General features: G+C 67.7%; 75 protein-coding genes (1 of these 75 only partly in view). 30 read left to right on the top strand and 45 right to left on the bottom strand.

All coding sequences use genetic code 11. The features are described 5' to 3' along the window. Positions 1-38: 38 nt before the first annotated feature. From ACOMD9_RS05515 to puuE, 7 genes are all read right to left on the bottom strand, one after another. The gene (locus tag ACOMD9_RS05515) at positions 39-1,379 is read right to left on the bottom strand and encodes a glycerate kinase type-2 family protein (protein ID WP_421412659.1); all 1,341 of its coding nucleotides are present in this window, start codon (positions 1,377-1,379) and stop codon (positions 39-41) included. Positions 1,380-1,673: 294 nt separating this feature from the next. Next, positions 1,674-2,558 carry a 2-hydroxy-3-oxopropionate reductase gene (locus tag ACOMD9_RS05510; RefSeq protein WP_421412658.1) on the bottom strand — a complete coding sequence of 295 codons (885 nt, stop codon included), beginning with the start codon at positions 2,556-2,558 and terminating at the stop codon, positions 1,674-1,676. Between the two features lie 203 nt (positions 2,559-2,761). Next, a complete protein-coding gene (gene hyi / locus ACOMD9_RS05505; protein ID WP_421412657.1) occupies positions 2,762-3,541 on the bottom strand; it encodes a hydroxypyruvate isomerase in 780 nt (259 codons plus the stop codon). A gap of 26 nt (positions 3,542-3,567) precedes the next feature. After that, positions 3,568-5,343 carry a glyoxylate carboligase gene (gcl, locus tag ACOMD9_RS05500; protein ID WP_421412655.1) on the bottom strand — a complete coding sequence of 592 codons (1,776 nt, stop codon included), beginning with the start codon at positions 5,341-5,343 and terminating at the stop codon, positions 3,568-3,570. A 179-nt stretch (positions 5,344-5,522) separates the two neighbouring features. Further along, complete coding sequence (locus ACOMD9_RS05495; RefSeq protein WP_421412653.1) at positions 5,523-6,008, bottom strand: ureidoglycolate lyase; 486 nt, start codon at positions 6,006-6,008, stop codon at positions 5,523-5,525. Between the two features lie 302 nt (positions 6,009-6,310). Further along, positions 6,311-7,144, bottom strand: coding sequence for a bifunctional allantoicase/(S)-ureidoglycine aminohydrolase (locus ACOMD9_RS05490; protein WP_421412651.1), 834 nt, complete (start codon positions 7,142-7,144; stop codon positions 6,311-6,313). Positions 7,145-7,460: 316 nt separating this feature from the next. Then, positions 7,461-8,399: an allantoinase PuuE gene (puuE, locus tag ACOMD9_RS05485; protein WP_421412649.1), complete on the bottom strand. Its 939-nt coding sequence runs from the start codon at positions 8,397-8,399 to the stop codon at positions 7,461-7,463. 372 nt (positions 8,400-8,771) lie between these two features. On the opposite strand from puuE, the gene ACOMD9_RS05480 reads away from it, so the two are divergent. The 6 genes from ACOMD9_RS05480 (at position 8,772) to ACOMD9_RS05455 (ending at position 14,721) form a co-directional block, all read left to right on the top strand. Then, positions 8,772-9,518, top strand: coding sequence for an aspartate/glutamate racemase family protein (locus tag ACOMD9_RS05480; RefSeq protein ID WP_421412647.1), 747 nt, complete (start codon positions 8,772-8,774; stop codon positions 9,516-9,518). Positions 9,519-9,633: 115 nt separating this feature from the next. Further along, a complete protein-coding gene (locus tag ACOMD9_RS05475) occupies positions 9,634-11,010 on the top strand; it encodes an NCS1 family transporter (protein ID WP_421412645.1) in 1,377 nt (458 codons plus the stop codon). Positions 11,011-11,209: 199 nt separating this feature from the next. Further along, entirely contained in the window at positions 11,210-11,959 is a 750-nt protein-coding gene (locus ACOMD9_RS05470; RefSeq protein WP_421412643.1) for a FadR/GntR family transcriptional regulator, read from the top strand. Next, on the top strand, positions 11,956-13,104 hold the full coding sequence (gene dgoD, locus ACOMD9_RS05465) for a galactonate dehydratase (RefSeq protein WP_421412641.1): 1,149 nt from the start codon (positions 11,956-11,958) through the stop codon (positions 13,102-13,104). Before ACOMD9_RS05470 ends, dgoD begins: the two co-directional genes overlap by 4 nt. Before the next feature lie 10 nt (positions 13,105-13,114). Continuing rightward, positions 13,115-14,116, top strand: coding sequence for a 2-dehydro-3-deoxygalactonokinase (locus tag ACOMD9_RS05460; protein WP_421412637.1), 1,002 nt, complete (start codon positions 13,115-13,117; stop codon positions 14,114-14,116). Further along, positions 14,113-14,721, top strand: coding sequence for a 2-dehydro-3-deoxy-6-phosphogalactonate aldolase (locus ACOMD9_RS05455; protein ID WP_421412635.1), 609 nt, complete (start codon positions 14,113-14,115; stop codon positions 14,719-14,721). Before ACOMD9_RS05460 ends, ACOMD9_RS05455 begins: the two co-directional genes overlap by 4 nt. Positions 14,722-14,730: 9 nt before the next feature. Here ACOMD9_RS05455 and ACOMD9_RS05450 read toward each other — a convergent pair whose 3' ends face one another. The 3 genes from ACOMD9_RS05450 to uraH all read right to left on the bottom strand — a co-directional run bounded on the left by ACOMD9_RS05450 (position 14,731) and on the right by uraH (position 17,164). Then, positions 14,731-15,465 (bottom strand): GntR family transcriptional regulator, encoded by a 735-nt coding sequence (locus tag ACOMD9_RS05450; RefSeq protein WP_421412633.1) that lies wholly within the window; start codon positions 15,463-15,465, stop codon positions 14,731-14,733. A gap of 79 nt (positions 15,466-15,544) precedes the next feature. Further along, positions 15,545-16,753: a urate hydroxylase PuuD gene (locus ACOMD9_RS05445; protein WP_421412631.1), complete on the bottom strand. Its 1,209-nt coding sequence runs from the start codon at positions 16,751-16,753 to the stop codon at positions 15,545-15,547. 57 nt (positions 16,754-16,810) lie between these two features. Beyond that, positions 16,811-17,164 carry a hydroxyisourate hydrolase gene (gene uraH / locus ACOMD9_RS05440; RefSeq protein ID WP_421412629.1) on the bottom strand — a complete coding sequence of 118 codons (354 nt, stop codon included), beginning with the start codon at positions 17,162-17,164 and terminating at the stop codon, positions 16,811-16,813. A 136-nt stretch (positions 17,165-17,300) separates the two neighbouring features. Between uraH and uraD the strand changes: the two genes are divergently transcribed. The 3 genes from uraD (at position 17,301) to ACOMD9_RS05425 (ending at position 20,225) form a co-directional block, all read left to right on the top strand. Further along, on the top strand, positions 17,301-17,828 hold the full coding sequence (uraD, locus tag ACOMD9_RS05435) for a 2-oxo-4-hydroxy-4-carboxy-5-ureidoimidazoline decarboxylase (RefSeq protein ID WP_421412627.1): 528 nt from the start codon (positions 17,301-17,303) through the stop codon (positions 17,826-17,828). A 263-nt stretch (positions 17,829-18,091) separates the two neighbouring features. Next, on the top strand, positions 18,092-19,483 hold the full coding sequence (locus ACOMD9_RS05430; RefSeq protein ID WP_421412625.1) for a uracil-xanthine permease family protein: 1,392 nt from the start codon (positions 18,092-18,094) through the stop codon (positions 19,481-19,483). Between the two features lie 118 nt (positions 19,484-19,601). After that, complete coding sequence (locus ACOMD9_RS05425) at positions 19,602-20,225, top strand: phosphoribosyltransferase (protein ID WP_421412622.1); 624 nt, start codon at positions 19,602-19,604, stop codon at positions 20,223-20,225. Between the two features lie 86 nt (positions 20,226-20,311). On the opposite strand, the gene ACOMD9_RS05420 is transcribed toward ACOMD9_RS05425, so the two are convergent. Then, a complete protein-coding gene (locus ACOMD9_RS05420; protein WP_421412620.1) occupies positions 20,312-20,662 on the bottom strand; it encodes a phasin family protein in 351 nt (116 codons plus the stop codon). 180 nt (positions 20,663-20,842) lie between these two features. Further along, positions 20,843-21,550, bottom strand: coding sequence for a glutathione S-transferase family protein (locus ACOMD9_RS05415; RefSeq protein WP_421412618.1), 708 nt, complete (start codon positions 21,548-21,550; stop codon positions 20,843-20,845). Positions 21,551-21,920: 370 nt separating this feature from the next. On the opposite strand from ACOMD9_RS05415, the gene ACOMD9_RS05410 reads away from it, so the two are divergent. Further along, entirely contained in the window at positions 21,921-23,621 is a 1,701-nt protein-coding gene (locus tag ACOMD9_RS05410) for an L-lactate permease (RefSeq protein WP_421412616.1), read from the top strand. 64 nt (positions 23,622-23,685) lie between these two features. Here ACOMD9_RS05410 and ACOMD9_RS05405 read toward each other — a convergent pair whose 3' ends face one another. The 10 genes from ACOMD9_RS05405 to ACOMD9_RS05360 form a co-directional block, all read right to left on the bottom strand. Then, positions 23,686-24,210: a gamma carbonic anhydrase family protein gene (locus tag ACOMD9_RS05405; protein WP_421412614.1), complete on the bottom strand. Its 525-nt coding sequence runs from the start codon at positions 24,208-24,210 to the stop codon at positions 23,686-23,688. Positions 24,211-24,243: 33 nt separating this feature from the next. After that, positions 24,244-25,257, bottom strand: a complete 1,014-nt coding sequence (gene ltaE / locus ACOMD9_RS05400; protein WP_421412612.1) for a low-specificity L-threonine aldolase — start codon at positions 25,255-25,257, stop codon at positions 24,244-24,246. Between the two features lie 84 nt (positions 25,258-25,341). After that, complete coding sequence (locus ACOMD9_RS05395) at positions 25,342-28,353, bottom strand: FAD-binding and (Fe-S)-binding domain-containing protein (protein ID WP_421412610.1); 3,012 nt, start codon at positions 28,351-28,353, stop codon at positions 25,342-25,344. Positions 28,354-28,389: 36 nt separating this feature from the next. Then, positions 28,390-29,598 (bottom strand): pyridoxal-phosphate-dependent aminotransferase family protein, encoded by a 1,209-nt coding sequence (locus tag ACOMD9_RS05390; RefSeq protein WP_421412608.1) that lies wholly within the window; start codon positions 29,596-29,598, stop codon positions 28,390-28,392. A 66-nt stretch (positions 29,599-29,664) separates the two neighbouring features. Beyond that, a complete protein-coding gene (locus ACOMD9_RS05385; RefSeq protein WP_421412606.1) occupies positions 29,665-30,852 on the bottom strand; it encodes a CaiB/BaiF CoA transferase family protein in 1,188 nt (395 codons plus the stop codon). Between the two features lie 37 nt (positions 30,853-30,889). Beyond that, positions 30,890-31,669 carry an enoyl-CoA hydratase gene (locus tag ACOMD9_RS05380; RefSeq protein WP_421412604.1) on the bottom strand — a complete coding sequence of 260 codons (780 nt, stop codon included), beginning with the start codon at positions 31,667-31,669 and terminating at the stop codon, positions 30,890-30,892. Positions 31,670-31,696: 27 nt separating this feature from the next. Further along, entirely contained in the window at positions 31,697-32,980 is a 1,284-nt protein-coding gene (locus ACOMD9_RS05375) for a TRAP transporter large permease (RefSeq protein WP_421412602.1), read from the bottom strand. Beyond that, positions 32,977-33,564 (bottom strand): TRAP transporter small permease, encoded by a 588-nt coding sequence (locus tag ACOMD9_RS05370; RefSeq protein WP_421412600.1) that lies wholly within the window; start codon positions 33,562-33,564, stop codon positions 32,977-32,979. Before ACOMD9_RS05370 ends, ACOMD9_RS05375 begins: the two co-directional genes overlap by 4 nt. Before the next feature lie 85 nt (positions 33,565-33,649). Continuing rightward, positions 33,650-34,630 carry a TRAP transporter substrate-binding protein gene (locus ACOMD9_RS05365; RefSeq protein ID WP_421412598.1) on the bottom strand — a complete coding sequence of 327 codons (981 nt, stop codon included), beginning with the start codon at positions 34,628-34,630 and terminating at the stop codon, positions 33,650-33,652. Positions 34,631-34,830: 200 nt separating this feature from the next. Continuing rightward, positions 34,831-35,292, bottom strand: coding sequence for a GlcG/HbpS family heme-binding protein (locus ACOMD9_RS05360; protein WP_421412596.1), 462 nt, complete (start codon positions 35,290-35,292; stop codon positions 34,831-34,833). A 310-nt stretch (positions 35,293-35,602) separates the two neighbouring features. Here ACOMD9_RS05360 and ACOMD9_RS05355 point away from each other — a divergent pair, with 310 nt between their 5' ends. Continuing rightward, positions 35,603-36,286: a GntR family transcriptional regulator gene (locus tag ACOMD9_RS05355; RefSeq protein WP_421412594.1), complete on the top strand. Its 684-nt coding sequence runs from the start codon at positions 35,603-35,605 to the stop codon at positions 36,284-36,286. Between the two features lie 33 nt (positions 36,287-36,319). Here ACOMD9_RS05355 and glcC read toward each other — a convergent pair whose 3' ends face one another. Then, a complete protein-coding gene (glcC, locus tag ACOMD9_RS05350) occupies positions 36,320-37,099 on the bottom strand; it encodes a transcriptional regulator GlcC (RefSeq protein WP_421412592.1) in 780 nt (259 codons plus the stop codon). A 230-nt stretch (positions 37,100-37,329) separates the two neighbouring features. On the opposite strand from glcC, the gene glcD reads away from it, so the two are divergent. From glcD to ACOMD9_RS05320, 6 genes are all read left to right on the top strand, one after another. Beyond that, positions 37,330-38,820, top strand: a complete 1,491-nt coding sequence (glcD, locus tag ACOMD9_RS05345) for a glycolate oxidase subunit GlcD (protein ID WP_421412590.1) — start codon at positions 37,330-37,332, stop codon at positions 38,818-38,820. Positions 38,821-38,833: 13 nt separating this feature from the next. Next, positions 38,834-39,934 carry a glycolate oxidase subunit GlcE gene (glcE, locus tag ACOMD9_RS05340; protein WP_421412588.1) on the top strand — a complete coding sequence of 367 codons (1,101 nt, stop codon included), beginning with the start codon at positions 38,834-38,836 and terminating at the stop codon, positions 39,932-39,934. Positions 39,935-39,953: 19 nt separating this feature from the next. Next, the gene (gene glcF, locus ACOMD9_RS05335) at positions 39,954-41,186 is read left to right on the top strand and encodes a glycolate oxidase subunit GlcF (protein ID WP_421412586.1); all 1,233 of its coding nucleotides are present in this window, start codon (positions 39,954-39,956) and stop codon (positions 41,184-41,186) included. Positions 41,187-41,306: 120 nt separating this feature from the next. Continuing rightward, on the top strand, positions 41,307-41,708 hold the full coding sequence (locus ACOMD9_RS05330; protein ID WP_183332147.1) for a GlcG/HbpS family heme-binding protein: 402 nt from the start codon (positions 41,307-41,309) through the stop codon (positions 41,706-41,708). A 136-nt stretch (positions 41,709-41,844) separates the two neighbouring features. Then, positions 41,845-42,111: a DksA/TraR family C4-type zinc finger protein gene (locus tag ACOMD9_RS05325; protein WP_421412584.1), complete on the top strand. Its 267-nt coding sequence runs from the start codon at positions 41,845-41,847 to the stop codon at positions 42,109-42,111. A 112-nt stretch (positions 42,112-42,223) separates the two neighbouring features. Then, positions 42,224-43,123, top strand: coding sequence for a DMT family transporter (locus tag ACOMD9_RS05320; protein WP_421412582.1), 900 nt, complete (start codon positions 42,224-42,226; stop codon positions 43,121-43,123). Positions 43,124-43,380: 257 nt separating this feature from the next. On the opposite strand, the gene ACOMD9_RS05315 is transcribed toward ACOMD9_RS05320, so the two are convergent. The 5 genes from ACOMD9_RS05315 to ACOMD9_RS05295 all read right to left on the bottom strand — a co-directional run bounded on the left by ACOMD9_RS05315 (position 43,381) and on the right by ACOMD9_RS05295 (position 48,564). Beyond that, a complete protein-coding gene (locus tag ACOMD9_RS05315; protein ID WP_421412580.1) occupies positions 43,381-44,145 on the bottom strand; it encodes a MauE/DoxX family redox-associated membrane protein in 765 nt (254 codons plus the stop codon). Between the two features lie 168 nt (positions 44,146-44,313). Beyond that, complete coding sequence (locus ACOMD9_RS05310) at positions 44,314-45,147, bottom strand: carbohydrate ABC transporter permease (protein WP_421412578.1); 834 nt, start codon at positions 45,145-45,147, stop codon at positions 44,314-44,316. Positions 45,148-45,158: 11 nt separating this feature from the next. Further along, positions 45,159-46,046 (bottom strand): carbohydrate ABC transporter permease, encoded by an 888-nt coding sequence (locus tag ACOMD9_RS05305; protein ID WP_421412576.1) that lies wholly within the window; start codon positions 46,044-46,046, stop codon positions 45,159-45,161. 41 nt (positions 46,047-46,087) lie between these two features. Continuing rightward, positions 46,088-47,374: an ABC transporter substrate-binding protein gene (locus ACOMD9_RS05300; RefSeq protein WP_421412574.1), complete on the bottom strand. Its 1,287-nt coding sequence runs from the start codon at positions 47,372-47,374 to the stop codon at positions 46,088-46,090. After that, entirely contained in the window at positions 47,371-48,564 is a 1,194-nt protein-coding gene (locus ACOMD9_RS05295; RefSeq protein WP_421412572.1) for an ABC transporter ATP-binding protein, read from the bottom strand. Before ACOMD9_RS05295 ends, ACOMD9_RS05300 begins: the two co-directional genes overlap by 4 nt. Positions 48,565-48,777: 213 nt before the next feature. Between ACOMD9_RS05295 and ACOMD9_RS05290 the strand changes: the two genes are divergently transcribed. Together ACOMD9_RS05290 and ACOMD9_RS05285 are read left to right on the top strand one after the other, a co-directional pair. Then, positions 48,778-50,364 carry a GNAT family N-acetyltransferase gene (locus tag ACOMD9_RS05290; protein ID WP_421412570.1) on the top strand — a complete coding sequence of 529 codons (1,587 nt, stop codon included), beginning with the start codon at positions 48,778-48,780 and terminating at the stop codon, positions 50,362-50,364. Positions 50,365-50,368: 4 nt separating this feature from the next. Then, the gene (locus ACOMD9_RS05285; RefSeq protein WP_421412568.1) at positions 50,369-51,184 is read left to right on the top strand and encodes a M90 family metallopeptidase; all 816 of its coding nucleotides are present in this window, start codon (positions 50,369-50,371) and stop codon (positions 51,182-51,184) included. On the opposite strand, the gene ACOMD9_RS05280 is transcribed toward ACOMD9_RS05285, so the two are convergent. Beyond that, on the bottom strand, positions 51,127-52,113 hold the full coding sequence (locus ACOMD9_RS05280) for a LysR family transcriptional regulator (protein ID WP_421412566.1): 987 nt from the start codon (positions 52,111-52,113) through the stop codon (positions 51,127-51,129). The genes ACOMD9_RS05285 and ACOMD9_RS05280 overlap by 58 nt on opposite strands. Before the next feature lie 128 nt (positions 52,114-52,241). Here ACOMD9_RS05280 and ACOMD9_RS05275 point away from each other — a divergent pair, with 128 nt between their 5' ends. Further along, entirely contained in the window at positions 52,242-53,315 is a 1,074-nt protein-coding gene (locus tag ACOMD9_RS05275) for a tartrate dehydrogenase (RefSeq protein WP_421412564.1), read from the top strand. Positions 53,316-53,381: 66 nt separating this feature from the next. Here ACOMD9_RS05275 and ACOMD9_RS05270 read toward each other — a convergent pair whose 3' ends face one another. Together ACOMD9_RS05270 and ACOMD9_RS05265 are read right to left on the bottom strand one after the other, a co-directional pair. Beyond that, on the bottom strand, positions 53,382-54,014 hold the full coding sequence (locus ACOMD9_RS05270; protein ID WP_421412562.1) for a cytochrome b/b6 domain-containing protein: 633 nt from the start codon (positions 54,012-54,014) through the stop codon (positions 53,382-53,384). 1 nt (position 54,015) lies between these two features. Continuing rightward, positions 54,016-55,602, bottom strand: a complete 1,587-nt coding sequence (locus ACOMD9_RS05265; RefSeq protein ID WP_421412560.1) for a tetrathionate reductase family octaheme c-type cytochrome — start codon at positions 55,600-55,602, stop codon at positions 54,016-54,018. A 248-nt stretch (positions 55,603-55,850) separates the two neighbouring features. Between ACOMD9_RS05265 and ACOMD9_RS05260 the strand changes: the two genes are divergently transcribed. Then, positions 55,851-57,245, top strand: coding sequence for an NAD(P)/FAD-dependent oxidoreductase (locus ACOMD9_RS05260; protein ID WP_421412558.1), 1,395 nt, complete (start codon positions 55,851-55,853; stop codon positions 57,243-57,245). Between the two features lie 12 nt (positions 57,246-57,257). Next, on the top strand, positions 57,258-57,617 hold the full coding sequence (locus tag ACOMD9_RS05255) for a hypothetical protein (protein ID WP_421412556.1): 360 nt from the start codon (positions 57,258-57,260) through the stop codon (positions 57,615-57,617). Between the two features lie 43 nt (positions 57,618-57,660). On the opposite strand, the gene ACOMD9_RS05250 is transcribed toward ACOMD9_RS05255, so the two are convergent. Then, on the bottom strand, positions 57,661-58,521 hold the full coding sequence (locus ACOMD9_RS05250) for a class I SAM-dependent methyltransferase (RefSeq protein ID WP_421412554.1): 861 nt from the start codon (positions 58,519-58,521) through the stop codon (positions 57,661-57,663). Positions 58,522-58,846: 325 nt separating this feature from the next. Between ACOMD9_RS05250 and ACOMD9_RS05245 the strand changes: the two genes are divergently transcribed. From ACOMD9_RS05245 to ACOMD9_RS05225, 5 genes are all read left to right on the top strand, one after another. Further along, complete coding sequence (locus ACOMD9_RS05245; protein ID WP_421412671.1) at positions 58,847-59,833, top strand: succinylglutamate desuccinylase; 987 nt, start codon at positions 58,847-58,849, stop codon at positions 59,831-59,833. A 244-nt stretch (positions 59,834-60,077) separates the two neighbouring features. Beyond that, entirely contained in the window at positions 60,078-60,848 is a 771-nt protein-coding gene (locus ACOMD9_RS05240) for an ABC transporter ATP-binding protein (protein WP_421412552.1), read from the top strand. A gap of 40 nt (positions 60,849-60,888) precedes the next feature. Then, positions 60,889-61,590 (top strand): ABC transporter permease, encoded by a 702-nt coding sequence (locus ACOMD9_RS05235; RefSeq protein ID WP_421412550.1) that lies wholly within the window; start codon positions 60,889-60,891, stop codon positions 61,588-61,590. Position 61,591: 1 nt separating this feature from the next. Further along, positions 61,592-62,317: an ABC transporter permease gene (locus ACOMD9_RS05230; RefSeq protein ID WP_421412548.1), complete on the top strand. Its 726-nt coding sequence runs from the start codon at positions 61,592-61,594 to the stop codon at positions 62,315-62,317. A gap of 135 nt (positions 62,318-62,452) precedes the next feature. Then, positions 62,453-63,220 (top strand): transporter substrate-binding domain-containing protein, encoded by a 768-nt coding sequence (locus ACOMD9_RS05225; RefSeq protein ID WP_421412546.1) that lies wholly within the window; start codon positions 62,453-62,455, stop codon positions 63,218-63,220. Between the two features lie 92 nt (positions 63,221-63,312). Here ACOMD9_RS05225 and cadR read toward each other — a convergent pair whose 3' ends face one another. Further along, positions 63,313-63,783, bottom strand: a complete 471-nt coding sequence (gene cadR, locus ACOMD9_RS05220) for a Cd(II)/Pb(II)-responsive transcriptional regulator (protein ID WP_421412544.1) — start codon at positions 63,781-63,783, stop codon at positions 63,313-63,315. A gap of 77 nt (positions 63,784-63,860) precedes the next feature. Between cadR and ACOMD9_RS05215 the strand changes: the two genes are divergently transcribed. Beyond that, positions 63,861-66,056, top strand: a complete 2,196-nt coding sequence (locus ACOMD9_RS05215; protein WP_421412542.1) for a heavy metal translocating P-type ATPase — start codon at positions 63,861-63,863, stop codon at positions 66,054-66,056. A gap of 1 nt (position 66,057) precedes the next feature. On the opposite strand, the gene ACOMD9_RS05210 is transcribed toward ACOMD9_RS05215, so the two are convergent. The 9 genes from ACOMD9_RS05210 to ACOMD9_RS05170 all read right to left on the bottom strand — a co-directional run bounded on the left by ACOMD9_RS05210 (position 66,058) and on the right by ACOMD9_RS05170 (position 76,065). Beyond that, positions 66,058-67,095: a cation:proton antiporter gene (locus ACOMD9_RS05210; protein ID WP_421412540.1), complete on the bottom strand. Its 1,038-nt coding sequence runs from the start codon at positions 67,093-67,095 to the stop codon at positions 66,058-66,060. After that, the gene (locus ACOMD9_RS05205) at positions 67,085-67,813 is read right to left on the bottom strand and encodes a glutamine amidotransferase-related protein (RefSeq protein WP_421412538.1); all 729 of its coding nucleotides are present in this window, start codon (positions 67,811-67,813) and stop codon (positions 67,085-67,087) included. Before ACOMD9_RS05205 ends, ACOMD9_RS05210 begins: the two co-directional genes overlap by 11 nt. Positions 67,814-67,868: 55 nt before the next feature. Continuing rightward, entirely contained in the window at positions 67,869-69,050 is a 1,182-nt protein-coding gene (locus ACOMD9_RS05200) for an iron-containing alcohol dehydrogenase (RefSeq protein WP_421412536.1), read from the bottom strand. 14 nt (positions 69,051-69,064) lie between these two features. Further along, complete coding sequence (locus tag ACOMD9_RS05195) at positions 69,065-70,450, bottom strand: aldehyde dehydrogenase family protein (RefSeq protein WP_421412534.1); 1,386 nt, start codon at positions 70,448-70,450, stop codon at positions 69,065-69,067. 72 nt (positions 70,451-70,522) lie between these two features. Then, positions 70,523-71,902 carry a glutamine synthetase family protein gene (locus tag ACOMD9_RS05190; RefSeq protein WP_421412533.1) on the bottom strand — a complete coding sequence of 460 codons (1,380 nt, stop codon included), beginning with the start codon at positions 71,900-71,902 and terminating at the stop codon, positions 70,523-70,525. A gap of 90 nt (positions 71,903-71,992) precedes the next feature. Further along, positions 71,993-73,048 (bottom strand): TRAP transporter substrate-binding protein, encoded by a 1,056-nt coding sequence (locus tag ACOMD9_RS05185; RefSeq protein WP_421412532.1) that lies wholly within the window; start codon positions 73,046-73,048, stop codon positions 71,993-71,995. A gap of 97 nt (positions 73,049-73,145) precedes the next feature. Continuing rightward, the gene (locus tag ACOMD9_RS05180; protein WP_421412531.1) at positions 73,146-74,471 is read right to left on the bottom strand and encodes a TRAP transporter large permease; all 1,326 of its coding nucleotides are present in this window, start codon (positions 74,469-74,471) and stop codon (positions 73,146-73,148) included. Next, a complete protein-coding gene (locus ACOMD9_RS05175) occupies positions 74,468-74,980 on the bottom strand; it encodes a TRAP transporter small permease subunit (protein ID WP_421412529.1) in 513 nt (170 codons plus the stop codon). The genes ACOMD9_RS05180 and ACOMD9_RS05175 overlap by 4 nt, the downstream gene beginning before the upstream one ends. 125 nt (positions 74,981-75,105) lie before the next feature. Further along, positions 75,106-76,065, bottom strand: coding sequence for a LysR family transcriptional regulator (locus tag ACOMD9_RS05170; protein ID WP_421412528.1), 960 nt, complete (start codon positions 76,063-76,065; stop codon positions 75,106-75,108). A gap of 104 nt (positions 76,066-76,169) precedes the next feature. Here ACOMD9_RS05170 and ACOMD9_RS05165 point away from each other — a divergent pair, with 104 nt between their 5' ends. Further along, positions 76,170-76,967 (top strand): TraX family protein, encoded by a 798-nt coding sequence (locus tag ACOMD9_RS05165; protein WP_421412527.1) that lies wholly within the window; start codon positions 76,170-76,172, stop codon positions 76,965-76,967. Between the two features lies 1 nt (position 76,968). Here ACOMD9_RS05165 and ACOMD9_RS05160 read toward each other — a convergent pair whose 3' ends face one another. The 3 genes from ACOMD9_RS05160 to ACOMD9_RS05150 form a co-directional block, all read right to left on the bottom strand. Next, a complete protein-coding gene (locus tag ACOMD9_RS05160) occupies positions 76,969-79,320 on the bottom strand; it encodes a putative bifunctional diguanylate cyclase/phosphodiesterase (protein ID WP_421412525.1) in 2,352 nt (783 codons plus the stop codon). A gap of 89 nt (positions 79,321-79,409) precedes the next feature. Further along, on the bottom strand, positions 79,410-80,249 hold the full coding sequence (locus tag ACOMD9_RS05155) for a cytochrome b5 domain-containing protein (protein WP_421412523.1): 840 nt from the start codon (positions 80,247-80,249) through the stop codon (positions 79,410-79,412). Then, positions 80,246-81,544: a ferredoxin reductase family protein gene (locus ACOMD9_RS05150; protein WP_421412521.1), complete on the bottom strand. Its 1,299-nt coding sequence runs from the start codon at positions 81,542-81,544 to the stop codon at positions 80,246-80,248. Before ACOMD9_RS05150 ends, ACOMD9_RS05155 begins: the two co-directional genes overlap by 4 nt. A 169-nt stretch (positions 81,545-81,713) precedes the next feature. Here ACOMD9_RS05150 and ACOMD9_RS05145 point away from each other — a divergent pair, with 169 nt between their 5' ends. Further along, positions 81,714-82,968 carry the 5' portion of an ethylbenzene dehydrogenase-related protein gene (locus tag ACOMD9_RS05145; protein ID WP_421412520.1) on the top strand. The gene runs 137 nt beyond the window's last position, so only the first 1,255 of its 1,392 coding nucleotides appear in the window; the start codon lies at positions 81,714-81,716; its stop codon lies off the right edge, out of view.

The raw sequence follows: 82,968 nt of genomic DNA, 5'->3' as shown, positions 1-82,968 counted from the left end.
ACGGATGGGATCGTGGATGGGGGCGTGGGGGGGATGCGTCATGGTGTCCTCGGCAAGACCAGAATGGCACGGAAATCGTTGACGTTGGTGCGGGTCGGCCCGGTGACGACCAGATCGCCCAGCGCCTCGAAGAAAGTATACGCGTCATTGCGTGACAGATGAGCGATCGGGTCAAGTCCAAGCGCCCGGGCACGGAGCCAGTCGTCGGGGCCGAAGAGGGCGCCGGCGTTGTCCTCGGAGCCGTCGATGCCGTCGGTGTCGACGGCCAGCGCATGGATTCCCTCGGCGCCCTGAAGGGTCTCGAAGAGCCCCAGCAGGTACTCGACGTTACGTCCGCCGCGTCCATCACCCCTGACCGTGACACTGGTCTCGCCGCCGGACAGGATCAGCAGCGGTGTCTCGATGAGGCTCCGGGCCGCCAGCGCCATCCGCCCCTGGGCACGGCCGAGTTCACGCGACTCGCCCTCCAGGTCGTCGCCCAGCAGGCGCACCTCGACGCCTTCCGCCTCGGCCAGCCCGGCGGCGGCGGCCAGGGCATCACGGGCCCGGGCCAGCACGCGTGTCTCGTCTCGGGCAAAGGCGGCATCATCGACTCGGGGCGCTTCGCGCTCCTGCATCAGGTGGTCACGCACGGCCTGCGACAGCGGAATCCCGTGGCGTTCCAGTATCGCCAGGGCATCGGCCGGCGTGGAGGCATCGGGCAGGGTCGGTCCCGAGGCGACCAGGGCGGGATCGTCGCCGGGAACGTCGGAGATCAGCCAGGTGAGCACCCGCGCCGGATGGGCTGCCACGGCCAGGCGCCCGCCCTTGATGGCCGAGAGGTGGCGGCGCACGGTATTGATCTCGCGGATCGGCGCCCCGCAGCGCAGCAGTTCACGGTTGATCGCCTGCTTCTCGGCCAGGCCGATGCCCGGGGCCGGCAAGCTCATCAGCGCCGAACCGCCGCCTGAGATCAAGGCGATGACGAGGTCATCCTCGCCGAGTCCCGATACCGCCTCGAGCATCCGCCTGGCGGCCTGCTCGCCGAGCGCGTCCGGCATGGGGTGGGAGGCTTCGAGCACCTCGATCTGCCGGCACCCGGCACCATGGCCATGGCGTGTCACCACCAGGCCACCCAGCGGCGCCTCGGGCTGGTGGCGCTGCCAGGCACGCTCCAGGGCGGCCGCCATGGCCGCCGCGGCCTTGCCGGCTCCCACCACGACGGTGCGTCCCGTCGGGGGTCCGGGCAGTACCTCGGGCAACAGGGAGTCCGGATGGACGGCGGTGATGGCGGCATCGGCCAGCCGCCTGAGCCAGGCATGCGGGTCCATCTCGGCACCGGGGGGCGCACGCTCGCCGGATACGGAGTCAGGGGCTCGGGAGGGAGAGATCGCGGTCATCGGCTACTCCTCGCCGCCTCGGGCAGCGACAGGAAGGGAAAAGGGGGTGTCACGGAAGGAAAAAGGACCCGGCGGCGGGCGGGGTTCCGGCAGGAAAACCCGCCGCCGGGCAAGGTCACCTCGCGGTGACCAGGGCAGACGACGACCCGACGCCTGCCCTCAGGGAGCAGTCACCTCCCCTGTCTTTCGCCGTCCAAGCACGAAGGCCGGCGAAAAACCTCTTGGGCCGTGGAAGGCGCCGCGGCGCGGGCTTCCTCCACGAGCCTTCGCATGCGCTCGGCGCCGTTCGCCCCGTCAGGCGCCGACCTCGTGGTCGGCCAGCGCCTCCAGGGCCCGCAGGATGCCGGCGTGGTCCCAGTCGGCGCCGCCGTGGGCCGCACAGGCCTGGAACAGCTGCTGGGCGTTGGCGGTCCCGGGCAGCGCCAGGTTCAGGCTGCGCGCGCCCTCCAGCGCCAGGTTGAGGTCCTTCTGGTGCAGCTTGATCTTGAAGCCGGGCTCGAAGGTGCGCTGGATCATGCGCTCGCCGTGGACGTCGAGGATCTTCGACTGGGCCAGGCCGCCGAGCAGCGACTCGCGCACCTTGGCCACGTCGGCACCGGCCTTCGAGGCGAACAGCAGGCCCTCGGCCACCGCCTCGATGGTCAGGGCGACGACGATCTGGTTGGCCACCTTGCAGGTCTGGCCGGCGCCGTGGCCGCCGATATGGGTGATGGTCTTGCCCATCACCTCGAGGATCGGCCGGGCGCGCTCGAAGCCTGCCTCCGTGGCGCCCACCATGATGGTCAGGGCCGCGTTGATGGCCCCGCCCTCGCCACCGGAGACCGGGGCGTCGACATACTCGCCGCCGGCATCAACGATGCGCCGGGCGAACGCCTGGGTGGCGATGGGGGCGATCGAGCTCATGTCGATGACCAGGGTGCCGGGCTTGAGGCCCTCGATGACGCCGCCCTCGCCGAACAGCACCTCCTCCACGTCGGGGGTGTCGGGCACCATGGTGATGATCACCTCGGACTCGGCTGCCACCGCCGCCGGGGTGTCGAACTCGCGCATGCCCTTCTCGGCCAGGGTGGCATCCAGGGTGCCGCGCTTCACCGTCACCAGTTCGTGGCCGGCATCCAGCAGGTGCCCCGCCATGGGGCGACCCATGATGCCCAGGCCGATGAATCCGATCTTGCTCATGATGCGTCTCCTCTCTTCGTCTCTTGTCGTTGCGCTTCAAGGCGGCATTTTCGTGGGGTACGCCGGGCGGCATGGCCCCTTTGGGGTCAGACCCCAGCCAAACCGCCAGGCCTGTCATGGTGCACGTTTCAGGCTGTTACGCTCTCCGCCGGGGTCTGACCCCAAGGGGACCGCCAGCGCTGGGGAGCCCCCCCAGCACGCCTTCAGCCGCGCGCCGCATCCAGCCAGCCCAGCCCTTCCTCGGTGGTCGTCGCCGGCTTGTACTCGGCGCCGACCCAGCCACCGTAGCCCAGGCGGTCCAGGTGGGCGAACAGGAAGGGATAGTGGATCTCGCCGGTGCCCGGCTCGTGGCGGCCCGGGTTGTCGGCGATCTGCACATGGGCGATGCGATCCAGGTGCTTCTCGATCGTCGGCGCCAGGTCCCCCTCCATGATCTGCATATGATAGATGTCATACTGCAGCCCGAGGTTGTCGCTTCCCACCTCGTCGAAGATGGCCAGGGCCTGCTCGGTGCGGTTGAGGAAGAAGCCCGGGATGTCGCGGGTATTGATGGGCTCGGCCAGCAGCCGGATGCCGGCGGCCGCGAGCCTGTCGGCGGCGAAACGCAGGTTCTCCACCAGGGTCCGGCGCGCCTCGTCATCGCTGACACCCTCGGGCTGGATGCCGGCCAGGCAGTTGACCTGCGCACAGCCCAGGGCGGTGGCGTACTCGATGGCGCGCTCGACACCCTCGCGGAACTCGTCGACGCGGTCCGGGTGGCAGGCGATGCCGCGTTCGCCGGCGGCCCAGTCGCCGGCCGGCAGGTTGTGCAGCACCTGGGTCAGGCCATGCTCGTCCAGCTTCGCCTTCAGGGTCTCGGCCGGGTAGTCATAGGGGAAGAGGTACTCCACCCCCTTGAAGCCGGCCCGGGCGGCGGCCTCGAAGCGGTCGAGGAACTCCACCTCGGTGAACAGCATGCTGAGGTTGGCGGCGAACTTGGGCATATCGAACTCCTTGGGTCGTTGGTTCTTCAGGTCAGGGCGGCGATGGAGGTGGGCGCATCCTCGACGTTCTCGGCCAGGGCCTCGAACTCGTTGACGCCGTCCAGGTCGGTGCCCATGGCGATATTGGTCACCCGCTCCAGGATGATTTCCACCACCACCGGGACACGGTGTTCACGCATCAGCGCTCTTGCCTCCTCGAGCGCCGGGGCGATCTCCTCCGGCCGCGTGACGCGCAGCGCCTTGCAGCCCAGCCCCTCCACCACCGAGACGTGGTCGACACCATAGCCGTTGATCTCGGGACAGTTGATGTTCTCGAAGGAGAGCTGCACGCAGTAGTCCATGTCGAAGCCGCGCTGGGCCTGGCGAATCAGTCCCAGGTAGGAGTTGTTCACCAGCACGTGGATCCAGGGCAGGTTGAACTGCGCCCCGGCGGCCAGCTCCTCGACCATGAACTGGAAGTCATAGTCGCCGGAGAGGGCGACGATCTCGGCGTCCGGGTCGGCGCGACGCACCCCCAGGGCGGCCGGAATGGTCCAGCCCAGCGGGCCCGCCTGGCCGCAGTTGATCCAGTCGCGCGGCCGGTAGACGTGCAGGAACTGGGCGCCGGCGATCTGTGACAGGCCGATGGTGCTGACGTAGCGGGTCTGCTTGCCAAAGACGCGGTTCATCTCCTCGTAGACCCGCTGGGGCTTGACCGGCACGTCGTCGAAATGGGTCTTGCGCAGCAGGGTACGCTTGCGCTCCTGGCACGCCTCGGCCCAGCTGCCACGGTCCTTGAGCGTGCCGGCCCGCCGCATCTCCCGGGCCACCTCGACGAAGCGCTCCAGTGCCGCCCGGGCATCGGAGACGATGCCCAGGTCCGGCCCGAAGATCCTGCCGATCTGGGTCGGCTCGATGTCCACGTGGACGAACTTGCGTCCCCGGGTGTAGGTCTCGACGTTGCCGGTATGGCGGTTGGCCCAGCGGTTGCCGATGCCCAGCACGAAATCCGCGGCGAGCAGGGTGGCATTGCCGTAGCGGTGGGAGGTCTGCAGGCCCACCATGCCGACCATCAGGGGGTGGTCGTCGGGGATGGTGCCCCAGCCCATCAGGGTCGGGATGACCGGCACCCCGGTGAGCTCGGCGAACTCCACCAGCAGGTCGCTGGCGTCGGCGTTGACGATACCCCCGCCGGCCACGATCAGCGGCCGCTCCGCCTCCTGGAGCATGGCGATCGCCTTCTCGACCTGGGCCCGGCTCGCCGCCGGCTTGTAGGCGGGCAACGGCTCGTAGGTGTCCGGGTCGAACTCGATCTCGCTCATCTGGACGTCGATGGGCAGGTCGATCAGCACCGGCCCCGGGCGCGAGGAGCGCATCAGGTGGAAGGCCTGCTGGAAGGCCCGCGGCACCTGGGCCGGCTCCAGCACTGTCACCGCCCACTTGGTGACGGGACCGGCGATCGCCTGGATGTCCACCGCCTGGAAGTCCTCCTTGTGCAGCCGGGCACGCGGGGCCTGGCCGGTGATGCAGAGGATCGGGATGGAGTCGGCACTGGCCGAGTAGAGGCCGGTGATCATGTCGGTGCCGGCAGGCCCGGAGGTGCCGATGCACACGCCGATGTTGCCGGCCTTCGCCCGGGTGTAGCCCTCGGCCATGTGCGAGGCACCCTCGACGTGACGGGCCAGGACATGGTCGATGCCACCCACCTGGCGCATCGCGGCGTAGAAGGGGTTGATGGCGGCACCGGGCACGCCGAAGGCGACATCGATGCCCTCCTTGCGGAGCACGTGGACGGCGGCCTCTGCTGCGGTCATTCGAGCCATGGGAGCTTCCTCCAAGGGTTGTTGTATTTTTTGGAAAAGATTTCTGTATACCGAGACTAGGTCCCGCCACCGACTCCGTCAAGGATCTATGGAAAATATTTTCATATTTTTTTGTGGCAAGAAAATACCCAAGCCATGGCAATGACTTGGGCATTATCTTTCGATTAACAGAGGGCCCCTCAGAGGATCACGCGAAGCGCCAGCGGGTACTCGTCGCAGTTGTGCCCCTCGCCGCCACGATCGACCACCAGGAACTCCCCTTCCCGCTCGAGCACCGACTGGATGGCGTGCCAGGTGCCGGCGCGATAGTTGACCCCCTGGCGGCCATCGGTGACGAAGGCGCGCACCTCGGCCGGGTCGATGATCTCGCCCGGCGGCGCCACCACGATCACGAAGCGCTCCTCGTGGAGCGGCATGAAGGCCTGGCTGCCCAACGGATGGCGCTCGAGGAAATCGAGCTCCAACGGGATCGACACGGGCTGGCTGACGAAGATGCTGATCAGCGCCCGCGCCTCCTCGCCCAGGGTCTCGACCTTCGCCAGGTCGTGGTAGCGCCGGGTGCGTCCGGCGTTGATGTGAAAGTAATCCGCCGTGCGGGTATCGATGACATCGCCGAACGGCGCGAAGGCCTCCGGCGTCAGCGGCTCGGCTTTCAGTTCCAGCATGACTGCCTCCTTCGACAGATCCAGTGTTATCGCAATGGCGCGCCAGTTTGGCTATCCATAACAGCGACCCAAGCGAGAGGCGCCGGGGACAGGGTGGAGAGGGGGTCCGATGTCAGGGGTGAGAAGCACTGCTTCGAACGGGCTGGCCATGGATGGCCAGCACCGGCCCTGCAAGCGGAGCAGGATGCGAAAGCGCCGCAGGGCATCGGTAGCGCCCAGGGAGGGGTTCACAGCGCCCCCTCGAAACCCTGTCGCCGGATCAGCCTCGAGCGGCGACGCTACTGCAAGCGCCCCACCCCGTCTCAGCGAGCCCCGAGCCGCAGCGCCGCATGGCGATTGACATCCTTGTACAGCAGGTACCGGAACGGCCCCGGGCCGCCGGCGTAGCAGGCCTGGGGGCAGAAAGCGCGCAGCCACATGAAGTCGCCGGCCTCGACCTCCACCCAGTCCTGGTTGAGGTGGTAGACCGCCTTGCCCTCGAGCACGTAGAGGCCGTGCTCCATGACGTGGGTCTCGTCGAAGGGGATCACCGCACCGGGCTGGAAGGTGACGATATTCACATGCATGTCGTGGCGCACGTCCTCGGGGTCGACGAAACGGGTGGTGGCCCAGCGCCCCTCGGTGCCCGGCATCTCGTTGGGCGCGATGTCGTTCTCGTTGACCACGAAGGCCTCGGGCACCTCGATGCCCTCGACCCGCTCATAGGCCTTGCGCACCCAGTGGAAGCGCACCGGGGCGTCGGATTCGTTCTTCACCTGCCAGTCGCTCCCCGGCGGGATGAAGGCGTAGCCGCCGGGCACCAGGCGGTGGCGCTCGCCGGCCAGCGTCAGGGTCATCTCGCCCTCCACCACGAAGAGCACCCCCTCGGCCTCGGGGTCGAGCTCGGGGCGCTCGCTGCCGCCGCCGGGGGCGACCTCCATGATGTACTGGGAGAAGGTCTCGGCGAACCCGGAGAGCGGGCGCGCCAGCACCCACAGCCGGGTGCCCTCCCAGAACGGCAGGTTGCTGGTGACGATATCGCCGAAGACGCCCTTGGGAATCACCGCATAGGCCTCGGTGAATACCGCCCGGTCGGAGAGCAGCTGGGTCTGGGGCGGATGGCCGCCGGCGGGGGCGTAGTAGGTACGTGATTTCATGGGGTGTCCTGAATAAGTCTACGGCCGAAAACCGTGCCCATGGCCGAGATCGCTCGAGGCTGTTCCGGTTACAGGTCTACGAGGGGGCGCTGTGAACCCCTCCCTGGGCGCTACCGATGCCCTGCGGCGCTCTAGCATCCTGCTCCGCTTGCAGGGCCGGTGCTGACCATCCATGGTCAGCCCGTTCGGAGCAATGCTCCTCACCCCTGGCATAGGACCCCCTCTACGACCTGTCCCCGGCGCCTCTCGCTTCGGGCAGCGGCAGTTGAAAAGACGTTCGCCGGATCATCCTCGAGCCGTTCAGCGCGGCATGGACTCAGCGCGCCGGTGCCGGATGATGCTCCACCCAGTGGCGAGCGATATCCACCCGGCGCGCCACCCAGACCCGATCGTGGGCCTCGATATGGTCGAGGAAGCGCTGCAGGGCGCGGAAGCGGCCCGGGCGCCCCAGCAGGCGGCAGTGCATGCCGATGGAGAGCATCTTCGGCGACTCCTCGCCCTCTGCATAGAGCACGTCGAAGGCGTCGCGCAGGTAGGTGAAGAAGTGGTCGGCGGTGTTGAAGCCCTGGGGCGCGGCGAAGCGCATGTCGTTGGTGTCCAGGGTGTAGGGCACGATCAGGTGGTCGTGCTCGACGCCCCGGCTGTCGGCCTCCCGAGTCCAGAACGGCAGGTCGTCGCCGTAGTAGTCGCTGTCATAGAGGAAACCACCCTCGTCGAGCACCAGGCGGCGGGTGTTGGGGCTGTCGCGACCGGTGTACCAGCCCAGCGGCTTCTCGCCGTAGAGCCGCTGGAAGATCGCCATCGCCCTCTTCAGGTGCTCGCGCTCGATCTCCTCGGGCACCTCCTGGTAGTGGATCCAGCGGTAGCCGTGGCAGGCGACCTCGTGACCCAGTTCCTTGAAGGCCTGGGCCACCTCCGGGTGGCGCTCCAGGGCCATGGCCACGCCGAACACGGTGAGCGGCAGGCCGCGACGCTCGAACTCGCGCAGGATACGCCACACCCCGGCCCGGGAGCCGTACTCGTAGATCGACTCCATGCTCAGGTGGCGATCCGGGTACGCCGCCGCGCCGATGATCTCGGAGAGGAACTGCTCGGATCCGGCATCGCCATGCAGCACGCAGTTCTCTCCGCCCTCCTCGTAGTTGAGCACGAACTGCACGGCGATCCTCGCCTGGCCCGGCCAGTTGGCATGGGGCGGTGTGCGGCCGTAGCCGATCAGGTCACGGGGATAGTCCGAGGGGGAGGGATACGTCATGGCAAGGCTTCCTGGTTGTTATCGGTTGTCTCGACGGCCCGGGGCGCCGAACGCCAGCGAACTCGCTTTATGTATACAAAGACAAGATAGAGTGTGTCCACTTCAACTTCAAGCTCTGCAATGACATCAAAACTGTATACATTTAATTCACGAAAATGCCGACATCGTCGCTCAGCAAGCCCACCATCGACCAAGGTCTACCGTCACCGGTCTCCACCGAACCCACCCCAACCATAACTCAATATTTTGATATTTAACCAATATTGTCGCATGGGACGACGTGATGGTTGACGGCTTGCAGCTTGAACAAAAGGCATCTATTTTGTGTACAAAGACATAATTCGATGTCCACAAGATCGAGAGCCCAACGCCATGCACATCCGCATCATCAACCCCAACACCACCGCCGGCATGACGGAGACGATCGGCAACGCCGCCAGCCGCATCGCCGCGCCGGGCACCCATGTCTCGGCGACCCAGCCCGACGCCGGCCCGGTCTCCATCGAGAGCCACTTCGACGAGGCGATCAGCGCCGTGGGCGTGCTGGAAGAGGTGCTGGCAGGCGAGAAGGCGGAGGTCGACGCCTATGTGCTTGCCTGTTTCGGCGACCCGGGCCTGCTGGCCGCAAGGGAGCTGACCCGGGCACCGGTGATCGGCATCGCCGAGGCCGCCTTCCACATGGCGACGCTGGTCAGCACCCGCTTCTCCATCGTCACCACCCTGGGGCGGACCGGCATCATCGCCGAGCACCTGCTCGAGCAGTACGGCTTCCGTCACCACTGCCGCCGGGTTCGCGCTGCAGAGATCCCGGTGCTGGACCTGGAGGAGGACGGCGACGCGGCCCTGGTGCGCATCATCGACGAATGCCGGCGCGCCCGCGACGAGGACGGCATCGGCGCCATCGTGCTCGGCTGCGGCGGCATGGCCGACTTGACCGACTCCATCAGCCGCGAGGTCGGCCTGCCGGTCATCGAGGGGGTCACCGCCGCCGTCAAGCTCGCCGAGGCGCTGGTGGGACTGGGGCTGGGCACCAGCAAGCACGGCGACCTGGCCTTCCCGCGCCCCAAGGCCTTCACCGGACGCTTCGAGGGCTTCTCCCACCTGACCCCGACCCGCTGACCGATCGCCGCTGGACACGACAACAAGAGCACTCCCCGGAGCACGCCAGATCGCAAGACACCCGGCTACAGCCGGCAAACCCCAAGACCAACAAGCCACTTGCGAGGACCTCGACATGACCACCCCCACCTCACAGGCCGCGGCTACCCAGGCCGGCACGGCACCCCCTGACGTCACCACGGGCCACAAGGCACCCGGCCAGGAGTCGCTGGCCCCGCAGCAGACGCGGATCATGGGCCGCCCTTCCTATTTCCTGGCCTGGTTCGGCGGCTGCGTCTCCATCGGCACCTTCGCCATGGGCTCCAGCGTGGTCGGCACGCTGAACCTGATCCAGGCCACCCTGGCCATCGCCATCGGCTGCTTCGTCATCGGCATCGCCCTGGCCATCAACGGGGCCGCCGGCTACAAGTACGGCATCCCCTTCATGGTCCAGGCGCGCAGCGCCTTCGGCTTCGCCGGCACGCGCATCCCCGGGCTGGTGCGTGCCGTGCCTGCCGTGGTGTGGTACGGCTTCCAGAGCTGGATCGGCGCCGGCGCGTTGAACATGGTCTCGGCGACCCTGTTCGGCTTCGACAACCTGATCTTCTACTTCATCGCCTTCCAGTTCCTGCAGATCGGCCTGTCGGTGATGGGCTTCCAGGGCATCAAGTGGCTGGAGAACATCGGCAGCGCCTTCATCCTGGCCTCGCTGATGTACATGTTCTATGCCACGGTGCAGCGCTACGGCGACGAGCTCTCTGCCAGCCTGCTGACCATGGAAGGCTCCTGGGGCATGCCGTTCTGGGGTGCCACCATGCTGTTCCTGGGCATCTACAGCACCATGATGCTCAACGTCAGCGACTACTCCCGCGAACACAAGCACGGCACCGGCCCGGGGCTGCTCACCACCATCTACGCCATGTCGATCCTGCCCTGCACGCTGTTCATGGGCCTGATCGGCTACATGGTCTCCGAGGCCACCGGCACCGCCGACCCGATCCAGGTGTTCGCCAACGCCGTGGACAACACCCCGCTGCTGATGACCACCCTGCTGTTCATCGCCTTCGCCCAGGTGACCACCAACGTGCTCAACAACGTGGTGCCGCCGACCTATGTGCTGATGGACGTGTTCAAGCTGAAGTTTCCGGTGGCCACCGTCATCGTCGGCCTGCTGGCCTTCGCCACCTTCCCCTGGAAGCTGGTCCAGCCCGAGTCCGCCGCCGGCCTGCAGCTCTTCGTGCAGACCTACTCGGCCTTCCTCGGCCCGATCTTCGCCATCCTGGTGGTCGACTACTACGTGATCCGCCGCCGCACCCTGGACGTCGGCAAGCTCTACGACGAGGCCGGGCCCTACCGGGGCGTCAACTACGCCGCGCTGATCGCCACCACCGTGGGCATCATCGCCGCCCTGACGTTCTCCGCGGTCTCCTGGTACGCCAGCCTGATCCCGGCGGGCCTCACCTATTACCTGCTGATGAAGCACTGGGTCCCCTGCCAGCGCTTCTGCCAGTAAGTCCCGCACCGACGGCACCTGAAACGTTCCCGCCGCTCTCATCGCCCCGGGCCATGACCCGGGGCGCGTCCTTTCCCGCACTCGCCACGGCCCGCCGGCCCCTCTCTTCTGCCATCGCACGGGGACGCCGCCCATCGCGACTCTTGCAAAATGTCTGACATTAACTACCATAAGATCAGATATTTCGCCGGAGCCCGCGATGCTCGACGACCTTGTCCTTCCTGCCGACGGCGGCGCCCCGGCCCTGGCGGCGCTACTGGCCCGCGCCGTCCTCTCGGGACGACTGCCGGCCGGGAGCGACTTCCCGCGGGAGAAGGACCTCTGCGAACGCTTCTCCGTGAGCCGCAACCGGGTGCGCAACGCCCTGGCCAGCCTGGCCGCCACCGGGCTGGTCGAGCGCACCGCGGGGCGCGGCAGCCGGGTGCGCGAGGTCACCGACTGGCACCTGCTCGACCCCCTGATGAGCGACTGGCTGGCCGGGCTGGAACATCCGGACCCGCGACTGATACGCGAGATCTATGCCTTCCGCCTCTCCGCGGAGCCTCAGGTGGCCGAGCTGGCCGCCCTGGCGGCGGACGGCCGGGACCTGGCGCGCCTCGAGGCCGCCTTCGCGGGCATGCGCGACACCGCGGGCACCGGCATGCACCAGCAGCACGCCGAGCATGACGTGGCCTTCCACGATGGCGTCTACCAGGCCACCCACAACCTGGTATGGCGCCAGATGGGCCACCTGCTGCGTCCCTCCATCATCGCGCTGATCCAGCACTCCCAGCACCGGGCCGACTCCCTGGAGGACAGCCTCGAGCGCCACCGCCGGGTGATGGAGGCGATCCGCCTGCGCCAGCCGGAGAGCGCCCGCCGCGCGGCCCGGGCGGTGCTCGAACGCACGGCGATAGACCTGGGGCTGATGCCCGCCCCCACTTCCCACACCCAAGGACACCCCGCATGAAGATCACCCGACTCAGGACCTGGCAGGTACCGCCACGCTGGCTGTTCCTCAAGATCGAGACCGACGAGGGCTGCTACGGCTGGGGGGAGCCGGTCATCGAGGGCCGTGCCGCCACCGTCGAGGCGGCCGTGCACGAGCTGGCCGACTACCTGGTCGGCCAGGACCCGCACCGCATCGAGCACCTGTGGAACATGCTGTATCGTGCCGGCTTCTATCGCGGCGGACCGATCCTGATGAGTGCCATCGCCGGCATCGACCAGGCGCTGTGGGACCTCAAGGGGCGCGACCTCGGCGTGCCGGTCCACCAGCTGCTCGGCGGTGCGGTGCGCGACCGGATGCGCATGTACGCCTGGACCGGCGGGGACCGCCCCGATGACGTGGGCGCCGGCGCCAGGGCGCTGGTGGAGCAGGGCTTCACCGCCTTCAAGATGAACGGCACCGCCGAGATGCAGATCGTCGACAGCCACCACAAGATCGACGAGGCCGTCGCCCGGGTGGCCGAGGCCCGCCAGGCAGTGGGCCCCAGGGTGGGTATCGGCATCGATTTCCACGGCCGGGTGCATCGCCCCATGGCCAAGGCGCTGCTGCGCGAGCTGGAGCCCTTCCACCCGATGTTCGTCGAGGAACCGGTGGCGCCCGAGCACCTGCCCTGCCTCAAGCAGATCGCCGGGGGGCTGGGCTACCCGCTGGCCACCGGCGAGCGACTGCACACCCGCTTCGAGTTCCGCGACCTCCTGGCCGACGGCATGATCGACATCGTCCAGCCGGACCTCTCCCACTGCGGCGGCATCAGCGAGGGCCTCAAGATCGCCGCCCTGGCCTCGGCCCATGACGTGGCACTGGCCCCCCATTGTCCGCTGGGACCGCTGACGCTGGCCACCTCGCTGCAGCTGGATGCCGTCTGCCACAACGCCTTCATCCAGGAGCAGAGCATGGGCATTCACTACAACCGCGACAACGACGTGCTCGACTACCTGGTCGACAAGTCGGTGCTGGCCATCGACGACGGCTTCTGCGCCATTCCTTCCGGCCCCGGGCTCGGTGTGGAGATCGACGAGGCCTTCGTCGAGGAGCGCGCCCGGGTCGGCCACCGCTGGCGCAACCCGGTGTGGACCCACGAGGACGGCTCCATTGCCGAATGGTAGGGGAGACGACATGACGGTTACCCGCGACTCCATTCCAACCGAATCGCCCGCCTGGATCGCCGTGGATTGGGGATCGAGCCACCTGCGCGCCTGGGCCATGGCCGAGGATGGCCGGGTGCTGGCACGGGGGAGATCGGCATGCGGCATGCTGTCCCTGACTCCGGCCCGGTACGAGACGGCCCTGCTCGAGGTCGTCGATCGCTGGCTGCCACCGAGGGGCAGTATCGAGGTGCTGGTCTGCGGCATGGCCGGTGCACGCCAGGGCTGGCGGGAAGCAGCCTACCTCGGGGTGCCCACCTCGCTGGAGGCACTCTACACCGGTGCCGTGTCCCCCGGCGTGAGCGACCCCCGGCTACGCGTGCACCTGCTGCCCGGGCTCTGCCAGCATCGCGACGCAGGCGCGGGAGACTTCGACGTGATGCGCGGCGAGGAGACCCAGCTCGCCGGCCTGGTCGCCATGGCACCCGGCTTCACCGGGCCGGCCTGCCTTCCCGGCACGCATGCCAAGTGGGCCCGGCTCGAGCAAGGCGTGCTTGCCAGCTTCCACACCTTCCTCACCGGCGAGCTCTACCAGCTGCTCGCCGAGCGCTCGGTGCTGGCCCACTCCCTGGGCAGTGATGACCCGCTTGACCCGGGCTGCCGGGACGCCTTCGCCGCGGCGGTACGCGAGTCGGCCGCTGCCCCCGAACGCTTCACTTCCCGACTGTTCGGCATTCGCGCCAGCGACCTGCTCGATGACACCCTGCCTGTCGGCCGGTCCCGTGGCGCGCTCCTGTCGGCTCGGCTGTCGGGTCTGGTGATCGGCATGGAACTGGCCGGCACCCGGCACGCCAGGCGCCCCGACGAGGCCGTCACCCTGATCGGGACGGGTTCGCTGTGCCGTCGCTACGCCCTGGCACTTGAGGCACTGGGCATCCACAGCCGGATCGTCGATGGCGAGGCCGCCACCCTGGCGGGCCTCGACCGGGCCCGGCGCCATCTCACCCCCTCCTCACAGGAGTCCCCCGAATGAACCTGCCCCTGATCGGCATCCTGCGTGGCATCACCCCGGATGAAGTGGTCGGCGTCGGTGAGGCCCTGCTCGCCGCCGGCATCACGCGGATCGAGGTCCCCCTCAACTCCCCCGAGCCCCTGGAGAGCATTCGTCGACTGGCGGACGCCCTGGATGGTCGGGCGCTGGTCGGCGCCGGCACGGTGCTGACCCCCGGTCAGGTGCGAGAGGTCCACGCCGCCGGTGGACGCCTGATCGTCTCGCCCAACTGCCGCCCCAGGGTCATCGAGGAGACGCGCCGGCTGGAGATGGTTTCGATGCCCGGCATCGTCACCCCGTCCGAAGCCTTCGATGCCCTGGAGGCAGGGGCGAGCAGGCTCAAGCTGTTCCCGGCGGTGCAGGTGGGGATCGAGGGCATGAAGGCGATGCGGGCCGTGCTGCCACCCGGCACCGAGCTGTATGCCGTGGGCGGTATCGGCGCCGAGGACTTCGCCGACTGGCACGCCGCCGGGGTGGATGGAGCCGGGCTCGGCAGTGCGCTCTACCGGCCCGGTGACAGTGCCGACCGGGTCAGCGCCCAGGCACTCGCCCTGGTGAGCGCCTGGCGGGCGGCCGCCGCTTCGTGACTGGTGCCGTCAGGCGCCGAAGATGCTGTGCAGGTCGGGCGCCTCCTCCTCCTCCTCGACGATCGACAGCGAGGCCTCGATCGCCTTGAGATGGCGGCTCATGAAGGCCTGGGCGCGCTCGCCGTTGCCGGCCTCCAGGAAGCCGATCAGGTCGTCGTGGTCGTGGGATTCGCAGCCCAGGTGACCGGCGCTGCCATAGACGGCAAGGATCAGCGACGAGCGCGAGCACAGCCGCCCGACGAACTCGGCCAGGGTGGCATTTCCCGAGAGCCGGGCCAGCCGCTCGTGGAAGGCGGCGGAGAGCTTGATCGCCGTGCTCTGTTCGCCGGCCTTCAACGCCTCGCGCTCGCGTCGCGCCATGTCCCGCAACTCACGCACGTCGGCCGCGGTGATACGCCGGGCGACCTCCGGCATCAGGCCGCACTCGATCATCTGGCGGGCATCGAAGACATCCTTGGCCTCGTCGGCCGTGGGGCGGGTGACGCTGGCGCCACGCCTCGGCGTCAGGGTGACCAGCTGCTCCAGGGCCAGGCGCTGGAGGATCTTGCGAATGCCGGTACGGCTGACGCCGAACACCTCCGACAGGGCATCCTCGCGCAACCGGGCCCCCGGCTTGAGCCGATGCTCGATGATGGCATCACAGATCGAACGGTAGATGGCATCGTGGCGTTCGGCACCGTCGCCGTTCTTGCCCAGGCGCGTTGCGGAAGGCTTTTGCTCGGCCACGGTCTGGCGCTGGTTCATGAAGCTCTCTCCTTCAATCCCTGACTGCCATCATTGTATACGCCAAGCGACCCGAACGACGAATGTCCCGAAGGCAGGTTCAGTCGCCCCAGGCCGCAATGGCCTCTCGTTCCTCGTCGGTCATCCCGGTCATGTTGCCCAGGGGCATGTAGCCGCTGGCGACGACCTGCTGGATCTGGGCACGCTGCCCGACGATCTCTTCGGTCGTGTCGTAGGCCACGCCGGCCGGTGGCGCATTGAAGCCTGCCTGGCTGGGATTGCGGGCATGACAGGCAGCGCAGCGGGTCTCGATGATCGGCTGGATCTCCTCCAGGGAGACCGCGGCGCTGTCCTGGGCGGCGCCGCCACCACCGGTGGCGGCGCCGGGCATGGCCACCCAGAAGGCGACAGCGATCAGTGCGGTACCGGCCACCGGATAGGCAGGCTGGATCTTGCCCGAGTGCATCAGCACGAAGAACTGACGGATCAGGGCGCCGGCGAAGATGAACAGCGACATGATCACCCAGGCCTGCTCGTGGGAATAAGCGAAGGAGTAGTGGTTGCTGATCATCAACAGGACCACCGGCAGGGTGAAATAGGTGTTGTGTACCGAACGCTGCTTGCCCCGCTTGCCATCGAGGGGATCGGGAGCCTCTCCGGCCTTCATGGCGGCCACCATGCGCCGCTGGCCGGGAATGATCCAGAAGAAGACATTGGCCGACATCGCGGTGGCCATCACCGCACCGGTGAGCAGGAAGGCCGCCCGACCGGAGAACATCTGGGTGCTGAGATAGGCCACCACCACCATCAGCACGGCGACCGCCAGGCTCAGCACGCCGTCACGCTCCATGTTGGGACTGATGCGCTTGCACAGCTCGTTGTAGACGACCCAGCCCCCCAGCAGGAACAGCAGGGCCAGGACGTTGGCCTGCCAGCCGGTCATGTTCGCCGCCCACTCCCAGCTGCTGCCGGGGTTGACCAGGTAGAAGCTCGGGTTGGCCATGTAGAGCAGCACGAAGAGTGCGAAGCCCGACAGCCAGGTGGTGTAGGACTTCCAGAACGACCAGTGCAGGTCCTCGGGCAGCTTGGCGGGGGCCGTGGCGTACTTCTGGTTGTGGTAGAAGCCGCCGCCGTGCACCGCCCACATCTCGCCGAACACCCCCTTGTCGCGGTCCTCGGCGGCCTTGGGTGTGCGCAGGCCGTTGTCCAGCATCACGAAGTAGATCGACTCGCCGATCCAGGCGATGGCGGCGATGACGTGCAGCCATCGCAGCATGAAGTTGGCAAAGTCCAGGATGTACGCTTGCATAAACCGGCTCTCGTCTTGTGCGGTTGTTGTCTGTCGTGGTCAGGGGAGCCCGGGGTCTCAGCTGCCGCGGTAGGTGGAGTAGCCGTAGGGCGACAGCAGCAGTGGCACGTGGTAGTGCTGGGCGGCATCGGACACCCCGAAACGCAGCGGGATCACGTCCAGGAAGCGCGGTTCCGGCGACTCGGTGCCCTGGGCGCGCAGGTAGTCGCCGGCGTGGAACACCAGCTCGTACTCGCCGGCGTGGAAGTCGTCCCCCTCGAGGATCGGGGCATCACAGCGGCCATCGTCGTTGGTGACGACATCCTTGAGCCGTGTGCGGGTTTCCCCCTCCACGCGCAGGACCTCGATGCGGATTCCCTGCCCGGGGCGGCCCCGGGCAGTATCCAGAACATGGGTGGTCAGGCGTCCCATATGTCACTCTCCTCTATGATGGCGTGCCATGATGAACAGTTCTAGCTTCAAATAGAGTACATTTCAAAATATTTTTTGTATACAGTAAGTGGTGTAGCCATCCAATGAACCGAGACATGCCCCAGGAGGCCCACCCATGAGCGACAAGATCCTGACACCCCGCCCCAGCCGGCTCGGCCTGGACGACTTCATCAGCCGCTTCGGCGACATCTACGAGCACTCGCCCTGGGTCGCCGAACTGGCCTGGCGGCAGGGCCTGGCCGAGGCTCATGACACCCCGGCGGGCCTGGCCGAGGCGATGGGCCGGGTACTGCGAGACGCGACTCCCGAGCGGCAGCTGGAGGTGATCCGTGCCCACCCTGACCTGGCCGGCAAGGCGGCCATCGCCGGCGAGCTGACCGATGACTCGACCCGCGAACAGGCCGGCGCCGGCCTCGATCAGTGCACCCCCGAGGAGATGGTACGCTTCGAGCGCCTGAACCGGGCCTACAAGGCCCGCTTCGGTTTCCCCTTCGTGATGGCCGTGAAGGGCAATGACCGCCATGCCATCCTGGCGGCCTTCGAGTCACGCCTCGAGAACGATCAGGATGAGGAGCGCCGTACGGCCATCGAGCAGATCAACCGCATCGCCCGCTTCCGCCTCGACGCCCGGGTCGAGGCTTGATCGACGCCAGCGCCGGCACCGTCGGCGCTGGCGGCCCCCCCCCCCCTTCCTTGGGCGATATTCGGCACGGACAAGGCCCTGCCATATTGACCAATCGGTCAGCCTGCTATTGGCAACATGCTGTTTTTAAACAGATATTATTAACAAATACAAAAAATGCCTTGTGCTGTCTTTTAAACGAAACTGTATTGTGTACATTCTTGAGAGGCAGTGGTATTCACACTGCATATCATCGTTTACAACAACAAGCCCGAGAGCCCGACATGACAGACGCTGAACAGCCGACCGCTCAGACGAAGCCGTCACGGACCATCAACCGCGACCCGGATGCCATGCCACCGCTGGGCAAGGCGATACCGCTGGGTCTTCAACACATCATGGCGATGTTCGCCGGCAACGTGACACCGCCGATCATCATCGCTGGCGTCATCGGCGCCGCCACCGGCGAGCAGATCTTCCTGATCCAGGTGGCGCTCTTCGTGGCCGGGGTCTCGACCCTGATCCAGACCATCGGCATGGGGCCGGTCGGCGCGCGCCTGCCCATCGTCCAGGGCACCAGCTTCGGTTTCCTCCCGGTAGCCCTGCCCCTGGCCAGCGCCTTCGGCCTCGCGGCGGTGCTGGGTGCCTCCCTGATCGCCGGCATGCTGCAGGTGGTGCTGGGAGCCTTCCTCAAGAAGATCCGCCACTGGTTCTCGCCGGTGGTCACCGGCATCGTGGTGCTGCTGATCGGCATCACCCTGATGCCGGTGGGGCTCAACTATGCCGCCGGCGGCGTGGACGCCGATGACTTCGCCTCCCCCACCAACCTGGGCCTGGCGCTCTTCGTGCTGGTGGTGACCATCGTCGTGCACCAGTTCGGCCGCGGCTTCCTCAAGGCCGCCTCCGTGCTGGTGGGCCTGGCCAGCGGTTACCTGATGGCCATCGCCCTGGGCATGGTGGACTTCTCCAGCGTCACCGACGCCGCCTGGTTCGCCATTCCCCAGCCGCTGCAGTACGGCCTGGAATTCCACCTCACCGCCATCATCGGCATGACGCTGATCATGTTCGTGGTGGGGCTGGAGACCATCGGCAACATCTCCGCCATCACCATCGGCGGTGCCGGCCGCCAGGCCAAGGACAGCGAGCTCTCCGGCGGGGTGATGGCCGACGGCGTGGCCACCTCCTTCGCCGCGATCTTCAACACCCTGCCCAATACCGCCTATGCCCAGAACGTCGGCCTGATCACCCTGACCGGCGTGGTCAGTCGCCATGTCGTGACCATCGGCGGCATCCTGCTGATCTGCATGGGCCTGTTTCCCAAACTGGGCGGCCTGGTCGCCGCCATGCCCCATGCCGTGCTGGGCGGCGCCGGGGTGGTGATGTTCGGCATGATCGCCTCGGCGGGGTTGAAGATCATCCAGGAGTGCGAACTCGACCAGCGCGCCATGCTGATCATCGCCGTGGCCATGAGCCTGGGGATCGGCCTGCCGGCGGTGGAGGCGATCGCCGAGACCATGCCCGGCCAGCTCGGCCTGCTGCTCAAGTCCGGCCTGGTGCCGGCGGCCCTGGCCGCCCTGCTGCTGGACGCCGTGCTGCCCGGCAAGCCCAGCCGGAAGGAGCCCGAGACCGAGGAGGCCGTCGCGGCCAAGGCCGAGCAGGTCAAGTCCAACCTCTGAGGGTGGCATGCCCTTGCCGCCAGGCGCGCCGCCGGTGGCGTCGGCGTTCGGCAGCACGAGCCACCGGCGCACCGGCTGCCTACACTTGGGGCAGAGCAATCCAGCCAGGAGACTCGCCATGTTCCGTGACCGACTCGATGCCGCCCGACAACTGGCCAGGCGTCTCGACCACCTCAGGGGCCAGAATCCACTCGTGCTGGCGATCCCCCGGGGTGGTGTGCCGATGGGACGAGTGATCGCCGATGCCCTGGAAGGGGAACTGGATGTCGTGCTGGTGCGCAAGATCGGCGCCCCCGGCAATCCGGAGTTCGCCATTGGCGCGGTCAGCGAGGACGGCAGCGTGCACCTGGAGGAGGAGGCCCACTACTGCCGTGACGATATCCTGGCCCGGGAGGTGGAACGCCAGCGCGAGCTGATCGACGAGCGACGCCGTCGCTACACCCCGGTGCGCTCGCCCATCGACCCGGCCGGGCGTATCGTGGTGGTGCTCGACGACGGCAGCGCCACCGGCGCCACCATGGCGGCGGCACTGGCCACCCTCCGCCAGCGCGAGCCCCAGCGACTGGTCGCCGCCATCGGTGTGGCCCCCCCCGATACCGTGGCCAGACTCGAGACCCTGGCCGACGAGGTCGTCTGCCTGGAAGCCCCCCCGCACTTCCGGGCCGTCGGGCAGTTCTTCGCCGAATTCGGCCAGGTGGAGGATGACGAGGTCGTCGCCCTGCTCGGTGGCAGCCATCAGTGACGGGGCTCCTGGCCCCATGCGAAGACGGGCCGCCTCCCCGAAGGAAGGCGGCCCGTCTCATCCGGCCGCGTGGACGGCCGATGGTGTCACCGGCTGGTGGCCGACTTCACGCTCTCCTCGACCAGCTTCTGGCCCTTCTGCACGTACTCCTGGCTCAGGGCCGCGACCTTCTCGGCGTCGCCCTTGAAGCGCTCGCCCATCTGCTGGGCGGCCTTCTGCTGGCCTTCCATGACCTGCTTGAGGCTCTCGGGATCCTTGGCATCCAGCCAGCTGCGGGTCTGGGCCAGGCCCATGTCCGCGAAGGCCCGGGCCGAATCGAACTGGGCTGACAGCAGCTTCTCGCTGTACTCAAGCGCCAGCGAGCCATAGGCACGCGCCGGCTCGATGAACACGCTCTGGAACTGCTCGGTGGCTTTCTCGGTGGTTGCTTTGCTCATGGGACACCTCCATTCGGGTGGCGAGTCAAGGCAGGGCGCCTTGTATTGCATTGCAACATAACAGGCGTTTTTGTGCGATGCAACATGGCTGTCGCCCCATTTTCCTCATCCCGACGGACGACACCCGGCCGGGGCCGGGTGTCGTCGACGATTCGCCATGGAGCGGGGCTCGGCGCCCCGTCAGCGGTAGGCCCCCTCGACATCGGTGACACGCATGGCACGGCGGCCAAGCCCGCCATGCTGGTCGAGCATGCGCTCGACCCATCCATGGACCGGATCGGCATTCGAGACCAGGTCGGCGCTGGACACGCAGCGCGCCCACATGAAGCTGCCGAAGACGATGTAGTCGGCGGCGGCCGGTGCCTCACCGTCCAGGTAGTCGGCCTCCGCGAGGCGACCACGCAACGGCTCCAGGGCAGCATCGAGCAGGGACAGCCCCCTGGCAGGAGAGTGGAACTCCTCGAGGCTGCGCCCGAAACGCTTCTCGCGGGTCTCGCGGAAGTAGTCGCGGTCACCGGGATGAATGGCATTGAGCAGGTCCATGATGATGGTACGCATCATCGCCGGTGCCACGGAGCGCTCGGCGTAGTGCTTGAAGAAGCGTCCCCGGGCCTCGGCAGCTCCCTCTCCCAGCAGCGGGGCCTCCGGGTAGGCGCGATCCAGGTAGCGCAGGATCTCGTAGCTGTCGGTCACCACCTCGTCGCCATCGACCAGTACCGGCACCTTGTCGTGCCCGGCAAAGGCCAGGGCCTCCTTGTCGGTGAAACGCCAGGGGCGCGTCTCCACATCCAGTCCCTTGTGGGCCAGGGCATACCTGACCCGCCAGCAATAGGGCGAGAACCGCAGGCCCTCGTCGATACCGCACAGCTCGTAGAGTACCCGTGTCATGCCGACTCCTCGCTTCCGATGATGTCCATGGTCCGATAGTGCCAGGCTTTTCCGAACCCCGCCAACCGCTGGCCCCACCCGTGTCTCCATGCGACACGAACTTGTCCATTAGTCTAAGCCCAGAACACCTTCCCTCTTGGGCATCACCCGCGTCATCACCTTTAATCCACTGTCTTTCATGAATATTCCGGCATCATGGCAGGCCATGACAGCCCCTCGATTATTGGTAATACCAATTTTCCAGATATGGCCATCACGGGGATGTTGAGCGTATCTTGCGTCCGTCTGCCGCCCCCCTCACGGCAGGCATGCTCACCCTCACGTTCGCTCTAGAGCCCGACAGGACAACAAGCCAGAGGAAACCAGCCTCATGACTGACACTACTCTTGCACTACTCGCCTTCGTGCCCCTGGTACTGGCCGGTGTGCTGCTGATCGGCCTGCGCATGGCAGCAAGGACCGCCATGCCGGTCGTCTTCGTGGTCACCGCCCTCATCGCGCTCTTCGCCTGGGAGATGACCTTCAACCGGGTCCTGGCCTCGACCTTCCAGGGCCTGATCCTCACCGTGTCGATCCTGTGGATCATCTTCGGTGCCATCCTGTTGCTCAACACCCTGAAGCACTCCGGCGGCATTACCGCGATCCGCAACGGCTTCTCGGGCATCAGCCCGGACCGCCGCGTCCAGGCCATCATCGTCGCCTGGCTGTTCGGCTGTTTCATCGAGGGTGCCTCGGGGTTCGGCACTCCGGCCGCCGTGGCCGCTCCGCTGATGGTCGCCCTGGGCTTCCCGGCGCTGGCCGCCGTGGTCGTGGGCATGATGATCCAGTCCACGCCGGTCTCCTTCGGTGCCGTGGGCACACCGATCGTGGTGGGCGTCACCGGCGGCATCAACCGTGACGGCATCACCGAGGCACTGGAAGCCGGAGGCTACACCTGGATGGAGTACTTCCGCCTGATCGCCGGTGAAGTGGCCATCATCCACGGCATCGTCGGCGTCCTGATGCCGCTGATCATGGTGGTGATCATGGTCAGGTTCTTCGGCGCCAACAGATCCTGGAAGGAAGGGCTCTCCATCGCCCCCTTCGCGATCTTCGCCGGCGTCTGTTTCGTGGTGCCCTACATGCTCGCCGGCGTCCTGCTCGGGCCGGAATTCCCGTCGATGATCGGTGCCATGGTCGGCCTGGCCATCGTCGTGCCAGCGGCCCGCAAGGGGTTCCTGATTCCCAAGGACACCTGGGACTTCCCGGAGAGCAAGTCCTGGCCGGACGCGTGGATCGGCAAGCTGGAAATCAAGCTGGACGACATCGCCGGCAAGGCCCCGATCTCGACCCTGATGGGCTGGGTACCCTACGTGCTGCTGGCCGTGATCCTGGTGGCCTCGCGCACCATCGAGCCGTTCAAGAATGCGCTCACCTCGCTCTCCTTCGGCTGGAGCAACATCCTTGGCGAGGCCGGCGTCTCCGGCAGCATCGCGCCGCTCTACCTGCCCGGTGGGATCCTGCTGATGGTGGTGCTGATCACCGCCGTGCTGCACCGCATGCGCGCCGGCGAACTCCAGGCCGCCTTCAGCGAATCCTCGAGGACCATCTTCGGCGCCGGCTTCGTGCTGATCTTCACCATTCCCATGGTGCGGATCCTGATCAACTCCGGCGTCAACGCCGCCGACCTGGTCTCCATGCCGGTGGCCATGGCGCAGTTCGTCGCCGACGGCGTGGGCGGTGTCTACCCGTTCTTCGCCCCGGCCGTGGGTGCCCTGGGCGCCTTCATCGCCGGCTCCAACACCGTGTCCAACCTGATGCTGGCCGAGTTCCAGTTCAACGTGGCACAGCAGCTGGGCCTCTCCACCGCCTTCATGGTGGCGCTGCAGGCCGTGGGGGCGGCGGCCGGCAACATGATCGCCATCCACAACGTGGTCGCGGCTTCCGCCACCGTGGGCCTGCTCGGCCGCGAGGGCATCACGATCCGCAAGACCATCCTGCCGACGCTCTACTACCTGATCTTCGCCGGCACCATTGCGCTGATCGCCTTCTATGTCCTGGGCGTGAGCGATCCCCTGATGCGCGTCGGCTGAGGTCCGCCGGCATCACCGGAAAGCCCCCGCGTCCGGGGGCTTTTTCATTGCCGCTGCAGCGGCTTCATCCGATGCGCTTGAGCTCCCGCGCATGGCGAGCGCCCCGCTCGACATAACCCCGGGCATTGCGTTTCAGGCCCTCGATCGCCTCGGCAGAAAGCTCGCGCACCACCCTGGCGGGTGCACCGACGATCAGCGATTTGTCGGGGAAGCTGGCCCCCTCCTTGACGACCGCGCCCGCACCGACCAGGCAGTTACGCCCGATGACGGCACCGTTGAGCACCACGGCCTGGATGCCGATCAGGCTGCCGTCGCCGATCGTGCAACCATGGAGCATGGCCTGATGGCCGACGGTCACGCCGCGGCCGACCTTGAGGGGGAAGCCCGGGTCGGCATGCAGCACCGCGCCGTCCTGGATGTTGCTCTCCTCGCCGACCTCGAGATGGTCGGTGTCACCGCGCAGTACCGCCTGGTACCAGACACTGGCACTGCGCTTCAGGGTCACCTGGCCGATCACGTCGGCCGTCTCGGCGACGTAGACGTCCTCGTGAACTTCCGGCACCAGGTCACCATACTGGTAGATCGCCATGTCGCTCTCCTCCGTCGCTTGTCCCGTCCCGATCTAGGCAGTGCAGCGTGCGAAATAGGCCCGGCAGGCTGCCACCACGTGGCGAACATCCTCCTCGGAGACGTCGAGGTGGGTCACCAGCCGCGTCACCGGCGAAGCGGCGAGCAGCACGCCCTGCGCCTCGAGGAACTCCCCCAGCGCCCTGCAGTGCGCCTCGGGCAACGCCACGAATACCATGTTGGTGTCGCAGCCCCGCACCGCGATCTCCTCGATCTCGCCCAGGCCCTCGGCCAGCAGTGCGGCATGGCGGTGGTCATCGGCCAGGCGCTCGACGTGGTGCTCCAGGGCATGGTGGCAAGCCGCCGCCAGGATGCCCACCTGGCGCATGCCGCCACCCAGGGTCTTGCGCCAGCGCCGGGCCCGGGCGATGAAGGCCTCGTCCCCCAGCAGCAGCGAGCCCACCGGCGCCCCCAGCCCCTTGGAGAAGCACAGCGACACCGAATCGAACCCGGAGCAGAGGGCAGCGAGCGAACGCCCCGTGGCGACCGAGGCGTTGAACAGCCGCGCCCCGTCCAGGTGGGTCGCGAGCCCATGCCCCCTGGCCAGGGAGGTGGCACGCCCCAGGTAATCCTCGGAGATCACCTTGCCGCCGAAGGTGTTCTCCAGCGCCAGCAGGCGTGTCCGTGCATGATGGATATCCGCTCCCTTGATGGCGGCCTCCACCTTGTCGAGGGCCAGGCTGCCATCCGCGTCATGCTCGATGGGCTGTGGCTGGATGCCCCCCAGGGCGGCGGCTCCCCCGCCCTCGTCCCGATAGATATGAGCCCGCTGCCCGGCGATGTACTCGTCACCACGCCCGCAGTGCACCATCAGGGCCGCCAGGTTGCTCTGGGTCCCGGAGGGAAGGAACAGGGCCGCAGGCTTGCCGGCCATCTCGGCCACCGCCGCCTCGAATGCTGCCACGGTGGGATCATCGCCCCAGACATCATCACCCACCGGCGCCCCCGCCATGGCCTCGCGCATGGCCGGCGTGGGTCGTGTGACGGTGTCGCTTCGCAGATCGATCATCGCGTGTCTCTCTTGTGCCTGTCGTGACGAGGGGGCGAGATATCGCCCCCTCTCCTGCCCGTCATGTTGCCCCCTGGTGCCGGGTCAGGCCAGGGCCTGCTCGAGGAGCCGGGCCAGGTGCACGGCCTCCCGGCCGCTGCCGTCATGGATCTGATGGCGACAGCTGGTACCGTCCGCGACCAGCACGACATCATCGCCGGCCTTGCGGATGGCCGGCAGCAGCGACAGCTCGGCCATCTCCAGCGAGGCAGCGTAATGCTCCTTCTCGTAGCCGAAGCTGCCGGCCATGCCGCAGCAGGAGGACTCGATGGTCTCGACCTCGAGACCGGGGATCCATGACAGCACCTGCTCGATCGGACGCACGGCGTCGAAGGCCTTCTGGTGGCAATGGCCGTGAAGCATGGCCCGCCGGTAGCCCGGCTCCTTGAGCTTGAGGGGCAGTTCGCCTGCGTCACGGGCCTTGACCAGGAACTCCTCGAACAGGTGGGCCGACTCGCCGAGTGCCTGCGCCTCGTCGCCGAAGCCGTACTGCAGGAACTCGTCGCGCATGGTCAGCAGGCACGACGGTTCGAGGCCCACGATGGCCACGCCACGACGCACATGGGGCATCAGGTGATCCAGCGTGCGCCGGGCTTCGGCCCTGGCCTTGTCGAACTGTCCGGATGACAGGTAGGTCCGCCCGCAGCAGAGCGGCCGCTCGCCCCGCATCACGTTGAGGTGAACCCGATAACCGGCCGCCTCGAGGACCCGCTTGGCGGCCCTGGCGTTGTCGCCTTCCATGTAGTTGTTGAAGGTGTCGACGAACAGCAGCACCTCGCGGGACGCCAGCGCCAGGCTGTCGTGGGACTCGCCCAGGAAGTTGCCCTCGAAGGCCGGCAGCGAGCGCTGCGCGGCGAGCCCCAGGGCCCGCTTGACGCCGTTCGCGATGAACGGCACCCGCTCGGCCGCACCCAGCAGCCCCGACAGCCTGCTGGCCAAGGGGGCATAGCGCGGCATCTCGCCGACCATGCGATCGCGCAGGGAGAGTCCCTTGGCGCGCACGCGTGCGGCGCGTGCCTCGATCTTGAACTTGGCCATGTCGACGCCGGTCGGGCAGTCGCGCCTGCAGCCCTTGCAGGAGACACAGAGGTCGAGCGCCTCCTTGACGTCGTCGCCGGCCAGCCCCTCCTCCCCGAGCTGGCCGGAGAGCACCAGGCGCAGGGTATTGGCACGGCCACGGGTCAGGTGCTGCTCGTCCCGGGTGATGCGATAGCTCGGGCACATGGTGCCGGCATCGAACTTGCGGCAGTGGCCGTTGTTGTTGCACATCTCCACCGCCATGGCGAGGCCATGGGTGGCATCGCCGCCGGAACCGGGCGCGCTCTGCTCGCCGGTCAGGGGGTCGCGCGTGACGTCCCAAGGCAACCAGTCGAACACCGGGGTCAGCGGAATCGTCCGGTAGGCGGAGGGAAAGCGGAAGTAGCGCTCGTCGTCCATCTTCGGGGTGTCGACGATCTTGCCCGGATTAAGGAGGTTGTCGGGATCGAAGAGCTGCTTCACCTCCTTGAAGGCGGCGTTGACGGTATCGCCGAACTGCCAGGCGACCCACTCGCCGCGACACAGGCCGTCGCCGTGCTCACCGGAGTAGGCCCCCTTGTACTCGCGCACCAGGGCCGAGGCGTGTTCGGCGATCTCGCGCATCTTCTCGGCGCCATCGCGGCGCATGTCGAGAATCGGGCGCACGTGCAGGGTGCCGACACTGGCGTGGGCGTACCAGGTGCCCTCGGTGCCGTAACGGTGGAACACCTCGGTCAGCTTGTCGGTGTACTCGGCCAGGTGCTCGAGGGGCACCGCGCAGTCCTCGATGAAGGAGACCGGCTTGCCGTCCCCCTTCATGCTCATCATGATGTTGAGCCCCGCCTTGCGCACGTTCCACAGGGCCTTCTGCTCGGCCGGCTCCGGCATGTCGACCACGCTCTCCGGCAGGCCCAGGTCGGCCATCAGCTCGTTGAGCCGGCGCAGGGAGGCGAGCTGCGACTCGCGGTCGTGGCCGGCGAACTCCACCAGCAGGATCGCCTCGGGCCTTCCGATCAACGCCTTCTCGATCACCGGACGGAACGCCGGGTTCTCGAGCGACAGCTCGATCATCGTGCGGTCGACCAGCTCCACCGCGGTGGGGTCGAGGGTGACGATGTGCTGGGCGAGATCCATCGCCTGGTAGAAGGTGGGGAAGTTCACCACCCCCAGCACCTTGTGCTCGGGCAGCGGCGAGAGCCGCAGCGTGATGCGCCGGCTCACCCCCAGGGTGCCCTCGGAGCCCACCAGCAGGTGCGCCAGGTTGGCGCGACCATCCGGGTCATAGGACTTGGGGTTCTGGCAGTTGAAGATATCCAGGTTGTAGCCGCCGACCCGACGCAGGACCTTGGGGAAGTGCTGGCGGATCTCGGGATCGACGCGCTCGGCGATGGCCTTCACCTGCTCGGCGATCCGCCGCACCTTGCCCCTCTCGGGCAGCTCGTCGACGAAGCCGAAGCTCGCCTCGCTGCCATCGGCCAGCAGGGCATCCACCCCGAGCACGTTATGGACCATGTTGCCGTAGCGGATCGAACGCGACCCGCAGGAGTTGTTGCCGGTCATGCCGCCGATGGTGCACTGGGCACTGGTGGAGACATCCACCGGGTACCACAGGCCATGGGGCTTGAGCCAGGCATTGAGGTGATCGAGCACGATCCCGGGCTCGACCACCACGGTACGCGCCTCGGCATCGAACTCGATCACCCGGTCGAGCCAGCGCGTGGTGTCGATGACCAGTGCCTCGCCCACCGTCTGGCCGCACTGGCTGGTACCGGCGCCTCGTGCCAGCACCGGCACCCTGGCGTCGCGGGCGATGTCCAGGGCCAGCGCGAGGTCCTCCTGGTGACGCGGGATCACGACCCCGACCGGCGTCACCTGGTAGATCGAGGCGTCAGTCGAGTAGCGGCCCCGCGAGGCGTCGTCGAACAGCACCTCGCCCTGCAACTCGCGGGACAGCCGGGTGGCCAGTTCGGTCACCGGCTTGATCCTGGCATCGGGGGACCGGGCCCTGCCGGCCCGGGCGTTGTCCTTAAGGGACGTCATGCGTGCTTCCTCCGCCATGCATGGCTGTGCCGAGGGTCAGTGGGCCGCCTCGAGGGGATGGCCGGCGAAGTACTCCAGCGCCGCGGTCACGCCGCTGCCCTCGAGGGTGACCCCGGCCAGTTTCATGCCGGCCTCGCAGCCCCCCAGGGTGGCGATCAGGGTCAGGTCGTTGCAGTCACCCAGGTGGCCGATACGGAACATCCTGCCCTTGGCCTTGCCCAGGCCCATGCCCAGCGACAGGTCGAAGCGCTCGTAGATGATCCGGCGGACCTCATCGGCATCGACACCTTCCGGCACCACCACCCCGGTGAGCACCGGCGAGTAGACGGCCGGGTCCTGGCACTGGATCTCGAGGCCCCAGGCCTCGACCGCCTTGCGAACGCCGGCGGCCCAGCGCCGGTGGCGCGCCAGCACGTGGTCGAGGCCCTCCTCGAGCAGCATGTCCAGCGCCTCGTTGAGCCCGTAGAGCAGGTTGGTGTTGGGGGTGTAGGGCCAGTAGCCGTTCCTGTTGGCCTCGAGAATCTCGTCCCATGCCCAGAAGCTCTTCGGCATGGTGTTGTGGCGGCTCGCTTCGATGGCCTTGTCGGACACCGCATTGAAGCTGATCCCCGGCGGCAGCATCAGGCCCTTCTGGGAGCCGGAGATGGTCACGTCCACGCCCCACTCGTCATGGCGATAGTCGGCGCTGGCCAGCCCCGAGATGGTATCGACCATCAGCAGCGCCGGGTGGCCCGCGGCATCGATGGCACGACGCACCGCCATGATATCGCTGGTCACCCCGGTGGAGGTCTCGTTGTGCACCACACAGACCGCCTTGATCTCGTGGTGAGTGTCCTCCTCGAGGCGCGCCGCGATCATCTCGGCCTGGACGCCACGGCGCCAGCCCTCGTAACCCGGCAGGCCGATGAATTCCGGCTCGAGCTGCAGCCGACGCGCCATCTTGTGCCACAGGGTGGCGAAGTGGCCGGTCTCGAACATCAACACCCTGTCGCCCGGCGACAGGACGTTGGAGAGGGCCGCCTCCCAGGCGCCGGTGCCCGAGGCCGGATAGATGATCACCGGGTTCTCGGTCCTGAAGACCCGCTTGATCTTGCCGAGGATCTCGCGGCCCAGGGCACCGAACTCGGGACCACGGTGATCGATGGTCGGCAGGCTCATGGCGCGCAGGATGCGATCCGGCACCGGCGAGGGGCCGGGGATCTGCAGGAAATGGCGGCCGGACGGGTGATAGTCGAGCTTCAGCATGATGATCTCTCCAGAGGGATCCCTGTTATCATAATAATGAATTCAATTATTGCCACACAACAAGCGCTAGGTGATGCAGCCCTCGGCGCGAAGGGTCTCGAGCTCCTCCGGCGACAGCCCGAGCCCGGCCAGCACCTCGTCGGTGTGCTGGGCGAACAGCGGCGCCGGGCTCCTGATCCGTGACGGAGTGCGCGAGAACTTGCTGGGAAAGCCGATGGTCTTCATCCTGCCGATCTTCGGGTGCTCCATCTCCTGCACCATGCCGCGGGCCAGATAGTGCTCGTCGTGCATGGCCTGGTCGAAGTCGTTGATCGGGCCGGCGGGCACGCCGGCCTTGTCGCAGCGCTCGAGCCAGAAGGTGACATCCTGCTCGGCCATGATCGCCTCCAGCTCGGCCTCGAGCTCCTCGACATGCCGGCCACGATCGAAATTGGTCAGGAAGCGTGGATCGTCCATCAGGTCGGGGCGTTCCAGCACGTTCTCGCAGAAACGCTCCCAGGTGCGCTGGTTGGCACAGCCCAGCATCAGGTACCCGTCCCGTGCCTTGATCGCCTGGTAGGGAGCGGAGACGCGATGACGCCAGCCGGTCGGCTCGGGCACCTTGCCCTCGGCGAAGTACGCAGCGGCTTCCCAGGTGAACCAGGGCAGGCCGCATTCGGTGATGGCAATGTCGATATGCTGGCCCTCGCCGCTGCTCATCCTGTGGATGTAGGCAGCGAGGATCGAGTAGACGGCGGTAATGCCGGCCCCGATGTCATAGACGGCGATGCCGGTCTTGAGCGGGCGCCGCCCCTTCTCGCCGGTCATCGACATCAGGCCCGTCATGCCCTGGGCCACCAGGTCGAAACCGCCGCGGTGGCTGTAGGGGCCGGTCTGGCCATAGCCCGAGATGGAACAATAGATGATGCCCGGATTGATCGCCTTGATGGTGTCGTAATCGATCCTGAGCGATCGGGTGACGCCCGTCCGGTAGTTCTCGACGATCACGTCGGCATCACGCGCCAGGCGATAGAAGATCTCGCGGGCCCGCTCGTCCTTCAGGTTCAACGAGATGCTCTTCTTGTTGCGATTGATCTGCGAGAAGCAGGTCGACTCGTCGTTGACGTAGGGGCCCATCTGGCGGCTGTCGTCGCCGCCGTTCATCTTCTCCACCTTGATCACCTCGGCCCCCATGTCCGCCAGCACCATGGTGCAGTACGGCCCGGCCATGATCTGCGAGACATCCAGGACTTTCAGGTTCTGTAAGGGAAGCATCGGCTCCACCCCGCTGGTCATTGTTCCCTGACGTGGCTCAGTGGCCCGTCCATTCGAAGGGCGTCTTGTTGACGAACTTGTCCACCGCCGACCTGAAGTCACGGCTCATGTAGCAGGTGGTGATCCAGTCGTCGCTGGCCTCCCGCGCCAGGCGACGATGCGCCTGCACGCGTCCCACCAGCGCCTTGCTGGCGCGCAGGGTCAGCGGTGCCCGTCGTCCGAGCTCGGCGGCGACGCCCGCGACCTCATCGGCGAGGCGGTCGGCCGCGACCACCGCATTGACCAGCCCGGCCTGGCTCGCCTCGTCGGCGGTGAACAGCTTGCCGAGCATCAGTACCTCCTTGGTCCGCGCGATGCCGACCATGTCGATCAGCCGTGACACGTTGGTGATCGACAGGGTGTTGCCCAGGGTCCTGGCGATGGGGACCCCGAACTGCAGCGAGGGCGTGCAGTAGCGGAAGTCGCAGACCAGCGCCAGGGCCGCCCCGCCCCCGACGCAGAAGCCCTCGATCATGGCGATGGTCGGCTTGTCGAGGGTCTCGAGCTTGCCCACTACCCGGTCGATGCGCTGCTCGTAGTCGGTCGCATGCCCGGGCTGCGTGAAGTGCATGAACTGGGTGATGTCGGTACCCGCCACGAAGGCCTGCCCCCCCACGCCGTAGAGCACCACCGCGTGGACATCGACCTCATCGGCCAGCCGGTCACAGCAGGCCTCCAGGGCGTCGTACATCTCCCAGGTCATGGCGTTGCGGGCGTCGGGACGGTTGAAGCCGATCCACGCCACGCCATCACGAATCTCGAACAACAGGCTATCCATCGTGACACTCCCCCTTCGCCGCCAGGCCTAGCGGTAGAAGAACTCGACCAGGGCCATCGGGATGGCCGGGATGTAGGTGATCATCAGCAGCACGAACAGCAGCACGCTGATGAAGCCCAGGTTGGAGCGCGTCACCGACCACACATCCGACTTGGCGATCGAACAGGCGGTGATCAGCACGCTGGCCACCGGCGGCGTCTGCTGGCCGATGGCCAGGTTGAGGCACACCACCAGGCCGAAGTGAACCGGATCGATGCCGGCGGCATTGACCAGCGGCATCACGATCGGCACCACCAGGATGATCGCCGCGGCGGAGTGCAGGAACAGGCCGATCAGCAGGAAGAAGATGTTGAGCAGCATCAGGATCGCGTACTTGTTGCTGGTCAGGTCCAGCACCGCCTGCGCGAGCTGCTGCGGCATGCGCATCTCGGTGAGGAAGACGCCGACCAGTGCCGAGGCCGCCACCAGCAGCATGACCACTGCCGTCTGCTGGCCGCCGTCGATCACCGCCTTGTAGAGCGCCGGCATGTCCAGTTCGCGGTAGATCACGGTACTGATGAGGATCGCCGCCGCCACCGCCATCCCCGCCCCTTCGGTGGCCGTGACGAAGCCGCCGAAGATCGAGCCGAGGATGATGATCGGCAGGGTCAGCGCCCAGCCGGCCTCCCTGGCGGTCTGCCAGACCCGCTTGAGCTGGAACACTTCCTCGACCGGCCAGTCGTACTTGCGCGCATAGTAGTAGCTGAGAAACATCAGGCCGACGCCCCCCAGGATCCCCGGGACGATGCCGGCGACGAACAGCTGCACGATGGAGGCCCCCGACATGACGCCGTAGAGGATCATGGGAATGGAGGGCGGGATGATGATGGCCAGGGACGCCGAGGACGACGTCACCGCCGCCGCGAACGAGCTGGGATAACCGCGCTTCTTCATGGCCGGGATCAGCACCGACCCGGTAGCCGCCACATCGGCCACCGCCGAGCCGGAGATCTCGGCGAAGAACATCGATACCCCGATGTTGATCATCGCCAGCCCCCCCCGGATGAAGCCGAACAGCGCCGAGGCGAAGGCGATCAACCGCCGGGAAATCCCGCCGGTGTTCATGATGGCCCCGGCCAGCACGAACATCGGGATGGCCAGCAGCGGGAAGCTGCTGGCCCCCTCGAACATGGTCAGGGCGATGTTGGGCAGCATCTCGACGCCCTGGGTGCCGACGATGGCCACCGTCGCCACGATGGCCAGGGAGACGGCGATGGGAACGCTGATGAGGATCAGTGCCAGCAGGCCGGAAAGCATCAGGAAGAGTGTCATGACTGTTTCTTCTCCGTGAGTTCATCCACCGTCAGGCCTGCCTGGGCGTTCTCGCGTTGCGCTTCCTCGATGGCATTGCGGATCTCTTCCTCCTCCTGGGTGATGCCGGAGCGCACCTTGGCCATGTAGGCGGGCATGCTGAGCAGCTGGGCCACGATGAACAGCGCCGCGCCTATGGGAATGACTGACTGGGTGAAGGTCACGGGCACCCAGCGCAGGGTGATCAGCGCCATGCCCTGCATGACCTCGAGCACCACCAGCCCGGCCCAGCCCAGCACCAGGAAGAAGCCGATGAAGAGGGCCTCGGAGAGATAGGCCACCGGCATCCGCACCTTTTCCGGCATGGCCCGAAGCAGGCCGTCGACACCGATGTGTCCGCGCTTCAGTGCCGCCAGTGCACCGGCGTAGTAGGTCAGCCATACCAGCATGATGGCCGCCACCTCGTCATACCAGGATGGCGTTCGTGCCGCATAGCGCGTCACCACCGCATAGAGCACGACGAGGGTCAGGGTGACCATCAGGATGGCTGTGACGATCTCGAGCAATCGCCCCAGCCACAAGGAAAGTCGATTCACGGTTCCCATGGGAGTCAACTCGTTGGAAGGGAGGCAGGGGGCTCCCGTGCCCTGACGACACGGGAGCCGGTTCAAGCGCAGGGAACGCGAGGGACTAGAAGTCCTCGCCGAGCTCCAGGACCGTGTCGATCAGTGCCTGGGCACCCTCCACCTCCTCGGCGAAGGCACGATAGATCGGCTGGGAAGCCTCGATGAACGTGGAGGTATCGACCTCGTTGATCTCGGTGCCGGCCTCGCGGATGACATCGAGAAGGTCATGGTCGAGTTGCTCGGCCCGATCATAGACATAGGCCTGGTTTTCCAGGGCCGCGTCGATGAGGATCTCCTGGATCTCTTCCGGCAGGCGGTTGAAGCGCGAGCCCGCCGTCATGTAGGCCGGCGTGTAGACATGGCCGGTGAGCGAGAGGTAGTCCTGCACCTCCTGGAAACGCTGGCCGGCGATCTGTGCCAGGGGGTTCTCCTGGCCATCCATGACACCGGTCTGCAGGGCCATGAAGACCTCGGAGAGCGCCATCGGTGACGGCTCGGCGCCGTATTCCTCGAACATCCTCACCCGCCAGGCCCCGCGCGGGGTACGCAGCTTGACGCCCTGCAGGTCTTCCGGTGCGTTGATGGGACGCACGTTGTTGGTGATATGGCGGAAGCCGTTCTCCCATACGGCCAGGATGCGGTAGCCGTTCTCCTCGGCGATCGGCGCCAGGGTCGGCCAGACGACCTCCTCCTCGATGCGCTTCATGTGCTCACGGTTCTTGACCAGGTAGGGCAGCTCGAACAGGCCGAACTCGTCGGAAACCGAGGACATGATCGTCGAGGGCAGCGCGAAGTCGACGGTGCCGAGGCGCAACTTCTGCAGCAGCTCCTGGTCGTTGCCCAGCTGGCTGGAGCCGAACACCACCACCTCGTAGGGCTCGGGCAGTCGTTCATTGGCAAGCTCGGCGAAATGCTCGGCGGAATCCTCGAACAGCGAGTCAGGCCCCCCGACATGACCGAAGGTGATCTCGCGAGCCTGGGCCTGCAGGGAGGCCGAGGCCATCGCGACGGCAACCGTGGCGGCGGCGACACGTAGCATTACCATGGCGTGTTTCCTCTTGTTGTAGTGTTCAGTGCCTGGTGTGGAGCGTTGTACCGGCATCGTGACGGTCAGTCGGTGATGCCTGATGGACGATCGCAAAAATGAATTATTAATGCGAAATGCGTCAATGACTCAAGCTAGCCCCGGGGCGAGAGCGGTGTCAAGTGCCGTTGCCGGCTTCCCGAGAACGGGGGAACCGGCCCTCAGTCCGGCTCCAGCCCCCAGGCCATGCCAGCCGCCTCGATACCGGCGATGGCGGCCTGCTCGTCCTCGGCGGAGGAGGCACCGCTGACGCCGACCGCGCCGATCACGCACTGGTCGGCGTCGAGGATCAGCACACCACCGGCAACCGGTATGGAGCGACCACCGGAGGCGGCCGCCACGCTGGCGAGAAAGGCCGGGCGCTGGGTATTGCGCTGGCCGATGACACCGCTGGCCGCCCCATTGCCCAGCGAGGCAAAGGCCTTGCCCTCGGCGACGGCATGGCGCAGCGGCGAACAGCCATCCTCGCGCTCCGCCGCCACCAGGTTGCCGCCACCGTCCAGCACCACCACCGTGAGCGGCTCCATTTCCTGCCTGCGCGCCAGCGCGAAGGCACCATCGATGACGCCACGGGCCGCCTCGCGCCCCAGCAGCACCTTGCTGCGATACACCTTGCCTGCCATACGACCTCCTCCTGATGGTGACGATGCCCCGGGACTGCAGGCAGGGCGGAAGGCCGTCAGGCTCGGGGCCGTTGCTCCTCGCGCATTGCTTTGCAGCTTCCGGATTTTGAATTCATAATAATTTTGCACAACATCATCGTGCTCGCCACCCTGAGGTCAACGCGAGAGCGGGAACGCGCGGGATCGGCAGGTGTGGGAGACCGGGGTGAAGACGCAGGCGGGAAAAAACGCGAGACTGGGCTGACCCCGCATACGGCGACGGGGCCATTGACGGCAATGCTGGCCGGTATCACGCACCAAGGAAGCGAGCATGAGCAAGATTCAGCACCGAAATCTCTATCGCGAGGTCGCGGACCGTGTCCGCGACCTCATCGAACAAGGCGAACTGGCGCCGGGTGTCCGCATCCCCGAGCGCGACCTCTGCGAGCGGTTCGGCGTGTCGCGCACGCCACTGCGTGAAGCGTTGAAGGTCCTGGCGTCGGAGGGACTGGTGGAGCTGTTGCCCAACCGGGGCGCCAGGGTCAAGCAACTGACGATCAAGATGGTCAAGGACACCTATGACCTGATGGGCGCCCTGGAGGGCCTCTCCGGCGAGCTGGCCTGCCAGCAGATCAGCGACGAGGAGATGGCCGCTATCTGCGCCCTGCACGAGCGGATGCTCACCCACTATCGCAACAGGGAGCTGGCGGAGTACTTCGCGGTCAACCAGCGGATTCACGAGAGCATCCTGGCCGCCGCCAACAACGAGGTCCTGCTGGAGATGTACAACAACCTCAGCCAGCGGGTGAAGCGGGTACGCTACTCGAAGCGGATGACCGAAAGCTTCTGGCGCAAGGCCGTCGAGGACCACGAGCAGATGATCGCGGCGCTGAAGCAGCGCGACGGCCGCCAGCTCGGCCAGATCCTGCGCGACCACCTGTGCAACAAGCTCGAGGTGGTGTCCCTGGCGGGGGTGATCGAGGATGAAGCGCTCGTGAAACAGGCCAGCTCCTGAGCCATGACGCCTCGCCGGGCTGACGGCAGCGCCTCACTCCCACCCCTCCAGGCGCATGGCTGAACGTTCGAGGCGCTCGCTCTCGGCCTCGATCTCCCGCAGGCGATCGCCGATGCCTGAGAGGTGCTCGAGTGCCACCCGCCGTGCCATCTCCGGCCTGCCCTGGACCACGGCCCTGTGCAGCCGGGCGTGCTGGCGATTGAGCATCTCCCGTGGCCCCGGGCGGTGATAGAGGTTCTTCACCGAGGCAAAGACCGAGCTCAGCAGCAGGTCCGTGAGGCTCTGCAGGGTGTGCACCAGCACCGGATTGTGCGATGCCTGGCAGATCGCCAGGTGGAAGGCGTGGTCCAGCCTGGCCAGCTTCTCGACATCGACCGTTTCCGCCCCCGTCACGTAGTCGACCATCTCCTGGTAGCGGCGGGTGATCAGCACCCGATCCGCCGGGGTCCCCCGGCTAGCGGCGAGCCGTGCCGACTCGCCCTCGAGCAGCGCCCGCACCTCGAGCAGGTCGAACAGCGTCCGCGGATGACTCCTGAACAGGTGCATCAGCGGACTGTGGTCCCGGGAGGGCAACAGGTGCGCCACCATCGAACCACGCCCGTGACGGGTCTCGATGATTCCCTTGCTGCGCAGGATCCTGAGCCCCTCGCGCAGCGAGGAGCGCGACACCCCCAGCTTGTCGCACAGGCGACGCTCCGAGGGCAGCAGCTGTCCCGGACGAAAGACGCCATCGAGAATCAGCTGCTCGACTCTCGCCGCAACGCTGTCGGGGGTCCGCGCCCCACCCTGCATCTCGTCGGTCTTGAAAGGCATCACATAATCCTTGGGTTGCCTCGGCGGCGGTGGTAAACCATGGAGTATCGGTTTACGCTGCACGGGCATGAATTGGAAATACTTTCCATATCATAGACGAATTACTGGTCTGACCACCACACCACAGGCTGGACAGCCGAGCAGCCAGGCCACAGATTGTCGCCCACGGTCACGGAACACCAGGACCGGACGACCATGATGCTATCCACCGAGACGCATGGGGAATCACCATGAACACCCACTTCGATGAACGACTCGATGGCGGTCAACCCCGGCGCGACCAGTCCGAGGTGCTGGCCGACCTGCAGCAGGCACTGCCCGGCATGACCCTGCTGCACCGCGAGGAGGACCTGCGCCCCTTCGAGTGCGACGGCCTCTCCGCCTATCGTGCCCTGCCCATGCTGGTCGCCCTGCCCGAGACCCTCGAGCAGGTCGAGACGCTGCTCAAGCGCTGCCGGGCCCTGGGCGTGCCGGTGGTGACCCGCGGCGCCGGCACCGGCCTCTCCGGCGGCGCCATGCCGCTGGAGCACGGTGTGCTGCTGGTACTGTCGCGCTTCAACCGCATCCTCGAGATCGACCCCGATGCGCGCACCGCCCGGGTCCAGCCCGGGGTGCGCAACCTGGCCATCTCCGAGGCGGCCAGCCCCTACGGGCTCTACTACGCCCCGGACCCCTCGTCGCAGATCGCCTGCTCCATCGGCGGCAACGTGGCCGAGAACGCCGGCGGCGTGCACTGCCTCAAGTACGGCCTCACCGTGCACAACGTCATCAAGGTCGAGGTGCTGACCATCGAGGGCGAGCACATGACCCTGGGCTCCGACGCCCTGGATGCGCCCGGCTTCGACCTCCTGGCGCTGTTCACCGGCTCCGAGGGCATGCTCGGGGTGGTCACCGAGATCACCGTCAAGCTGCTGCCCAAGCCGGAGACCGCCAAGGTGCTGATGGCCAGCTTCGACGACATCGAGAAGGCGGGCAATGCGGTGGGGGCCATCATCGCCGCGGGCATCATCCCCGGCGGCCTGGAGATGATGGACAACCTGGCGATCCGCGCCGCCGAGGACTTCATCGGGGCCGGCTATCCGGTGGAGGCCGAGGCGATCCTGCTCTGCGAGCTGGATGGCGTGGAGGCGGACGTGGACGACGACTGCGCCACGGTGCGCCGCGTGCTGGAAGAGGCCGGCGCCACGGATATCCAGCAGGCCCGCGACGAGGCCGAGCGCGCGCTGTTCTGGGCCGGGCGCAAGAACGCCTTCCCGGCGGTGGGCCGCATGTCGCCGGACTACTACTGCATGGACGGCACCATCCCCCGCCGCGAGCTGGCGCGGGTGCTCAAGGGCATCGGCGACCTGGGCGAGGAGTACGGGCTGCGCGTGGCCAACGTCTTCCACGCCGGCGACGGCAACATGCATCCGTTGATCCTCTTCGATGCCAACCAGCCCGGCGAATTCGAGCGCGCCGAGGAGCTCGGCGGGCGCATCCTGGAGCTGTGCGTCGAGGTGGGCGGCACCATCACCGGCGAGCACGGCGTGGGCCGCGAGAAGATCCACCAGATGTGCGTGCAGTTCAGTCCCGGCGAGCTTACGACCTTCCGTGCCGCCAAGCGCGCCTTCGACCCCGACGAGCTGCTCAACCCGGGCAAGAACATTCCCACGCCGGCGCGCTGCTCCGAGTTCCGCCTGACCAAGAGCGCCGGCGACGCGCCGGCCCCGAGCCACGGCTGAGAGACAGGACGACATGGTGACCACTCACGACATCCCCAACCATGACGCCAGCCAGGCGCTGGCCGAACGCATCCGCCGCGCCGAGGCCGAGGGCACCCCCCTGCGCATCGTCGGCGGCGACACCAAGGCCTTCCATGGTCGACCGGTCGAGGGCGAGGCGCTCTCGACCCGCGAGCACCGCGGCATCACCGAGTACGACCCGGTGGAGTTGATCGTCTCGGTACGCACCGGGACCCCGCTGCGCGAACTGGAGGCCGCCCTGGCCGCCAACGGGCAGATGCTGCCCTGCGAACCGCCCCACTTCGGCGAGGACGCCACCGTGGGCGGCATGGTCGCCACCGGCCTCTCCGGCCCACGCCGCCCCTGGGCCGGCAGCGTGCGCGACTTCGTGCTGGGCACGCGGATCATCACCCGCCAGGGCAGCGAGCAGCGCTTCGGCGGCCAGGTGATGAAGAACGTGGCCGGCTATGACCTCTCGCGCCTGATGGTGGGCGCCCAGGGTACCCTGGGGCTGATCACCGAGGTCTCCATGAAGGTGCTGCCGCTGCCCGGCGCCAGCCGCAGCCTGCACCTGGACATGCCGCTGGCCCGGGCCCTGGAGAAGCTCTCCGAGTGGGGCCGCCAGCCGCTACCCATCAGCGCGGCCGCCTGGCTCGATGGAGCCCTGCACCTGCGCCTGGAGGGCGGGCCGAGCTCGGTGGCCGCCACCGCCGAACGCCTGGGCGGCGACGAGCTCAAGCCGGACTTCTGGGAGGCCCTGCGCGAGCAGCGCCTGGCCTTCTTCGCGAAGGACGACGGCCGGGCCCTGTGGCGCCTCTCGCTGCCCCACCACACCCCGGTGATCGAGCTGCCCGGCGTCAATGATCCCGACGTCCTCTACGACTGGGCGGGCTGCCAGCGCTGGCTGAGGAGCGACCTCGACGCCGAGGCGATCCGCCAGGCGGCGGCCCGCGCCGGCGGCCACGCCACCTGCCTGCGTGGCGCCGGCGGCGCACCGGTGGACGAGCCCTTCACTCCGCTGCCCCCGGTGCTGGCCCAGTACCACCGCAACCTCAAGGCCGAGCTGGACCCGCAGGGCATCTTCAACCCGGGCCGGCTCTACGCGGCATTCTGAGACAGGGGAAAACGCCGAGATGCAGACGCACTTTACCGAGGAAGACCTCAAGAAGCCGCATATCCGCGAGGCCGACCGAGTGCTGCGCAGCTGCGTGCACTGCGGCTTCTGCAACGCCACCTGCCCCACCTACCAGCTGCTGGGCGACGAGCGCGACGGCCCCCGCGGGCGCATCTACCTGATGAAGGAGATGCTCGAGGCCCCCGAGGGCGCCGACAAGGTGACCGAGGAGACCCGGCTGCACCTGGACCGCTGCCTGACCTGCCGCAACTGCGAGACCACCTGCCCCTCCGGGGTCGAGTACCACAAGCTGCTCGACATCGGCCGCGCCGAGATCGAGCGCCGGGTGCCCCGCAAGCCGGCCGAGCGGGCCCAGCGCTATGCGCTGCGCAAGATGCTGGTGGAACCGAAGCGCTTCCAGGCGCTGCTGAAACTGGGGCAGACCTTCAAGCCGCTGGTGCCCGGTGCCCTCCGGGACAAGATGCCGCCGGCCCCCGTGGATGCCGGCAAGCGCCCCGACGGCAGGCAACACGCCCGGCAGATGCTGATCCTGGAGGGCTGCGTGCAGCCCGGGCTCTCGCCCAACACCAACGCCGCCACGGCCCGGGTGCTGGATCGCCTCGGCATCGGCCTGACCCCGGTGGCGGAGGCCGGCTGCTGCGGCGCCATCGACTTCCACCTCAACGCCCATGACGAGGGCCGCGCCCGGGCGCGGGCCAACATCGACGCCTGGTGGCCGCACATCGAGGCCGGCGCCGAGGCGATCGTGCAGACCGCCAGCGGCTGCGGCGCCTTCGTCAAGGAGTACGTCGACATCCTCAAGGACGACCCGGCCTACGCCGAGAAGGCCGCCCGGGTGAGCGAACTGGCGAAGGACCTGGTCGAGGTGCTGCGAGACGAGGCCCTCGACGACCTGAGCGTGAAGCAGGGTCGCCGGCTCGCCTTCCACTGCCCCTGCACCCTGCAGCACGCCCAGAAGCTCGGCGGCGCCGTGGAGGGCGTGCTGACCCGGCTCGGCTTCGCGCTGACGCCGGTGGCCGATGCCCACCTCTGCTGCGGCTCGGCGGGCACCTACTCCATCACCCAGCCCGAGCTCTCGAAGCAGTTGCGCGACAACAAGCTCGACAACCTCGAGGCCGGCAACCCCGAGGTGATTGTCACCGCCAATATCGGTTGCCAGACGCACCTGGCCGGCGCCAACCGCACCGAGGTGCGCCACTGGATCGAAATCGTGGACGAGGCACTGACATGAAAGATCGTCACCGCGCTCAATCATTCAGCTGCCAGACGCACCTGGCCGGCGCCAACCGCACCGAGGTGCGCCACTGGATCGAGATCGTCGACGAAGCATTGACCCCCTGAGGAGACCACCATGAAGACCAAGCCCGCCCTGACCCTGACCGATGTCAACGCCATCCTCGATGCCGCCCAGCAGGAGGCCGAAGCCAACGGCTGGGGCGTCACCATCGCCGTGGCCGACGACGGCGGCCACCTGCTCGGCCTGCGCCGCATGGACAGCGCCCCGCCCTTCAGCGCCGAGGTGGCCGCCCAGAAGGCCCGCAACGCCGCCATCGGCCGCCGCGAGACCCAGGCCTTCGAGGAGATGATCAACGGCGGCCGCACCGCCTTCGTCACCGCGCCCATGCAGTCGCTGCTGGCCGGCGGCGTGCCGGTGCTGGTAGACGGCGAGGTGGCCGGCACCGTCGGCATCTCCGGCGTCAAGCCCGACCAGGACGTGCAGATCGCCCGCGCCGGCGTCGCCGCCATCGGCTGAGCCTCGGCGCCGAACCATGCTCCGACGGGCCCCGCCATGGCGGGGCCCGTCCCGCCGTGGCCGGCGGCCTGGACAAGGCGCGTGATTGTTCCAGACTGGGGACAGGACTGGGCGAACAGGTCGTGTGGAGGACACCATGGCGGGAGGCTGGTCGAGGGACGGCGCCGTGCAGGAGCAGATCGACAGCACGGTCGAGGACGCCCTGAAGCGGGCGCGCAGCGAACTGCCCCGGGGCGAGAGCCGGCGCCACTGCGAGGAGTGCGGCGACGAGATCCCCCGGGCACGCCGCGAGGCCCTGCCGGGGGTACGGCTGTGCATCGTCTGCCAGAACGAGTGCGACAAGCGCCGCACCGCCTTCAGCGGCTACAACCGCCGCGGCAGCAAGGACAGCCAGCTGCGCTGAGGGTGGCCCGTCGCCGGCGTCCTTGGCGCTTGCATCGATGCATCGGCATACTAGGATGCACTGTCCTACAGAGCCCCGGTCCGCGGGGCTTCTTCTTTTCCGAGAGGCCCCCATGCCGCTGTTCTACTTCCTGCCCCCGCTCGGCGCCGTGCTGATCTGGTCGGGCAACATGACCATCAACCAGCTCACCGTGGGCGCCATCGCCCCCAGCAGCATCGCCTTCCTGCGCTGGGTCCTGGCGCTGGTCGTGCTGACTCCCTTCGTCCTTCCTGCGGCCCTGCGGCATCGCGGGGCCATCCGCCGTGCCTGGCCCAAGCTCGCCTTGCTGGGCCTGCTCGGCATGGCCATGTGGCAGGGGCTGGCCTATGTCGCCGCCGCGACCACCTCGGCCACCAACATGGGGATACTCGCCGCCATGGTGCCGCTGCTGACGGTACTGCTCAGCGCCCTGATCCTGCGCGAGGCCCCGAGCCTCGGCGGCACCCTGGGCGGAATACTGGCACTGGTCGGCGTATCGGTACTGCTGGGGCGCGGCAACCCGCTCTCGCTGCTGGAGCTGGAAGTCGCCCTGGGCGACCTGCTGATGGTGGTGGCGGCCACCTGCTATGCCCTCTACGGCGTGATGCTCAAGCGCTGGCCCCTCGACCTGCCGCCCTGGGTGGTGCTCTACCTCCAGGCCGTCTTCGCCACCCTCTTCCTGCTCCCCGGCTACCTGATGGGGCCGATGACGCCAATCGACAGCCACAACGTCTGGCTGATCCTCTATGCCGGCATTCCCGCCTCGATCATCACCACCTTCCTGTGGATGCATGCGGTGCGCCAGATCGGCGCCAGCCAGGCGAGCATCTTCATCAACCTGATGCCGCTGTTCAGCGCGCTGATCGCCATGGCCTTCCTGGGCGAGCGCGTCGCGCCGTTCCACCTGGTCGGTGGCGTGCTGGTCCTGGCGGGGGTGATCATGGCCCAGACGCTGACCCAGCCCCTGGTGCGCCAGGGTGCGACGCCGTCATGAGTCTCGACACCACCCGGCTCGACCGACGGCGGGTTTTCTGCGCGGGCAGCGAAACCACCTGGCGGCTCGTCGATCCGAAAGACGTTGCTTGGCCTCGCCCCGGCCATGCGGAGAGCTTGGCACGTCGCTGCTGCCGAGGCTCCCACCACTCTCGCGGCGCGCCGGAGGGAAGCGAGAAGCACGGCTATCCACGCTGAACGCGGGCGTTCGCCCGGCCCGATGTAACGCACCAGCCGAGCGACGCAGCCCCCGTGACATTACAGCACGTACATGCGCAGCGGCATCCAGATGCCCATGCCCACCATGATGAGATTCTCGGTGAGCGACACGAACCCCAGTGGCACATTGCTGTCCCCGCCCACGCAGGCACACTTGAGTTCCCGCTTGTCGATGTAGACGGCCTTGAACACCGAGACGGCACCCACCGTGCCGATGAACAGTGCCATCGGCGCGGCCAGCCATACCAGGGCGCCGCCCAGCATCAGGATGCCCGCCAGCGTCTCGGCGTAGGGGTAGACGTAGCCATAGCGCACCTGGCGCTGGGCAAGAAGGTCGTAATTGAGAAACATCGTGCTGAAGCTCTCCACATCCTTGAGCTTCTGCAGCCCCAGCAGCGTCATCGCGATGGCCACGAAATATTCCGGCATCCTGGCGCTCAGCAATGTGCCCGTCGCCGTCCAGCTCACGGCAAGCGCCACCAGGAAAGCCGTGGCGAACAGCGCGATCACAGGCTGGTAGGTGGTTTCGTCCTCCTCCGGCGAATCCAGTCCGAAATACTCACGCAGCGCTTCATAGCCTCCGATACGCTGACCGTCGATGAAAGCCTGGGGCGTCGTATCCACCCCGTGCTTCCTCATGAAGGCTTCGGTTTCCTCCCGCGTGGTCAGGTGGTGATCCTCGACATCGAGTCGCTTGCGCTGCAGCAGGTCCTTGCTCTTCAAACCGAAAGGACACAGGTGCTCATCCATGACCATGCGGTAGAGCTGAGCCTTTCCGCCCTTCTCGACCGGTCCCTGACTCATGGTCCTCCTCCGTTGCAGTTGTGGGCTCACGACAAGTGTAGTGGTTCACCCGTTCCCTGCAGGTCGGAGGCATCTCGAACCATCCCGCTCGGACCCGGCAGGCCTTTCGCCACGGGAAGGAAGGGCACCGGCAGGCAAGCCCCGCACGAGCGCTGAAGTGGCCAGGCTTCAGCGAATCCCCGCCCGCAGGAACGACTGCACGAACTGACGCTGGAAGAGCAGGAAGGCAACCAGCAGCGGGGCGATGCTGAGCAGGGTGGCGGCGCTGACGGTGGCCCAGTTGACGCCGGTCTCCGGCGCCGAGAAGATCCCCAGCCCCACCGTGAGCGGGCGGCTCTCCACCGAGTTGGTGACCACCAGGGGCCAGAGGAAGTTGTTCCAGTGGTGGCTGATCGAGACCAGGCCGTAGGCGAGGTAGGTGGGCTTGGCCAGCGGGACGTACACCTTGAGCAGGATCGCCATCCAGCCACAGCCCTCGACCCGTGCGGCGTCCTCCAGCTCGCGGGGGATGGTCTTGAAGGTCTGGCGCAGCAGGAAGATGCCGAAGGCGCTGGCCACGTAGGGCAGGCCGATGCCGGTGATGGTATCGACCAGTCCCAGGGCGCTGGCGATGCGATAGTTCTCGACGATCAGGACCTCGGGAAACACGAACAGCTGGATCAGCACCAGCATGAACAGGATGTCCTTGCCGGGGATCGGGAAACGCGCGAAGGCGAAGCCGGCCAGGGTACAGACCACGAACTGGGCGGCGACGATACCGGTGACCAGCAGGAAGGTGTTGAGGTAGTAGCGGGCGAAGGGCGCCTGCTCCCAGGCATCGGCGAAGTTGTCCAGCGTCAGCGGCGCCAGCAGCTCGAAACGCACCATGAAGGCCGGTGGGTGGAAGGCCGCCCAGAACGCATAGAGCAGCGGGAAGATCCAGATGATCGCCAGCAACCAGGCGGCAACGGTCTCGAGGCGGGGCACCCGGATGGCGAACGAGCGCTTCCGGGTGGCTGTCATGCTCGGCTGGCTCATTGGTAGTGTGTCCTGCGATCGAGGATGGTGAACTTCACCGTGGCCACCACCGCCAGCACCAGCAGGATCACCACCGTGATGGTGGCGGCATAGGTGCGGTCGAAGAACGAGAAGGCGTTCTCGTAGACGTAGTAGAGCAGCAGGTTGGTGGCGTTGTTGGGCCCGCCCTTGGTGAGGATGAAGAGGTGGTCCACCACCCGCACCGCGTTGATCAGCGCATTGATCAGCACGAACAGGGTAGTCGGCATCAACAGCGGAAAGGTCACCCGCCAGAAGTAGCTCCAGCGGCTCGTGCCCTCCAGGTTGGCGGCCTCCTCGAGTTCCGGCGGGATGCTCTGCAGCGCCGCCAGGTAGAAGATCATGAAGAAGCCGGCCTCCTTCCAGATGGTCATCACGATCACCGCGCCGAGGGCCACGCCGGGGTCGCCCAGCCAGTTCGGCCCGCTGATGCCGATCGCCCCCAGCAGGCTGTTGAACAGGCCGATCTGCGGCGCGTAGAAGAACATCCAGATATTGGCCGCAGCGATCATCGGCAGGATGGTCGGGGTGAAGTAGGCCATGCGCACGAAGCCGCGACCGGGAAGGCGGGCATTGACGAACAGCGCCATGCCCAGGGCCAGGGCGATGGAGGTGGGAATGGTGCCCAGGGCATAGATCAGGTTGTTGCGGGCGACCCGCCAGAAGGTGCGGTCCTCGACCAGCAGCGCATAGTTCTCCAGCCCGACGAACTCCGGCGGCGCCCCGCGAAAGCCGGGCAGGAAGAGGCTGTTGATCAGGGTGGCGACGGTCGGCAGGTAGGCGAAGGTGCCGAGCAGCACCGCCGCCGGCAGCAGCAGCAGGGCGCCGTAGATCTGCATGCGTCGGTCGGCATTGTGGATCACCATGGCATGTCCTGTCCGGGCCCTTGCCCCGGCGACCTGATGCGTCAGCGCGAGTAGCGCCGCAGGGCGGCCTCGGCTTCCGCCTGGGCCTGGGCCAGAGCCTCGGCGGGTGACATCTGCCCGGTCAGCGCCGCCTGGATGGCGTTGTCGAGCGCGCGCCGCACCCGGCCACCCTGGTAGGTGGCCAGCTCGGCGGTGGCGTGCTCGAGCTGGTCGCGAGCCACCGCCGCCGGCGGGAAGGTCTCGACGTAGTCGCGCAGCGCCTCCGTCTCGTAGGCCGCCGGGCTGACCCCCATGTAGCCGGTTTCCATGGACCAGGCCGCAGCGCGCTCCGGTGCCGTCATCCAGCGGATGAAGGTCATGGCGGCGCGCTGCTCCTCCTCGCTGGAATCCTTGAAGAGGTAGAAGTTGCCACCGCCGGTGGGGCTGCCGCGCTGGGTGTTCATGGGCAGCATGGCCACACCGAAGTCGAAGCCGGCCTCGTTGCGCACCGCGGTGAGGTTGCCGGTGCTGTGCCACATCATGGCGGTGGACTGTTCGATGAAGTTCTGGCGCAGGGTACCCCACTCGATGGTGCCGTCGGGCATCGCCCCGTGCTCCTCGGCCAGCGACACCCAGTATTCCAGTGCCTCGATGGCCGCCGGGTCGTCGAAATGGACCTCGGTGCCGTCGTCGCTCATCAGCCGATGGCCGTTCTGGAAGGCGAAGGCCTGGAACATCCAGTAGGGGTAGCCGGTGGAGGGCACCATGACCCCCCACTGCTCGCCCCCCGATGCCTCGCGCACGGTGGCGGCCATCTCGGCCATCTCCTCCCAGGTCTCGGGAGGCGTGTCGGGATCGAGGCCGGCGTCCGCGAAGGCCTCCTTGTTCCAGTAGAAGACGATCGTCGAGCGCTGGAAGGGGATGCCGTAGGTCTGGCCGTCTAGCCGGCCGTTCTCCATCAGCGCCGGGTAGAAGCCGTCGAGCCATTCACGCTCCTCGTCGCTCTGCACGAGGTCGTCGAAGGCGACGATCACGTCCTGTTCCAGCAGCTCGTAGAGGTCGATGGAGAACATCACTGAGAGCTGCGGGGCGTCCCCCGCCTCGACCGCCGACATGGCGCGTACCCGGGTGTCGTCGTAGTTGCCGGCGTAGATGGCATCCACCGAGATGTCCGGGTGCTCGGCCTCGAAGTCGGCGACCAGGCCGTCGATCACCTCGGTGAGGGCACCGCCCACCGCCACCGGGTAGTACATGGTCAGTTCGGTCTGCGCCTGGGCGGACAGCGAGCCGGTAGCCAGCAGGCCGGCCACCGCCAGGCTGCTCGTCTTGAGGGAAAGTCGTGCGTTCATCGCTTCACTCCTGGAGTGTCGTTCCCCGCTGGGGTGGGGGAGGTCGGGGCCTCGTTCCTGTGTACTGGATGCTGCTGCACCCGCCGGCCGGGGGCCGTGGCGAGGTCATATCCCTGGAGAGCCAGGCGTTGCCCGTCTCCAGCGCTGAAGAAGTGGGCCGCCGAGGGCGGCCATTGCAGGCGACAGGGAGCACGCGCGGCGAACGCGGGCACGCCGTCGACCCGGGCCCGCAGCTCCTGGTTGCCGACCTTGAGGCGCAGGATGCTGTCGGCGCCCAGGTACTCCGCATCGATCACCTCGGCCGGCACGCCAGGGGCTTCCGCGGGCAGGATGGCGATGGCCTCGGGGCGCACGCCCAGCAGGTGGCCCTTGGCCTCGTGGGGAGCGATGGAGCAGTGCGGCTCGCCATCGATGACGGCACCATCGGCCGCGGCGGAAAGCGCGACCAGGTTCATTGCCGGGCTGCCGATGAAGCTCGCGGCGAAGGACGAGGCCGGCCGATCGTAGAGCGCGCCGGGGGTGGCGTCCTGGACGATGCTCCCCGCCTGCATCAGGATCACCCGATCGCCCATGCTCATGGCCTCGACCTGGTCGTGGGTGACGTAGATCACCGTCATGCCGAGTCGCTGCTGCAACGCCTTGATCTCCCTGCGCATCTCGCCGCGCAGTCGGGCGTCGAGGTTGGATAGCGGCTCGTCCATCAGGCAGATGGGGTGTTCGGAGATGATCGCCCGGGCCAGGGCCACCCGCTGTCGCTGGCCGCCGGAGAGCTGGGCCGGCTTGCGATCGAGATACGCCTCGAGGTCCACGAGCCGAGCGACCCGGTCGAGCCGTTCCTCGCGCTCGGCCCTGGGCACCTTGCGGCTGCGCAGGCCGAAGACGATGTTGTCGGCCACGTCGAGATGGGGAAAGAGCGCATAGGACTGGAACACCATGCTGATGCCGCGGTCCCCCGGCGGCAGGTGGGTCACGTCGCGCTCGCCGATGTGGATGCGCCCGGCACTCGCCTGCTCGAGGCCGGCGATCATCCGCAGCGTGGTCGACTTGCCGCAGCCGGAAGGCCCCAGCAGGATCACGAACTCGCCGGGGGAGACCTCGAAGGAGATCCGGTCCACGGCCGCCTGGCCGCTCCAGACCTTGCTCACCGCCTCGAGCCGGATTCGCTTGTCCTTGTTCCTGTCGTCGTGCATGGCGTGCTCGTTGCCCGAAAGCCTGGAGCAGTGCGGCCTGTCGCTCACCCCGCCCCCCTTGAACAGCGTAGCCGGTGATTCATCGATTTGCGGGCATCCTGCACGGGCCGGGTGTCACCGCGATGAAAGGGCCATGAACCGGGCATGACAGTCGCCGACTTTCGGGTGCATGCTAGAATCCGTCCCTTCACCCTGACCAGGAACCGACGCGTCATGTCCCTCGACGATCTGCACCTGAACCTGCGAAACCTGACCCCGGACGACTATCCCCAGCTCCAGGCGTTGATGGACCGGGTCTACGACGACATCGGCGGCGCCTGGCCGAAACCCACCATCGACAAGCTGATCAAGGAGTTTCCCGATGGGCAGATCGCCATCGAGGACGACGAGATCATCGTCGGCGTGGCCCTGACGGCCCTGGTCGACTACGACACCTTCTCCAACCCGCACCGCTACGACGACCTGATCGGCAAGCGCGAGATCATCCTCAATGACCCGGACGGCGACGCCATGTACGGGCTGGACGTGCTGATCCATCCGGACTATCGCGGCTACCGCCTGGGCCGGCGCCTCTACGAGGCGCGCAAGGAGCTGTGCCGCTCGATGAACCTGCGGGCGATACTCGCCGGCGGGCGCATCCCCCAGTACCACGAGCACGCCCACGAACTCTCGCCGGCCGAATACCTCGACCGGGTCGCGCGCAAGGAGATCCACGACCCCATCCTCTCCTTCCAGCTGGCCAACGACTTCCAGGTCAAGCGCCTGCTGCGGAAGTACCTGCCGGAGGACGAGAAGTCCCAGGGCTACGCCACCCTGCTGGAATGGAACAACATCCTCTATGAGCCCGCCGAACGGGTGCTCGAGAACCGCCCCACCCAGGTGCGGGTCGGCGCCGTGCAGTGGCAGATGCGCGAATTCGACTCGGTGGAGGCGGTACTGCAGCAGGTGGAGTACTTCGTCGACGCCCTCTCCGACTACCAGAGCGACTTCGCCGTCTTCCCGGAACTGTTCAACGCCCCGCTGATGGGCCTGCAGGACCGCGCCGCCCAACAGGACCAGCAGGCGGCGATCCGTTTCCTGGCCGGCTTCACCGAGCAGTTCGTCACCGAGCTGTCGCGCATGGCGGTGGCCTACAACATCAACATCGTCGCCGGCTCGATGATCGAGCTGCGCGACGACGATCGCCTCTACAACGTCAGCTACCTGTGCCACCGTGACGGCACCATCGAGCATCAGGACAAGCTGCACATCACCCCGCAGGAGCGTCGCGACTGGGTGATCGACGGCGGCGACGAACTGTGCGTGTTCGATACCGACGCCGGCCGCGTGGGCATCCAGATCTGCTACGACGTGGAGTTTCCCGAGCTCTCGCGGCTGCTCGCCGACCAGGACATGGACATCCTCTTCGTGCCCTTCTGGACCGACACCAAGAACGGCTACCTGCGGGTGCGCCACTGCGCCCAGGCGCGGGCCATCGAGAACGAGTGCTACGTGGTGCTGTGCGGCAGCGTGGGCAACGTGCCCTCGATCGAGAACCTCGACATCCAGTACGCCCAGTCGTCGGTCTTCTCGCCGTCGGACTTCGCCTTCCCCCACGACGCCGTGCTCTCCGAGACCACCCCCAACACCGAGATGGTGATGTTCTCGGACCTGGACCTGACCCGGCTCACCGTGGTGCGCGCCGAGGGCTCGGTGACCAATCTCAAGGATCGTCGCAAGGACCTCTTCGACCTGCGCTGGCGCGACTGGTCGTGGAAGTCCGGGGGCCGGCCATCCGGGGCGAACCTGGAGGAGGGCTGACGCCATGCTGCGCCACCTGCGCCGCTGGCGGGCGAAGAGCTTCGAGGCCCGCCATCCCTTTCCCGGGGAGGCCTGGCACGAGGCCTGCGCACGCCTGCCGCTGCTGGCGACGCTGGGCAACGACGAGGCCGAACGCCTGGGCCGACGCGCCTGGCGCTTCCTGCACGCCAGGCGCCTGAGCCTGCACCCGGACCTGGTCGAGACCACCCCCTTCGACCTGCCGGCGCGGCTGGCACTGGCCGCCCAGGCCTGCCTGCTGACACTGGGCTGGAGCGAGTCGGAGCACCAGGAGGCCTTCGCCGGGGTCCACGAGATCCTGGTGCTGCCCGAGGCCTTCCGGCGCCGGGTGGAGGAGATGGACGAGTTCGGCGTGATGCACGAGTACGTCGACGAGCGTGCCGGCGAGACCTCCCACCAGGGCCCGGTGGTGGTGGCCTTCCCGGACCTGATGGAGAGCGGCGACTGGAACGGCTTCAACGTGGTGATCCACGAGCTGGCCCACAAGCTCGACCTGGGCAACTCGCTGGACGTCGACGGCTTCCCGCCGCTGCCCCGCGAGATCGACCCGCGGGACTGGCACCGGGTGTTCATGGGCGTGTGGGAGGACCTCCAGGCGCACCTGGAGCGTGGCGAGCCGCCCCCCATCGACGACTATGCCGCCAGCCACCCGGGCGAGTGCTTCGCGGTCTGCTGCGAGCACTTCTTCACCGCCCCTCAGGTGCTGCACGGGGCCTACCCGGCCCTCTACGACCTGCTCGCCCGCTACTTTCGCCAGGACCCCCTGAGACGACTGCCGCCACCCCCATCCGCCCTGCCCTGATCCCCGGCGACCTCCTCGGCCATGGCCGGCACCCGCCCCGCCATCGCCTCCTCGAGGAAGGCGACGAAGGCGCGGATGCGCGCCGGCACATGGCGTCGCTGCTGGTAGACCGCGTGAAAATCGGCGCGCACCCCACGCCACCCGGGCAGCAGCTCGACCAGGGCGCCGCTGGCCAGGTGCTGGTGCACGTCCCACCAGGAGCGCAGGGCGACGCCGTGGCCATCCAGCGCCAGGCCCACGATCACCTCGCCGTCGTTGCTGGCGAGCGGGCCGGCGACCTTCACCGCCTGCTCCTCTGTCGGGTCACCACGCCGCTGGAACCGCCACACCGCGAAGTCGCTGTCGTTCTCGCGCAGCAGCAGGCAGGGGCAGCCGGCCAGGTCCGCGGGGGTCGTCAGCCTCGGCAGGCTCGCCACCAGCGCCGGTGATGCGCACAGCACCCGTCGGTTGGCCAGGATCCGTCGCGCCACCAGCCGCGAATCCGGTGGTTCTCCCACCCGGATACCGATATCGAACGCCTGGTCCCCCAGGCTCAGCGGGAAGTTGGAGAGCTCCAGCACCCCCTCCAGCCGTGGGTGCCGGGCGCAGAAGGCCGAGAGCAGCGGCGCCACATGACGCCGGCCGAAGCCGAAGGTGGCATTGACCCGCAACGGCCCGGAAAGCTCGGTCTGCTGTTCGCCCAGGGCCTCCTCGAGTTCGTGGAGTTCCTCGAGGATGGCGGCCCCCCGCGCCAGGTAACGCTCCCCCTCGGCGGTCAGGGTCAGGCGCCGGGTGGTGCGGCTGGCCAGTTCCACCCCCAGGCGGGCCTCGAGCTGCTTGAGACGCTTGCTCACCGCCGACAGCGACAGCCCCAGCTCGCGGGCCGTGGCGGTGAGGCTGCCGGCATGGGCCAGGCGCTGGAAGAAGGCCAGGTCATCGATCTGGGCCATCGTCGCTCCCCTTGATCATGCCATTCTCCACTTTTGATCAACAATGAATTGCACTATAGCCCGATTATCTCGGGGAATTGGCAGACTAGACTGGCTGCGACACCCAGCCAAGCCCAGAGGAACCCTTCATGACCCACCGTATCGCCGTGATCCCCGGTGATGGCATCGGCACCGAAGTGATGCCCGAGGGGCTGCGCGCCCTGGAAGCCGCCGCCAGGCGTTTCGACATCGACCTGCGCCTGGAGCACTTCGATTTCGCCTGCTGCGACTACTACCTCAAGCATGGCAAGATGCTGCCCGACGACTGGTTCGACCAGCTCAAGGATTTCGATGCCATCTTCTACGGTGCCGTGGGCTGGCCGGAGAAGGTGCCGGACCACGTTTCCCTGTGGGGGTCACTGCTGCAGTTCCGCCGCCAGTTCGACCAGTACATCAACCTGCGCCCCTGCAAGCTGCTGCCGGGCATCAAGAGCCCGCTGGCCGATCGCAAGCCCGGCGACATCGACTTCTACGTGGTTCGCGAGAACACCGAGGGCGAGTACTCCAGCATCGGCGGCAAGATGTTCGAGGGCACCGACCGCGAGGTGGTGATCCAGGAAACGGTGATGACCCGCGTGGGGGTCGACCGGGTACTGAAGTACGCCTACGAACTGGCGGCCTCCCGCCCTCGAAAAAAGCTCACCTCGGCCACCAAGTCCAACGGCATCTCCATCACCATGCCCTGGTGGGACGAGCGGGTGAAGGCCATGGCCGGCGGCTATCCGGACGTCAGCGTCGACCAGTTCCATATCGACATCCTGACCGCCAACTTCGTCATGCACCCCGACTGGTTCGACGTGGTGGTGGCCAGCAACCTGTTCGGCGACATCCTCTCCGACCTGGGCCCGGCCTGCACCGGCACCATCGGCGTGGCGCCCTCGGCCAACATCAACCCCGAGGGTGACTTCCCCAGCCTGTTCGAGCCGGTCCACGGCAGTGCCCCGGACATCGCCGGGCGCGGCATCGCCAACCCCATCGGCCAGATCTGGTCGGGAGCCATGATGCTCGAGCACCTGGGTCACCAGGAGGCCGGCCAGGCGATCGTCGACGCCTTCGAGGCGGTGCTGGCCGACGCCGGCCCGACGGTGCTGACCCCGGACATCGGCGGTACCGGCACTACCGAAACCCTCGGCCAGGCCATCGCCGAGCGCATCAGCGGCTGAGCCGCGGCCTGCCGAAAGCACGACGGCCACCGCCCTGGCGGTGGCCGTCGTCGTGGGGGCCGCGGCTCAGGAGCCGCGAGGCGGGCGCTTGACCTCGCTCTCGTCATGGACCTCCTCCCAGCCGGTGATCATCGCCTTGATATGGGCCAGCGGCGTGTGGCCGGCAGTGGACAGGTAGACGTGGATGATCAGGAAGGCCAGCATCAGGAAGGCGCCCAGGGCGTGCAGCCCGGCCACCTGCTCCAGGCCCAGGAAGGCCGGCACGCTGTCGCGCACGCTGCCCCAGAACAGGTAGAGCAGGCCCGACACCCAGACCAGGGGGTTGATCACCAGCTTGACCCCCAGGTAGGCCAGGCGCTGCAGCGGGTTGTGCTTGCGCTCCACGGTCACCTTGTAGGGATGGGGAGCGCCCGTGAAGATGCCCCAGGCGTAGTAGCGCACCATGGCGTCGATGTTCGTCAGGGTCGGGATGTAGTGCTTCCACTGCCCGGTGGTGAAGTGCCAGAAGATGGCGAACACCCAGAGCCCGATCAGCAGCCAGGCCGCCGTCTCGTGGATCCGCACCGCCGGACCGAAGGGGATCAGCTCATGAACGCCGCGGATGGCGAAGCCGCTGATCAGGAGGATGATCACCAGGGCGGCCTGGGCCCAGTGCCAGAACCGTTCGAAACGGGTGAAGAGATAGATCCGCTGGCTCATGTCAGGGCTCCTTGCGCCGATTCCGGTTGGCGAAACGCAGGGCGCCGTGACCGACCACGCCCAGCAGCATCAGGCCGGCCAGGCCGAAGCCGAAGCGATCGAGCAGCTGGTGACGGTCGCGGCCCGGCATCCATACCCCCTCCACGCCGGCGAGCCGGCCCTCGGCGGCATGGCAGGCGGCACAGCCGAGTGCCTGCTCGCCGGGGGCCACCATGTGGGTGATGGGCCACAGCATGGTGGTCTCGACGAAGTCGTACTCGCCGCTGAAGGGCTGGCCGGCGGCCTCGGTGCCTGCCTCCAGCGCCAGGTCCCAGTCGAAGTTGAACCAGAAGGCGGTGTCATCGGGGAGCGCGACATGGGGCACCAGCAGGGTGTTGTGCACGCTGTCGTAGGGCTGCTTGCCGTGGAAGCGCTTCACCGGCCAGATCCGCGAGTCCTCCCCCCCCGGGGTGCCGTGGTAGGTGTTGATCGCCACCGGCGCGGCGTCGGGGTCGATGACGGTCTCCGTGGTGGTGAAGGTGGTGTCGCCGTTGAACCAGAGGTACTCGGGGACCACGTTCTCGCCCAGCACGAAATCGCCCTTCCTGCTGTCATAGATGACATGGCCGTTCTCGTCCCGGCGCTGGAAGGGCCGGCCCTCCTCGTCCAGCTGGCCACCCGTCGACCAGTCCCAGCCCATCTTGGTGGGCACGCCGCCGCGGGCGAAGGCCGGGATATGGCAGGTCTGGCAGGCCAGGGTGCGGGTGTGCTCGTTGAGGCGCTGGGCCATGGCGCCCGACTCGTGGGGCGTGTCGCCATGGCAGGCCTGGCAGGTGGCCGGATTCCGGTCGGTGGGCTCGCCCCGCAGGATGGCACGGTTGGCATCGGCCGCCGACACCTGGATACGGCTACCCGGCACGGCATGGCTTTCCGTCCGGTGACAGCTGCTGCAGGTGAAATCCAGGCCATCGGTGGCCATGTGCACATCGAGGTCACGGTGGGCATCCACCAGCGAGGAGTCCAGGTCACCATGCTTCACGCCGTCACCGCCACCACCATAGAAATGGCAGCTGCCACAGGTCTGGCGCGAGGTGGGCCCGACACTCTGCGCCACCGCCTCGAGATCGGTGGGCTCGTGGAAGGTGCCCGATCCCGGGGGATACTCGGTCAGCTCGTAGGCGGGGTGCCCCGCCAGGCCCGGCACCTTCCTGTAGTCTCCGGTGTTGTGGCAGGCCAGGCAGTCCACCTTGAAGGGGTTGGTGAAGTCGAAGCTGTCGTCCTCCCAGCCATAGCCCACATGGCACGCGTGGCAGAAGGCCTCGTTGGAGCGGTCGGCGATGCAGAAGCCGTTGAGCATGCTCTTCTTGCCGAGCCGCTCTCCACTCACCGGGTTGTGGTACTCCCAGGTCCAGTGGCGGGTCTCCATCACCTCCGAAGCCGCCTCGGTGTGGCAGCCCAGGCAGGCCTCGGTGACCTCCTCGCCGCTGGTAAAGGGCCCCTGCAGCGCCTCGAACCGGCTGTGGTCCGCCGTGCTGGCATGTGCCCCGGACACCAGCAGCACGGCCATCACCGCCGCTGCCAGCCACCCGGCCCATCGTTCGTGATTCATCGCCTCCCCTCCCTGCATGGGCAGAGGGATGCCTCACGCCCCCGGCCTTCCGGAAGTATGGCTGAGCCGGGCAGGATGGACCTGATGCGGATCAACGAACCGGGGAAAAGGCGCCCCGATACCATGCGTCAGATTGCCGCAGACCAAGGAAGGTGGTGTCATTTGATTAAGGCTGGGTTATAAAATATGGGTTATAAGCATATAATATTTTGATGACAGTGCCTGACCCGATACGCAGGAGCCGCCTCATGCCCCGTTACCCTCTGCAACCCGTCCGCCTCGACCGGCGCCAGCTGCTGAAGCTGGGGCTCGGCGCCGGCGCCGCTGGCCTGCTGCTGCCCACCGGGCTGCATGCCAGGAGCGTTTCCACCAATGCCCGCATCGTCATCATCGGCGGCGGTGCCGCCGGCATGGCCATGGCCAACCGCCTGTCCAGTCGTCTCGACGGTGCCCGTATCACCATGATCGAGCCGCGCGAGACACACCACTACCAGCCGGGCTGGACACTGGTCGCCTCCGGCGTCTGGAACCCCGACAAGACCATGCGTCCCAACGCCCAGTTCGTGCCTTCCGGTATCGACTGGGTGCGCGAGCCGGCCGCCGGCATCGATGCCGAGAACCGTCGTGTCGAGCTCGCCAGCGGACGCCAGCTCGAGTACGACTACCTGGTCGTGGCCACCGGCCTGCAGCTCAACTACCACCTGATCGACGGCATGTCGCCTGACCTGGTCGGCACCAACGGCATCGGCAGCGTCTATGCCAGCATCGAGGGCGCGACCCGCACCCGTGACGCCATCGACGCCTGGATCGCCAAGGGCGGTGGCAAGGGCATCTTCACCGCGGCGCCCACGCCGGTGAAGTGCGCCGGTGCGCCGCTGAAGATGACCTTCACCACGCTCTCGCGGCTCGAGGAGACCGGTCGCCGCGACGACTACCAGGTGGACTTCATGGCGCCCGGCGGAGCGCTGTTCAGCCAGCCCTTCATCAACGACTTCGTCAAGCAGCGCTTCGACGACCAGGGCGTCAACCGCCTTCACCACTACCGGCTCTCCGCCATCGATCCCGGCGCGCGTCAGGCGGAGTTCACCTTCGTCGGCCCGGACAGCGAGTTCACTTCGCACCATCAGCTGCGGGAGGCGGAGTTCTCCCGGGAGGGCGAGCGCAAGGTGGTCGCCGACTACGACTTCATCCACGTGGTACCGCCGATGAGTGCGCCGGACTTCGTCAAGCAGAGCGACCTGATCGCCCTGGATGGCCCCTTCCGCGGCGAGTGGCTGGACGTGGACATCCACACCCTGCAGCACAACCGCTATCCGGAGGTGTTCGGCATCGGCGACGTGATCGGCGCGCCGATCAACAAGACCGCCGCCAGCGTCAAGGCCCAGGCGCCCATCGTGGCCGACAACCTGGTCGCGCAGATCCAGGGGCAGGCGCTGCCCGCCCGCCACAATGGCTACACCTCCTGCCCGATGATCACCGGCATCGGCAAGGCGATGCTGGTGGAGTTCGGCTATGACGACAACCTGGCCTTCCTGCCCTCCTTCCCCTTCATCGATCCGCGGGAAGAATCCTGGGCGGTCTGGGTGATGAAGGATCGCATGCTGCAGCCGGCCTACTACGCCGTGCTCGAAGGCCAGGCCTGAGGAGAGACGACCATGACCGTATCCGGAGCATTGACCATCCTGATGTATGCCCTGGCGCCCTTCCTGGGGCTGATCCTGGGCGCCCTGGCGGTGCTGATCGGCGTTCAGCTGATCGCCCGCCTGCGCGGCTACCGCGCCCTCCAGTACCGTTGCCTGGGGGCCAACCTGGCCGCCCTGGCCGTGGGCCTCTCGGGGCTGTGGTGGATCCCCCTGTTCACCCACTCGCGGCTCTCCTACGTGGCCACCGTCTTCGACTGGGCGGCCATGATCGGTGCCGTCATCGGCCTGGCGATCGCCGCCTGGCTGGTGCTGCATCCGCTCAGCTACCTGGTGCGCAGGCCCCGCTACGTCAGCATGCAGGACAGCCGCTGATCCGAGCCGTGGCGGGATCTCCCGCCGCGGCACTTCCTGCGCGTCATTCCAGGCGCCAGGCGCCTTCCAGGATGCGCACCTTCCCGGCGGCCAGGTTGTCACGCAGGTTGCGACCCATCGTCGGGAACACCTTGCCGAAGATCAGCGCCGGACCGGGCAGTGACACGCCGGCGACCTCCTCGCCCGCCTCCCGGCGGGCATGCTTCTGCCGCCAGGCCAGCGCGGCGTCGGTCACGTCGCGCACCACCAGGGGCGAGAAACCCGCGCCTGCCAGGCTGGCCTCCAGCGCCTCGCGGCACTGGAGGTGGCTGGTCGCGGCCGTTCGCGCCCAGGGCACCGGCAGCACCAGCGGCGCCGGGTTGTCCCCGGCCACCACCTCGTGCAGCAGCACCCGTCCGCCGGGCACCAGCAGGCGCCGCCACTCCGCCAGCACACCGGGCACATCCGGCATGTTCATCAGCGCATGCTGGCACCAGACGATGTCGACACTGGCATCGGGCAGCGGGGTCAGCGCCGCATCGGCACACAGGAAGCGGGTGTGGTCGGCCTGGCCGGTGGCGGCGCTCAGCCAGTCGGCCAGCTCGACGAAGGCCGGGGTGATGTCCACCCCGATGACCTCGCAGCCATACTCCGCCGCCAGCAGACGGCTGGCACCGCCGGTACCACAGCCCACGTCCAGCACCCGCTCGCCCGGGCGCAGCACGCCCAGGTCCGCCAGCGAGCGGCTGGCACGGCGACCACCCAGGTGCAGCTGGTCGATGCCGGCCACCTCGTCCAGCGAGAGAGCGTCCGGATCGCAGCCGGCGGCCAGGAAGGCGGCGCAGACACGCTGCACCAGGCTTTCCCCGTCACCGGCGGCGTGGGCATCATAGTGGTCCTGGAGGTGGCGGGCATGGTCGATCATGGCGGCGTCCTGGCATCCGGCAGGCGGACAGTCTAGCGCAGCGTCACGCCCTTCCCCATCCTGCAAAGGTCACGCCCCGCCCTCGCGGCCTGCACGATGGACGCACCGCTCGCGGTGGAGCCGGGCGAGGCCCGTGCCGACCGGCAACGAGCCGGAATTTCAATATCGCACCCGGGCTTACACCAGGCCGACCCCGGGGCTTGTGGCACGAGCGGCCACTCGGGATGGTGTCGCCAGACCGAACAGGATCAACACGGGTACTCCATGCACGACATACGATCATCCCATGGCGGCCATCTCGCTGGCCCGACCCGGCGAGGGCGCCATGCTGAATGAATGGATCGCAAACAGCCTCGAAGGCGCCCCGGCAGCCGACGGGGGCCGGGTGTCCGGCGGGAGGTTCACCCTCCGCGGCCCGGGCCTGCTCGAGCTGATCCCGGATCGCCGGGGCGATGCTGCCCACGCCTGCATCCTCTCGGTGGGCATCCACGGCAACGAGACCGCCCCCATCGAGCTGCTCGGCGACAGCCTGGCCCGACTCGAGGCCGGACTGAGCCGGCTGGGCGCCCCGGTGCTGGTGATCCTGGGCAACCTGGAGGCGATCCGCCGGGGCGAGCGCTTCGTCGGCACCAACCTCAACCGGCTCTTCCAGCGCGACCTGGCCGAGACCGGCATGGAGCCGGACCGCGCCCGGGAGCTGATGGCCGCCGTGGACGACTTCCACGTCCGTCACGACGACCTGCCTCTCCTGCACTATGACCTTCACACGGCGATCCGCGACAGCCGCTACCCGCGCTTCGTGGTCAGCCCCTTCGCCGGGACGGCGGTGACCCCCGAGCAGTGGCGCTGGCTCGCCGCCGCCGGCATCCAGGCGGTACTCCACCAGCATCGCCACAGCTGGACCTTCTCCCACTACTCGAAGCATTATCATGGCGCCCAGGCCTTCACCGTCGAGCTCGGACGCGCCCTCCCCTTCGGCCACAATGACCTGGCGGCCCTGGCGCCGCTGGGGCGCCTGCTCGATGCGCTGATCGCCGGGAAGGAGCCGGTCGCCGGCGACCCCGGGCAGATGGCCTACTTCAGGGTGGAGCATGAACTGATGCGCGAGGCCGAGGCGTTTCGGCTCTGTTTTCCCGACGACACGCCCAACTTCACCGAGTTCGCTCCCGGGACCCTGCTGGCCGAGGACGCCCGCGCCGGCGCTACCCGGGTCGGCGAGACGCCGATACGGGTGGTCTTCCCCAATGCCGCTGTCGAGCTGGGGGCACGGGCGGCACTGCTCGTCAGCCCCGCACCGGCACCGGAAACCTGATCGCCACGCACAGGATCCTGCGGACAATCCGCCTGGACATAGATGAAATTATCGAAAAACTACAACAACCCGGAGATAACATCATGACGAAGACTCGCCACTTTTTCTACCAAAGTCGAATACCTCTCCATCGACGCCTCGCTGTCGAAATCCCGACGGGCTGCTAGAATCGCCCCCTTTTCGCGCCACTTGTCCGTGCCGGCGCGTCGCCCGTGGCGACCTTACCTGACCTGGAGCCCGTTCCATGGCCGATACCCCGATCCCGCTGGAAGTGCGCAACATCAAGAAGCGCTTCGGCGACACCGAAGTCCTCAAGGGCCTCTCCCTGAAGGCCCGAAAGGGTGACGTCATCACCCTGATCGGAGCCTCCGGCTCCGGCAAGAGTACCTTCCTGCGCTGCATGAACCTGCTCGAGCAGCCCGACGAGGGCGACCTGATCGTCCACGGCGAGGAGATCCGCTTCAAGCAGACCCGTCACGGCCGCGAGCCGGCCGACTGGAAGCAGGTGGTACGCATGCGCGCCAGGCTCTCCATGGTGTTCCAGAGCTTCAATCTCTGGGCCCACATGACCCTGCTCGAGAACGTCATCGAGGCCCCGGTCCATGTGCTCGGCAAGTCGAAGCGGGAGGCCGTCGCGCACGCCCGCTCCCTCCTCGAGCGCGTCGGCCTTTCCGAGCGCGCCGACGCCTACCCGGCGCAGATGTCCGGCGGCCAGCAGCAGCGCGGCGCCATCGCCCGGGCGCTGGCCATGGACCCGGAAGTGATGCTGTTCGACGAGCCCACCTCCGCCCTGGACCCGGAGCTGGTCGGCGACGTGCTCAAGGTGATGCGCGACCTGGCCGCCGAGGGGCGCACCATGGTGGTGGTGACCCACGAGATGGGCTTCGCCCGGGATGTCTCCAGCCAGGTGATCTACCTGCACCAGGGGGTGGTGGAGGAAGCCGGCCCGCCCGATGAGGTGCTGGGCAACCCGCAGTCGCCGCGCCTCAGGCAGTTCCTGGCGCCCAAATACTGAGGCGTCGTGTACCGACGCTCACGCACGGAAGGGAACGGAGATGCTCGATCTTCACGGCTACGGCCCGCGGCTGCTCGAGGGCGCCGGGGTCACCATCCAGCTGGCGGTGCTCTCGCTGGCCCTGGCCATCGTGCTGGGGCTGCTCACCGCCAGCGCCAAGATGTCGCGCAGCTGGCTGCTGCACCGGATCGCCACCCTCTACACCACGCTGATCCGCGGGGTGCCGGACCTGGTGCTGATGATGCTGCTGTTCTTCGGCGGCCAGATGGGGCTCAACGCGATCACCGACATGCTCTACGACCGCTTCGGGGTGGACTGGTACCTCGACCTCAACGCCTTCGTCGCGGGCGTGCTCACCATCGGCTTCATCTTCGGCGCCTACATGGGCGAGACCTTCCGCGGCGCCTTCATGGCCGTGGACCACGGCCAGATCGAGGCCGCCAAGGCCTACGGCATGAGCCCCTGGCTGGTGTTCCGGCGCATCCGCTTCCCGCTGATGATGCGCCACGCCCTGCCGGGACTCTCCAACAACTGGATGGTGCTGCTCAAGACCACCGCCCTGGTCTCGGTGATCGGCCTCTCCGACATGGTGCGCGTGGCCGCGGAAGCCTCGCGCGCCACCCACGAACCCTTCACCTTCCTGATCCCCGTGGCACTCATCTACCTGCTGATCGCCAGCCTCTCGGAGTGGATCTTCCTGCGGCTCCAGATGCGCTACAACGTCGGCTTCGGGGAGCACTGACATGGACATGATCAACCAATGGCTTGCCGCCCTGCTGGAAGGCAACGTGATCTTCACGCCGCAGACCCTGGGCTACTACTGGGAGGGGCTGGTCACCACCAGCCAGCTGGTCTTCCTGTCACTCGTGATCGGCCTGGTGATGGCCGTGCCGCTGGCCATCGGGCGCAGCTCGCGCCACCGCTGGATCAGCCTGCCGATCTATGCCTACACCTACGTGTTTCGCGGCACGCCGCTGCTCGTGCAGCTCTACATCATCTACTACGGCGTGGTGTTCGTGGAGGGCATCCAGGAGACCTTCCTGTGGCCGATGCTCCGCGAGGCCTTCTACCCGGCGCTGATCGCCTTCACCCTCAACACCGCCGCCTACACCACCGAGATCTTCCGCGGCGCCATCAAGGCCACGCCGCGCGGCGAGATCGAGGCAGCGCGCGCCTACGGCATGTCGCAGGCGCTGATGATGCGCCGCATCATCCTGCCCAGCGCCTTCCGCCGCGCGCTGCCGGCCTACGGCAACGAGGTGATCTTCATGCTGCACGCCAGCGCGATTGCCAGCGTGGTCACCCTGATGGACCTCACCGGGGCGGCGCGCTTCGTCTATGCGCGCTACTACGCCCCCTTCGAGGCCTTCATCTTCGTGGCGCTGATCTATCTCTGCCTGACGTTCGCCATCCTCTACTTCTTCCGCTACCTGGAGAAGAAGCTGCTGGCGCACCTGAAACCGGCCTGACGACAAGGCGTCAAACGAGCGTTGGCCAGCGCATCGCCGCCCCCGTTCCCCACCGGCGACGACTGAGCTAGAGTCGACGATGATGTCCACAAGACACCCTTGAACAGTGACTTGGAAACAACAAGGAAACGACCCATGAAGAAACTGCTGACCGTATCGATCCTCGGCGTGGCCCTGGCCGCCGGCACGGCCCAGGCCCGCGAGTACGACCACGTGCGCTTCGGCGTCGACGTCCCCTACGAGCCCATGGAGTACCGCACCCCGGAAGGCGAGCTCACCGGCTTCGACATCGAGCTGGGCAACGCCCTGTGCGAGGAGATCGGCGTGACCTGCGAGTGGATCGAGCAGGAGTGGGACGGCATCATCCCCGGCCTGCTGTCGCGCAAGTACGACGCCATCATGTCGTCGATGACCATCAACGAGGAACGCCGCCAGACCGTCCTCTTCTCCGACCCCTACATCACGCCGCCCTCCGCCTGGTTCGCCCCGGCCGACCTCGATATCGACGAGCCCACCCCGGAGGCCCTCGAGGGCCTGACCATCGGCGTGCAGCGCGGCACCCTGCAGGACAACTACGCCACCGACCTCTACCGCGACGTGGCCGAGGTCAACCGTTACTCCACCGCCGATGACATGGTGCTGGACATGGAAGCCCAGCGCCTGGATATCGTCTTCCTCGACTTCCCGGTGGGCAAGTCGACCCTGATCGATAGCGACGAGCGTGACTACAAGGTGGTCGGCGAGACGATCACCGAGCCCAAGGAGTACTTCGGCGAAGGCTTCGGCATCGCCTTCCGCCCGCGCGACGAGGCCCTCGCCGAGCGCTTCAACGAGGCGCTCGCCACGCTGCGCGAGGACGGTACCTACGACGAGATCCACGCCAAGTACTTTGGCGAGGAGTAGCCAAGTCGAAGAGGAGTCCGTCCTCTTCGCCGCTCGTTGAAGCCCCCTCTGAACCACTACCGCCCCCGGCCATCGCCGGGGGCGCTTTGGTGTCAGCGCGTCCCACCGCCATGGTGCGGCCCCGGCACATGGCTGGTGGCCTCGGCCGGCATGGCCAAGGCCTCCTCGCCCAGCGGCTGCGACAGCTCCTGGAGGATGCCGCAGTGGGCCGAGTCGGCCGCACCCTGGCAGCGCGAGCGCAGCATGACCAGGGCGTCACGCAGCGCCTCGAGCTGGGCGATGCGCGCCTCGACGTGGGCCAGGTGATCGTCGATCAGGCCGTTGACCGCATCGCACGGCTGGCGCGGATGGTCGTGGTAATCGAGCAGCGTGCGGATCTCGGTGAGCGTCATGTCCAGCGCGCGGCAGTGGCGAATGAAGCGCAGCCGCTGGGCGTGGGGCTCGCCGTAGAGCCGGTAGTTGGCCGCGCTGCGTGCCGGCTCGGGCAGCAGCCCCTCGCGCTCGTAGTAGCGGATGGTCTCCACCGCGCAGCCGGTGGCCGCGGCAAGCTCACCGATTCTCATCGGACCTCCTCGGGACTTGACCCTGTAGCCACTACAGGGTGTGTCATCAGCATAGACGATGACACGGAGCCTCATCCATGACCGAAAGAACCTGCGGATCGAACTGCCACGCGACCACCCTCGCCCCGGAACGGCCCAGCGCTCCGCCACGGGACGCCCGCGCCCTGCGCCTGCGCATCGAGGCCATGGACTGCCCCACCGAGGAGGCGCTGCTGCGCCGCGCCCTGGAGGGCACCCCCGGCGTCGAGGCGCTGGAGTTCGACCTCGTGGGACGCGTGCTGACGGTCCACCACCGCGATGCCGACGAGGAGCAGGTGCGCCAGCGCATCGCCGCCACCGGCATGACCGCGGAAACCCTCGACCCGGCCCGGCGCAGCGAGGCGCCCACCACCCGCGAGAACTGGTGGAAGCTCGGCGTCGCCGCGGTGATCGCGCTGGTCGCGGAGGTGAGCGACTGGATCGAGCTGGGCACGCCCTGGCTGCCCGCCGTGCTTGCCCTGGCGGCCATCGCCATGGTCGGCCTGCCCACCTGGCGGAAGGGCTTCATCGCCCTGCGCCATCGCACCCTCAACATCAACGCCCTGATGAGCGTGGCGGTGACCGGTGCCCTGCTGATCGGCCAGTGGGCCGAGGCCGCCATGGTGATCGTGCTGTTCACCCTGGCCGAGCGCATCGAGGCCCGCTCCCTGGGCCGGGCACGGAATGCCATCCGCGAACTGCTCGACCTGGCCCCGGAGACCGCCGGCGTGCTCCAGGAGGATGGCCGCGTCGTCGTGCAGGCGGCCGGCGAGGTCGCCCCGGGCAGCCTGCTGCGGGTGCGCCCCGGCGAGCGGCTGGCGCTGGACGCCGAGGTGGTCGAGGGCCACCCGACCCTCGACGAGTCGCCGATCACCGGCGAGAGCCTGCCGGTGGACAAGGGGCCCGGCGACAGCGTGTTCGCCGGCAGCGTCAACCAGGGCCGCGAGTTCACCTGCCGCTCCACCCGCCCGGCCTCCGACACCACCCTGGCGCGCATCATCCACGCCGTGGAGGCGGCCCAGGGGCAGCGTGCCCCGACCCAGCGCTTCATCGATCGCTTCGCGGCCATCTATACTCCGGTGGTCTTCGCCATCGCCGTGCTGGTGGGCCTCGCCTGGCCCTGGCTGTTCGGGGTCGGCTGGCTCGAGGGCATCTACCGCGCCCTGGTGCTGCTGGTCATCGCCTGCCCCTGCGCGCTGGTGATCTCCACCCCGGTGACCATCGTCAGCGGGCTCTCCGCCGCCGCCCGGGCCGGCATCCTGGTCAAGGGCGGCACCTTCCTCGAACAGGGCCACCGCCTGCGTACCCTGGCCTTCGACAAGACCGGCACCCTCACCCGGGGCGAGCCGACACAGGGCCACTGGCAGTCCCTCGACGAGACGCTGGACGACGCCGAGCGCCGCTCGCTGCGCGCCCTGGCCGCCGGGCTGGCGACACGCTCCGGCCACCCGGTCTCCGCGGCGCTGGCCCGGGCGGCCGAGGCGGAGGGCATCGTCCCGCTGGAGGTCGCGGCGATGGACGAGCGTCCCGGCCGCGGCGTCACCGCCACCCGGGAGGGGCACCGGGCCTGGCTAGGCAACCAGCGCCTGGCCGAGGAATTCGGTGCCGTCACCCCGGCCCTGAGATCTCGGCTCGAGGCGTCCCGGGGGCGCGGCGAGACCCTGGTGATCCTCGGCGAGGAGGACCGCGCCCTGGCCCTGTTCGCCGTGGCCGACCCGCTGCGCGAGGAGAGCCGCGAGGCCATCGAGGCGCTGCACCGGCGGGGCATCCGCACCCTGGTGCTCAGCGGCGACCATCCGGACAGCGTCGCCGCGGTGGCGCGTCTGGCCGGCATCGACGAGGCCCACGGTGCCCTGCTGCCGGAGGAGAAGCTGGCGATCATCGAGGCTCGCGTCGCCGAGGGCCCCACCGGCATGGTGGGAGACGGCATCAACGACGCCCCGGCCCTGGCGCGTGCGGATATCGGCTTCGCCATGGGCGCCCTGGGCAGCGACGCCGCCATCGAGACCGCCGACGTGGCGCTGATGGACGACGACCCGCGCCGGCTGGTGACCTTCCTGGACCTCTCCCGCGCCACGCGTTCGGTGCTGGTGCAGAACATCGCGCTGGCCCTGGGCATCAAGGCGGTGTTCATGGTCCTGGCCTTCACCGGCCATGCCACCCTGTGGATGGCGGTCTTCGCCGACATGGGCGCCAGCCTGATGGTGGTGGCCAACGGCCTGCGGCTGCTGCACACCAGGCCGGCACGCCACTGATTCAGCGCAGCACGCGCCGTACCAGCAGTGGCCCCACCATCTCGAATACCAGGGTGGAGGCCACCACCGCCGAGAGCAGCACGGCCCCATGCGCCGGGTAGCGCTCCGCCACCAGCAGGGCCATGCCCATGGCGACCCCGGCCTGGGGCGTCAGCGCCAGGCCGATGTCCCGCGGCAGCACCGACTGGCGCTGGCGGGCCAGGCGCACCCCCAGCAGGCCGCCCAGGTAGCGCCCCGCCAGGCGCAGCACGATATAGGCGAGGGTCAGCCACAGCGCCTCGTCGAGATGGCGCAGGTCGACGCTGGCCCCGGAGAGCACGAAGAAGAACACCAGGAAGGGCCACTCGATATGCTCGATCTCGTTGAACGAGCGGGTGTGATGGGTGGAGAGGTTGGCCACCAGGGCACCACCCAGCTCCCATCCGGACTGCACCAGCGCCAGGCCGCCATCAGCGGAGAGCAGCCAGCCGAGCAGCGCCATGGCCAACCCGAAGACGAGGATTCCCCAGGCATCGTCGATGGCCACGATGCCCATCAGCAGTCGGGCACGGAAGCGCGTGTCACCACTCTCGCGTACCGTCTCCCTGACCGCCGCCGGGTCGGTGGCCACCGAGATGGCGGCCAGGCTCACCGCCACCACCAGCGGGAAGCCGAGCAGCAGCAGGCCGGCACCGACAAGCAGCACCCCCGTGGCGATGACCGCCAGCGACACGATCACGATGAGGGAACCGGTACTGCGCAACCGCTCCAGGGTCAGCTCTCCCCCCAGCAGGAAGGCCACCATCACCAGTGCCACCCGGATCAGCGGCTCGCCCAGGCCATCCAGTGGCCGGCCACCGGATTCCCCCAGGCCCCACTGCTGGACGACCGCCACCCCGACGCCCACCAGGACCAGCAGCGAGATGCGCGGCAGGCGGGTACGGCTGGCCACGACATCGGCGAAGATGCTCGAGCTCAGGATGATACCCAGCAGGATCAGGTTGGCCGTATCGGTGCCGAGCTCGACCATGGGCCACTGCCAGGACGTGTCAGCCGTCATCTCCACCACCCTCCATGGCACGCTTCATGAAGTTCAGGATCCAGCGCACCATCAGGGTATCGTCCACCGGGGCCGAGAGCGATGCCTTGCCCTCCCGCACCCGGTTGTCGCCGACCAGATCGCGACGCAGCCCCATCAGGTCGCGGGAGTAGGCCTTGCTGAACTCGGGGTGGCCCTGCACACCGAGGAAGTGCTCGCCCATCTGCATCAGGTAGAAGGGGCAGAAGTCGCTGCCCGCCAGCACCCGGGCCCCGGGCGGCAGACGCTCCACCTGGTCCTGGTGGCTCACCACCAGGTCGAGCCCCGCCTGCCACGGCGTCATCCAGTCGGCCTGTTCGAGGACCCGGTTGAACGACAGGCCCACGCCCCACCCCCTGGCGCTCTTCGCCACCTCGCCCCCCAGGGCCCTGGCCATCAGCTGATGGCCGAAGCAGATGCCCACCAGCGGCTTGCCCGCCACCCACAGCCTGCGCACGAAGGCCTCCAGGGCGTCGACCCAGGCCAGCCCGTCGTTGACGCCGAACTTCGAGCCGGTGGTCAGCCAGGCATCCACGGCATCGACGTCATCGGGAATCTCGCCGTCGAGGCAGCGCCAGACCCGGAACTCGAGGCCGGGATCGACCCGATGGAAGAGCCGCTCGAACATCTCCGGATAGTTGCCGTGGGTACCGCGCAGTTCCGGCGCCACGTCATCGCACTGCAGAAGCCCTATGCGCATCGGCGAATCTCCTTGTCCTCGTGCCGCCCGCGACCACCGCCGCTGGATGCCACCCCTACAGCCGCCCTTCCACCGCGGCGACGAAGATCGCCCGGTAGCCCTCGGCATCGAAGTCGACGGGATTGCTGCCCGATGACGGGTCGGCCACCGCCATCCGCCCCACCCTGTCGGCCTGCCGGGTGTCGATGTCCAGCGCCGCCAGCGTGTGGGGAATGCCCAGCCGTTCACGCAGCTCCAGCACCCAGTCGATCACCGCCGCGGAGCCGGGCTGGGGGAGGTCGAGGTAGCGCGACAGCCTGACCATGGGCTCGCCGATGGCACGCTCGTTGGCGCGCAGTACATAGGGCATCAGGATGGCGTTCAGGGTGCCGTGGTGGGCATCGAAGAGCGCTCCGAGGGGATGGGCCAGGGCGTGCATGGCCCCCAGCCCGCGCTGGAAGGCAGTCGCTCCCATGCTCGAGGCCACCAGCATGTTCATCCGTGCCTCGAGGTCACTGCCGTCCCGGAAGGCCCGTGGCAGGTAGTCGCGCACCCGCCGCATGCCCTCGACGGCGATCCCCTCGGCCATGGGGTGGTAGAGCGGCGAGCACCAGGCCTCCAGGCAGTGGGAGAGCGCATCCATGCCGGTGGCGGCGGTGACCGCGGGGGGCAGCCCCGTGGTGAGCTCGGGATCCAGGATCACCCGGGTCGGCACCATGCCCGGATGGAAGATGATCCGCTTGACGTGTGCGGCCTCGTCGGTGATCACCGAGGCGCGCCCCACCTCCGAACCGGTTCCGGCGGTGGTGGGCACCGCCACACAGGGGGCGATGGCGGTCGCCTCCGCGTTCCTCCAGTTGTCACCGACATCCTCCAGCGCCCATAGCGACAGCCCCTCGCGCTGGCGCGCCATCAATGCCACCGCCTTGGCGGCATCGAGCCCCGAGCCGCCGCCGAAGGCGATCACCCCGTCATGGCCGCCGTCGTTGAAGGCCGCCACGCCGTCCATGACGTTCTTGCCGGTGGGGTTGCCCTTGATGTCGCTGAACACCGCGATGGCCAGCCCCTCGGCACTCGCCTGGTCGACGATGTCACGCACCATCGGCAGGCCGGCGAGGCCCGGGTCGGTGACCAGCAGGGGGGCGCGCATGCCCTGTTCCCGGCACAGGCCGGGCAGTTCACGGATACGCCCGGGGCCGGTGAGGATGGGGGCCGGATAGTTCCAGCTCATGGTGTAGCGGTCGGGATCGAAGCTCATGGTGACCTCCGCCGTCAGGCGTGCTTGAGGTGGAAGGACTTGGGCCGGGTCAGGGTCTCGTAGCCGAGGCGGGAGAGCGTGCAGCCGCGGCCCGACTGCTTGATGCCGGTCCATGCCAGTTCGGGGTCCAGGTAGTCGCAGCGATTGGTGAACACCGTGCCAGCCTCGAGGCGCCGGGCGATGGCCTCGCCGGCGGCGATATCCCGGGTGAAGACCGCCGCGGTGAGGCCGAAGGCACTGTCGTTCATCAGCGCCACGGCCTCGTCGTCATCGGCCACCGGCATGACACCCACCACCGGGCCGAAGCTCTCCTCGGTCATGACGCGCATGGAGTGATCGACCCCGGTCAGCAGCTGGGGCGCCAGGTAGGCACTGCCCGGCGTGGAGAGGGGGTAGTCACCGGGATCGACCCAGGCCCTCGCCCCGGCCGCCACCGCCTCCTCCACCTGGCCACGCACGAAGTCCGCCGCCGCCGGACGCACCAGCGGCCCCAGGGTGGTGGCGGGGTCGGTGGGATTGCCCAGCCTCAGCTGGCGCACCCAGGCCACGGCCCGCTCGATGAAGGCATCGAAGATCGACTCGTGGACATAGAGTCGCTCGATACCGCAGCAGCTCTGTCCCGAATTGAAGAAGGCGCCGTCCAGCACCCCCTCCACCGCCGTGTCGAGATCGACGTCGGCGCGGACATAGGCGGGATCCTTGCCGCCGAGTTCCAGGCCGGTGGCGATGAAGCGTCCGGCGGCGTTGCGTTCCACCATCGCCCCGCCCGCCACCGAGCCGGTGAAGGCGACATGATTCACCCGGTGGTCACGGATCAGGGCCTCGGTGGCCTCGTGGGAGAGATGCAGGTGCTGGAACACGCCCGCCGGCAACCCGGCCTCGTCGAAGGCCTGCTGCAGCCGTTCGGCACACAGTGGCGTCTGGGCCGAGTGCTTGAGGATCACGCAGTTGCCGGCCATGATCGCCGGCACCAGTGCGTTCACCGCGGTCATGTAGGGAAAGTTCCAGGGTGCGATGACGAACGACACGCCGAGGGGCTCTCGGGTGATGTAGCGCGTGAACCCGGGTTTCTCGCCGAGGCGAAGGGGCGCCAGCGCCTCCTCGGCGATACGGATCATGGCCCGCGCCCGCTCCTCGAACCCGCCGATCTCGCCGCCGGCCGCGGCGATCGGCCGGCCCATCTGCCAGGTGAGCTCTTCGGCCAGGGCATCGCGACGGGCAACGAAGGCATCCACCATGCGTGAACAGTAGCGGGCCCGCTCGATGATCGGCACTTCGCGCCAGGCGCGCTGTGTCGTGACCGCCCGGGCCAGCGCCGCCTCGACCCCGGCGGCATCGGCCTGCTCCCGCTCCACGTAGACCGAGCCGTCCACCGGAGTGATCGTTCGTTGTATGGCCATGCTCCCCTCCTCGGACAAATGGCAGGTCAATCGGTGTCAGCACTCGCGGCCGATCCGGCGACAGGTCGGCGCTCAGATGATTTCGAAATAGCGATCCAACTCCCAATCCGTGATATGGCGACGAAACTGGCGCTCCTCCCACTCGCGGGTGGCGGCGAAATGCTCGACGAAGTCGTCGCCGAACAGCTCGCGGGCCGCCCGGGAGCCACGCAGTCGCTGCGCCGCCTCCCACAGGGTCCTCGGAAGCGACTGGTGGGACGGGTGCGACTGGTCGTAGGCATTGCCGGTGATCGGCTCATCGGGCTCCAGGCGATGCTCGATGCCGTACAGCCCCGAGCCGATGGCCGCAGCCATGGCCAGGTAGGGGTTGGCATCGGCGCTGCCCAGCCGGTACTCGACGCGTTGCGACGTGGCGCTCCCGGGAATGACGCGCAGCGCCGTGGTGCGATTCTCCACCCCCCAGGTGGCATCGGTGGGTGCCCAGAAACCGGGGATCAACCGGGTGTAACTGTTGACGGTCGGTGCCAGCATCGCCAGCAGCTCGGGCATCAGCTGCTGCTGGCCGGCCACGAAGTGACGCTGCAGATCGCTCATGCAGTGGCCCGCCGCGGCATCGAAGAAGGCCGACTCGCCGCTCTCGGCATGGGTCAACGACAGGTGGATATGACCGCTCTGGCCGGGGTAGTCCGGTGACCACTTGGCCATGAAGGTGGCCATCAGGCCCCGGCGCTGGGCCCAGACCTTGGTGAAGGTCTTGAACAGGGCCCCCTTGTCGGCGGCGGCCAGTGCCTCGTCCACGGCGATGGCGACCTCCAGCACCCCGGGGCCGGTCTCGGTGTGCAGCCCCTCGATGGGGAAGTCCATGGCCTCGGCCAGCGCCAGCAGCTCGTGGTAGAGCTCGGCATGCACCGAGCTGCGCAGCATCGAGTAGCCCATCATGTCGGGGGTGAAGGGCTTGAGGTTGCGAAACCCCTTCTCGCGTATCGAGTCCGGGGTCTCGTCGAAGAGGAAGAACTCGTACTCCAGGGCGCCGTGGGCCCTGAAGCCCATCCCGGCCGCCCGCTGGAGTATCCGGCGCAGCACCCCCCGCGGGCAGATCGCCTCGGCGGCGCCCTCGAACTCGGCCAGGAACAGCAGCATGTCGCCCTCGGCGGGCACCTCGCGGCAGCTCTCCGGCACGATGCGCAGCGGGGCATCGGGGTAGCCGGTGTGCCAGCCGGTGTAGTGCACGTTGTCGTAGAGCTCGTCCTTGCTGTCCCAGCCCAGCACCACGTCACAGAACTGGAACCCCTTCTCCAGCGAGGCGAAGAACTTCTCGCGCCTCATGTACTTGCCGAGCATCACGCCGTCGATGTCGTACATGCCGACCTTCACATGACTCAGCCCGCGCTGCTCAACGATGCGTCGGGCGTCCTCGACACTCTCGATCTCTCTTGCCTGCAGTCGGCTCATGGCCCCTCTCCCTCCGGCCTGCTCGTCGTTTCCCGCCGCCCTGCCGGCGGCACCCGCGGGGCGGGGTGTTGCCCCGCCCCGTCACCCGGCTCAGCCGTAGCGATAGGGAGGGCCGGCCTGCTGCATGGTCTGGCGATAGTCCTTGAGGATCTGCACCAGCTTGGCGCTGCGCTCGCTCTCCGCGGCGACCTCGTCCCAGAACGCCAGCGCCTCGTCCTCGAGGGTCTGCCACTCCTCCTCGGGTATCGAGGTCAGCTCCAGCTTGCCCCCGGTGGTGCGATAGTGGGCCTCGCCCCACCAGTACCAGTGCTGGCGATAGTAGTGGGAACTGTCCATGCACAGCCTGAACAGCGTCTTGAGATGCTCGGGCAGCTCTTCCCAGCGCTCGGTGTTGGCGAAGTAGGACCCCGACCAGGCGCCGGAGATGTTGTTGGTCAGGTAGTAGTTGCTGACGTCGGCCCAGCCCACGGTGTAGGCCTCGGTGATGCCGGCCCAGGCGATGCCGTCGAGCTCGCGGGTCTGCATGGCCACCTCGATGTCCTCCCAGGGCAGGGTCACCGGCACCACGCCGAAACGGCTGAGGAAGCGCCCCGCGGTGGGGAAGGTGAAGACACGCTTGCCTTCGAGATCGGCGATGCTGCGGATCGGTTCGCGGGTCACGAAGTTGCAGGGGTCCCAGGAGCCCGAGCCCAGCCAGGTGACGCCGTCGATCTCGCCGTAGGCCTCCTCCCAGATCTCCTTGAGGCCGTAGTGGTGGAACAGTGCCGGCACGTCGAGGCTGTAGCGCGAAGCGAAGGGAAAGTAACCGCCGAACACCGAGACATCCACCGGCGCATTGATGGAGTCGTCGTCACTCTGCACGGCATCGATGGTGCCACGCTGCATCGCCCGGAACAGCTCCCCGGTGGGGACCAGCTGGTCGGCATAGTAGAGCTCGATCTCCATCTCCCCGTTGGCCGCCCTGTTGAAGGCCTCGATGGAGGGCTTGATGACGTGCTCGGCCAGGGCCGGCCCGGCATAGGTCTGCAGCCGCCAGCGGATGGGGCTGGACTGGGCATGCACATAGGGAGCGCCGACGGTGGCGGCCCCGACCGTGGCGGCAGTCGCCACCCCGGCCTTCCTGAGAAAATCGCGACGGTTGGTCATGGTCTCTTCTCCTGCGGTTGTGCTTGTTGTTCGGCAAGAAACGGGCGTTTCGGGTCGAGTGCTTCACCTCCTTGAGGCGGTCGGGCGCCTCGTTCGCTCAGTAGCCGCGATACAGCTCCGGCAACCAGAGTGCCAGCTGCGGGAAGGCGGTGATCAGTGCCAGCCCCACCAGCATGATCCCCACGAAGGGCCAGACGCTGCGGTAGATATCACCCAGCGATATCTCGGGCGGTGCCATGGCGCGCATGAGGAAGAGGTTGTAGCCGAACGGCGGGGTCATGTAGGCGATCTGCACGGTGATGGTGTAGAGCACCCCGTACCAGATCGGATCGAAGCCCAGGCTGATCACCAGCGGCACGTAGAGCGGCGCCACGATCACCAGCATGGCGGTGTCGTCGAGGAACATGCCGAGCAGGATGTAGGAGAGCTGCATCATCACCAGTATCTGCCAGGGGCTCATGCCGATACGGTCGAGGAAGATGCTCTCGATGGCACGTACCGCCCCCAGGCCGTCGAACACCGCCCCGAAGCAGAGGGCGGCAAGAATGATCCACATGAACATGCAACTGATGCCCAGCGTCTTGCGCAGGGTGTTCTCCATCACCGTCCAGTTCAGGCGACGCTTGGCCAGCGCCGCCAGCGTCGCCGCCAGCGCACCCACCGCCGAGCTCTCCACCAGGCTGGTCACCCCCATCAGGAAGAGCCCGGTCATGGAAAAGAAGATCAGCAGCGGCAGGATGCCGGCGCGCAGCAGCCTGAGCTTCTCGCCCAGGCCGAGCTGCTGGCGTTCCTCGGCAGGCAGCGCCGGGCCCAGGTGGGGTTGCAGCCGGCAGCGGATGACGATGTAGACGACGAACAGGGCCGCCAGGATCAGCCCGGGGATGGCCCCCGCAAGCCACAGCTGGCTGACCGGCTGGCGGGCGATCATGCCGTAGAGCACCAGCACGACGCTGGGTGGCACCAGGATCCCCAGCGAGCTGCCCGCCTGGATCACCCCGGTGACCATGATCTTGTCGTAGCCGCGGCGCAGCAGTTCCGGCAGGGCGATGGTGGCACCGATGGCCATGCCCGCCACGCTCAACCCGTTCATCGCCGAGACGACCACCATCAGGCCGATGGTCCCCACGGCCAGGCCACCTTTCAGCGACCCCATCCAGACGTGGAACATCTCGTAGAGCTCGCCGGCGATGCCCGACTCCGAGAGCATGTAACCCATGAAGATGAACAGCGGCAGGGTCAGCAGCGGATACCAGTTCATCAGCTGGATCGCCGCGTTGAAGGGCATCTCCACGCCGCCCTGTCCCCACAGCAGCAGGGCCGAGGCCGCCCCGACGAAGCCGATGACGCCGAACACCCGCTGCCCGGTGAGCAGCAGCAGCATCATGCTCGAGAACATCAGCAGGGCGATGGTCTGGTGGGTCATTCCAGCTCCTCCCCCAGTGCCCTGGCCACATCCTTGAAGAAGGTCGAGAGGCTCTGCAGCAGCATCATCAGGATGCCGATCGTCATGATGATCTTGATCGGCGCCAGCGGCGGCGACCAGGAGGTGTAGCTGGTCTCGCCATACTGGATCGCATAGCTGGTGCTGGAGATCCCGCCGGCCAGCAGGGCCCCGAGGAAGACGAACAGCAGCACCACGGTCACGGCATCGACGATGGCACGGGTACGATCCGACCAGCGCGAATAGAAGAGGTCCATGCGCACGTGGGCGCTCATCTGCATGGAGTAGGCGCCACCCAGCAGGTAGTAGGACGCCATCAGGAACTGGGAGACCTCGATGCCCCAGATCAGCGGACGATTGAACAGGGTGCGCGACACGGAGGCAAACAGCAGCAGGCCGATCATCACGAAGATCAGCAGCATGACCACCCGCCCCACCCGGCGGTTGAAGACATCCACCCAGAATACGTAGCGCGTTATGGCTCTCGGCATCGTCTGCGGTTCCCGGCACAGGTAACGAAAGGTGACTGGAGTCTGGACAGCGCCGGGAGGAATCCGCAAGGAGCATCGGTATCGGTGACGGCATGACTATCGATGAAATCGATAGTCATGCCGGCTCAGTCACCGAGATGGATCTGCTCGGCCAGCCATGGCAGGGCGTCGGTGATCTCCGCCAGGAAGTGTCGCCGCAGCAATTGACGGCTGTCTCCGGCCAGCCGGGCGGGCAGGCCGCCGAGCTCATCGCGCCGGGCCACCAGGGTCAGTTGCCGGCTCAGCGGTTCGGTGGGCAAGCGTGCCACCCTCACGCCCAGGCTGGAGAGGCCCGCCTGGTAGAGGCAGAGCGGGGTGGTGATGGTCCAGCCCACCCCGGCACCGACCAGGCGCAGCAGGGCGAAGGTGTTGTCGAGATGCAGCCGTGCCGGCAGCTCCAGCCGGTTGAGGCGCAGGTGACGCTCGATGCTCTGGCCGATCAGCGACTGGGGGGTATAGCGCACGAAGTCGAGCTGCCGCGCCAGCCAGCGAAGGTTGTCGAGGGGGCCGACGAAGCCCTCGGGCACCACCATCACGAAGGGCTCGCCCAGTACCGGATGACGCTCCAGGCCGTCGTAGTTCTCCAGCCGGTCATCGGAAATGATGATATCCACATGGCGCGTCAGCAGCGCATGGCCGTGCATGTGGGAGAGCCCGGTGGTCAGGGTGTAGTCGCCGGTGTGGCGCTTGATCACCTCGACCAGCGGCTTGCCCACGGCGGTGGCGAGCGAGTCCACCAGCGCCATCCGCACCTGGTGGAGCCGGCCCAGCCCCCCCGATATCAGCTCGCGCCGGGTGGCCCGCGCCTCCTCGAGCATCCGCCTGGCCCGGTCGTGGAACAGCCGGCCGGCACTGGTGGGTTCCAGCGGCCGGCTGTGGCGCTTGAACAGGGCGACCCCCAGGGCATGCTCCAGGTTGGCCAGGCACTGGGAGACCGAGGACTGCTTGAGTCCGAGCCGCCTCGCGGCGGCACTCTGACTGCCCTGCTCGAGCGTCTCGACGAAGATCTCCATGCTGCGCAGATCGAAACCGAAGCCGCTTCGCATCACCCTCCTCCCACGCGCCCGGACCGACGGCGGGGAACTCGATTCCCTGCCGTCCGGTCCATAGTCTCCATTGCCAACACCGTCATCACCACATGGAGGTCACGATGACTGTCCAGGCCGTTGCCGCCCCTGCCGGCCGCCCCTCCTCCACCTGGACCGGCTGGGGACAGTGGCTGGCACTCGCCACCATGACCATCGACCACCTGACCCGCTACGTGGTCCCCGCAGGCTGGGAGCTCGACTGGGCCGGTTCATCGATCGGGCGCATCGCCTTCCCGCTGTTCGCCGCCATGGTCGCCTGGCACGGGCACTTCAACACCCGCAACCCCCTGCGCTACGCCCGGCGCATCCTGGTGATCGGCCTGATCGCCCAGCTGCCCTACATGCTCATGCCCCGGGCCTCGGATGCCTTCGTCCTCAACGTCTGCTTCACCCTGGCCGCAGGCCTGGCCTGGGGCGCCTGGCTGCGTGACCTGCTCACCCGTCACCGCCGGGGCGAGCTGGGGGCCCACTGGCTCCTGCTCGCGACCCTCGCCTCGCTGGTCCTCTGGCAGCTGCTCGGCGACTGGGTCGAATACGGCCACCGCGGCCTGCTGCTGATCCCGCTGTTCATGCTGGCCGTGCACGCCCTTCACCAGGCCGGCGACACCGTCTCCGGACGCCTGGCGGCAGCGGCCCTGGCGGCACCGGTACTGGTGGTGGCCGGGCTGATGAACAGCTCCGACATGGCCAAGTCGTTCACCGTGGCCACCTGCCTGGTGGTGCTCTGGCTCGCCGCCGGGGCCCACTGCCTGGCGCCCCGGGTGCCGGCTGCCATGCCACGCCGGCTATGGCTCACCTGGTACCCGGGACACTTCACGCTGATCGCGCTGTGGCTCTGGGCGAGTGGCGCCATGGGCTGACTCAGCCGGTCGGCGAGAGGTCCCCCCGCTCGGCCAGCAGCTGCTCCAGTGCCGACGCGGGCATCGGGCGATGGAAGAGGAAGCCCTGGAAACAGCGGCAGCCCCGTTCCGCCAGGAAGCCGAGCTGGGCGGCGTTCTCCACCCCCTCGGCCACCACCGTCAGTTTCAGGTGACGGGCCATGGCCAGTACCGTCTCGACGATGGCGGCATCGTTGGCATCGGTCTCGATGTCGCTGACGAAGCTGCGGTCGATCTTGAGCTCGTCCAGCGGCAACCGCTTCAGGTAGCCGAGCGACGAGAAGCCGGTGCCGAAGTCGTCCAGCGAGATACGCGTGCCCAGCGCCTTGAGGGCATGCATGCGCTCGGCGGCGGCATCGAGGCCGTCGATCATGATGCTCTCGGTGAGCTCCACGGTCATCCGCCCCGGGTCGACCCGGTGGGCATCGAGCAGTCGCGTCAGGGTCTCGACGAACTCCGGCTGGGAGAAGTGTCGGACGCTGATGTTCACCGAGAGCCGTGGCAGCTGCTCCACCGGCTGCCGGGCCAGCAGGGCACAGCAGGCGTCGAGCATCCAGGTCTCCAGTTCGATGATCAGGTCGCTCTCCTCGGCGATGCCGATGAACACCTCCGGCGAGACGACACCCCTGACGGGATGGGTCCAGCGCATCAGCGCCTCGACCCCGACCAGGAAGCCCCCCGCGTCCAGCTGGGGCTGGAAGTACAGCTCGAGCTCGCCCGCCACCAGGGCACCGCGCAGCGACTGCTCCATCTCCAGCCGCCAGGCCACCCGTGCCTGCATGGACGGCTCGAAGCGGCAGACCCGCGCCCGTCCCCGGGCCTTGGCCTGGTACATGGCGGTGTCGGCGTGACGCAGCACGTCGCCCACCTCCTCCTCGGCGTAGGGAAAGAGCGTGTAGCCGATGCTGGGGGTGATGCTGATCCGCCGTCCCATCAGGTCGAAGGGGCGACGCAGCGCGGCCAGCAGGTCGGCGGCGCGCGCCTCGGCCCGCCCCCGCAGAGTGGGCTCATCCCCGCCATCGAGCCGAGGCACCAGCACCACGAACTCGTCGCCGCTGAGCCGTGCCGCCATGTCGTCCTTCTCCAGGCACGCCTCGAGCCTGGCAGCCACCTGTCGCAGCAGCTCGTCGCCCACCGCATGCCCCAGGGAGTCATTGATCATCTTGAAGCGGTCGAGATCGAGGAAGAGCACCAGCCCCTGCCCGTGGGAATCGCGCCGGTCGGCGATGACCGTCTCCAGTGACTCGATCAGCTGGCGCCGATTGGGCAGCTCGGTGAGAGGATCGAAGTAGGCCTGCCGGTGGATGGTCGCCTCGGCCTGCTTGCGTTCGGTGAAGTCCTCGATGATCGCCACGCCACCGGTCACCTCGCCGTCTGCCCCGCGCAGGGCGTTGTAGAAGGCACGCAGCGGCGTGGTCTTGCCGCTCATCACCGCACGGTACTCGCCCTCGAAGGTTCCCGAGCCGTTCTCCAGGGCATCACTCACCGCGCGCACGACACGCGGGTCCTCCACCTGCTCCAGCAGGTTGAGCCCCAGCAGGCGGGAGCGGCGGATGCCGAGGATCGCCAGGCAGCGGGCATTGCAGTCGAGCACCCGGCCATGGCGGTCGAAGTGCATCACCCCCAGCGGGGTATGGCGGAAGATGGTGCGATAGCGGCTCTCGCTCTCGCGCAGCTGTGACTCCCGGGAGCTCATGGCCAGGCGCAGGTCGATGTTGTCGGTAATGAAACGATTCAGGCGATTGCTGATCACCATCACCAGGACCAGGAACAGCACCACCATGAGCCCCAGCAACCAGGCGAGGGGGGTCCCCTGCAGCAGGAACTGCACCAGCAGCGGCAGCAGGGCCGGCAGCACGAAGGCCGGGGCCACCCACCAGACCGCCGAGAGGGTGGTGACGCCACCGGCGGTGATGCCGGCCAGCACGATGGTCAGTGCGGCCAGCTGCCCGTGGTGCTCCATGGTGAACATCACCAGGCCGGCGCCTCCCCACACGGCGCCGGCCACCACGGTCCCCAGGACGAAACGCCACAGCCAGCGCCGCTGGCGGCGCCGCCAGTCCGGCAGCCCCTGGAACTGCCGGGCCAGCCAGAGGCGCACCCCGGATACCACCAGCACGGCCCCCAGCCAGCCCAGCAGCAGGTCGACCGGCATCACCGGCCACATGGCCGCCACCAGCAGCACGGCAGCCAGCACACTGGCGACAATCGGCTGCCAGAGGCGCTCGTAGAGCATGTGGACCTGCTCACCGACCCGCAGGTGGGCACGCTCGCCAGCCGAGGCAGCGGCGCGGTGTTCGCCGCTCATGTCGGCAGGCCTGGATGGGTTGGGCATGCGGGAATTCCCTGCCGTGATTATCGTTGTGGGTCCATCATCATTACCGCATATTGCTTGCCTTGGCGAGTCATCCCGCCCGACACGGGTCAGGGCCAGGCGTAGACACCTCGATTCAGGGCATCGCGGATCGCCGAGATCACCTTGGCCCCGCGCAGGGTGGCACCGGTGAAGCCGTCGACATCGTCCACCACCCGCTCGGGCTCATGGAGGGCAAAGATGGCGCTCACCGGCTGGCCTTCCAGGCGTTCGAGAATCTGCCGGTACTGCACCAGTACCGGATAGAGGTCGTCGCCCTCCTCCAGGACCTGGTAGTCCTGGTTCCGGTAGGCCAGATGGCGGTATTCCAGGCGGGTGAAGTGGCCGTCGCGCAGATCGAAGGTGATGTTCACCTGGATCACCCCGCGATCGATGAAGACGCCACGATAGTGGCCATCCAGGGGCAGGCCCAGCAGCGCCCGGTGCAGGCGTTCGTCCGCGGCGGGCGACAGCGGCTCCGCATCGGCGGTGGCCGGCGCCTCCCCGGCCGAGGCCACGGCCGCCTCGGTAGCGAACTCATCGCCGTCGGCATCGACCAGCGTGCCGATCAGGTAGGGTGCCAGCCGCGCCTCGGCCCCGGGGCTGTGGGGCACGCCGGGGCGCTTGTTCTCCCAGGCCTCGGTGGCCTCGCGGCCGCACCAGGCGAGGATCACCGCCTCGGGAGTGGGATGGTCGGGAACATAGTCGGTGATGTCGTAGACCTTCCCGTGAATGGCCTTCCAGCAGTGCTCGGCCGTGTCGTGCTCGGCCAGCTCGTCCAGGGTGATCCGGCGCTCGCCGTCCGCCACGTCACGGGCCTCGTCGGACGAGAGCGCATTGATCGACAGCAGTGTCAGCAGGCTGGCGAGGAAGGCGACGAAGGCCGAGTAGGCAACCTTGTGAATAGTCATAGGAAATCGAAGACCTCGCTGTGGATGCGTGCACGTGGCACCCCCTGGTCGGCCAGCAGCCGTCGCAGATGGGCATTCATGGCGGGAGGACCACAGACGTAGATCTCCCGCTCGGTGAAGTCGGGGCAGTGCTCGCGCAGGAAGGCCTCGGTCAACCGGCCCTGGTCACGGGAGTAGTGCTGCGTGAAGGTGAACCCCTCGACCCGCTCGGCGATCTCGTCGAGTTCATCCCGGTAGTAGGCGCGATCCGGGCGATTGGCGAGATAGAACAGGTGGACGCGCCCCTCGGCCTGCCCGCGCTCGACGATGTCGCGGGCGCCGCTGACGAAGGGGGTGATGCCGATGCCGCCGCCGATCCACAGCTGGTCTCGCTCGGGGAAGCGCCGGCCATAGAACTCGCCGTAGGGGCCCTCGATCAGGACCCGGGAGCCGGGCGTCACCGCCTGCAGGGCATGGCTGGCATCGCCCAGGTCCTTGATGCCGATGCGCAGGAAGTCATCGTCGGGCCCCGAGGCGATGGTATAGGGGTGCTCCTCGCCCCGGCCGGCGGTCAGGGTCTCGTCCAGGGGCGAGAGGTAGACGAACTGGCCTGCCTCGTGGGCGAGCGCCCTGCCCTCGGGCCTCAGCACCAGTTCCACCACCCCCCGGGCCAGGGTCTCCACCGCCTCGACACGGTAGGGGTACCGCGCCACCCGGGGCGACACCAGCTTGCGCCAGACGATGGCACCGAGCCCGGCGATACCCAGCAGCCACCAGAGAGCCGTCTCCCCGGCCAGCAGCAGGCCGTGCCAGAGCCCCAGCAGCAGCGCTACCGCCGACACCAGGTGCAGGCGCTTCCAGCGCTGGTAGTGGGGCTGGCCGAAGAAGTCGAAGGTGGGCGCCAGGAACACCACCAGTGCCGCCCAGGCCAGCCAGCCGAGCCAGACCGCCCCGTGGGAAAGCGGTGGAAAGAGGGTCGCCACCGCGGCATCCAGGGAGGCCGGCACCGCCGCCAGCCCCAGCGCCAGGGCATGCGCCATCACCAGGATGAAGGCCAGGAAGCCCAGCCAGTGGTGGAGCCGCCAGAGCCGGGCCAGGCCACCGAACCAGCGATCCGTGCCCGGCAGGCGGATGCTCACCGCCGCCGCCAGCAACATCATGGCCAGCCCCAGGATCCCCGTGGTACGCCCGATCCAGCCCAGCCAGACACCTGCCCCCGCACCGCCCGGCCAGCCCAGTCGCGGCAGCGCCACCAGCAGCGGCAGCAGCAAGGCCACCACCAGGGCGATATCGCCAGGCTTCAGGTCACGTCGCATCTATTTCCCCCTTCCCTGCCCGCGTCTTCATTGTTGTCCATCGGCCGCCAGGATCAACTGACGCGGCAAGTCGTCACACCTGGCTTGATCCAGATCAGGCGAGAACCAGGAAACTGATCCATACTGACCAATGGCAACATTACCTTACACATCCGCAGCAGGAGTTCACATGGCAAGTCACGACAAGGGCGCTGGCCCCTGGCTGGTCTTCGGGCTGCCGGTTGCCCTGGGGCTGGCCTGGGTCACCCAGGGCACCGGGGTGATCGAGAACGATCTCGAGCGCAACATCTCGATTCCCGATGAGCTGACCATGCCGTTCCAGGTCCAGGCCGCCTACAACGATTCACACATCTTCTTCCGCTACCGCTGGCCTGCCGAACACCCGCATCTCCTTCACGACGTGCTGGTCCACGAGGATGGCGACTGGGTGCGAGAGGGCAGCGGAATGCCGGGGCCCAACCCGTATGGCCTCCACGAGGATCGCGTCGCGATGATGCTCGATGACGGCAGCGTACCGGACTTCGCCCGCTATGGTGGCTACATGACCATCGGGGCCGGGGCCGCTGGCTTCACCGACGAGGCCCCGGAAGAAGTCACCAAGTCGCTGCCGGGGACCCGCATCGACCTGAGCGACTGGGCCAGTCGTCAGGCGCCGGAGACCCTCGAGGCTCAGCGGGAGGCCGGTTACTTCCTCGATCTCTGGCACTGGCGCGGCCATCGCTCCAACCCACTGAACCTTTCCGACGACCAGTGGGTCGGCGCGGAACGCTCCGGCGACGCGGGACGCAGCCCCTACACCACCAACTGGGACGGCGATGCCGGCCAGCCACTGTGGATGCTCGATCCGGAAGAAGCGGGCCAGGCCGCCCTGCGCTGGGAGGACATCGAGGCCGGCCGGGTGGACTTCGACAGCCCCTACTTCCTGGCGGAGGACACCGCGATCGACTTTGATCCCGACCACGACTGGCAGAACGGTGACGTCATCCCCCGCCGGCTTGTCCGCCAGGCGGAAGGCTCCCGGGGCGACATCACCGTGCAGGGCGAAGGGCGCTGGAACGATGGCTTCTGGGACGTGACCCTCTCCCGCCGCCTGGATACCGGCAATCCGCTGGACGACAAGATCCTGCGCGACCAGGGGCTTTATGCGGCGGCCTTCTCGGTACACCGCAATGCCACCGGGGGACGCTGGCACAAGGTCTCGCTGCCCGTCTCGCTGGGCCTGGGGCGTGATGCCGATCTCACGGCTACCCCCTTCCAGGGCCGGACCCCCGAGTGGGCAGATGACTGGAAGGAAGTGACCCTCTTCTACCCCGGACAGGTGAACTGGCCGCTACTGATCAGCCGCGCTCACGCCGGTGCCGAGGACATCGCCGAGGGCACCCCGGTACGGGCCCGCCACAGCGAGAAGCAGCTCGCCCTCTACG

Origin of the sequence: Halomonas terrestris, from assembly GCF_049166755.1 — a bacterium.
In the GTDB taxonomy this organism is placed as follows: domain Bacteria; phylum Pseudomonadota; class Gammaproteobacteria; order Pseudomonadales; family Halomonadaceae; genus Halomonas.
This window is presented reverse-complemented; position numbering and strand designations above follow the sequence as displayed.

Excerpts from the sequence above, each read along its gene's own strand:
- ACOMD9_RS05515 (WP_421412659.1), bottom strand. The coding sequence starts at position 1,379 with ATGACCGCGATCTCTCCCTCCCGAGCCCCTGACTCCGTATCCGGCGAG.
- ACOMD9_RS05510 (WP_421412658.1), bottom strand. The coding sequence starts at position 2,558 with ATGAGCAAGATCGGATTCATCGGCCTGGGCATCATGGGTCGCCCCATG.
- hyi (WP_421412657.1), bottom strand. The coding sequence starts at position 3,541 with ATGCCCAAGTTCGCCGCCAACCTCAGCATGCTGTTCACCGAGGTGGAG.
- gcl (WP_421412655.1), bottom strand. The coding sequence starts at position 5,343 with ATGGCTCGAATGACCGCAGCAGAGGCCGCCGTCCACGTGCTCCGCAAG.
- ACOMD9_RS05495 (WP_421412653.1), bottom strand. The coding sequence starts at position 6,008 with ATGCTGGAACTGAAAGCCGAGCCGCTGACGCCGGAGGCCTTCGCGCCG.
- ACOMD9_RS05490 (WP_421412651.1), bottom strand. The coding sequence starts at position 7,144 with ATGAAATCACGTACCTACTACGCCCCCGCCGGCGGCCATCCGCCCCAG.
- puuE (WP_421412649.1), bottom strand. The coding sequence starts at position 8,399 with ATGACGTATCCCTCCCCCTCGGACTATCCCCGTGACCTGATCGGCTAC.
- ACOMD9_RS05480 (WP_421412647.1), top strand. The coding sequence starts at position 8,772 with ATGCACATCCGCATCATCAACCCCAACACCACCGCCGGCATGACGGAG.
- ACOMD9_RS05475 (WP_421412645.1), top strand. The coding sequence starts at position 9,634 with ATGACCACCCCCACCTCACAGGCCGCGGCTACCCAGGCCGGCACGGCA.
- ACOMD9_RS05470 (WP_421412643.1), top strand. The coding sequence starts at position 11,210 with ATGCTCGACGACCTTGTCCTTCCTGCCGACGGCGGCGCCCCGGCCCTG.
- dgoD (WP_421412641.1), top strand. The coding sequence starts at position 11,956 with ATGAAGATCACCCGACTCAGGACCTGGCAGGTACCGCCACGCTGGCTG.
- ACOMD9_RS05460 (WP_421412637.1), top strand. The coding sequence starts at position 13,115 with ATGACGGTTACCCGCGACTCCATTCCAACCGAATCGCCCGCCTGGATC.
- ACOMD9_RS05455 (WP_421412635.1), top strand. The coding sequence starts at position 14,113 with ATGAACCTGCCCCTGATCGGCATCCTGCGTGGCATCACCCCGGATGAA.
- ACOMD9_RS05450 (WP_421412633.1), bottom strand. The coding sequence starts at position 15,465 with ATGAACCAGCGCCAGACCGTGGCCGAGCAAAAGCCTTCCGCAACGCGC.
- ACOMD9_RS05445 (WP_421412631.1), bottom strand. The coding sequence starts at position 16,753 with ATGCAAGCGTACATCCTGGACTTTGCCAACTTCATGCTGCGATGGCTG.
- uraH (WP_421412629.1), bottom strand. The coding sequence starts at position 17,164 with ATGGGACGCCTGACCACCCATGTTCTGGATACTGCCCGGGGCCGCCCC.
- uraD (WP_421412627.1), top strand. The coding sequence starts at position 17,301 with ATGAGCGACAAGATCCTGACACCCCGCCCCAGCCGGCTCGGCCTGGAC.
- ACOMD9_RS05430 (WP_421412625.1), top strand. The coding sequence starts at position 18,092 with ATGACAGACGCTGAACAGCCGACCGCTCAGACGAAGCCGTCACGGACC.
- ACOMD9_RS05425 (WP_421412622.1), top strand. The coding sequence starts at position 19,602 with ATGTTCCGTGACCGACTCGATGCCGCCCGACAACTGGCCAGGCGTCTC.
- ACOMD9_RS05420 (WP_421412620.1), bottom strand. The coding sequence starts at position 20,662 with ATGAGCAAAGCAACCACCGAGAAAGCCACCGAGCAGTTCCAGAGCGTG.
- ACOMD9_RS05415 (WP_421412618.1), bottom strand. The coding sequence starts at position 21,550 with ATGACACGGGTACTCTACGAGCTGTGCGGTATCGACGAGGGCCTGCGG.
- ACOMD9_RS05410 (WP_421412616.1), top strand. The coding sequence starts at position 21,921 with ATGACTGACACTACTCTTGCACTACTCGCCTTCGTGCCCCTGGTACTG.
- ACOMD9_RS05405 (WP_421412614.1), bottom strand. The coding sequence starts at position 24,210 with ATGGCGATCTACCAGTATGGTGACCTGGTGCCGGAAGTTCACGAGGAC.
- ltaE (WP_421412612.1), bottom strand. The coding sequence starts at position 25,257 with ATGATCGATCTGCGAAGCGACACCGTCACACGACCCACGCCGGCCATG.
- ACOMD9_RS05395 (WP_421412610.1), bottom strand. The coding sequence starts at position 28,353 with ATGACGTCCCTTAAGGACAACGCCCGGGCCGGCAGGGCCCGGTCCCCC.
- ACOMD9_RS05390 (WP_421412608.1), bottom strand. The coding sequence starts at position 29,598 with ATGCTGAAGCTCGACTATCACCCGTCCGGCCGCCATTTCCTGCAGATC.
- ACOMD9_RS05385 (WP_421412606.1), bottom strand. The coding sequence starts at position 30,852 with ATGCTTCCCTTACAGAACCTGAAAGTCCTGGATGTCTCGCAGATCATG.
- ACOMD9_RS05380 (WP_421412604.1), bottom strand. The coding sequence starts at position 31,669 with ATGGATAGCCTGTTGTTCGAGATTCGTGATGGCGTGGCGTGGATCGGC.
- ACOMD9_RS05375 (WP_421412602.1), bottom strand. The coding sequence starts at position 32,980 with ATGACACTCTTCCTGATGCTTTCCGGCCTGCTGGCACTGATCCTCATC.
- ACOMD9_RS05370 (WP_421412600.1), bottom strand. The coding sequence starts at position 33,564 with ATGGGAACCGTGAATCGACTTTCCTTGTGGCTGGGGCGATTGCTCGAG.
- ACOMD9_RS05365 (WP_421412598.1), bottom strand. The coding sequence starts at position 34,630 with ATGGTAATGCTACGTGTCGCCGCCGCCACGGTTGCCGTCGCGATGGCC.
- ACOMD9_RS05360 (WP_421412596.1), bottom strand. The coding sequence starts at position 35,292 with ATGGCAGGCAAGGTGTATCGCAGCAAGGTGCTGCTGGGGCGCGAGGCG.
- ACOMD9_RS05355 (WP_421412594.1), top strand. The coding sequence starts at position 35,603 with ATGAGCAAGATTCAGCACCGAAATCTCTATCGCGAGGTCGCGGACCGT.
- glcC (WP_421412592.1), bottom strand. The coding sequence starts at position 37,099 with ATGCCTTTCAAGACCGACGAGATGCAGGGTGGGGCGCGGACCCCCGAC.
- glcD (WP_421412590.1), top strand. The coding sequence starts at position 37,330 with ATGAACACCCACTTCGATGAACGACTCGATGGCGGTCAACCCCGGCGC.
- glcE (WP_421412588.1), top strand. The coding sequence starts at position 38,834 with ATGGTGACCACTCACGACATCCCCAACCATGACGCCAGCCAGGCGCTG.
- glcF (WP_421412586.1), top strand. The coding sequence starts at position 39,954 with ATGCAGACGCACTTTACCGAGGAAGACCTCAAGAAGCCGCATATCCGC.
- ACOMD9_RS05330 (WP_183332147.1), top strand. The coding sequence starts at position 41,307 with ATGAAGACCAAGCCCGCCCTGACCCTGACCGATGTCAACGCCATCCTC.
- ACOMD9_RS05325 (WP_421412584.1), top strand. The coding sequence starts at position 41,845 with ATGGCGGGAGGCTGGTCGAGGGACGGCGCCGTGCAGGAGCAGATCGAC.
- ACOMD9_RS05320 (WP_421412582.1), top strand. The coding sequence starts at position 42,224 with ATGCCGCTGTTCTACTTCCTGCCCCCGCTCGGCGCCGTGCTGATCTGG.
- ACOMD9_RS05315 (WP_421412580.1), bottom strand. The coding sequence starts at position 44,145 with ATGAGTCAGGGACCGGTCGAGAAGGGCGGAAAGGCTCAGCTCTACCGC.
- ACOMD9_RS05310 (WP_421412578.1), bottom strand. The coding sequence starts at position 45,147 with ATGACAGCCACCCGGAAGCGCTCGTTCGCCATCCGGGTGCCCCGCCTC.
- ACOMD9_RS05305 (WP_421412576.1), bottom strand. The coding sequence starts at position 46,046 with ATGGTGATCCACAATGCCGACCGACGCATGCAGATCTACGGCGCCCTG.
- ACOMD9_RS05300 (WP_421412574.1), bottom strand. The coding sequence starts at position 47,374 with ATGAACGCACGACTTTCCCTCAAGACGAGCAGCCTGGCGGTGGCCGGC.
- ACOMD9_RS05295 (WP_421412572.1), bottom strand. The coding sequence starts at position 48,564 with ATGCACGACGACAGGAACAAGGACAAGCGAATCCGGCTCGAGGCGGTG.
- ACOMD9_RS05290 (WP_421412570.1), top strand. The coding sequence starts at position 48,778 with ATGTCCCTCGACGATCTGCACCTGAACCTGCGAAACCTGACCCCGGAC.
- ACOMD9_RS05285 (WP_421412568.1), top strand. The coding sequence starts at position 50,369 with ATGCTGCGCCACCTGCGCCGCTGGCGGGCGAAGAGCTTCGAGGCCCGC.
- ACOMD9_RS05280 (WP_421412566.1), bottom strand. The coding sequence starts at position 52,113 with ATGGCCCAGATCGATGACCTGGCCTTCTTCCAGCGCCTGGCCCATGCC.
- ACOMD9_RS05275 (WP_421412564.1), top strand. The coding sequence starts at position 52,242 with ATGACCCACCGTATCGCCGTGATCCCCGGTGATGGCATCGGCACCGAA.
- ACOMD9_RS05270 (WP_421412562.1), bottom strand. The coding sequence starts at position 54,014 with ATGAGCCAGCGGATCTATCTCTTCACCCGTTTCGAACGGTTCTGGCAC.
- ACOMD9_RS05265 (WP_421412560.1), bottom strand. The coding sequence starts at position 55,602 with ATGAATCACGAACGATGGGCCGGGTGGCTGGCAGCGGCGGTGATGGCC.
- ACOMD9_RS05260 (WP_421412558.1), top strand. The coding sequence starts at position 55,851 with ATGCCCCGTTACCCTCTGCAACCCGTCCGCCTCGACCGGCGCCAGCTG.
- ACOMD9_RS05255 (WP_421412556.1), top strand. The coding sequence starts at position 57,258 with ATGACCGTATCCGGAGCATTGACCATCCTGATGTATGCCCTGGCGCCC.
- ACOMD9_RS05250 (WP_421412554.1), bottom strand. The coding sequence starts at position 58,521 with ATGATCGACCATGCCCGCCACCTCCAGGACCACTATGATGCCCACGCC.
- ACOMD9_RS05245 (WP_421412671.1), top strand. The coding sequence starts at position 58,847 with ATGCTGAATGAATGGATCGCAAACAGCCTCGAAGGCGCCCCGGCAGCC.
- ACOMD9_RS05240 (WP_421412552.1), top strand. The coding sequence starts at position 60,078 with ATGGCCGATACCCCGATCCCGCTGGAAGTGCGCAACATCAAGAAGCGC.
- ACOMD9_RS05235 (WP_421412550.1), top strand. The coding sequence starts at position 60,889 with ATGCTCGATCTTCACGGCTACGGCCCGCGGCTGCTCGAGGGCGCCGGG.
- ACOMD9_RS05230 (WP_421412548.1), top strand. The coding sequence starts at position 61,592 with ATGGACATGATCAACCAATGGCTTGCCGCCCTGCTGGAAGGCAACGTG.
- ACOMD9_RS05225 (WP_421412546.1), top strand. The coding sequence starts at position 62,453 with ATGAAGAAACTGCTGACCGTATCGATCCTCGGCGTGGCCCTGGCCGCC.
- cadR (WP_421412544.1), bottom strand. The coding sequence starts at position 63,783 with ATGAGAATCGGTGAGCTTGCCGCGGCCACCGGCTGCGCGGTGGAGACC.
- ACOMD9_RS05215 (WP_421412542.1), top strand. The coding sequence starts at position 63,861 with ATGACCGAAAGAACCTGCGGATCGAACTGCCACGCGACCACCCTCGCC.
- ACOMD9_RS05210 (WP_421412540.1), bottom strand. The coding sequence starts at position 67,095 with ATGACGGCTGACACGTCCTGGCAGTGGCCCATGGTCGAGCTCGGCACC.
- ACOMD9_RS05205 (WP_421412538.1), bottom strand. The coding sequence starts at position 67,813 with ATGCGCATAGGGCTTCTGCAGTGCGATGACGTGGCGCCGGAACTGCGC.
- ACOMD9_RS05200 (WP_421412536.1), bottom strand. The coding sequence starts at position 69,050 with ATGAGCTTCGATCCCGACCGCTACACCATGAGCTGGAACTATCCGGCC.
- ACOMD9_RS05195 (WP_421412534.1), bottom strand. The coding sequence starts at position 70,450 with ATGGCCATACAACGAACGATCACTCCGGTGGACGGCTCGGTCTACGTG.
- ACOMD9_RS05190 (WP_421412533.1), bottom strand. The coding sequence starts at position 71,902 with ATGAGCCGACTGCAGGCAAGAGAGATCGAGAGTGTCGAGGACGCCCGA.
- ACOMD9_RS05185 (WP_421412532.1), bottom strand. The coding sequence starts at position 73,048 with ATGACCAACCGTCGCGATTTTCTCAGGAAGGCCGGGGTGGCGACTGCC.
- ACOMD9_RS05180 (WP_421412531.1), bottom strand. The coding sequence starts at position 74,471 with ATGACCCACCAGACCATCGCCCTGCTGATGTTCTCGAGCATGATGCTG.
- ACOMD9_RS05175 (WP_421412529.1), bottom strand. The coding sequence starts at position 74,980 with ATGCCGAGAGCCATAACGCGCTACGTATTCTGGGTGGATGTCTTCAAC.
- ACOMD9_RS05170 (WP_421412528.1), bottom strand. The coding sequence starts at position 76,065 with ATGCGAAGCGGCTTCGGTTTCGATCTGCGCAGCATGGAGATCTTCGTC.
- ACOMD9_RS05165 (WP_421412527.1), top strand. The coding sequence starts at position 76,170 with ATGACTGTCCAGGCCGTTGCCGCCCCTGCCGGCCGCCCCTCCTCCACC.
- ACOMD9_RS05160 (WP_421412525.1), bottom strand. The coding sequence starts at position 79,320 with ATGCCCAACCCATCCAGGCCTGCCGACATGAGCGGCGAACACCGCGCC.
- ACOMD9_RS05155 (WP_421412523.1), bottom strand. The coding sequence starts at position 80,249 with ATGACTATTCACAAGGTTGCCTACTCGGCCTTCGTCGCCTTCCTCGCC.
- ACOMD9_RS05150 (WP_421412521.1), bottom strand. The coding sequence starts at position 81,544 with ATGCGACGTGACCTGAAGCCTGGCGATATCGCCCTGGTGGTGGCCTTG.